At 64.8% G+C, this 115,343-nt stretch carries 109 protein-coding genes and 1 pseudogene (2 of these 110 running past the window's edge); 92 read left to right on the top strand and 18 right to left on the bottom strand.

Annotated features, from left to right (window positions below):
• The 28 genes from BJQ95_RS15875 to BJQ95_RS15740 all read left to right on the top strand — a co-directional run.
• Positions 1–296, top strand: the 3' portion of a protein-coding gene (locus BJQ95_RS15875) for a hypothetical protein (RefSeq protein WP_130176765.1). The gene continues 562 nt to the left of window position 1, outside the view; 296 of the gene's 858 nt are visible here — the last part of the coding sequence; its start codon lies beyond the left edge, outside the window; it ends in the stop codon at positions 294–296.
• Complete coding sequence (locus BJQ95_RS15870) at positions 293–730, top strand: hypothetical protein (protein WP_256041415.1); 438 nt, start codon at positions 293–295, stop codon at positions 728–730. The genes BJQ95_RS15875 and BJQ95_RS15870 overlap by 4 nt, the downstream gene beginning before the upstream one ends.
• On the top strand, positions 727–1,941 hold the full coding sequence (locus tag BJQ95_RS15865) for a hypothetical protein (RefSeq protein ID WP_130176767.1): 1,215 nt from the start codon (positions 727–729) through the stop codon (positions 1,939–1,941). Before BJQ95_RS15870 ends, BJQ95_RS15865 begins: the two co-directional genes overlap by 4 nt.
• Before the next feature lie 93 nt (positions 1,942–2,034).
• The gene (locus BJQ95_RS15860) at positions 2,035–4,923 is read left to right on the top strand and encodes a bifunctional diguanylate cyclase/phosphodiesterase (RefSeq protein WP_130176768.1); all 2,889 of its coding nucleotides are present in this window, start codon (positions 2,035–2,037) and stop codon (positions 4,921–4,923) included.
• 255 nt (positions 4,924–5,178) lie between these two features.
• Positions 5,179–5,886, top strand: a complete 708-nt coding sequence (locus BJQ95_RS15855; RefSeq protein ID WP_130176769.1) for a hypothetical protein — start codon at positions 5,179–5,181, stop codon at positions 5,884–5,886.
• Positions 5,887–6,206: 320 nt separating this feature from the next.
• Complete coding sequence (locus BJQ95_RS15850; protein ID WP_130178737.1) at positions 6,207–7,763, top strand: IS1182 family transposase; 1,557 nt, start codon at positions 6,207–6,209, stop codon at positions 7,761–7,763.
• 221 nt (positions 7,764–7,984) lie between these two features.
• Positions 7,985–8,809 (top strand): hypothetical protein, encoded by an 825-nt coding sequence (locus tag BJQ95_RS15845; RefSeq protein WP_130176068.1) that lies wholly within the window; start codon positions 7,985–7,987, stop codon positions 8,807–8,809.
• Positions 8,810–8,884: 75 nt separating this feature from the next.
• A complete protein-coding gene (locus BJQ95_RS15840; RefSeq protein ID WP_130176069.1) occupies positions 8,885–9,565 on the top strand; it encodes a hypothetical protein in 681 nt (226 codons plus the stop codon).
• A 273-nt stretch (positions 9,566–9,838) separates the two neighbouring features.
• Complete coding sequence (locus BJQ95_RS15835) at positions 9,839–11,515, top strand: GspE/PulE family protein (protein ID WP_130176070.1); 1,677 nt, start codon at positions 9,839–9,841, stop codon at positions 11,513–11,515.
• A gap of 19 nt (positions 11,516–11,534) precedes the next feature.
• Positions 11,535–13,040, top strand: coding sequence for a type IV pilus twitching motility protein PilT (locus BJQ95_RS15830; RefSeq protein ID WP_130176071.1), 1,506 nt, complete (start codon positions 11,535–11,537; stop codon positions 13,038–13,040).
• 61 nt (positions 13,041–13,101) lie between these two features.
• Positions 13,102–14,331, top strand: a complete 1,230-nt coding sequence (locus BJQ95_RS15825) for a type II secretion system F family protein (RefSeq protein ID WP_165384825.1) — start codon at positions 13,102–13,104, stop codon at positions 14,329–14,331.
• Positions 14,332–14,645: 314 nt separating this feature from the next.
• Positions 14,646–15,122: a type II secretion system protein gene (locus tag BJQ95_RS19450; RefSeq protein WP_165384826.1), complete on the top strand. Its 477-nt coding sequence runs from the start codon at positions 14,646–14,648 to the stop codon at positions 15,120–15,122.
• 135 nt (positions 15,123–15,257) lie between these two features.
• Positions 15,258–15,743 (top strand): prepilin-type N-terminal cleavage/methylation domain-containing protein, encoded by a 486-nt coding sequence (locus BJQ95_RS19445; protein ID WP_130176072.1) that lies wholly within the window; start codon positions 15,258–15,260, stop codon positions 15,741–15,743.
• Between the two features lie 134 nt (positions 15,744–15,877).
• On the top strand, positions 15,878–16,471 hold the full coding sequence (locus BJQ95_RS15810) for a prepilin-type N-terminal cleavage/methylation domain-containing protein (RefSeq protein ID WP_165384827.1): 594 nt from the start codon (positions 15,878–15,880) through the stop codon (positions 16,469–16,471).
• The gene (locus BJQ95_RS15805; RefSeq protein ID WP_256041414.1) at positions 16,456–17,139 is read left to right on the top strand and encodes a type II secretion system protein; all 684 of its coding nucleotides are present in this window, start codon (positions 16,456–16,458) and stop codon (positions 17,137–17,139) included. The genes BJQ95_RS15810 and BJQ95_RS15805 overlap by 16 nt, the downstream gene beginning before the upstream one ends.
• Complete coding sequence (locus BJQ95_RS15800) at positions 17,136–18,680, top strand: hypothetical protein (protein ID WP_130176075.1); 1,545 nt, start codon at positions 17,136–17,138, stop codon at positions 18,678–18,680. The genes BJQ95_RS15805 and BJQ95_RS15800 overlap by 4 nt, the downstream gene beginning before the upstream one ends.
• Complete coding sequence (locus BJQ95_RS15795; RefSeq protein WP_205750014.1) at positions 18,677–19,564, top strand: A24 family peptidase; 888 nt, start codon at positions 18,677–18,679, stop codon at positions 19,562–19,564. Before BJQ95_RS15800 ends, BJQ95_RS15795 begins: the two co-directional genes overlap by 4 nt.
• A gap of 35 nt (positions 19,565–19,599) precedes the next feature.
• Positions 19,600–20,655 carry a type IV pilus assembly protein PilM gene (gene pilM / locus BJQ95_RS15790; RefSeq protein ID WP_130176076.1) on the top strand — a complete coding sequence of 352 codons (1,056 nt, stop codon included), beginning with the start codon at positions 19,600–19,602 and terminating at the stop codon, positions 20,653–20,655.
• A gap of 95 nt (positions 20,656–20,750) precedes the next feature.
• On the top strand, positions 20,751–21,314 hold the full coding sequence (locus BJQ95_RS15785; protein WP_240694559.1) for a hypothetical protein: 564 nt from the start codon (positions 20,751–20,753) through the stop codon (positions 21,312–21,314).
• A gap of 2 nt (positions 21,315–21,316) precedes the next feature.
• On the top strand, positions 21,317–22,030 hold the full coding sequence (locus BJQ95_RS15780) for a hypothetical protein (RefSeq protein ID WP_130176078.1): 714 nt from the start codon (positions 21,317–21,319) through the stop codon (positions 22,028–22,030).
• A 151-nt stretch (positions 22,031–22,181) separates the two neighbouring features.
• Entirely contained in the window at positions 22,182–23,186 is a 1,005-nt protein-coding gene (locus BJQ95_RS15775; RefSeq protein ID WP_130176079.1) for a hypothetical protein, read from the top strand.
• A gap of 30 nt (positions 23,187–23,216) precedes the next feature.
• On the top strand, positions 23,217–23,705 hold the full coding sequence (locus BJQ95_RS15770) for a DUF6121 family protein (protein WP_130176080.1): 489 nt from the start codon (positions 23,217–23,219) through the stop codon (positions 23,703–23,705).
• A 52-nt stretch (positions 23,706–23,757) separates the two neighbouring features.
• Positions 23,758–28,236: an FtsK/SpoIIIE domain-containing protein gene (locus tag BJQ95_RS15765; RefSeq protein WP_130176081.1), complete on the top strand. Its 4,479-nt coding sequence runs from the start codon at positions 23,758–23,760 to the stop codon at positions 28,234–28,236.
• Positions 28,237–28,493: 257 nt separating this feature from the next.
• Positions 28,494–28,808 carry a hypothetical protein gene (locus BJQ95_RS15760; RefSeq protein ID WP_130176082.1) on the top strand — a complete coding sequence of 105 codons (315 nt, stop codon included), beginning with the start codon at positions 28,494–28,496 and terminating at the stop codon, positions 28,806–28,808.
• Positions 28,809–28,875: 67 nt separating this feature from the next.
• Positions 28,876–30,210, top strand: coding sequence for a hypothetical protein (locus tag BJQ95_RS15755; RefSeq protein WP_130176083.1), 1,335 nt, complete (start codon positions 28,876–28,878; stop codon positions 30,208–30,210).
• Positions 30,211–30,214: 4 nt separating this feature from the next.
• The gene (locus BJQ95_RS15750) at positions 30,215–30,856 is read left to right on the top strand and encodes a hypothetical protein (protein ID WP_130176084.1); all 642 of its coding nucleotides are present in this window, start codon (positions 30,215–30,217) and stop codon (positions 30,854–30,856) included.
• On the top strand, positions 30,853–31,443 hold the full coding sequence (locus BJQ95_RS15745) for a hypothetical protein (RefSeq protein ID WP_130176085.1): 591 nt from the start codon (positions 30,853–30,855) through the stop codon (positions 31,441–31,443). Before BJQ95_RS15750 ends, BJQ95_RS15745 begins: the two co-directional genes overlap by 4 nt.
• Positions 31,440–32,306 (top strand): hypothetical protein, encoded by an 867-nt coding sequence (locus tag BJQ95_RS15740; RefSeq protein ID WP_130176086.1) that lies wholly within the window; start codon positions 31,440–31,442, stop codon positions 32,304–32,306. Before BJQ95_RS15745 ends, BJQ95_RS15740 begins: the two co-directional genes overlap by 4 nt.
• Before the next feature lie 73 nt (positions 32,307–32,379).
• On the opposite strand, the gene BJQ95_RS15735 is transcribed toward BJQ95_RS15740, so the two are convergent.
• Positions 32,380–32,646, bottom strand: coding sequence for a hypothetical protein (locus tag BJQ95_RS15735; protein WP_130176087.1), 267 nt, complete (start codon positions 32,644–32,646; stop codon positions 32,380–32,382).
• A 537-nt stretch (positions 32,647–33,183) separates the two neighbouring features.
• Here BJQ95_RS15735 and BJQ95_RS15730 point away from each other — a divergent pair.
• The 13 genes from BJQ95_RS15730 to BJQ95_RS15670 all read left to right on the top strand — a co-directional run bounded on the left by BJQ95_RS15730 (position 33,184) and on the right by BJQ95_RS15670 (position 45,741).
• Entirely contained in the window at positions 33,184–33,480 is a 297-nt protein-coding gene (locus tag BJQ95_RS15730) for a WXG100 family type VII secretion target (protein ID WP_130176088.1), read from the top strand.
• 221 nt (positions 33,481–33,701) lie between these two features.
• Positions 33,702–34,190: a hypothetical protein gene (locus BJQ95_RS15725; RefSeq protein WP_165384828.1), complete on the top strand. Its 489-nt coding sequence runs from the start codon at positions 33,702–33,704 to the stop codon at positions 34,188–34,190.
• 2 nt (positions 34,191–34,192) lie between these two features.
• Complete coding sequence (locus BJQ95_RS15720; protein WP_165384829.1) at positions 34,193–35,224, top strand: hypothetical protein; 1,032 nt, start codon at positions 34,193–34,195, stop codon at positions 35,222–35,224.
• Positions 35,217–36,938, top strand: a complete 1,722-nt coding sequence (locus BJQ95_RS15715; RefSeq protein ID WP_130176092.1) for a hypothetical protein — start codon at positions 35,217–35,219, stop codon at positions 36,936–36,938. The genes BJQ95_RS15720 and BJQ95_RS15715 overlap by 8 nt, the downstream gene beginning before the upstream one ends.
• Positions 36,935–37,465: a hypothetical protein gene (locus tag BJQ95_RS15710; RefSeq protein WP_130176093.1), complete on the top strand. Its 531-nt coding sequence runs from the start codon at positions 36,935–36,937 to the stop codon at positions 37,463–37,465. The genes BJQ95_RS15715 and BJQ95_RS15710 overlap by 4 nt, the downstream gene beginning before the upstream one ends.
• Positions 37,466–37,784: 319 nt before the next feature.
• Positions 37,785–38,426, top strand: a complete 642-nt coding sequence (locus BJQ95_RS15705) for a YitT family protein (protein ID WP_240694560.1) — start codon at positions 37,785–37,787, stop codon at positions 38,424–38,426.
• A gap of 144 nt (positions 38,427–38,570) precedes the next feature.
• Entirely contained in the window at positions 38,571–39,215 is a 645-nt protein-coding gene (locus tag BJQ95_RS15700; RefSeq protein WP_130176094.1) for a spermidine/putrescine ABC transporter substrate-binding protein, read from the top strand.
• A 296-nt stretch (positions 39,216–39,511) separates the two neighbouring features.
• Entirely contained in the window at positions 39,512–40,360 is an 849-nt protein-coding gene (locus tag BJQ95_RS15695) for an endonuclease domain-containing protein (protein ID WP_130176095.1), read from the top strand.
• A 415-nt stretch (positions 40,361–40,775) separates the two neighbouring features.
• Positions 40,776–41,150 carry a 30S ribosomal protein S12 gene (gene rpsL / locus BJQ95_RS15690; RefSeq protein WP_055811472.1) on the top strand — a complete coding sequence of 125 codons (375 nt, stop codon included), beginning with the start codon at positions 40,776–40,778 and terminating at the stop codon, positions 41,148–41,150.
• The gene (rpsG, locus tag BJQ95_RS15685; RefSeq protein ID WP_066597688.1) at positions 41,150–41,620 is read left to right on the top strand and encodes a 30S ribosomal protein S7; all 471 of its coding nucleotides are present in this window, start codon (positions 41,150–41,152) and stop codon (positions 41,618–41,620) included. The genes rpsL and rpsG overlap by 1 nt, the downstream gene beginning before the upstream one ends.
• Before the next feature lie 120 nt (positions 41,621–41,740).
• Complete coding sequence (gene fusA, locus BJQ95_RS15680) at positions 41,741–43,855, top strand: elongation factor G (RefSeq protein ID WP_130176096.1); 2,115 nt, start codon at positions 41,741–41,743, stop codon at positions 43,853–43,855.
• A gap of 126 nt (positions 43,856–43,981) precedes the next feature.
• Positions 43,982–45,175 carry an elongation factor Tu gene (tuf, locus tag BJQ95_RS15675; RefSeq protein ID WP_088457194.1) on the top strand — a complete coding sequence of 398 codons (1,194 nt, stop codon included), beginning with the start codon at positions 43,982–43,984 and terminating at the stop codon, positions 45,173–45,175.
• 356 nt (positions 45,176–45,531) lie between these two features.
• A complete protein-coding gene (locus tag BJQ95_RS15670) occupies positions 45,532–45,741 on the top strand; it encodes an Rv0909 family putative TA system antitoxin (protein WP_130176097.1) in 210 nt (69 codons plus the stop codon).
• Between the two features lie 25 nt (positions 45,742–45,766).
• Here the strand turns inward: BJQ95_RS15670 and BJQ95_RS15665 are convergent, their stop codons facing one another.
• Positions 45,767–46,915 (bottom strand): hypothetical protein, encoded by a 1,149-nt coding sequence (locus tag BJQ95_RS15665; RefSeq protein WP_130176098.1) that lies wholly within the window; start codon positions 46,913–46,915, stop codon positions 45,767–45,769.
• 10 nt (positions 46,916–46,925) lie between these two features.
• Positions 46,926–48,443: an MBOAT family protein gene (locus tag BJQ95_RS15660; protein ID WP_165384830.1), complete on the bottom strand. Its 1,518-nt coding sequence runs from the start codon at positions 48,441–48,443 to the stop codon at positions 46,926–46,928.
• Positions 48,444–48,685: 242 nt separating this feature from the next.
• Between BJQ95_RS15660 and BJQ95_RS15655 the strand changes: the two genes are divergently transcribed.
• The 6 genes and pseudogenes from BJQ95_RS15655 (at position 48,686) to BJQ95_RS15630 (ending at position 55,990) form a co-directional block, all read left to right on the top strand.
• Entirely contained in the window at positions 48,686–49,303 is a 618-nt protein-coding gene (locus BJQ95_RS15655) for an excalibur calcium-binding domain-containing protein (protein ID WP_130176100.1), read from the top strand.
• 87 nt (positions 49,304–49,390) lie between these two features.
• Positions 49,391–50,410, top strand: a complete 1,020-nt coding sequence (locus BJQ95_RS15650) for a CAP domain-containing protein (protein ID WP_130176101.1) — start codon at positions 49,391–49,393, stop codon at positions 50,408–50,410.
• Positions 50,411–50,835: 425 nt separating this feature from the next.
• Positions 50,836–51,201, top strand: coding sequence for a hypothetical protein (locus BJQ95_RS15645; protein WP_130176102.1), 366 nt, complete (start codon positions 50,836–50,838; stop codon positions 51,199–51,201).
• A gap of 363 nt (positions 51,202–51,564) precedes the next feature.
• Positions 51,565–52,863: a polysaccharide pyruvyl transferase family protein gene (locus BJQ95_RS15640; protein WP_130176103.1), complete on the top strand. Its 1,299-nt coding sequence runs from the start codon at positions 51,565–51,567 to the stop codon at positions 52,861–52,863.
• Between the two features lie 87 nt (positions 52,864–52,950).
• Positions 52,951–54,426 carry a lipopolysaccharide biosynthesis protein gene (locus BJQ95_RS15635; RefSeq protein WP_165384832.1) on the top strand — a complete coding sequence of 492 codons (1,476 nt, stop codon included), beginning with the start codon at positions 52,951–52,953 and terminating at the stop codon, positions 54,424–54,426.
• Between the two features lie 320 nt (positions 54,427–54,746).
• A pseudogene (locus tag BJQ95_RS15630) lies at positions 54,747–55,990 on the top strand (IS256 family transposase).
• Between the two features lie 373 nt (positions 55,991–56,363).
• Here the strand turns inward: BJQ95_RS15630 and BJQ95_RS15625 are convergent.
• Positions 56,364–57,677: a UDP-glucose/GDP-mannose dehydrogenase family protein gene (locus tag BJQ95_RS15625; protein WP_130177845.1), complete on the bottom strand. Its 1,314-nt coding sequence runs from the start codon at positions 57,675–57,677 to the stop codon at positions 56,364–56,366.
• Between the two features lie 727 nt (positions 57,678–58,404).
• On the opposite strand from BJQ95_RS15625, the gene BJQ95_RS15620 reads away from it, so the two are divergent.
• On the top strand, positions 58,405–59,265 hold the full coding sequence (locus BJQ95_RS15620) for a glycosyltransferase (protein WP_165384933.1): 861 nt from the start codon (positions 58,405–58,407) through the stop codon (positions 59,263–59,265).
• 351 nt (positions 59,266–59,616) lie between these two features.
• Here BJQ95_RS15620 and BJQ95_RS15615 read toward each other — a convergent pair whose 3' ends face one another.
• The 3 genes from BJQ95_RS15615 to BJQ95_RS15605 all read right to left on the bottom strand — a co-directional run bounded on the left by BJQ95_RS15615 (position 59,617) and on the right by BJQ95_RS15605 (position 63,763).
• On the bottom strand, positions 59,617–60,663 hold the full coding sequence (locus BJQ95_RS15615; protein WP_240694757.1) for a glycosyltransferase: 1,047 nt from the start codon (positions 60,661–60,663) through the stop codon (positions 59,617–59,619).
• Positions 60,664–61,020: 357 nt separating this feature from the next.
• Complete coding sequence (locus BJQ95_RS15610; RefSeq protein ID WP_130177848.1) at positions 61,021–62,394, bottom strand: hypothetical protein; 1,374 nt, start codon at positions 62,392–62,394, stop codon at positions 61,021–61,023.
• A gap of 256 nt (positions 62,395–62,650) precedes the next feature.
• The gene (locus tag BJQ95_RS15605) at positions 62,651–63,763 is read right to left on the bottom strand and encodes a glycosyltransferase (RefSeq protein WP_165384935.1); all 1,113 of its coding nucleotides are present in this window, start codon (positions 63,761–63,763) and stop codon (positions 62,651–62,653) included.
• A gap of 311 nt (positions 63,764–64,074) precedes the next feature.
• Here BJQ95_RS15605 and BJQ95_RS15600 point away from each other — a divergent pair, with 311 nt between their 5' ends.
• Positions 64,075–65,070 carry a glycosyltransferase family 1 protein gene (locus BJQ95_RS15600; RefSeq protein ID WP_130177850.1) on the top strand — a complete coding sequence of 332 codons (996 nt, stop codon included), beginning with the start codon at positions 64,075–64,077 and terminating at the stop codon, positions 65,068–65,070.
• An 84-nt stretch (positions 65,071–65,154) separates the two neighbouring features.
• On the opposite strand, the gene BJQ95_RS15595 is transcribed toward BJQ95_RS15600, so the two are convergent.
• The gene (locus tag BJQ95_RS15595; RefSeq protein WP_130177851.1) at positions 65,155–67,293 is read right to left on the bottom strand and encodes a glycosyl hydrolase; all 2,139 of its coding nucleotides are present in this window, start codon (positions 67,291–67,293) and stop codon (positions 65,155–65,157) included.
• A 78-nt stretch (positions 67,294–67,371) separates the two neighbouring features.
• Entirely contained in the window at positions 67,372–68,481 is a 1,110-nt protein-coding gene (locus tag BJQ95_RS15590; protein WP_130177852.1) for a glycosyltransferase, read from the bottom strand.
• A gap of 141 nt (positions 68,482–68,622) precedes the next feature.
• Between BJQ95_RS15590 and BJQ95_RS15585 the strand changes: the two genes are divergently transcribed.
• The gene (locus BJQ95_RS15585) at positions 68,623–69,129 is read left to right on the top strand and encodes a VanZ family protein (protein ID WP_130177853.1); all 507 of its coding nucleotides are present in this window, start codon (positions 68,623–68,625) and stop codon (positions 69,127–69,129) included.
• A 28-nt stretch (positions 69,130–69,157) separates the two neighbouring features.
• Here the strand turns inward: BJQ95_RS15585 and BJQ95_RS15580 are convergent, their stop codons facing one another.
• Positions 69,158–70,891 carry a DUF4012 domain-containing protein gene (locus BJQ95_RS15580; RefSeq protein ID WP_130177854.1) on the bottom strand — a complete coding sequence of 578 codons (1,734 nt, stop codon included), beginning with the start codon at positions 70,889–70,891 and terminating at the stop codon, positions 69,158–69,160.
• Positions 70,892–71,193: 302 nt separating this feature from the next.
• On the opposite strand from BJQ95_RS15580, the gene BJQ95_RS15575 reads away from it, so the two are divergent.
• The 24 genes from BJQ95_RS15575 (at position 71,194) to map (ending at position 85,964) form a co-directional block, all read left to right on the top strand.
• Positions 71,194–72,654 carry a sugar transferase gene (locus tag BJQ95_RS15575; RefSeq protein WP_130177855.1) on the top strand — a complete coding sequence of 487 codons (1,461 nt, stop codon included), beginning with the start codon at positions 71,194–71,196 and terminating at the stop codon, positions 72,652–72,654.
• A gap of 771 nt (positions 72,655–73,425) precedes the next feature.
• A complete protein-coding gene (rpsJ, locus tag BJQ95_RS15570; RefSeq protein WP_035834607.1) occupies positions 73,426–73,734 on the top strand; it encodes a 30S ribosomal protein S10 in 309 nt (102 codons plus the stop codon).
• 8 nt (positions 73,735–73,742) lie between these two features.
• Positions 73,743–74,402, top strand: a complete 660-nt coding sequence (rplC, locus tag BJQ95_RS15565; RefSeq protein ID WP_088457178.1) for a 50S ribosomal protein L3 — start codon at positions 73,743–73,745, stop codon at positions 74,400–74,402.
• A 5-nt stretch (positions 74,403–74,407) separates the two neighbouring features.
• Complete coding sequence (rplD, locus tag BJQ95_RS15560; RefSeq protein ID WP_130176623.1) at positions 74,408–75,058, top strand: 50S ribosomal protein L4; 651 nt, start codon at positions 74,408–74,410, stop codon at positions 75,056–75,058.
• The gene (gene rplW, locus BJQ95_RS15555) at positions 75,058–75,360 is read left to right on the top strand and encodes a 50S ribosomal protein L23 (RefSeq protein WP_130176624.1); all 303 of its coding nucleotides are present in this window, start codon (positions 75,058–75,060) and stop codon (positions 75,358–75,360) included. The genes rplD and rplW overlap by 1 nt, the downstream gene beginning before the upstream one ends.
• Before the next feature lie 25 nt (positions 75,361–75,385).
• A complete protein-coding gene (gene rplB, locus BJQ95_RS15550; RefSeq protein WP_104165740.1) occupies positions 75,386–76,225 on the top strand; it encodes a 50S ribosomal protein L2 in 840 nt (279 codons plus the stop codon).
• Between the two features lie 9 nt (positions 76,226–76,234).
• Complete coding sequence (gene rpsS / locus BJQ95_RS15545) at positions 76,235–76,516, top strand: 30S ribosomal protein S19 (protein WP_066597628.1); 282 nt, start codon at positions 76,235–76,237, stop codon at positions 76,514–76,516.
• 23 nt (positions 76,517–76,539) lie between these two features.
• Positions 76,540–76,905 (top strand): 50S ribosomal protein L22, encoded by a 366-nt coding sequence (rplV, locus tag BJQ95_RS15540; protein WP_066597626.1) that lies wholly within the window; start codon positions 76,540–76,542, stop codon positions 76,903–76,905.
• The gene (gene rpsC, locus BJQ95_RS15535; protein ID WP_066597624.1) at positions 76,905–77,669 is read left to right on the top strand and encodes a 30S ribosomal protein S3; all 765 of its coding nucleotides are present in this window, start codon (positions 76,905–76,907) and stop codon (positions 77,667–77,669) included. The genes rplV and rpsC overlap by 1 nt, the downstream gene beginning before the upstream one ends.
• On the top strand, positions 77,669–78,088 hold the full coding sequence (rplP, locus tag BJQ95_RS15530; RefSeq protein ID WP_066597622.1) for a 50S ribosomal protein L16: 420 nt from the start codon (positions 77,669–77,671) through the stop codon (positions 78,086–78,088). The genes rpsC and rplP overlap by 1 nt, the downstream gene beginning before the upstream one ends.
• Positions 78,088–78,426, top strand: coding sequence for a 50S ribosomal protein L29 (gene rpmC / locus BJQ95_RS19440; protein ID WP_130176625.1), 339 nt, complete (start codon positions 78,088–78,090; stop codon positions 78,424–78,426). The genes rplP and rpmC overlap by 1 nt, the downstream gene beginning before the upstream one ends.
• Positions 78,427–78,428: 2 nt before the next feature.
• Positions 78,429–78,722 carry a 30S ribosomal protein S17 gene (rpsQ, locus tag BJQ95_RS15520; protein WP_110128307.1) on the top strand — a complete coding sequence of 98 codons (294 nt, stop codon included), beginning with the start codon at positions 78,429–78,431 and terminating at the stop codon, positions 78,720–78,722.
• Between the two features lie 34 nt (positions 78,723–78,756).
• Positions 78,757–79,125: a 50S ribosomal protein L14 gene (gene rplN, locus BJQ95_RS15515; RefSeq protein ID WP_066597616.1), complete on the top strand. Its 369-nt coding sequence runs from the start codon at positions 78,757–78,759 to the stop codon at positions 79,123–79,125.
• 3 nt (positions 79,126–79,128) lie between these two features.
• Positions 79,129–79,488 carry a 50S ribosomal protein L24 gene (gene rplX / locus BJQ95_RS15510; RefSeq protein WP_130176626.1) on the top strand — a complete coding sequence of 120 codons (360 nt, stop codon included), beginning with the start codon at positions 79,129–79,131 and terminating at the stop codon, positions 79,486–79,488.
• Positions 79,488–80,078, top strand: a complete 591-nt coding sequence (gene rplE, locus BJQ95_RS15505; RefSeq protein WP_130176627.1) for a 50S ribosomal protein L5 — start codon at positions 79,488–79,490, stop codon at positions 80,076–80,078. The genes rplX and rplE overlap by 1 nt, the downstream gene beginning before the upstream one ends.
• Before the next feature lie 106 nt (positions 80,079–80,184).
• Positions 80,185–80,583, top strand: a complete 399-nt coding sequence (gene rpsH, locus BJQ95_RS15500) for a 30S ribosomal protein S8 (RefSeq protein ID WP_066597609.1) — start codon at positions 80,185–80,187, stop codon at positions 80,581–80,583.
• A gap of 6 nt (positions 80,584–80,589) precedes the next feature.
• A complete protein-coding gene (gene rplF, locus BJQ95_RS15495) occupies positions 80,590–81,126 on the top strand; it encodes a 50S ribosomal protein L6 (protein WP_088457172.1) in 537 nt (178 codons plus the stop codon).
• Between the two features lie 2 nt (positions 81,127–81,128).
• Entirely contained in the window at positions 81,129–81,500 is a 372-nt protein-coding gene (rplR, locus tag BJQ95_RS15490; protein ID WP_088457171.1) for a 50S ribosomal protein L18, read from the top strand.
• Entirely contained in the window at positions 81,497–82,210 is a 714-nt protein-coding gene (gene rpsE / locus BJQ95_RS15485; RefSeq protein WP_255455660.1) for a 30S ribosomal protein S5, read from the top strand. The genes rplR and rpsE overlap by 4 nt, the downstream gene beginning before the upstream one ends.
• Entirely contained in the window at positions 82,210–82,392 is a 183-nt protein-coding gene (rpmD, locus tag BJQ95_RS15480) for a 50S ribosomal protein L30 (protein WP_066597599.1), read from the top strand. Before rpsE ends, rpmD begins: the two co-directional genes overlap by 1 nt.
• Positions 82,392–82,994, top strand: a complete 603-nt coding sequence (rplO, locus tag BJQ95_RS15475) for a 50S ribosomal protein L15 (protein WP_110128304.1) — start codon at positions 82,392–82,394, stop codon at positions 82,992–82,994. The genes rpmD and rplO overlap by 1 nt, the downstream gene beginning before the upstream one ends.
• 101 nt (positions 82,995–83,095) lie before the next feature.
• The gene (gene secY / locus BJQ95_RS15470; RefSeq protein ID WP_130176628.1) at positions 83,096–84,418 is read left to right on the top strand and encodes a preprotein translocase subunit SecY; all 1,323 of its coding nucleotides are present in this window, start codon (positions 83,096–83,098) and stop codon (positions 84,416–84,418) included.
• Positions 84,415–85,029 carry an adenylate kinase gene (locus BJQ95_RS15465; protein WP_130176629.1) on the top strand — a complete coding sequence of 205 codons (615 nt, stop codon included), beginning with the start codon at positions 84,415–84,417 and terminating at the stop codon, positions 85,027–85,029. Before secY ends, BJQ95_RS15465 begins: the two co-directional genes overlap by 4 nt.
• Positions 85,030–85,127: 98 nt before the next feature.
• On the top strand, positions 85,128–85,964 hold the full coding sequence (gene map, locus BJQ95_RS15460) for a type I methionyl aminopeptidase (protein ID WP_240694627.1): 837 nt from the start codon (positions 85,128–85,130) through the stop codon (positions 85,962–85,964).
• Positions 85,965–86,546: 582 nt separating this feature from the next.
• Here map and BJQ95_RS15455 read toward each other — a convergent pair.
• Positions 86,547–86,831 carry a GIY-YIG nuclease family protein gene (locus BJQ95_RS15455; RefSeq protein WP_130176630.1) on the bottom strand — a complete coding sequence of 95 codons (285 nt, stop codon included), beginning with the start codon at positions 86,829–86,831 and terminating at the stop codon, positions 86,547–86,549.
• 392 nt (positions 86,832–87,223) lie between these two features.
• Positions 87,224–89,155 (bottom strand): BglG family transcription antiterminator, encoded by a 1,932-nt coding sequence (locus BJQ95_RS15450; RefSeq protein ID WP_130176631.1) that lies wholly within the window; start codon positions 89,153–89,155, stop codon positions 87,224–87,226.
• 166 nt (positions 89,156–89,321) lie between these two features.
• Between BJQ95_RS15450 and BJQ95_RS15445 the strand changes: the two genes are divergently transcribed.
• The 12 genes from BJQ95_RS15445 (at position 89,322) to rplQ (ending at position 98,059) form a co-directional block, all read left to right on the top strand.
• Positions 89,322–89,639 (top strand): PTS sugar transporter subunit IIB, encoded by a 318-nt coding sequence (locus tag BJQ95_RS15445; RefSeq protein ID WP_134640278.1) that lies wholly within the window; start codon positions 89,322–89,324, stop codon positions 89,637–89,639.
• A gap of 120 nt (positions 89,640–89,759) precedes the next feature.
• Positions 89,760–90,047 (top strand): HPr family phosphocarrier protein, encoded by a 288-nt coding sequence (locus tag BJQ95_RS15440; RefSeq protein WP_130176633.1) that lies wholly within the window; start codon positions 89,760–89,762, stop codon positions 90,045–90,047.
• Complete coding sequence (ptsP, locus tag BJQ95_RS15435; protein ID WP_130176634.1) at positions 90,040–91,764, top strand: phosphoenolpyruvate--protein phosphotransferase; 1,725 nt, start codon at positions 90,040–90,042, stop codon at positions 91,762–91,764. The genes BJQ95_RS15440 and ptsP overlap by 8 nt, the downstream gene beginning before the upstream one ends.
• Positions 91,761–93,218, top strand: coding sequence for a PTS mannitol transporter subunit IICB (locus tag BJQ95_RS15430; RefSeq protein WP_130176635.1), 1,458 nt, complete (start codon positions 91,761–91,763; stop codon positions 93,216–93,218). The genes ptsP and BJQ95_RS15430 overlap by 4 nt, the downstream gene beginning before the upstream one ends.
• Positions 93,218–93,658: a PTS sugar transporter subunit IIA gene (locus BJQ95_RS15425; protein WP_130176636.1), complete on the top strand. Its 441-nt coding sequence runs from the start codon at positions 93,218–93,220 to the stop codon at positions 93,656–93,658. The genes BJQ95_RS15430 and BJQ95_RS15425 overlap by 1 nt, the downstream gene beginning before the upstream one ends.
• On the top strand, positions 93,655–94,803 hold the full coding sequence (locus tag BJQ95_RS15420) for a mannitol-1-phosphate 5-dehydrogenase (RefSeq protein WP_130176637.1): 1,149 nt from the start codon (positions 93,655–93,657) through the stop codon (positions 94,801–94,803). Before BJQ95_RS15425 ends, BJQ95_RS15420 begins: the two co-directional genes overlap by 4 nt.
• 128 nt (positions 94,804–94,931) lie before the next feature.
• On the top strand, positions 94,932–95,153 hold the full coding sequence (infA, locus tag BJQ95_RS15415; RefSeq protein WP_022883252.1) for a translation initiation factor IF-1: 222 nt from the start codon (positions 94,932–94,934) through the stop codon (positions 95,151–95,153).
• Between the two features lie 82 nt (positions 95,154–95,235).
• On the top strand, positions 95,236–95,349 hold the full coding sequence (gene rpmJ / locus BJQ95_RS15410; RefSeq protein ID WP_035834639.1) for a 50S ribosomal protein L36: 114 nt from the start codon (positions 95,236–95,238) through the stop codon (positions 95,347–95,349).
• Between the two features lie 159 nt (positions 95,350–95,508).
• The gene (gene rpsM, locus BJQ95_RS15405) at positions 95,509–95,883 is read left to right on the top strand and encodes a 30S ribosomal protein S13 (RefSeq protein ID WP_130176638.1); all 375 of its coding nucleotides are present in this window, start codon (positions 95,509–95,511) and stop codon (positions 95,881–95,883) included.
• A 42-nt stretch (positions 95,884–95,925) separates the two neighbouring features.
• Entirely contained in the window at positions 95,926–96,324 is a 399-nt protein-coding gene (rpsK, locus tag BJQ95_RS15400; protein ID WP_055821293.1) for a 30S ribosomal protein S11, read from the top strand.
• 166 nt (positions 96,325–96,490) lie between these two features.
• On the top strand, positions 96,491–97,480 hold the full coding sequence (locus BJQ95_RS15395; protein WP_066597571.1) for a DNA-directed RNA polymerase subunit alpha: 990 nt from the start codon (positions 96,491–96,493) through the stop codon (positions 97,478–97,480).
• Positions 97,481–97,531: 51 nt separating this feature from the next.
• Positions 97,532–98,059 (top strand): 50S ribosomal protein L17, encoded by a 528-nt coding sequence (gene rplQ, locus BJQ95_RS15390; RefSeq protein ID WP_130176639.1) that lies wholly within the window; start codon positions 97,532–97,534, stop codon positions 98,057–98,059.
• Positions 98,060–98,645: 586 nt separating this feature from the next.
• Here the strand turns inward: rplQ and BJQ95_RS15385 are convergent.
• Entirely contained in the window at positions 98,646–100,850 is a 2,205-nt protein-coding gene (locus BJQ95_RS15385; RefSeq protein WP_130175905.1) for an acyltransferase family protein, read from the bottom strand.
• Positions 100,851–101,003: 153 nt separating this feature from the next.
• Between BJQ95_RS15385 and truA the strand changes: the two genes are divergently transcribed.
• From truA to BJQ95_RS15360, 5 genes are all read left to right on the top strand, one after another.
• Positions 101,004–101,900 (top strand): tRNA pseudouridine(38-40) synthase TruA, encoded by an 897-nt coding sequence (gene truA, locus BJQ95_RS15380; RefSeq protein WP_130175907.1) that lies wholly within the window; start codon positions 101,004–101,006, stop codon positions 101,898–101,900.
• Between the two features lie 187 nt (positions 101,901–102,087).
• Entirely contained in the window at positions 102,088–102,534 is a 447-nt protein-coding gene (rplM, locus tag BJQ95_RS15375; protein WP_110128290.1) for a 50S ribosomal protein L13, read from the top strand.
• Positions 102,535–102,583: 49 nt separating this feature from the next.
• Positions 102,584–103,069 carry a 30S ribosomal protein S9 gene (gene rpsI / locus BJQ95_RS15370; RefSeq protein ID WP_130175904.1) on the top strand — a complete coding sequence of 162 codons (486 nt, stop codon included), beginning with the start codon at positions 102,584–102,586 and terminating at the stop codon, positions 103,067–103,069.
• 24 nt (positions 103,070–103,093) lie between these two features.
• Complete coding sequence (gene glmM, locus BJQ95_RS15365) at positions 103,094–104,467, top strand: phosphoglucosamine mutase (RefSeq protein ID WP_130175903.1); 1,374 nt, start codon at positions 103,094–103,096, stop codon at positions 104,465–104,467.
• Between the two features lie 512 nt (positions 104,468–104,979).
• Positions 104,980–105,903, top strand: coding sequence for an SDR family NAD(P)-dependent oxidoreductase (locus tag BJQ95_RS15360; protein WP_130175901.1), 924 nt, complete (start codon positions 104,980–104,982; stop codon positions 105,901–105,903).
• Here the strand turns inward: BJQ95_RS15360 and heR are convergent.
• Complete coding sequence (gene heR / locus BJQ95_RS15355; RefSeq protein ID WP_256041413.1) at positions 105,900–106,697, bottom strand: heliorhodopsin HeR; 798 nt, start codon at positions 106,695–106,697, stop codon at positions 105,900–105,902. The two genes, BJQ95_RS15360 and heR, sit on opposite strands and share 4 nt — an antisense overlap.
• Positions 106,698–106,702: 5 nt before the next feature.
• On the bottom strand, positions 106,703–108,169 hold the full coding sequence (locus BJQ95_RS15350) for an MFS transporter (protein ID WP_130175900.1): 1,467 nt from the start codon (positions 108,167–108,169) through the stop codon (positions 106,703–106,705).
• A 90-nt stretch (positions 108,170–108,259) separates the two neighbouring features.
• Between BJQ95_RS15350 and BJQ95_RS15345 the strand changes: the two genes are divergently transcribed.
• Positions 108,260–108,859, top strand: a complete 600-nt coding sequence (locus tag BJQ95_RS15345; protein ID WP_130175899.1) for a TetR/AcrR family transcriptional regulator — start codon at positions 108,260–108,262, stop codon at positions 108,857–108,859.
• A gap of 244 nt (positions 108,860–109,103) precedes the next feature.
• Here BJQ95_RS15345 and BJQ95_RS15340 read toward each other — a convergent pair whose 3' ends face one another.
• The 3 genes from BJQ95_RS15340 to pulA form a co-directional block, all read right to left on the bottom strand.
• Positions 109,104–110,015, bottom strand: coding sequence for an SDR family oxidoreductase (locus tag BJQ95_RS15340; protein WP_130175898.1), 912 nt, complete (start codon positions 110,013–110,015; stop codon positions 109,104–109,106).
• 84 nt (positions 110,016–110,099) lie between these two features.
• Positions 110,100–110,675 (bottom strand): GNAT family N-acetyltransferase, encoded by a 576-nt coding sequence (locus BJQ95_RS15335; protein ID WP_130175897.1) that lies wholly within the window; start codon positions 110,673–110,675, stop codon positions 110,100–110,102.
• 79 nt (positions 110,676–110,754) lie between these two features.
• Positions 110,755–115,343: the 3' portion of a pullulanase-type alpha-1,6-glucosidase gene (pulA, locus tag BJQ95_RS15330; RefSeq protein WP_130175896.1), read on the bottom strand. 1,156 nt of this gene lie beyond the right edge of the window; the window shows 4,589 of its 5,745 coding nt (coding positions 1,157–5,745); its start codon lies off the right edge, out of view — the gene reads right to left on this strand; it ends in the stop codon at positions 110,755–110,757.

Genomic DNA, 115,343 nt, shown 5'->3' with positions numbered 1-115,343 from the left:
ACCTGGCGCTGCCCACCAACCCCGTCCACATCCTCGACTACGCGTTCTTTCTCCCGGCAGCCGTGTGGACCGGTGTGGGGCTCCTGCGCCGGCGGGCGTTCGCCTACCCGATCGCGGCGGCCTTCCTCGTCTTCCTGCTCCTGACCTGCCTGCCGATTCTGACAACGCCATTCGTGCAGCTGACCCTGCAGGAACCAGCGTCGTGGGGCGCCATGATTCCGATCGGTATCGTTGCGGCGATCCTCGTCGGGGTGCTGAGTTGGTTCCTCGCGACCCTGCACCTCGAGCGCCAGTGACGCCCGTGATCCCTCAGTATGCTGTTCGCCGGGCACTCACAGTGCTGCTCTACTTCGGCGCACTTTCCGCGCTCGGCGGCGGCGTTCTCGGCGTCGCGGCGAATGGCGGGGGAGTCCCACTCCGGTACCTCGAGGGCAGCCCCTTCGTGTCATACCTTGTGCCCGGCCTGATTCTGGGAGTCGTCGTCGGGGGCACCCAACTCGCGGCTGCCCTCGCCCTCCAGCTGAGGCGCGCTGAGGGGTTGGTGCTGTCTGCCGTCGCAGGATTCGGCATGATGATCTGGATTTTCGTCGAGCTCGCGATTATGAGCGAGTACTCCTTCCTGCAGGCCGTTTACTTTGCACTCGGCGCCCTCCAGCTCATCGGCGTGCTCGTTCTTCTTGGTGTCAGCCCAGCAATCATCGACGCCTCGCAGAAGGAGTATCACCATTGAACGACCACACGCCAAAGAAGCACCGTGCCCGACGGATCGTGTTCATCACGATCGGGGCGGTGGCCGGCGTGCTCGGGCTGGGTCTGGGGGCGATCCTGACCGTCGGTGGGGTCTTCGTTCCCTCGACCTACCTCGAGCCGTGGAGCGCGACCTACTACCAGCGGTCGACCGACGCTCGGATGCAGGTGGTCGCCCACGCGGTCTTGGCGCCCAGCGGGCACAACATGCAGCCGTGGAACGTGGTGCTCGATGAGGCCGATGCCGGCGTTCTCGACCTGTACGCCGACCCGAGCAGACTCACCCCGGCCGTCGATCCGGATGCACGGCAGACCATGGTTTCGCAGGGAGCCTTTCTCGCCTACCTCCGGATCGCGGCGGCGGAGCTGGGGTACTCGGCCTCGTTCGAGTTGTTCCCGGACGGGAGCTATGACGAGAACGACCTGGAGACGTCGATGAGCCAGCAGCCGGTGGCTCGGGTGACCCTGGCGAAGGACTCCTCCGTGGCGACCGAGGACTACCCGTCCCTGTTCCTCTCTGACACCAATCGTGCCCCGTACACGGCAGCGCCCCTGACCGTGGCGCAGAAGGACGCGTTGACGGCCCTCGCCGAGGGCTCTGCGGCAAGTGTCTCCATACTCAGCGACCAACAGGACCTGACTACCCTCGGAGCATTCGGCGTCGAGGGAACCCTCATCGAGACTCAGCACCGCGCCGCCACAGCGGAGAGCGCTGCAGTGTTCCACGGCACGGAGCAAGCCAAGAACGAGGCGCGTTCGGGATTCGCCGTTGAGGGTCAGGGAACCACCGGAGTCAAGAAGTACTTCCTGCAAGGTCTCCTCACCGTCTTTCCTGCGCTAAACGACGATGCTGCCGGAGCCAGGAACGCGATCGCTCTCACCGAGGCCGGCGTGGACCACACGGCCGCATACGGACTCGTCAGTACGCCCGGCAATACCCGGTCGGAGCAAGTCGAGGCCGGGATCCTGTACGCGCAGATCAGCCTCCACGCCCGCACCCTCGGCCTGGTCATGCAACCGTTGAGCCAGGTCCTGCAGGAATACCCGACAATGGCAGTGCCCTATGCGGCAATTCATGACGAATACGCGCCCGACGGGCACACGATCCAAATGCTCCTCCGCATCGGAACCCCCACGACGGAGTATCCGGTGTCGATGAGGCGCGATGTGACGTCCCTCGTGCGCACGCCCTGATTCGAAGGTCCCGAGTCGAAACCCAGCGACGAGCGGCGGGCCGATAGAATTCTCGGGACGACCGGCGCTCCTGCCTATCGGGAGCAGAGGCACATGATGCGGTTGACCAGTCACATCGGGGCGGCCGTCGTCGGGGCCGTCGGGGTGATCGTGCTCATCGGCTGGTACGTCGGATTCGGAACGATCCCCGAGGCCATCGTCGGCCTGTGGTTGGTCAAACCGATGACCGCCGTGGCCTTCATTCTGGTCTCGGCTGCCGTGATACTGCTCGACCGGCGCCGAGTACCCCTGGTCCTGGGCCTCGCCGTTTCCGCGATTGGTGCGCTCACCCTGGCGGAGTTCATCTTCGCGGTATCGCTCGGAATCGACGACCTGGGAATCGACTTCGACGGCCAAGCCGCGCGCATGGCGCCGGCCACGGCGGTATCGCTGATGCTGCTCGGGGCATCAGTGATCGCCAGTCGGCTCTCCCGCGCCAGCGTGATGCTCGGACTGGCCCTCGGCGCGCTCACGATCAGCTTGATCGCGGTTCTCGGCTACGCCTACGGCGTCTCCACTCTCTACAGCGTCGGCGGATTCGCGAGCATGGCGCTGCCCACGGCGCTCGGGCTGGCGGTCTTGTCGCTGTCGATCCTGCTGCGGCGTCCCGCCAGCGGTCTGATCGCGTTGTTGCGCGACCCGGGCAGTGCGGGACACATGCTCCGCCCGGTCATTCCGGTGCTCGTCCTCGGTCCGTTCGTGCTGGGGCTGCTCGACTTGGCGGGCCGGGACCTGGGCTGGTACGACACGCTTTTTGGCGTCGCCATCCTGATCGCGACCATGACCGTGCTCGGCACGGGGCTGGCCTGGATCGCGGCTCGCCGGCTGCGCACGCTCGATCGCCAGCGGGACGCCGCCATGCACGCCCTCGCCGAGGCCAATCACACTCTCGAGGAAACCGTCAACTCCCGTACCCGTCAGCTGGCGGAAACGGCCGACACACTGCACACGCTGATCAAGATCGCACCGGTGGGCATCGTGCAGCTGGATGCCGCGGGCGGGCTCGTCACTGCCAACGACCAGTGGCTCGCACTCACCGGGCTCACCGAGCACCAATCGCGACACGACGGCTGGGCCACGGCCATGCATCCCGACGACGCCGGCCGGGTTCGCCACGAATGGCAACAGAGCGTCGCCGCCGGGGATCCCTATGAGACCACCTTGCGATTCCGCACTCCCGTCGGGCAGGTCAATTGGGTGCAGGTGAGCACCGCCCCGGTGACCGACGCGATGGGCGTGATCGGGCACCTGGCCAGCGTCACCGACGTGACCGCGCTCCGTACTGCCGAAAACGCGGCGTCGGCGGCGAGCGCCCGCTTCGAGGCAGCCTTCGCCTCGTCGCCGCTCGGAACGGCCATCGTGTCGATCGATGGAACTGTACTCGCAGCGAACAAACGGCTCCTTGAGCTTGCCGGGCCGTTCACCCCGGTGCTGAACGAGCCCATCGAGACGATCTTCATGCCGGCGAACGACGGTGATGGCGCAGAGTCCGCGGCCGGCGGCGCGGACGGTCCCACCGGCCGCCGCATGGACCGTCGGATGCGACGCGACGACAGCGAGCAAACCTGGGTCAAGGTAAGCATCGCCGAGATCCACGAGGTCGAGCAGGCCAGCGGGTTCCTGTACCAGCTCGAGGACATCACGGCCCGACGCCTGGCCGAAGCGCGGGTCGAGCACCTGGCTTTCCACGACCCGCTGACGAACCTGCCCAACCGGCTGCTGCTGCTCGACCGGCTGAACCAGGCTCTCCTCCAGGCGTCGCGTCACGGAACCGGTGTCGCCGTGCTGTTCATCGACCTCGACAGGTTCAAATTCGTCAACGACAGTCTCGGCCATCACGCCGGCGACGCCGTCCTGTTGCAAGTGGGAGCCCGTCTGCGCCAGCACGCCAGGGCGACCGATACGGTGTCCCGCATCGGCGGGGACGAATTCGTGGTCATCTGCCAAGATGTCGGCAGCAGCCGGGACGTGCACAAGATCGCGGCCACCTTCCAGAAGGCAATCGCCGAGCCGATCCTGATCGGCGAGCAGAGTGCATCCGTTGACGCCAGCATCGGCATCGCCTTCGGGCTCGGGTACGACGACGCCGAGTCGCTGCTGCGCAACGCGGACCAAGCGATGTACCAGGCGAAGGGGCGGGGCCGCGCCCGCTATGAGGTCTTCGACGACGACCTGCGCTACCGCATTCACCAGCGGCTCGACACCGAGCTGGCTCTGCGCGATGCCGTCGCCCTGGGCGAGATCGAGACGTGGTATCAGCCGATTGTTGACCTGCAGGAACACCGAGTCGTGGCCACCGAGGCCCTTGCGCGCTGGCGGCGGCCCGAGCGCGGGCTGGTCTTCCCGAGAGACTTCATCGCGATTGCCGAAGAGGTCGGTCTGATCAAGGGGATCGGGACGACGGTGCTGAGCCAGGCCTGCCACGCGGCGACCGCCCTGGAACGAGGCGTGGCCGTCAGCGTCAACGTGTCGGCCCGGCAGTTCGTGCAGGATGACTTCGGTGCGGTCGTCCGGCGCGCGCTCGAAGATTCGGGTCTACCCCCCGACCAGCTCTGGCTGGAGCTCACCGAGAGCGCTGTGCTCGAGGCGATCGACTCCACCGCCCGGACATTCCAGGAGCTGCGCGCCCTCGGCGTACGACTCGCCATCGACGACTTCGGCACCGGCTATTCGTCGTTCACACACCTGCGCGCGTTCACCGTTGACCTGCTGAAGATCGACCTGTCGTTCATACGCGACCTCGAACGGTCCGACCATGATCGGGCGATCGTGGAGGGCATACTCCGGCTGGCGGATTCTCTGAAACTGGATGTGGTGGCCGAGGGCATCGAGACCACCAACCAGCGAGACCTGCTGCAGGGGATGGGCTGCCGCTACGGCCAGGGTTACCTCTTCTCGAAGCCGGCGCCCAGCGCGTCCCCCGCGGTCCTCTTTCGCACGTGAACCGCGAACCAACAGCATCTGGCCTTCGGCCGCGAGGCTCTCTTCTGCCGCTTCGGCGGAGAGGAATTCGTGCTGATCCTTCCTGGGCCGGGCAAGAACGGCGCGGGCCGCTCGAGCCCCTGACTTGCCCAACGTTGATCGAGCGTGTCGAGATCCCGCCCCAACGTTGATCGAGCGTGTCGAGATCCCGCGATCGGCCAGTAGCGCTGACCAGCCGTCGGACTATGCTGTGCGATAACCGCGAGGAAGTCACTCATGGGCGCTGCGCCAAAATCGGCACCCCCTCCGGCGAAACGCCGGCTGTGGGTGATCGTCGGGGTGCTTGCTGCGGTGCTCGCAGTCGCGGCGATCCTCGTCGGAGTGTTCTGGCCACGCGGCGGCGTCACCCCGGCCGCCACCGAAGCGGCCCGGCCCACGCCGTCAGCGACCGTCGCGCCGACCACACCTGCCACCGGCAACGGTGCCGGTGCAACCCCCGCGCCGGGCAGTTCAGCCGCCCCGGTAACGCCGCAGCCGGCATCCTGCGACGACTTGTACAGCGCCGAAATGGTTGCCGCGTTCGGCAGAATGGAACTCAACCCGGCGTGGCTGGACGCGCTCGACAATGACATGAAGATCGGCGAGGATGACCCCGTGCAGCAGGGAGTCATCGATGCGAATGACTCCCTCCTGTGCCAGTGGGGGATGCCCGAGGGGCCGTCCGGAGCCGGCGTCTCCACCGTCGTGGTGTGGGTGGACTCCGAAGACAGTGCCACGATCCAGGCCCATCTGGCCGACCGCGGCGACAGTTGCTTCGAACAACAGGGCGGGCTGCGTTGCACCACGGAGGGCTCGAACGACGAGGGCTACTTCGGCGAGTCGCACTTCCTGCGCGACGGCATCTGGGTGGCGACGGAGTACTCGAATGCCGGTCCTGAGGGATACACACTCGACATCGTGAACAACCTCTGGCCCGAGGGCTGACCTACGTCGTGGGTCCAGCGTGTCGAGACCCCGTAAGCCGACCTTTCAACGCACGTCACCAGGTTTCGACAAGCTCAACCAGCGAGGCGTGGTTTCGACAAGCTCAACCAGCGAGGCGTGGTTTCGACAGGCTCAACCAGCGAGGAGTGGTTTCGACAGGCTCAACCAGCGAGGCATGGTTTCGACACGCTCAACCAGCGAGGAGCCACCGTGTGACAGACAGTGCGGACTAGGAGGCCGCTGAACAACTTTGGGTGCGGGTGTCGCTTATTTAAGGCGCGCCTGCGGCGGGTCGGCTCTTGGTCGTTAAGACTGGGGTGATGCAGGGTTGTGATGATGGTCAGCGTGAGATTTACGATGTCGATGCCGTAGCGGGGCACTTGCTTCCGCCTGGATCGGTGTTCGCTTTCCTTGCAGCGCACCGTCGGGAGCTGTTTCCCGACGATGCGTTTGCGGACTTGTTTTCCTCGCAGAACGGCCGCCCGTCAATACCGGCGGACGTGATCGCGTCGGTGATGGTGTTGCAAACACTGCACAACCTTTCCGACAGGGAAGCGGCCGAGGCGTTGACGTATGACCTGCGGTGGAAAGCCGCCTGCGGGTTCGCGCTGACTGAAACCTCTTTCCACCCGACCGTGCTGGTCTATTGGCGCAAACGCTTGGCTGCCAGTGACCGGCCGCACCGCATTTTTGAGGCCGTGACCGCGGTCATTGCCCAGTCCGGAGCATTGTCGGGGCGCAAACGCCGGGCGTTGGACTCAACAATTTTGGAGGATGCGGTTGCCCGGCAGGACACCGTCACGCAGCTGGTCGGACAGATCCGCCGTGTTGGCCGGGAGATCCCCGGCGCGGACGTGAGCGTCGCCGGCTTGACCGGCCATGATTACTCCCAGCCGGGCAAGCCCGACATTGCGTGGGACGACCGCGACGCCCGCGACGAGCTCGTCTCCCGCCTGGTCACCGATGCTCTCGCTCTGCTGGGCAGCATCAACGTCCATATCCTCAACAAGAAGCAGCAGGAAACCGTCGCGCTGCTTGCCTTGGTCGCCGGCCAAGACGTGGAACCCGCCGACGGGTCCGACGGGACCGACGGGCGGTGGCGGATCGCCCGCCGGGTCGCTCCCGACCGGGTGATTTCCACCGTCGATCCTGATGCCCGCCATGCGCACAAGAGCCGCCAGAAAAAGATCGACGGCTATAAAGCCCACGTCAACGCGGAGCCCGACACCGGGTTGGTGACGGCGGCAATGCTCACGAAAGCCTCTGGTTCGCAAAACAGCGACGCGGCTCGCGGCGGCGAGCTGCTCGCGGCCGACGTCAGCATCGGTGAGCAAAACATTGACGTGCTGGGTGATTCGGCCTATGGCAGCGGCGGGCTCCTGACCGAGATTCATGCCGCTGGGCACCGGCCGATCATCAAGCCGATGCCGCTGGGCCGAGCCGTTCCGGGCGGATTCACCATCGATGACTTCACCGTGGATGAAACCCTGCAGACCGTGACCTGCCCGGCCGGGAACGTCCGGTCGCTCAGCCCGAAACGACGGGCCAGTTTTGGTAGTTCGTGCCAGGCCTGCCCGCTGATGGCGCAGTGCACCACCGCGAAGTCCGGCAAGAAGATGCAGATTCATCCGCTGGATCAGGTTCGCCGGGAGCACCGCGTCACCGCTCAGGACCCGGACTTTCAAGCCCTTTATCGCCAGCACCGTCCAATGATTGAACGGACGCTGGCGTGGATGACGCGCGGGGCCCGGCGGGTCCGCTACCGCGGCGTTGCCAAGAACAATGCGGGGTGGGTGATCCGTGCTGCCGCGATCAATCTCAAACGGCTCCTCAACCTCGGTTTGACCAGCCAGAACGGGGTTTGGGCCCTTGGATAACACCCCGACGCACGAGGACCACCTCGGCGCACGGTCCCAGGCGGCAGAGCCGCCCACTACGGCCCCATCGATCAGCCCCGACGCGAGATCCCACCATCGTGGCCGATCGCTCAGTCGACCGCACAAAGCCCCACAGCGGAGCAAAAAAACACTCTAAGAACTCGCCGAGGCAACTGGACCCCTAATATTCAGCGCCCTCCTAGGTCGCGCAACAAGGAGTCATGAACACACGGTGGCTCGGCACCATCATGCTCCGCATCGGCCCGGCGGGAAACCCCCCCAACCGCATCCGGGGCAACCCACCGCGGCCGCTAGGCTGGGGGAAATTCTCTGAGGGGGTCACCGCCATGGGTGCTGCAACGATGCCGACCGGTTCACCGTCCCGCCGCCCGCTGTGGTTCGCCCTCGGCGCGGTCGGCGTGCTGTTGGTCGTGGCCCTGATCGTGGTGCTCGTGGTCTGGCGCGGGGGAGCGGGCACTCCGTCGGGCAGCGACACCCTGCCGGGCACCCGCCCCACGCCGTCCGCGACGGCCCAGCCGCTCGCCGTGGCCAGTGCCGCCCCCACCGCGAGCGCGCCAGCCGGCCCGCACCCGGCGAACTGCGAGGCGATCTACAGCCCGGCCATGATGGCGACCTTCAGCGAGACCCGCACGCTCAACCCGTCCTGGTCCTCCGACCCGCAGGCCGCGATGCAGGCCGGAACGCAAGATTCCGAGCTGGCCAGCATGATTCAAAGCGCCGAACACCTCACGTGCATCTGGGGCAGCGAGGGCGGCGGGTCCGACAGTGGACTCACCACCAACGTGGTCTTCGTCACCCCCGAACAGTCCGAGGCGGCCCACCAGCGCCTGAACACTCTCGGCCAGAGCTGCTACGAAGAGCTCGGCGGCATCCGTTGTGTGGCCGAATCGGCCGAGAGCGGCGACGGCATCGCGGGGGAGTCGCACTTCTTGCGCGACGGCATCTGGCTGGCCACGCACTACGTGAACGCGGGCCCTGATGGCTACACCCACGACATGGTCGGCACGATCTGGGCCGGCGCTTAACCCGCACCTGCCTCGCCCGGTCCGGGCTATGCTGTGCGCAAAATCCTCCAGGAGGATCGCGCTCAGGGAGGCCGCATGCCCGTTCACGGAACGCCGACGATCACACCAGGCCGCCAGCTGGTGCTGCTGATCATCGGTGGTCTCGTGACCGTGCTCGTCATCGCGGCCGCCGTGTGGGTGGTCTCGATGCCCTGGCCCGCGAACACCCCCGAAGTCACCGAGGCCGGCCGGCCGGCGCCCACCTCGACGCCGGAACCAGTTCCCGTCATCGCGCCCACCGCCGAGATCGCCCCCGGCACGCCCAAGCCCGCGTCGTGCGATCAGATCTACAGCCCCGCGATGGTCACCGCGTTCGGTGACCTCGCGCTCAACCCGCCGTGGACCACCGAGCCCGGCGCTGACGTGAGCGACGGCGCCGACGACCCCGAGCTGCTGGCCGTCATCAACGCCACCGAACACCTCAGCTGCCGTTGGGTGAGCCCGGTCGGGCCCTCCGGCACCGGCGTGGCCACGAACGTGGTCTGGGTCACCGAGGCGCAGACCGCCGCGGTGGAGGCCCGCCTCCGAGCGCTCGGCATGGAGTGCTATGAAGAGCTCGGGGGGCTGCGCTGCATCACCGAAACCACCACCGACACCGACAACTTCGGCCAGTCGCACTTTCTGCGCGGCGGCATCTGGCTGGCCACGGTCTGGGTGAACGCGGGCCCGGATGGCTACACCCACGACATGATCGACACCATCTGGGCCGGCGCCTGACCGGTGGGCCGTGGAACGGGTCTGGGTAGCGCGAAGGCGCGCGCCGATGGGGGCTCGGCATGCGCGCATCCGGCGACCCAGCCGCTAAGGTACAGATAGACCTCGACCCCGCGGATAAAACCGGGTTGGCCGGGCAAAGACCTTGGCCCCCAAAGGTGGTTCTCGCCTCCACACCGGGCCTGGGATAGGTTATTCGTCATCTCATTCGGGCGCTGGTTCACAGCTGCGTGCGCTCCGTTTCCCAGCAGCCACATCCCGTAGAGGAAAGTTCTCATGGCGACTCTCACGGAGATCCTGATTCTGCACGGCTTGCTGCCCATCGAAGTCCTGGACACGCTTCTGGCAGGGGACCCAGCCGACGAAACAGCCGTGCGCAAGCTCGTGGCAGATGGCGTCATCTCCGAGGTGCAGTTCGCGAAGGCTAGAGCCGCCCAGGCGAATCTGCCGTTTGTGGAACTCGCCGATTACCCCGTCGACCGACTGGCGGTCGCCCTGGTGCCGGCACCAGTCTGCCGTCGGCACGAGGTGCTGCCGGTACTCATCGACGGCAGTCGGCTGGTCCTCGCCATGGTCGACCCCGGCAATGTCTTCGCCGTCGACGATGTGCGTGAGGCCTCTGGGATGCGTGTCACCCAGGTGGTCGCCGAACGCTCCGACCTGCTCGCCGCCATCAGCCGCTACCACCGTGCAGACGGCGAACTCAGCGACCTCACCACCACCCTCGAAGAGGAGAATTCCGCAGCCGCCGCGGAAAGCGCGTCTTTCGGCGTCTCCGACGCGGGGGACGACGACGCCCCGATCGTAAGGTTTGTGAACCTGCTCGTCAGTCAGGCCATCCAGGACCTCGCGTCCGACATCCATATCGAGCCCGGCGAACATAGCCTGCGGGTGCGCTATCGCATTGACGGGGTGCTGCACGAGATGCAAACCGCCCCCAAAAGTATCCAAAACGGTGTCATTTCCCGGCTCAAAATCATGAGCGACATCGATATTGCCGAACGCCGCAAACCCCAGGACGGTCGGATGACGGTGCGGCACGCGGGCCGGCAAATCGACCTACGCGTGGCGACGCTGCCTACGGTGTGGGGCGAGAAGGTGGTCATGCGAATCCTCGACAACTCCAGCACCACCCTGGACGTGCGGGCGCTGGCCCTACTCGAGCACAATTTTGAGGCGTACAAGACCGCCTACTCCAAGCCGTACGGCATGATCCTGATCACCGGCCCCACCGGCTCGGGCAAGTCCACCACCCTGTACACCACCCTCGGCGCGGTCGCCCGACCGGAGGTCAACGTCATCACGGTCGAAGACCCGGTGGAGTACCGCATGGCGGGCATCAACCAGGTGCAGGTGAACGTTAAAGCGGGCCTCACGTTTGCGAGTGCGTTGCGCTCCATCCTTCGCAGCGACCCGGATGTGGTGCTGCTGGGTGAGATCCGCGACCACGAGACCGCGCAGATCGCCATCGAGGCCTCGCTCACCGGCCACCTCGTGCTGTCGACCCTGCACACCAACGACGCACCGAGTGCCATCACCCGGCTCACTGAGATGGGCATCGAACCTTTTCTGGTCGGTTCGGCCATCGACTGCGTGGTTGCGCAGCGGCTGGCCCGGCGACTTTGTGACAAATGCAAGGCGCCGTCGGTGCTGACCGCTGAGGGCCTGACTCGATTGCGCTTTGCGTTCGACCCTGCGCTGCCGTTGCCGGTCATCTATGAACCGGTCGGCTGCAGCAACTGCTCGAAGACCGGCTACCGAGGCCGGCTGGCCGTTCATGAAGTCATGACTGTGACCGAGGAGATCGAGCGGCTTGCCGTCGCACGTGCCTCGAGCGCTGAGATCGCCCGCGTCGCACGCGACCAAGGCATGATCACCCTCAGGGAAGACGGTTGGGCAAAAGCCCGACTGGGTTTGACATCGATCGAAGAAATCTTGCGAGTGGTCGCGTAGTGCAAAAGGGGACACCAACATGAGCCAGCCCATCTACGACATCCCGGTGACACCGCCGCAACGTCCTCATGGTGATGACGAGACCGATGCCACCGCGACGGTCCCCGTTGCCGAGCCCGTACCGTGGTACCTGCTCGACCCTGCAGATGCTCCCGCTGCCGATTCAGTACCGTTCAAGTCCAAGTACGATAACCCCGTGGATGCCGTCGTGGTGTCACGAACCAATACTGAGCCAGCGCGGTCGACCGACGACGTTCCACCGGACCTCACTCGGTCCGCGCTGGAAGGGTCAGAGGCGGTCAGAGTGCTCCGACCTCGAACGGAGGGTGCCGATCCCGTTCGCGTGCGGCGAACACAGCGCACAGATTCGCCCTCAGCCGCCGACCAGGACCTTCTGCGCGCTCTTCAGGAAGTGCTCGACCTCAACGGCTCAGACTTGCACATCACTGTTGGCGCCCCGCCCAACCTCCGGGTCAACGGCAGCCTGCGTCCGCTCGACGGCGCGCCCCGTTGGACGTTCGACAAAGTATCCGGCGCCCTCCTCAGCATTCTCACTCCGTCCCAGCACATGGAGTTCGAGCGTGAGCTGGAACTCGACTTCGCGTACACCGCCAACGACGCCCGCTTCCGGGTCAATTACTATCAGCAACGTGGCTCGATCGGTGCTGCGTTCCGACTGATCCCGCGCATCATCAAGCCGCTCACAGAGCTGGGCATGCCCGACGCGGTGGCCCGCTTCGCCGCGTTGCCGCGTGGGCTTGTGCTGGTCACCGGCCCGACAGGCTCGGGCAAGTCGACCACGCTGGCCGCTCTTGTCGACGAGGTGAACCGCACGCGTGCCGACCACATCGTCACGGTGGAAGACCCCATCGAGTTCCTGCACAAGCACCGGATGTCCCTGGTGAACCAGCGCGAGGTGGGCAGCGATACGAAGAGCTTTGCGGCAGCCCTCAAGCACGTGCTTCGCCAGGACCCCGATGTCATCCTCATCGGCGAGCTGCGTGACCTCGAGACCATCTCGGTCGCGATCACCGCGGCGGAAACCGGCCACCTCGTCTTCGCCACCCTGCACACCCAGAGCGCCCCGCAGACCATCGACCGCATGATCGACGTCTTCCCGCCGCACCAGCAGGCGCAGGTACGCTCTCAGCTGGCGGCGACCTTGCAGGGGGTTGTCTGCCAAACCCTGGTGAAGCGGGTCGACGACGGGCGGGTCGTCGCTACCGAAGTGATGTTCGCCACCTCCGCCATCGCGAACCTCATACGCGAGGGCAAGACCTACCAAATCCCGTCGGCCATGCAGGCCGGTCGTAGCCTGGGCATGCACACCATGGACCAGCACCTGGCAGAGCTCGTCGATGCCGGTCTGATCACCCGGGCCTCGGCCGAAGAGAAGGCGCAAGACCCGGTGGGCCTTGCTCAACTCATCCGGCGGGTCGATCCCACAGCGACGGGTACGGCGACGTCACCCATGTCCAGCGACGGCATCGACTATGACGCCTTTTCCGGCGGAAGTGCCTTCTGATGCCCACTAGCGCGATCCTCAGCGGCGGAGTCCGCGCCAGCAGCGGTGCGGGACAAGCGTGATGGTCACAGCGCAGTCTTGGGCGTTTGTCGGCCGCGATGCGAAGGGCAAGACCGTCAAGGGCAAGTTGGATGCTACCAGCGAATCGGCTGTGGCCGCCCGTTTGGCCGTTATGGCGATCTCGCCGATCTCGATCACGGAGTCTGCCGGCGGCACCGGCCTCAACCGCGAGATTTCGTTGCCGGGCTTCAGCAAGCGCATCGGTCTCAAAGACCTCGCGATCATGAGCCGACAGATGGCCACGATGATCGGGTCGGGACTGTCGCTGCTGCGCACGCTGAATATCCTGGCCGAGCAGAGCGAGAACCCGTCGCTGGCCAAGATCCTCGGTCAGGTGCGCAACGACGTGGAGACCGGAACGTCGATTTCCGACGCGTTCGGCAAGCACGGCGCGGACTTCCCACCGATCATGATCAACATGGTGCGTGCTGGAGAGACCGGGGGGTTCCTGGATGGTGCCCTTGAATCGATCGCCACGAACTTCGAAAAAGAAGTCAAGCTGCGCAACACCATCAAGTCGGCGCTGACGTACCCGGTGCTGGTGTTGATCATGTCGTTGGTGGCCGTGCTGGTGATGCTCATCTTCATCGTGCCCATCTTCAAGGACATGTTCGCTGGGCTTGGCAGCGAATTGCCCGCACCCACTCAATTCCTGGTCACCCTGTCGGAGGCGATGGTTTGGGTCGCTCCGGTGCTGCTGGTTGCGGGAATCGTGTTCTCCATTTGGTGGAGCAAAAACAAGAACACCCTCGCGGTGCGCAAGATAAAAGACCCGATCATGCTAAAGATCCCGGTCTTCGGGTCGCTGCTCAAAAAAGTCGCCGTGGCTCGGTTCGCCCGCAACTTCTCCAACATGATCGGAGCCGGCGTTCCCATCCTGCAGGCGCTCAAGATCGTGGGGGACACCTCGGGCAACTGGGTCATAGAGAACGCGCTCAACGAGGTCGCAGAATCTGTGCGCCAGGGCAAGTCGATCTCCGGCCCGCTGCTCGCGCAGCCGGTTTTTCCTGCCATGGTGACTCAAATGATTGCCGTCGGAGAGGACGCCGGGTCGCTGGAAATCATGCTCGACAAGATCGCGGATTTCTACGACGACGAGGTCCAGGCGGCAACCGAACAGCTCACGGCAGCGATCGAGCCGCTCATGATCGCGTTCCTCGGTGTGATCATCGGCGGCATGGTCATTGCCCTTTACCTGCCCATTTTCAGCATCTCCGAGGCAGTCAACTAGCACTCACCACCGAGCGCAGCCGTCGCCAGGTTTCGCGATGAGCTGGCATCCCCCAGAACCGGGGGTAAATTCTGTCTGAAAATACCCCGAACTGCTGCTATAGGCTGGGAATTAGCCACTAATATAGTGGAAGTTCTATCAGAGCCAAGCCTGCCTTTTGGGTGAACAATTCAACGGATGCTGCCCGCTCGCTTGGGGGAGGACCTTCGAAGGGGCTCTGGTTGCTGGGGAGGGGGAAGTGACCTGAACCACGATGAACGAAGCCGATCGGGCCGCCGGCCAGTTCAGTTCCCCTCACATGATTGGACCCACCCGTGCTCGCACGCAGCCTCGCAAAACTCGAACGCCGACGCAACAACCCCGACGAGAATCAGGTGGGATTCACCCTGATCGAGCTTCTCGTTGTCGTTATCATCATCGGCATTCTCGCCGCGATCGCCATCCCCGTATTCCTCAACCAGCGCCAGAGCGCGTGGCAGTCCTCGGTCGGCTCTGACCTGAAGAACGCCGCAGTGGTGGTGGAAACTTACGCGACAAGTAAGGGCGGCTCATACGTTGGCTTCCCGGGAGCGGGAGTAGCCGTCGTCAACAATGGCACGACAACCACCGGCGGTGTTACCGGCGGGTCGGTCGACTTCAAGGTCTCCAGCGGCAACACGATCACGATGACGATCGTCGGCACGACCGGGTACACCATCCTGGGGAAGAACTCCAACCTCACTGGCACTACCGATTTGCAGGGATACAGCAGCGCCGGCGGCGGGCTCACCAAGTGGGGCGTGACTCCTTAGCGTTCCTCAGCCCATCGTGCGTACTGAGGGGTCGCCATCGCCCCTCAATTCTGCACACCAGCGCCTCGGGGAAACCACATAGAAACGTGAGCCCCCACACACAAAATTGCTTTCTCCAAGAGAAATGGACACACTGTGCTCGCACGAAGCCTTGCCAAACTCGAACGCCGCCGCAACAACCCTGATGAAAACCAAGTCGGTTTCACCTTGATTGAGCTTTTAGTAGTTGTCATCATCATCGGAATCCTGGCCGCGATCGCGATCCCGGTGTTCCTCAACCAGCGCCAGAGCGCCTGGGAGGCGTCGGTCGGCTCGGATCTAAAGAACGCCGCCGTCGTCGTTGAGACCTGGGGAACCACACATAACGGGAGCTACTCGACTTTCGCGCCGGTAACAACTGCAACCGGTTCTGCAGGGACAGCCGCAACCGGCGTCACGTCGGCAACGGTCAACGTTGCTTTCAAAATCTCCGAAGGCAACACAATTGTCGTCAAGGTAGCAACCGGCGGGAACAGCTACACGCTCGTGGGAACTAACTCGAACATTCCAGGCGAAGGCCAGGCGTACCAGAGCGCCGATGGCGGACTTAAGGCCTGGGTCAAGCCCGCCCCGACCCCGTAGTCTCGGCTGTTCTCAAGCGGGGCGTCGCCACAGCGATGCCCCGCTTTTCCGAACCGATTGACCACTCTGCAAGGATCCCCGTGAAGTCTGTTGCACACCCACTGCGTCTGCGCGCAGGCGCTGACGATTCGGGCATGACCCTCATCGAGGTCATTGTCGCGATCAGCCTGATCGGGATCATTGCCAGTGCTGCGATCGGTCTCAGCATCACGAGCCAAAAGGGCGCCTCCGTTCAGCAGCGTCAGCAAATCGCGGTGACTATCGCCACCGAGGCGATGGAACGAGTCAGCGCTCAATCTGCCGCAACGGATCCCTCCACGCTGATGAGCTATCTGTACGAGGGGCGTACCAAGGCCAAGGTTGAGGTTGCGTGGAACGCCAACTTCGGCGTGAAGGGGCTGGCGGAGACCTACATGGGCTGGGACAGCGGTGCTGTCGCAGCATCCGTGCCTGACCTTCCGATCTCTCAAACGGTCAACCGCACGGGCACTGACTACACCGTGTATACCCTGCTCGGTACGTGCTACATGTCGACCTCAGGCGGGGACTGTAAGAAGTTGGCGGCATCAATCCCGCCGGCAACACCACCAACCGGCCAGACCCCACTGAACCGAGTGATCGTCGTTGTGCGGTGGAACGCCGGTTCGGGCTGTGCTGCAAGCGGATGCTCCTACCTCGTGTCGAGCCTGGTCGACGCACATTCCGACCTCCAATGGAACTCCCCGTGACCGCGTCGAGCACTGCCCCCGTCGCCCCGCCGCAGCCGGAGGCCTCCGAGGACGGCATGACCCTGCTCGAACTCGTCGTGGCGATGGGCATCTTCATGATCTTCATCGCCCTGATCCTCACCACTACAGTGACCCTGGCCCAGAGCGCCACGCGCGCCCAGATGACGGCGGAGGCATCTAACTCGACGTTGGTCGTCTTCGGCAACTTCGACCGGCAAGCACGATACGCCGATTCAGTGAACTACCCCGGGTCGGGTCCCTCCGGGGCTCGCTACGTGGAGTTCCGCACCGCCGGAATTGCCGCCGCTGGCACCGCGACATGCACCCAGTGGCGTTTTGTGCCCAGCTTGAGCCGTCTGGAGTCTCGGTCGTGGAAAGACGTGTCCGGCGTTGTGCTGCCGGGATTCACTACCAAGCTGACCAACGTCATCGATGACGGCGGCGCTACCTACCCGTTCACTCTCACCCCCGCTAACCTCACGGGCGCAGAGATGCAGCAACTCACCGTCACCGTCCACTCCGGGAATGCAGGGCTCCAGGCGGAAGCCGCGATGAGCACAACGTTCACCGCACGAAATAGCTCGCCTGACTCGCCCAGCAACAAGGACGCTGATGGCAACAAGGTAAGCGACACTCCGATTTGCAACGCGACGGGATACCGACCGTGACCACTCTGCAGGGAGCCAGATGGCGCTCCACCCTGGAACGGCGGCTCGAGGCTCGAGGCGACGACAGCGGTGTCGCTCTGCTGACGGCATTGATGTTCATGGTGATGGCCGCCGGGCTGTCCCTGGTGGTGTTGAGCGCAATTCTCAGCCAGGCCGTGCCCGCGTACACGGCGCAGAAGAATACCCGCACGGTCTACGCGGCGCAGGCGGGCCTGCAAAGCGTCCTGGCGATCATCCGCTCCGCCGAAGCGCCAGTTGACAGCGCCGGACACGTCTTCGGAGCATCGAACGAATTGCCCTGCAGCTTGGCTGGACAAGTGGCGGCCGATGGCACCGGAGCCACCTACGCCGTGACCGTGGAGTACTTCACCGCGGATCCGACCAATATGACCGTCGCCCAGCGGGCAGCCAACGACTTGGCCTGCTCAGCGACTGCGGGTGTGTCGACCGCGACGGTGCCCAGGTACGCCTATGTGATCTCGAAAGGGCAGGACGCAGCCATCCCCGGGAACGCCAGCGCGACAGCCGGCAACCGCACACTCTCGGCGATCTATGCATTCAAGATCACCAACGTCAACGTCGCCGGTGGATTGATCTTCACCGGGAGCACCTACTGCCTCGAGGCCGTCACTGCCACGGACACCTCGAAGGTGGAATTCACTGCCAAGGCTCTGTGCACGAAAACCCCTCTTCAGCTCTGGTCCTATACGGTCGACTACCAACTCAAGCTCACGAGTTCGGGGACTCCCGGCCTGTGCATCACGGGGCCCTCGACTTCTGGAGGCGGGACACAGGATGCACTCTTGAAGCCCTGTAAGGCTCCGACGGATTCACAGCGCTGGAACCAGCTGTGGAGTTGGACGGGGAACTACACCTGGCAGGGCCAGAACTCCAGCAACACCGACCAGAGCAACTATCACCTCTCGCCGGGCACTATCAGCAGCACCAGTTTCCTCAAGGTCAGAGACGGGCGCAGCGGGACATTCGCCCCATCGCTGGAAATCGGCGCGGGCGCAGCCAGCTACGGGACTCATCAGCTGGTGAACTATCGCGAGTTCGGTCGGTGCGCCGACGTCACCAACGGAACGATCACCTACGGCTACATGATCTCTTATCCGTGCAAACAGGACCCGACCGGGACCGGGGCCAACCTCGACTGGAACCACAAGTGGTACTACACCGAGCCCGTCCTGCCGGCGACCACGAGCGTCGTCCAGGACATTTACGTGTTCGACGGCTCGGGTGCCAAGAAATGCCTGACCGCACCGGCATCCGGCAGCGTGGAACTCACCTTCACTACCTGCGATTCGTCGGTACGCCAGGATTGGACGCGAACAAAGGACACGGGCAACTATGCGGGAAGCTACCTGATCATCAATCAGGGGAAGTGTCTCTTCGCTGACAGTAGCGCTGTGCACACCGATGGCACCTCGTCGAGATTGCGCGTGACGACATGCAACGGCTCACTCGCACAAAAATGGAATGCGCCGCCCACCGCCACTGAGGCGGCAGTCGGTGGCTACAGCGAGGTCGCCGGGTGATCGGGCTCCTGGCCCTTCCCGCGGCCCTGGGAGTGCTGATCGGTTCGTTTCTGAATGTCGTGGTGTACCGGGTGCCCGCCGGCCTGTCCGTCATGTCACCGCCGAGCGCTTGCCCGGCCTGCGGCCGCCGGATCAAGGCGTTCGATAACATCCCGGTGCTTTCATGGTTGGTCTTGCAAGGCAAGTGCCGAACCTGTAAGGCGCCGATTTCCACCCGGTATCCGCTCGTTGAAGCCGGCACCGGCCTGATGTTCGCCGCCGTCGCTTTTTGGTGGGCCTCAAGTAGCTTGCTCATCGGGTCGCTCCAGGTTGGACTTGACAGCCTGATCCTGACCGGAATGCTCGCAACAGACGCCGGCGGCCCCACAACAGCTGAGTTCGTCGCCGCGGTGTGCATCCTTTTCGCCTACCTCTACCTGGCGGCGGTGAGCATTGCCCTCGCGCTCATCGACCTGGACGTACATCGACTGCCCAACGCTATTGTGCTGCCGAGCTACATCGTGGCCGTGGCGCTTCTGGGCGCTGCCAGCATCCTCAACGGCGACCTTGAGTCGTTCCTGCGGGGTCTCATTGGTCTGGCAACCCTCTGGCTGGCATATGCGGTGATGGCTGTGGCGTACCCGGGCGGAATGGGATTCGGCGACGTCAAACTAGCCGGCGTGTTGGGGCTCTATCTCGGCTACCAAGGATGGGGTGAACTCGTTTTCGGCGCGTTTGCCGCCTTTCTGCTCGGGGGGCTTTTCGCCGTGCTGCTGCTTGTTACCAAGCGAGCCACCCGAAAGAGCGGGATTCCGTTCGGACCCTGGATGCTGGTTGGCGCCTGGTTCGGCATATTTTTTGGCGACAGCGTCTGGAGCGGCTATCTGTCGCTCTTCAACCTGTAGCTCATCTGGCAGTGCAACACACGAGGAGTATCTAAATGGCGACGAGCGTCGTAGGAGTAGACATCGGCAGCAGAACGCTGCGCGCAGTCGAAGTGGTAGACCCCGAAAAGCCCACACCGACCGTGGTGCGTTATTGCGAAGTGGTTCTTCCTGACGGCGCCGTGAACCGTGGCGAGGTGACCGAGCCGAGTATCGTGGCGAGCGCACTCAAAGAGCTGTGGGCTAAAGGCGGATTCAGGAGCAAGAATGTCGTGCTCGGCGTTGGCAACCAGCGTGTCCTGGCTCGTGACATCACGGTGCCGAAGATGTCATTGAAACGAATCAGAGAGTCTCTGCCGTTCGAAGTGCAGGAAATGCTGCCGATTCCGGTGGGCGATGCGCTGCTGGACTTCTACCCCATCGCTGAGGTGGACGGTGAGGCCGGTCCCATGGTTCGCGGTCTCCTCATCGCAGCGGTCAAGGCGGCGGTGCTCGGCAACGTTGCCACCGCCGAACTGGCGGGGCTCACGACAGTCGATGTGGACCTGATTCCCTTCGCCCTCAACCGGGTCTTACTCTCGAGGCCCGGCGTGGCGGGAACAGTCGCCCTTGTAGACATCGGTGGTAGCACGACCAGCGTGGTTATCGCCATTGACGGTGTACCGCAGTTCGTGCGCATCATCGCCAACGGAGGGGACGATATCACCCAGGCGTTGCATGCCGACTCCGACCTCGACGCTGAGGCTGAGCAGCCTGAAGCCATGAAACGACGGCTCGGACTGGCGACCGGTACCATAGCGGCCTCGGACAAACGGGCCGTCGAAGTGATTTACAAGATTGCGAGTGAACAGTTGACTAGCTTGCGCAACACGATCAACTACTTCGTCAATACCCGCCCGATCGACGCCGTGCACAAAATCGTACTCAGCGGAGGTGGCGCCCAGCTCCACCGACTCCCCGAGGCGCTCGCAGAAATGACCCGGCTCACCGTGGAAGTCGGTGACCCGTTTGCGACAGTTGGGCTGGGCAGGGGCCTGACCATTGAGGACCTTCGCCACAATGGTTCCACCTTCGCTGTCGCCCTCGGGCTTGCCTTGGGGCGAGCCGCATGAGCCGCCGGGACAACGCCGATGCGCTCACTATCGGTGGAGAACCGCGGGTCAACTTACTTCCTCCGGAAGTGCACAAACAGCGCGCGGCAAAGGCTGTGCGACGTCAATTGGGCCTGGGCGTAATCGGAGCGATCGCCCTTGTGCTCGTGGGCACCACCACTGTGATGGTGCTCGCAACCCAGGCGCAGCAGCAATTGGCCAGCGAGCAGGAGTTGACTTCGGGGCTGCTCGCGGAGCAGGCCAAATACGCTGAAGCCCGGACCGTGCAGAGCGAAGTTGACCTGGTGGAGGCGGCTCAGCAGGTGGGCGCATCGACCGAGATCGACTGGAAGGCATACCTGGACGGAGTTCAGGCCATCCTGCCGCCCAGCGTGACGATCAGCACAGTTGCCGTTGATTCGGCGTCGCCGCTTGCCGTCTACGCCCAGCCCACGGCCCCGCTCCAGGGTGCCCGGGTGGCCACGGTGTCGTTCACGGCCGAGAGCGCCGTGTTACCAGACGTGCCCACCTGGTTGAACTCGCTTGCGACACTGCCGGGGTACGCCGATGCGCTGCCCGGATCGATGGCGCGGGACGAAGCGGGCGTCTACACCGTCGCCATCACAATGCACGTCAACGACGCCGCCTTTGCCCGGCGATTCGTGATTGAACAGGAGTAGCCGTGGATAAGAACCGCCTATGGATCATCGGTTGCGTGATGGTGATGGTCGTCGTACTGCTCGGGGGATTCGTCCTTGGGATCCAGCCTCAACTGGCCGCGGCCGCAGCGGCTAACGAGGAACGAGCGAGCGTCGCCACGTCGAATGCCGGCCAGTCGGCGGTGCTCGACCAACTCAAGAAGGACTTCGAAAACATCGACGCGCTCAACGCCGAGCTGGCCCCACTCAGCGCGTCCGTGCCGTCGGGCACGGGGATGCCTGCGTTCGTGAACCAGCTTGACGCCCTCGCCGGCGCCACCCAGGTGACCCTCGACGGGTTCACGGTTACGGACGCCACCCCGTACGCACCCGTGGCGGCTCCCGTGGCTGCCGCCGACCCAAGTGCGGCGTCGACCGCCGAACCGGTGCCCACCTCCAGCGATGCCGCGGTCCCGACCGCCGGGGTTCCCCCGGTGACGAGTGCGCAGATCACCGAGACCAACTTCGCGTCGTTGGCCGTTACCGTGACGGTGAGCGGAGGATACGCGAACGCACTCAATTTCGTGAACGGACTCCAGACTGGAGAACGGCTGTTCCTTGTAACGGGTATCACCACCACAGCCGTGGACGCCGCTGAGGGCGAAACAGCTTCGGGAGCGGTCAGCTCCGTCATCACCGGGCTGATTTATGTACTCGTGCCGACAGAAGGCCAGGCAGTCGCCGTCGCCGCCGGCTAGTGCGGAACCCGGCGCGACCAGGACAGACTCTGGACAGCGACGGTCGAGACAGGTTAACCGCCGCGCGCCCCGCGCTTCCGGCGACTTGACCCCCCGCGTTGCTACAGTGGCACCACAGAGCTACGGCCGCGAGGCTCACGAGGAGTGCAGCATGACCGACACGACCCCCAACGAGGGACACAAGAACGACTACCCGGATGCTCACACCGAGTACTTCGACCCCGCCAACGACGCCAGCCCGGAGCCGACCACGGTCGCCGACCCGAGCAAGCCGGTCGAGGAGCCCGTGAGCGAACCGGTCGTTCTGACGTCGACACCCGACGCGCAGCCCGAGCCTGCCTACGTTCCCGGCGAGCCGATCGACTACGAACCGGCCACTCCCGTCACCGCCTCCGCGTCGGAGGCGCCGACCGAGAAGGTCGAACGCCTCACCGCCGAGCCCACCCCGGCCGAGATCGCCCGCGATGAAGCCGTTGCGGAGCAGAAGGACTACACGCCCACCTACGTTCCCGCGCAGGGCGTCACGCCCGCGGCCGTGCAGCAGCCGGTGCAGCCCACCCAGCAGCAGCAGACGCAGCAGTTCGCGCCGAGCCCGGTGTACGTCACCGCGCCCACGCCGCCCAAGACCCTGGGCAACCGGGCCGCCGGTATCCTCATCGGCCTGATCGCCACCGCGGTGTTCGGTGCCGTCTACGCCCTCATCGCGTTCTTCATCTCCGCCGCAGGTGCGGCCACCGTCGCCGACGCCACCGCCCGCTTCACCGACTTCCTGGTGCTGCCGGTCTTCTACGTGCCGGTGATCTTCTTCTTCCTGGCCTTCGCCCTCCTGGTGGCGGTGCTCAACCGCGCCGGCTGGTGGGCGTACGTGCTCGGCGGCTTCCTCGTCGCCGTGGTGGTCTACTTCTCCTACATCGGCGGCGCCCTGCTGTCGGTGCAGGCCTGGAACCTGACCGCCGCCGAAGCTGCCCGCTTCGTGAGCACCCAGTGGCTGAACCCCGGCGCGATCGCCGCGGCCATCGTGGCCCGCGAGGTGCCGATCTGGTTCGGCGCCTGGATCTCCCGCCGCGGACGCAGCGTCACGGCAAAGAACATCGCCGCCAAGGCCGAGTACGAGCGTCAGCTCGCCGAAGGACCGCAGCTCGCTCGTTCGGTCTAACCACCGGCAGGGCAGTGCGGGGGGTGCACAATGCGCGATTACCAGAAATACGCGACCGTCGTCGCGATATTCGCGACCGTGCTCTACGCCGCGCTGCTCGTGGCCGCGTTCGGCCTGATCAGCCTGGCCACCAACCTCGACGTGATCGCCGACCGCTCGGCCGGCCCGCTGGTGGGCCCCACCATGACGGCCGTCGCCGTCGTGCTGGTGCTGATCATGCTGATCACCCTCGGCATCGCCACCCCACCCGACAAGCAACGTGTCGTGGTGGGGTTTGCCGTTGCCACCGGCATCGCCGCGTACGGCCTGTTCATCGTCACCGGCGCCATCCTGGTGGCCGCAGGCAACGGCGACCCGTTCGGGGTGCTGCTGTTCGCCGGCAGCATGCTCGCCAGCCCGTTCGCCCTCACGGTGGGCCTGCTGGCCTTCATCGTGGCGCTGATCTACTCGATCCTGCTGGCCTCGCACTACGGCGAAAACGGCCGCCCGCTGTGGCCGTGGGAGCGCCGCGGCGAATAGTTTTCAGCACCATCAGCACGTGATCCGCCCAGAGTACTGAAATAGGGACTGAATGCGCCTCAAGCTCACCCTGGTTCGCCCCAACGGCGCCGCCAGCGACATCATCGTCACCGCGGATGCCGCGGCCACGATCTCCGAAATCGCCGGCACCATCAGCCGGGTCGACGCGCAGACCGTGCACTCGCCGGACCGGTACCTCACCCTGCGGGCGACGCTGCCCGGCCAGAGCGTGCCGCTCACCCTGCCGCCGGACGGCCCCGTGGGGGAGGCGTGGATCGGCTCCGGCGCATCGGTGAGCCTCGCCGACGCCGGCGTGCTCTACCAGGCCCCGTCCACGCCGACGGTGCCCGCGGTCGCGCAGCTGACCGTGCTCTCCGGACCCGACGAAGGCCGCGAGTTTCCGCTGGCGCCCGGCAGCCTGCTGGTGGGCCGCGACGCATCCTGCGACATCGTGCTGCACGACAGCCTGGTCTCCAAGAAGCACGTGCGGCTGGAGATCGGCGACGCGGTGGAGGTCATCGACCTGGGTAGCGCCAACGGTGTCGTTGTGGACGGCGGCATCGTGGGCCGGCTGCGCATCGCCAAGACCGAACGCCTGCTGCTCGGCGATTCCGAGGTGGAGATCCGCCTGCTCACCGACGCGCCCGCCCCGGAGAGCGCCCCCAAACCCGGCCCGATCTTCTTCAACCGCTCACCCAAGGTGGAGAAACGCTACATCGGCCAGGAGTTCGTCTCGCCGGAGGTGCCCACCGAGAAGGAAGACCCGCCCTTCCCGCTGCTGGCGATGATCACCCCGCTGCTGCTCGGCGGCGCCATGTTCGCGCTCACCAAGAGCCCCACCACCCTGCTGTTCTGCCTGCTCTCCCCGGTGATGCTGATCGGTAACTTCCTCACCACCAAGAGCCGCGACAAGCGCAGGATGGCCAAGGCCGTGGCGAAGTTCGGCTCCCGCCTGGAGGTGCTCACCGCACGCCTGGCCACCGAACGGGTGATCGAGCACGAGCTGCGCCTCAAGGAATCGCCGTCCACGCTGGAGGCGCACGAACACGCGATGAACCGCGGGCCGATGCTGTGGACCCGCCGGCCCGAACACTGGTCGTTCCTGAACGTGCGGCTCGGCTGCGGCACGATGAACTCCCGCAACACCATCTCCGACTCCAGCCGCGGCGACATGCTGCCGGAGTTCGAGGAGAAGCTCACCGAGGTGGTCAACGCCAACCGCACCCTCGACGGCGTGCCGCTGATCGACAACCTCTACGACTCCGGCGCGCTCGGCATCGCCGGCTCACCCGCCCAAGCGATGGGGTCGATCAACTCGATCCTGGTGCAACTCACCGCCCTGCACTCCCCGGCCGAACTCGTCGTGGCGTCCCTCCTCACGCCCAGCTGGTCCCGCGAGCTGGAGTGGCTCAAGTGGATGCCGCACACCTCCTCGCCGCACAGCCCCCTCGAGGGCAGCCACCTCGCCGACAGCGCCGCCAGCGCCAGCGCGGTGCTCTCCAGCATCGAGGGCGTCGTCGAAGCGCGCCTCGCCCAGGCCAAGAGCCAACGCCGCGGCGCCATGGTGCAAACGGATGCCGCGCTCGAGCGCGGCGGCGAGGTCGGCTCCTCCAGCCTGAACGAGGGCACCAAGTCCGCCATCCCCGCGATCGTGCTGCTCATCTCCGACGACGTCGCCATCGACCGGGCCCGCCTGGTGCAGCTCGCCGAGATCGCCGCCGACGCCGGCGTCTACCCCATCTGGATCGGCCCGACCGTGGCCGCGCTGCCCGCCGTCTGCCGCACCTACCTGCACCTCGGCGACGAACCCGGCATCGCAACCGTGGGCTTCGTGCGCCTGGGTGAGACCATCGACAACGTCGTCACCGAACAGGTCGACTCCGCCGCCGCGCTCGACTTCGCCAAACGGATGGCCCCGGTCATCGACGCCGGCGCCCTCGTCGCCGACGCCAGCGACCTGCCCCGCACCGTGTCGCTGGTCACCCTGCTCGGCCACGACATGGTGGAGACCAGCGCCGCGGTCATCGACCGGTGGCAGCAGAACACCTCCATCCACGACCGAAGCGGCGGCACCCCCAAACCCCGCCGGGCCGGCAAGCTGCGCGCCATCATCGGCTCCGCCGGAGTCGACGCCATGCACCTGGACCTCCGCACCCAGGGCCCGCACGCCCTCGTCGGCGGCACCACCGGTGCCGGCAAGAGCGAGTTCCTGCAGGCCTGGGTGCTCGGCATGGCCGCCGAGTACAGCCCCGACCGGGTCACCTTCCTGTTCGTGGACTACAAGGGCGGCTCGGCGTTCGCCGACTGCGTCACCCTGCCGCACTGCGTGGGCCTGGTCACCGACCTCAGCCCGCACCTCGTGCGCCGCGCACTCACCAGCCTCCGCGCCGAACTGCACCACCGCGAGCACCTGCTCAACCGCAAGAAGGCCAAAGACCTGCTCGAGCTGGAGAAGCGCGGCGACCCCGACAGCCCACCCGCCCTGGTGCTGGTCATCGACGAGTTCGCCGCCCTGGCCACCGAGGTGCCCGAGTTCGTCGACGGTGTCGTCGACATCGCCCAGCGTGGCCGCTCGCTCGGCATCCACCTGATCATGGCCACCCAGCGCCCCGCCGGCGTGATCAAAGACAACCTGCGCGCCAACACCCCGCTGCGGATCGCCCTGCGGATGGCCGACGAGTCCGACAGCACCGACGTGATCGGCACCAAGGAGTCTGCGCACTTCGACCCGGCTATCCCGGGCCGCGGCGTCGCCAAAACCGGCCCCGGCCGGCTCGCCCAGTTCCAGTCCGCGTACGCCGGCGGTTGGACCAGCCGCGAACCCGAACGCGCCGGCATCGACGTGCACGAGCTGCGCTTCGGCGCCGAGAGCCGCTGGGAGGAACCCCGCGAGGTGGGCTACGTCGACGAGGACCGCGACCTCGGCCCGACCGACCAGCAACGCCTGGTCACCACCATCGTCGGCGCCAACGCCGGCGCCGGCATCCCCGCCCCCCGCAGGCCCTGGCTCGACGAACTCGCCGAGGCCTACGACCTCAGCCTGCTGCGGCAGCGCACGGATGCCGAACTCCTGCTCGGCGTTTCCGACATCGCCGAGCAGCAGCAACAGGTCTCCGCGTACTTCCGGCCCGACGTCGACGGGCACATCTCCGTCTTCGGCACCGGCGGCTCCGGCAAGTCCGCGGTGCTGCGCACCCTGGCCTGCGCCGCGGCGATCACCCCGCGCGGCGGTCCGGTGCACGTGTACGGGCTCGACTTCGGCGCCGGCAGCCTGCGCATGCTCGAGCAGCTGCCGCACGTGGGCTCGATCATCATGGGCGAGGACACCGAACGCATCGTGCGACTGTTCCGCACCCTGCAGGGCGAACTCGACCGCCGCAAGGCGCTCTACGCCGAGGCGAACGCGTCGAACATCAGCGAGTACCGCCAGCTGGCCGGCCAACCGGCCGAGCCGCGCATCCTGCTGCTCATCGACGGGTTCCCCAACTTCCGCAACGACTTCGAGATCATGGCCGGCCGCGCCCAGTGGTTCGACGTGTTCAAGGACATCCTCTCCGACGGCCGTCAGCTGGGCATGCACGTGGCCCTCACCGCCGACCGGGCCGGCGCGGTGCCCGCGTCGATCTCCTCCGCGATCCAGCGCAAGGTCGTGCTGCGGCTCGCGGACGACGGCTACGGCATGCTCGACGTGCCCGGCGACATCCTCAGCATCAAGTCGCCCGCCGGCCGCGCCATCGTCGACGGCTTCGAAACCCAGATCGCCATCCTCGGCGGCCTGGCGGCGCAGTCGGCGCAGTCCGCCGCCACCAGGCGGCTCGCCGACGCCATGCGCCGCGCGGGCGTGGCCGACGCGCCGGCCATCGGCGCGCTGCCCAAGGAATTCCCGCAGGGCCAGCTGCCCGCCCGGGTGGGCGAGAGGGTGGTGCTCGGCCTCGGCGACATCGACCTCGGCCCGGCCGGTTTCGAACCCAGCGGCACCCTGCTGCTGGCGGGGCCGCCGGCCAGCGGCCGCAGCACCGCCTTCGAGTCGATCGCCGCGTCGTTCAAACGGTTCGAGCCGGAGGCCCGGCTGTACTACTTCGGCAACGCCCGCTCGCCGATCTCCCGACTCGGCCTCTGGACCGAGGCCGTGACCACGGTCGACGCCATCGCGGCGCTGGCCAAGGACCTCGCGGCGGCGGTAGCCGACCCCGACACCGAGGGCCGCATCGCCGTGTTCGTCGAGAGCCTGGGCGACTTCCTGCAGACGCCCGCCGACGGCGGCATCCTGGAGCTCACCCGGGCGGTCAAGCGCAGCGACCACTTCCTGCTGGCCGAGGCCGAGACCAGTGTCTGGAACTCGTCCTGGCCGCTGTTCGGCGAGATCAAGAACTCCCGCCGCGGACTGCTGCTGCAGCCCGAATCGGTGGAGGGCGACATCCTGCTGAAAACCGCGCTGCCCCGGCTCAACCGCTCTGAGTTCCCGCCCGGCCGCGGGGTGCTCATCGCCAAGGGCAACTTCGTGCGGGTGCAGCTGCCGCTCATCGCGTAACGACTCCCGCTCCCGTTGGTCGAGCTTGTCTCGTTGGTCGAGCCTGTCGAGACCTCGTGGGATCTCGACAAGCTCGATCAACGGATGGGTGCGCCGGTGTCGTTGGTCGAGCTTGTCGAGACCTGGTGAGGAGCGTGATGGGGACCGCTGCCCATCGAACCCGTTTGCCGGGTTCGGTACTGTGCTAACAGGCAGTCGGCCAACGCGCATCCGTCGCGGCCCAGCCGACCCAGCCGAAGACCTAGGGGGAACCGATCATGAGTGATCTCATCATCAACCTGCAGCTGCTTCATCAGCTGCGGGACGACCTGGATGCCGTGGTGTCCGAATTCTCCAACGCCGACGAGTTCAGCGACGACGTGGCCACCGCCACCGGTCACGAGAACCTCGGCGGCCACGTCGAAGACTTCGCGCACAAGTGGAACGACAAGCGCAAGGCCATGACCGAAGCGGTCGAGGCTCTGCGGAAGAAGATCGACGGCATCACCGACGGGTTCACCCAGGTGGACGACGGCCTCGCGAAGGCCCTCACCGACTCGGCACCGCCGCTGCAGACCGCCACCCCGCTGTGACCCCGGTCACGCGTCCTGCCCGCCCGGCCACCCCGAGAACTTCCCGCAGCCTGCCGAAGGAATCATCATGACCGACACCGAATTCCGTGCCCTCGAGGGTGACCCGGATCTGTTGCGCACCAAGGCACAGCACTACGCCGAGATCGCCAACGCGATCGCCCGCTCGGTGACCACCCTCAATTCGATCAAGTCGGTGGAGGGCATGACGTCCAAGGCCATCGACGCGATCCGCGAAGAGGCCGGCAACGTCGCCGACGACATCAGCAAGGCCAAGGACCGTTACGCCGGCACCGCGTCAGCCCTGATCACCTACTCCGCGCAGCTGCGCATCGCGCAGGACTCCGCGAACACCGCCATCGCGCACATCGGCGACAAGGAAACCGCCGCCGAAACCGCCGGCCGTGCCGCGACCCGCACCGCCGCCACGGCCGCCAGCGCCACCCCGGAAACCACCGCCACCGACACGGCCGCCGCCGACAAGGCCGACGATGCCGCCCAGGCCGCCGGCCAGGCGCTGCAGGCAGCCCAGGGGGAGTGGCACGCGGCTCTCGCCGTGAAGAACCAGGCGGCCGAGACGGCCATCACGGCCATCCTCGAGGTTGTCGAGGGCAAGAAGAGCCAGGACCTCAACGACAGCTGGTGGGATGACTGGGGCGCAAAGGCGCTCGACATTCTCAAGGTGATCTGCGACTGGGCCGGCGTGCTCGCCATCTTCCTGGCCTGGGTGCCCATCCTCGGCCAGGTGTTGCTGGTTCTCGCCGCCGTCGGCGCGCTCCTCACGCTCATCGAAGCCACCATCAAGGCCATCAACGGCGACGGCAGCTGGTGGGCGGTCGCCGGTGCGGCGGTCGGAGCGGTGCTGTCGGTCTTCGGCGGCAAGATTTTCTCGATCGGCGCCAAGTACCTGCGCGCATCCATGATCACCAAGGCCGCCCACAGCATGGATGGCGCTCCGGCGCTCAGCCGCCAGCTCAGCGGCGTCGGCCGACACAGCTCCGCCTACATGAGCGTGGACGATGCGGCGGCAGTCGTGGTGAAGCCGTTCAAGGATTCGTTGGGCGAGGCGTTCAAGAAGTCCTTCGTGCCCGAGATCACCCCCGGTGCCGGACCGGCGCAGTTGCTGCGAGAGGCGGCCGAGAAGGCGCTGCCCACCTTGGACAACCTCGCGCCGACCAACCTGCTCAAGCTGAACACCGACCTTCTGGACTTCTACCGGATGGCCGCGAAGGCGCCGGGCCTGCTCGACGCGCCCATGGTCATCCAGGGCGTGATGCTCTCGACCTACCAGCTGAACACCATGTACAAGGCCGTGGACAACCTGATCGAGAACCCGATGGAGCCCTTCCTCGGCGAGTACTCGGGTGTCGTGGATCAGGCGCAGAAGACAGTCGGGAGAGACTAGACCGATGACTTCGCGTACCCCGCTTCCTACCAGGGACATCGTCGACCTCAGCGTCAACCCTGACCAGACCTGGTATCCGATTCCGCTCGGGGGCCCGGAGACCGCCCTGTGGGGGGAGACCCTCGCCGCTGATGTGGTGGCGGATGCCGTCAGCCGCCGCACGCTCGGCGGCCAACTCACGACGTTGCAGGTGCGTCTCGCCGGCATCGGCAACCCGCGGATCAGCTGCGCCGTGTGGATTCCCTACCCCGAATCCGGCCGGGCCTCCTGCGCTCTCGGCTTCGAACTCACCGACATCGGCGTCGGCCTCACCAGCGAGCAGGCCGCCGCGACCTACCTCGCCGGCCTGCAGGCCGACGAGGGCCGGCGGTTCCCGGGCACCGAGTACCTCGGCGTGACCACCTGGACAGGTGAGGTACCCGCCGGGCCATTCGTCGCCGCGCACACCTTCATCTCCCGCCGCGACCCCGGCGACGACGAAGCCACCATCGAGGAGCGCACGGTCTTCGCCGTCTTCCCGCCCGGCGCTGCGCAGTACGTGCAGCTGGTCTTCTCCGCCGAAGGCGTCGGCGCGTTCGTCAACATGCCGCGCCAGACCGAAGAGGTTGTCGCGGCCCTGCGCATCGAACTCGAGGTGTCCGCGTGACCCGCGAGGTAGTCAGCCCGGACCAGACCTATTCGATCATCCTGCCCGGCACCTGGGCGGTCATCCCGTTGCAGGACGAGACCGCGATGACCAAGCGCATCGTGGCCATGGTGAAGGAACAGGTCGGCGGCAGCGACCGCTCGGCGCGGCTGCGCCGGCAGACCCGCGACGAGTTCGTGAAGAGCGCCGAGCAGGCCCGGGATGCCGGTGCCACGTCGTTCGCACTGTCGCTGGAACTCATGCCCGGCATCCCGTTCCCCGCCGCGATGCTCTCCACGATTGAAAGCTGGCCGGTGCTCGCGCCGGCGGAACTGGACCTGGCCGACCGACTGCGCGCCGCTCTGCCCGGAGCCGTGCTGCTCGAACAGCAGACCGGGCCGGTGGCCAGGGAATCCGAGTTCGCCCAACAACGGGTCGGCGGCGAGAAGGTGCCGTCGTTGCGCGTCGTGTACTGGCTGCCCCGCCCGCACAGCAATGACCTGCTGCGCATCACAATTTCTGCACCGATGGTGGAGAGCCCCGAGCTCTTCACCGAACTGTTCGACGCGATCGTTGACTCGATCACCTGGAAGGCCGACTCGATATGAGCCACAGCACCACCACGCCCGAAGTCACGACAGGTCGCAACACCCGGGGCCTGATCCTGCTCTCGATCGGGGTGGTGCTCACCTTCGCGGCGGTCGTGCTGCTCTTTGTCACCATCGTGGGCATCTCCTCGTTGCAGGCCGACGCCCTGGCCCGCATCAACGAGGAGAACCTGTCGTACCGGGCGGAGTTCGGCTTCGTCGAGCGGGAACTCTCGTCGCTGTCGGCCATGACCGCGATCCCGGCCGCGATCCTGGTGGCCGCCGCGTGCTTCCTGATCCCGGGGTATTTGCGCCGCCGCGGCGTGATGGCCGAGCGGGACACGACCTTCTGGCGCGGAGGATCCACCACCGCCAAGTTCAAGCCGCTGCCGTTGGGCCTGCACGCCGCCTGGCTGCTGGTGCCCCTGGCCGCGTGGGCGGTGTTGGTGCTGATCCCACTGAAGAACCTCATCGGCGGTACGGCGTGGCCCGCCGGCCTGCAAGACGAGAACGCCACCGCGGTGTGGATGCTGCTGGCCTCCTACGGCGGCCTGGCCGCCGCGCTGTTCACGGTGATCCTGGTGTCGCTGGTGAAGAAAGCCGTGTACCTGAGTCACATTGCGCGGCACCCGGATGCCGTCACCGGCAGCGCCGGCAAGCGCACCTGGCGTTGGCTCACCTTCCGCTGGCGCTTCGACCTGTGGATCGCCGGCCTCGGCGGCGCTTTCCTCGGCCTGTGCTGGATCGCCCTCGGTTTCGAGGACACCCCGTTCTTCATCACCACCCTGGTGATCGGCCTGGCTCTGCTGGCCGGCGGCCTGTTGCTCGCGGTGAACTACTGGCGCTCCGGCGAGCCCCTCGGCGCTGCCGAGTCGTACTCCTAGGCCGCAGCTGTTTCCTGACGACCCCGTTGGTCGAGTTCGTCGAGACCCCGTGACCAGGCTCAGTGGCTCACCACTATGGCAGTTTTATCGTCGGCCGGAAGGTCGGAGCTGATGGCGGTACGTCGGGCTTCGGTTGTCGGGAGGCCGAGTTGAGGTACAGGAACGCAATGACGCCGAACTGCAGTTCCGCGAGGACCGACGCGAGGGCGGCAGACGCATCAACCGGGGGTTGATCCGGCGGGATGCCGAACGCCAGGAGTATCGAACTCACCACCCCCAAAACACACAGCACCGCGAAGAGAATGCCGAGCCGTCGACTCAGTTTCCGTCGCGCGGTCATCTTCCACCATGGCCGCGGTGGTCGGATTGGTTCACCGCGGCCGCGAAACATCCGAGCGCCCAGAACGAGACCGTAAACCGTGACGACCGACGAGACGAGCGACAGCGCGACTGGGCCGGCCTGGAACAGCTCGAGCGGCCAGGAGACGGCGTATCCAGCGAGGAGGACGCCGACGACCTACAACAGCTTGAACTCCCAGCGGAGAATTCGGTATTCACCCAACCGGCGCATCGCGCTCCCATCCGCAGTATGGCCAGAGTAGACCCGGCACACGGCCACGGAGTGCCCCAATTTCGTCGTCAGCGACGGACGTTTATAAGGATAAAGGCCGGGAAATAGGATCCGATCCCCAATCCCGTCCTTGTAATGTCACTTTTTCCTCTTAAACAGGTGCGGCTCCGACGGGCTCAACCTGCGGTGGGGAGTGCATGGGGAGTGCTGCCCATTCCGCCGAGCAACGCAGGTTCGTTAGGTTGTACATAGTCGGTCGGCCTGAGGGGGTTGGCCCCAAACTACTAATAAGAGGAGCAGTAACTCATGGCGAATATGAACGTAACTTACGGCGAGATGACCGATGCGTCGCGCAGCCTGATCGCAGGCAAGGACGACCTCACCGCCAAGCTGTCGCAGCTGCAGAGCCTGGTCAACAACCTCGTCGCGGGTGGCTTCGTCACCGACGCCGCATCGGGCGCCTTCCACACCTCGTACGAGCAGTTCACCAAGGGCACCACCGAGGCCGTCAACGGCCTGCAGGGCATGTCGGAGTTCCTGACCCGGGCGGCCACCGCCCTGGAGAACGTCGACAGCGAGCTCGCCCGCGGCATCGGCGGCTGATTCCGCATCGTGTGAGTAAAGGCGTGGCCGGTTCCCGGTCACGCCTTTGGTCAATCCGCCGCGTCACGCCGGCAGCACTCATGTCACCCGCCGCGTCACGCCGGCGGCACCCGCGCCACCCGCGGCGTCACGCGCAGCACCCGCGCCACCCGCGGCGTCACGCGCAGCACCCGCACCACCCGCGCGGCACCATCGGCAGCATCCATCACCAGGGAGACCGCATGTACGGCGATATGGCGGCACTCGGCCGGCAATCCGCCGCGCTGCGCACCCTCGCCGACGACACCCGTACCCGCGCCACGACGCTGCGATCCGCCGTGGGAACAACCTGGGTCTCGGCGGCCGCGGCCAGCTTCATCGAGCAGCTCGGTGAGCGTGCCACGAACCTCGACGTGTCCGCCACCTCGCTCGAAGAGGCCGCCGACAGGATCGACGCGCACATCCGCTCGGTCGAAGCGGTGAAAGCGGCCATCGTCGAAGCCGAACAGTGGATCTCGGACCGCTGGAACGACGCGGCCCGCCTGGTGGGAAACACCGTTGAGGTGATCACAGAGGGCGCCGAGAACATCTTCGAGTTCTTCGGCACCGAGGTGCCCCGCGCGCTGGTGAGCGAAGCCGACGAACTCATCCGCACGGTGCGAGAGCTCCCCACCCCGGGCTCGCCCGAGTGGCTCGACCTGGCCGACACCTTCCACCGACGGGGCTGGTAACCATGGCTTTCTCCACCGCGGCGGCCGCCGCCCCGACCACGCCGGCTCGGTTCGGCCTCACCGCCGACCAGCTGCACTTGCTACAGAGCAGCTGCCCGGGCCTCACCCTGCCGGCCGAATTCCACTCCGCCTGGGCCGACGACGTGCCCGAGAGCGAACGTGCCGAACGGATGCTCGTGGCCGAGCTGGGCCTGATCGACCAGGGCCTGCTGCGGCCGGCCCCCGCCGACGCCCAAACCGTCCCCGCCGGAGACGCCCACGCGCCCGGCGCCACCACGCCCGGCGCCACCACGCCCGGCGCCACCACGCCTGGTGCCACCGCACCTGGCGCCCACGCCCCCACCACCTTCCCCGCCCGGGTCCACCCCGCCGTCCTCTCCTTCCTCGGCCTGTTCACCGAACCGGCCCTGCACCTCACCGTGCATTCTTGGGGCGGCGGCCGCACCATCCTGCAGACCGTCGCCGTGCGCGCCGGCTTCGCCGCCTCTCTGGTGCGCGGCCAGCGCCTCGACGACCACGGCACGAACCCGGCCAACGAAGACGCGGTGGAACTCTCCGCGTTCCCCGTCACGGCACTGATCGGCGAGACCCTGCGTTCCCTGGTGCGCCTCGAACCCCAGACCACGCCGGCCGCCCCGCACGGTCGGCCCGCCGCCGTCGTGCTCCCGCTCACCCTGGCGCAGGGCCTGATCGGCGCCATCCGCACCGGCAGCCACGAAATCATTCACGCCGCCGCCCTCGAGGTGGGACTCCCGCAGGCCACCCAGGTGCTCGAAGGTCCCGCGTTCGGCATCGACGCCGGAAACAGCGTCACCGCGATCTCTGTCACCGGCGACACTCTCGCGGTGCACTGGTTCCGCAGCGCCGCCGGCTGGTTCCAGATGAGCGCCGACACCCCGCTGGTGGGCCGCATCGAATCCACCGTCGACTTCGTCGACTCCAGCCGGGTGCGCATCCAGACCACCGGCCCGGCCGCGATCACCGGGCAGGTCACCACTGCCATCGGTGCGCTGCTCGGGGTGCTCCGTGGCTGAGCCCACGTTCACCGTCTCCGGGGGAGCGGGTGGTATCGGCGCCAACCTCGCCGACATGCGCACCGAGTCCGGGCACCTCGCGGCGATGGCCCAGCAGCTCGTGGACCAATCCCTCACCGCAGCCGGAATCGCCGTGGACGGCGACCTGCTGGCCTCCGCCATCCTCTCGCCGATCACCGCCGCGGCCGCCGAACAACAGATCGTCGTCGCCACCGGTCAGATGCTGCTCTTCGCCACCGAGGCCGGCGTCACCGCGGTGTTCCTGGCCGGCGCCGTGGATGCCTACGAGGCCGTTGACCGCAGCCTCTCCCTGCTCGCCGACGCCGCGGTGAACACCACCACCTTCTTCATCGGTGTGATGGCCGTGCCGCTGGCGGTGAGCCTCGCCGCCGTGGCAGCCGCCGATGTGGCCCTGGTCTTCGTGGCCGGGTACGGAGGCGAAGCACTGGAATCGCTCGGCGAGGGCGTCGAGAACGTGCTGGCCCACCCCGGCTCGCTCGCCAATCCGGCCGTCGCGCTCGGGCTGGTGCTGGCCGGTGCGGCGGCGAACTACGACGGCGACGAGGCCCAGCACACCGTGGAGGGCCAGCTCGCCGCCCAGCTCAACCAGCTCAACGAACTGGCGGGGGAGAACGCCTGGGCCGTCGACCTGATCGCCCAGGGCGCCCCGGGGCTGCTCTCCGGTCTCACCCTGCCGCTGACGATGCTGCTCGGCCCGGTCGCCGGCAACGCGCTGCTGGCCAAGTTCACCGGGGTGCCGTGGCCGCCCACCAGCTACGAGCAGGCGGTACAGGCCATCATCGGGGCGGGCAACCAGGGCGGCTTCTTCGACGACGGCCCGCTGCTCACCCGCGACGACCTGATCAACCCGCCCGAGATCATCGGCCCCGATGTCGCTACCCCGACCAGCCTCGAGGGCCTATTCGCCGGGTCCGCGCAGATCGACCAATACGACACCTCCGTCACGGGCGCCGAAAACGCGCTGGCGCGCATCCGCATCACCGAGGTGCCCGGCAACCCGCCGAGCTTCATCGTGCAGGTGCCCAGCACCCAGGTGTGGGACCCGGCCGCCGGCAGCACACCCAACGACGTCACCAGCGACACCCACGCCATGCTGGCCCGGCAGACGGCGCTCTCCAGCGCCGTGGATGCGGCGATGCAAGAGGCCGGCATCACCCGGGACAACCCGGTGATGATCCAGGGCTTCAGCCTGGGCGGCATCGTCGCCGGGCAGATGGCGGCCGACCCGAGCCTGAACTACACCTTCACCCACGTCGTCACCGGCGGATCCCCGGTCGCCAACTTCGACATCCCCAGCGAGGTGCAGGTGCTCTCGCTCGAGTTCGACGAAGACCCGGTCGCCAAGCTCGACGGCCACAACAACCCCGACAGCGCGAACTGGACCACCGTGCAGGCCTCCGCCCCGTCGCTGCCCACCGACACAGGCATCCCGGTCGGTATCGCCGGTGAGCAGGGCGCCCACAACGCCGACCGGTACGCGATCACGGCCGGGGAGGTCGCCGCGTCATCGGACCCGAGCATCACCGCGTTCACCGACTCCGCCGCGGGCTACTTCCCCGCCGCCGGCGCCGAGCTGGCCGTGACCATGAGCACCGACTCCGAAACCCACGTCACCACTACCACCACGACCGACACCGCGACCGGTGAGGTCGTGTCCAGAACCACGGACTACGGAGCGCAACGCCAGCCATGAGTCGACAGCACCGATCGTTCAGAACGCACCGAACGGCACTCGTCGTCGCCGCCGCCCTGACGGCCGCGGTGGCGCTGGGCGGATGCGCCGGCCTCGGCCGGTCCGGCCAGCCCGCGGCCCCGACCTCCCCGACGACCGTCGCCCGCACCACGGCGCAGGTCACCGAAGAACTGAGCCAGCTACCCGGGGTGAGCGCCGCGTTCGTGTCGACCGGGCCGGTGGGGTTGCCCAACCAACTGGAACTGACCGTCGGGCTCAACCTCGAGGCCGGCTACCCGGGCGACGTGCCCGCGCTGCTGGACTACACGCTGGCCCTGGCCTGGTCCGCGACCGCGGACGAGCCCACCACCACGGCGTCCGTGGCGTTCCGGGACGGCGACACGGCCCTTGACCTGGCTCCGGCCGCGGCCGCTCTGGGCTGGACGGGGATCACTGGTCCCATCCTGGATCTGTCCGTGGACGAGATGGCCGAGCGGTACGGCCCCTGGCCCGGCCCCGTGCCGGAGAAGCCCGTCGCGCTGGGCTGAGCGCCCGGTGCCGGGGAAGCCGGCCGCGCTGGGCTGAGCGCCCGGTGCTGGGGAAGCCCGCCGCGCTGGGCTGAGCGCCCGGTGCCGGGGAAGCCGGCCGCGCTGGGCTGAGCGCCCGGTGCTGGGGAAGCCGGCCGCGCTGGGTTGAGCGTCCGGTGCCGGGGAAGCCTGCCGCGTTGGGTTGAGCGCCCGGTGCCGGGGAAGCCTGCCGCGTTGGGTTGAGCGCCCGGTGCCGGGGAAGCCTGCCGCGTTGGGTTGAGCGCCCGGCTCGGTACCATGGCGTAATGACCTGCGCCATCTGCATCCCGGAGCCCCGCGCGTGACGCGCACCACCTCCGCCCCGATCGTCGACCCGTCCGAGCGCCCGCAGCGGGTGCCGCACTCCACGTTCGAGAACGTCGTGGCGCTGTTCATCGGCACCTTCGCCGTCTCCTTCGGGCTGTACCTGCTCAAAGAGGTCGGCGTGGCCACCGGCGGCACCGCCGGCATCGCCCTGCTGGCCAGCTACGCCACCAGCTGGTCGTTCGGCGTGTGGTTCGTGCTGGTCAACCTGCCGTTTTTCGCCCTGGCGATCTGGCGGATGGGCTGGCGCTTCACCGTGAAGACCCTCGCCGCCGTGGTGCTGGTGTCGCTGTTCTCCGAGGTGCACCCGCTGTTGCTGGAGATCCGGCACATCGACCCGATCTACGCCACCCTGCTCGGCAGTCTGTTGGCGGGCATCGGCCTGATCGTTCTGTTCCGTCACCAGGCGAGCCTGGGCGGGGTCAACATCCTGGCCCTGTACCTGCAGAAGAGCCGCGGATGGCGCGCCGGCTACGTGCAGCTCGTGGTGGACGTGCTCATCGTGCTCGCCGCCTTCGCCACGCTGCCCCTGCCGATGGTGCTGCTCTCGGTCGTCGGCGCGGTCATCCTGAACATGATCATCGCCATGAACCACCGCCCCGACCGCTACTTCGGCTGAGCCCTCGAGGTCTCGACAAGCTCGACCAACGAGATGGTCGGGGTCTCGACGAGCTCGACCAACGAGATGGTTGAGCCCGCTCCGCTGGTTGAGCTTGCCGAAACCTAATGACTCCAGGCCCCGCACCGACTAAACTTGACAGCCATGGATGCATCCATCGAGTCGCGGGTCGACCGCGAGGTCGAGGCCTGGTTGCGTTGGGTTCCCCGTTGGCGGCCCGGCACGCACCGGGCACGCTCCAGACTCTGCCAGCAGTGCTTCGGATCCCCGGTGCTGCGCGCCGCGGGCCTGGACACGGATGTGCCGCACGCGGTGCAGCATCCGCTCTCGATGCGCATCAAAACTCTCGTCGACGACGAAGTGGAGACCTACACCGCGCAAAACCTGCCGCTGCTCAACCGGGAGCTGGGCCTGATCGAACTGCGCCGGGCCGCGCAGTCGTACCACCCGCTGGAAGGCTTGGGCCCGGAGTTCGACGGCGTCGACCTCGATGCGCCGCCCACCGAGCTGGATGAGCCCTACCTGTTCACCTTCGAGGAGTTCGCCCCGCCGCCCAGCGCCGACGATCCCGAGCTGGTGCCGCCGCCGCTGAGCATCGAGGAGAAGGCCGCCCTCAAGGTGGAGATGCGCCTGGCCGACGACTACGCCACCCTGGTGGGCAAGCGGGTGTGTGCGGCGTTGCGCGGCCACAAACCGGCCCTGCAGAACGCGGTGGCCACCTTCGTGGAACCGCACGTGCAGGCGCTGCTGGCCGACCTGGGCAGCACGCTGGACCCGCACAGCAGCTGACAGGCATCCGACGATCTCTGCGGGGCAAAGGTGGAGCCCGCCGCCCCAAGTCGCACGTTTATGAGGAGAACGGTCGATTAAGAGGATGCCGTCACCGATCGCGTCCTTTTAATCTCACTTTCTCCTCACAATCGTGCAGCACGGCAGCACGGCAGCACGGCAGCACGGCAGCACGGCAGCACGGCAGCACGGCAGGGCGGCGGGGCTCGGTGTGCACAGGGGGGCGTGCCTGGGAGAGTTTGCACAGCCCAGAACACGGGGGTAAATGAGCGGATGCCAGCGGCGACACTGGGCGCATGGAACTCGGCATCTGGCTCAATCAGCACGGCGGGATCGCGCACTCGCAACAGGTCCTCCGTGCGGGCTTCACCCGGTTCGCGATCAGGCAGAACGTTGCCGGAGGCGTGTGCGTCCGCATCCGGCGCGATTGGTTGGCACTGCCGACAGCGCCCGGGGACCTGCGGGCTGCAGCGGCGCTCGGCGGGCGGGTAGCGTGCCTCAGCGTGGCCAGGCGACTTGAGCTGTGGCACCTCCCCGACGGGATGAACCACGTCAGCATGCGGAGGAACGGGGCGGTTCCGGCATCCGACACCCTGCGGGTGCATTGGAGCGCCGGACCGGTGCCGGTTGCCCGGTTCGCCTTGGTGGAACCGATCGAGAACGCCCTCGTGCACATCGCTCAGTGCCAGCCCTTCGAAAATGCTCTGGTCGTCTGGGACTCCGCCCTTAACAAGAACCTGGTGACCCAGCAGTCGCTCGCGCGTTTGTACGTGCGCGGTGCCGCGGCCCGAGCCGTGCGCGACGTCGCGTCGGGATTGTCAGATTCCGGTCTGGAGACGCTACCGGTGGCACGGCTGGCGTTAGCGGGCATCCGGGTCAGCCAGCAGGTCAAGCTTGAGGGTCACAATGTCGATGGCCTCATCGGAGACCGGCTCGTGCTGCAAAGCGACGGGTTCAGCTTCCACTCCTCGGCCGAGCAGCGGCGGGCAGACATTGCGCACGATCGCCGGCTGGTGCTGCTGGGCTACACGGTCTTGCGCTACGACTACCGGCAGATCCTGTTCGACTGGCCCCGGATCGAGAACGAGATCCTCCGGGCCATGGCCCAAGGTCTGCACCTGTCGCCGGCGCACGAGAGGAGATAGTGAGATTAAGAGGATGCTTTCGCCGATACCGTCCTAGTAATCTCACTATTTCCTATAAACGCGACGAGTGCCCGCTCCGGGTGTCCACGGCAGGCTCGACCAGCGAGGCAACCGAAGTTGAGCGCGCTTGACCCGCACCCCTGGCGGGGTTAGCATTGTCCGGTGTGCGCTTTGTCGTGCGCTTCAGTTATGCCGCTTCGTTGTCTGACATCGGGTTGCACTTCAGACGCCCCGACACTCCACGCAAACAGGGTTTGCTCTCCGAGCGGCCCCCACGGCATACCCACCAGAACGACCGGAAGTAATTCCGTGATGTCCGGCGGGTCCAGATGAACTCGATGAGCACTGAGAAGTGCGATTCGAATGCTTTGACATCAGTCAGCTGTCACCGTGCAGCAAAAACAAGGAGTTATTAGTGCCCACCATTCAGCAGTTGGTGCGAAAGGGACGCAGCCCCAAGGTCACCAAGACCAAGGCTCCCGCCCTGAAGTCCAACCCCCAGCAGCGCGGCGTTTGCACGCGCGTGTACACGACCACCCCGAAGAAGCCGAACTCGGCTCTCCGCAAGGTTGCTCGCGTCAAGCTGTCCAACGGTACCGAGGTCACCGCCTACATCCCCGGTGAAGGCCACAACCTGCAGGAGCACTCGATGGTGCTCGTTCGCGGCGGTCGTGTTAAGGACCTCCCCGGTGTTCGTTACAAGATCGTTCGCGGCGCCCTGGACACCCAGGCAGTCAAGAACCGCAAGCAGGCTCGTAGCCGCTACGGCGCCAAGATGGAGAAGAAGTAATGCCTCGTAAAGGCCCAGCGCCCAAGCGTCCCGTTATCGCTGACCCGGTATACGGCGCCCCCATTGTTAGCCAGCTGGTCAACAAGATCCTCCTCGACGGCAAGAAGGGCCTCGCCGAGCGCATCGTTTACGACGCCCTCGAAGGCGTTGTTGCCAAGAACGGTGCGGATGCTGTTGTCACGCTGAAGAAGGCACTCGACAACGTGCGCCCGACCCTCGAGGTGCGTTCGCGCCGCGTCGGCGGTTCCACCTACCAGGTGCCCGTCGAAGTCAAGCCGCACCGTGCGAACACTCTCGCGCTGCGTTGGTTGACCAGCTACGCCAAGGCGCGGCGCGAGAAGACCATGACCGAGCGTCTCACCAACGAGATCCTCGACGCGTCCAACGGCCTCGGTGCCGCGGTGAAGCGTCGTGAGGACACTCACAAGATGGCTGAAGCGAACAAGGCTTTCGCTCACTACCGCTGGTAGTCGCTACTCGCTGGTCGAGCCTGTCGAGACCTGGTCTCGACAAGCTCGACCCGCGAGGCGGGCTCGTCCCGCAGCTAGCCTGTTCAACCTCATCTTTCACAACACTTCCGGAGGACACCCGTGGCACTTGACGTGCTCACCGACCTGAGCAAGGTCCGCAACATCGGCATCATGGCCCACATCGATGCCGGCAAGACAACTACGACCGAGCGCATCCTTTTTTACACGGGTGTGAACCACAAGATCGGTGAGACGCACGATGGCGCCTCCACGATGGACTGGATGGCGCAGGAGCAGGAACGTGGCATCACGATCACGTCCGCTGCAACGACGTGCTTCTGGGCCGGTAACCAGATCAACATCATCGACACCCCCGGCCACGTGGACTTCACCGTCGAGGTGGAGCGTTCGCTCCGCGTTCTCGATGGCGCAGTCGCCGTGTTCGACGGCAAGGAGGGCGTTGAGCCCCAGTCCGAGACCGTCTGGCGCCAGGCCGACAAGTACGACGTGCCCCGCATTTGCTTCGTCAACAAGATGGACAAGCTCGGCGCCGACTTCTACTACACCGTCGACACCATCGTGAAGCGCCTCGGCGCCAAGCCGCTGGTCATCCAGCTGCCCATCGGTGAAGAGTCGAACTTCGAAGGGGTCGTTGACCTCGTCGAGATGCGTGCGCTGACCTGGCGCGGCGACTCCAAGGGTGACGTTGAGATGGGCGCCAAGTACGCCATCGAGCCGATCCCCGAAGACCTCGTTGAGAAGGCTGCTGAATACCGCAAGCTGCTCCTCGAGACCGTCGCCGAGACCGATGACGACCTCATGGAGAAGTACTTCTCCGGCGAAGAGCTCACCGTTTCCGAGATCAAGCACGCGATCCGCAAGCTCACGGTCGCCAGCGAGATCTACCCGGTGCTCTGCGGTTCCGCGTTCAAGAACCGTGGTGTGCAGCCGATGCTGGATGCCGTTGTCGACTACCTGCCGACGCCGCTCGACGTTCCCGCCATCGAGGCGCACGACGCTCGCGACGAAGAAAAGGTTGTCATGCTGCACCCGAACGCCGACGAGCCGTTCGCGGCCCTGGCGTTCAAGGTTGCGGTGCACCCGTTCTTCGGTCGTCTCACCTACATCCGGGTGTACTCCGGTCGTATCGACTCCGGTGCCCAGATCATCAACTCCACCAAGGGCAAGAAGGAGCGCATCGGGAAGATCTTTCAGATGCACGCCAACAAGGAGAACCCGGTCGGTTTCGTTACCGCCGGTCACATCTACGCGGTCATCGGCCTCAAGGACACGACCACCGGCGACACCCTGAGCGACCCTGCCCAGCAGGTCGTTCTCGAGTCGATGACGTTCCCCGACCCGGTTATCGAAGTTGCCATCGAGCCGAAGACCAAGCAGGACCAGGAAAAGCTGGGTCTCGCGATCCAGAAGCTGGCCGAAGAAGACCCCACTTTCCGTACCGAGCACAACCAGGAAACTGGTCAGACGGTCATCAAGGGAATGGGCGAGCTTCACCTGGACATCCTCGTCGACCGCATGAAGCGTGAATTCAACGTTGAGGCGAACGTCGGCAAGCCCCAGGTTGCGTACCGCGAGACGATCAAGAAGGCCGTCGAGCGTCACGACTACACGCACAAGAAGCAGACCGGTGGATCCGGCCAGTTCGCGAAGATTCAGTTCGCGATCGAGCCGCTTGAAATCACTGCCGACAAGTCGTACGAGTTCGTGAACAAGGTCACCGGTGGCCGTATCCCGCGTGAGTACATCCCTTCGGTTGACGCCGGAATCCAGGATGCCCTCCACGTGGGTGTGCTCGCCGGGTACCCGATGGTCGGCGTCAAGGCAAGCCTGCTTGACGGTGCCGCTCACGACGTCGACTCCTCGGAGATGGCGTTCAAGATTGCCGGTTCGATGGGCTTCAAGGAAGCCGTTCGGAAGGCACAGCCGGTTCTTCTTGAGCCGTTGATGGCCGTCGAGGTGCGTACCCCTGAGGAATACATGGGTGACGTCATCGGAGACCTCAACTCTCGCCGTGGCCAGATCCAGACCATGGAGGACGCACAGGGCGTGAAGGTTATCCGCGCACACGTTCCGCTGTCGGAGATGTTCGGTTACATCGGCGACCTGAGGTCCAAGACCTCGGGCCGCGCGGTGTACTCGATGACTTTCGAGAGCTACCAGGAGGTCCCGAAGGCTGTTGCCGACGAGATCATCCAGAAGAACAAGGGCGAATAACCCACCGGCCTTCGGGCCGAATCGCTTAGGCCTCCTGGCCCGAGTAACATAAGTACACAAATCCAGCAGTTCCACCGGGCGTAAACCAACGTCCGGTGGAGCCGAGAGTCCTGAGGAGGACCCACAGTGGCCAAGGCCAAGTTCGAGCGGACCAAGCCGCACGTAAACATCGGAACGATCGGTCACGTTGACCACGGAAAGACCACGCTGACGGCAGCGATCTCGAAGGTCCTCGCCGACACGTTCCCTTCCAAGACCAACGTTCAGCGCGACTTCGCGTCGATCGACTCCGCTCCCGAAGAGCGCCAGCGCGGCATCACGATCAACATCTCGCATGTTGAGTACGAGACCGAGAAGCGTCACTACGCACACGTTGACGCTCCGGGCCACGCTGACTACATCAAGAACATGATCACCGGTGCTGCTCAGATGGACGGCGCGATCCTCGTGGTTGCCGCTACTGACGGCCCGATGGCTCAGACCCGTGAGCACGTTCTTCTCGCCAAGCAGGTCGGCGTGCCGTCCCTGCTCGTCGCGCTGAACAAGTCCGACGCGGTCGACGACGAAGAGATCCTTGAGCTCGTTGAGCTCGAGGTTCGCGAACTGCTCTCCAGCCAGGGCTTCGATGGCGACAACGCCCCCGTCGTTCAGGTTTCCGCCCTCAAGGCGCTCGAGGGTGACCCCAAGTGGGTTGCCAAGATCCTCGAGCTCATGCAGGCAGTGGATGACTACTTCCCGGAGCCCGTCCGCGACAAGGACAAGCCCTTCCTGATGCCGATCGAGGACGTCTTCACGATCACCGGTCGTGGAACCGTCGTCACCGGCCGCGCCGAGCGTGGAACCCTCAAGATCAACTCCGAGGTCGAGGTTGTCGGCATCCGCCCGACCATCAAGACCACGGTCACTGGTATCGAGATGTTCCACAAGCAGCTCGACGAGGCATGGGCCGGCGAGAACTGTGGTCTTCTTCTTCGTGGCACCAAGCGCGAAGACGTTGAGCGCGGCCAGGTTGTCGTCAAGCCGGGTTCGGTTACGCCGCACACCGACTTCGAGGGCACCGCGTACATCCTGTCAAAGGATGAGGGTGGGCGTCACAACCCGTTCTACGCGAACTACCGCCCGCAGTTCTACTTCCGCACCACCGACGTCACCGGCGTCATCACGCTGCCCGAGGGCACCGAGATGGTCATGCCCGGCGACACGGTTGAAATGACCGTCGCGCTGATCCAGCCGATCGCCATGGAAGAGGGCCTCGGCTTTGCTATCCGTGAAGGTGGCCGCACCGTCGGCGCCGGAACCGTCATCAAGGTTCTCAAGTAATTCAGTATGACGTTGATCGAGCTTGTCGAGATCATCGGGCCTAGCGCTCGCTGATCGAGCTTGTCGAGATCAAAAGGGTCGGTCCTTCGGGACCGGCCCTTTTGTCGTCCCCCCCATCGTCGGTCGAGCCCGTCCGCTGGTCGAGCGCGTCCGCTGGTCGAGCGCGTCTCGCTGGTCGAGCTTGTCGAGACCCCGCTGGTCGTGCGCGTCCGTAGCTCGCGCGCGTCTCGCTGGTCGAGCTTGTCGAGACCCCGCGACCCGACCCGCTGGTCGTGCCCACCTCGCTGGTCGAGCTTGTCGAGACCCCGCGACCCGAACTACCCTCGTAACCACAGTCCTTCAGATCGGAGACCCTCATGAACCTCAATGACATCACCCGCAAGGCCCAGGACTTCCTCAAGAGCGACAAGGGCGAGGAGATCTCCGACAAGGTACTCGACGGCGGAGCTGCCGTCGCGAACAAGGTCACCGGCAACAAGCACGCCGACAAGATCCAGAACGCCCGGGACACCGCCGACAAGCACCTCGGCCGTGACGACCGCAAGGCCGACCCCGACCCCAGGTAACCTCGCTAGATACCCTGCGCCCCGGTCACCACAGTGTCGTCGTGAGCGGCGGCCAGTCCTCGGTGCCGGAGAAACGCTGCACGCGTTCCACGATCACCCGGTCGAACTGACCTGCCTGCCCGTACTCCTGGTGGTCTGCCATGGTCACGTCCTCGAAGAAGTTGCCCAGCTGACTCGGGATCTGCTTGAGCAGGAACGAGTCGCCGAGGATCAGGGTCTTGCCGGGCACCAGCGCGCTCGTCGTCGACGTTGACGTGAAGTGGAACTGGTCGGTGCCCGTGGGGCCCACGGTCATTTCGGCGTCGGTGATGACGTCCGGGCGCAGGAACGAGGCCGTGGTGCGCTGATCGATGTCGGTCACGCCCATGAGCATGTTCAGGTCGCCGGTGAACGCAATCCCGTCGCTGATAACCGGGTCCTCAAGGTCGTTGAGGAGGCCGGCCGGAGCCTGCCCGTCGGCGACCAGGCGCTCCATTAGTGCGTGCGACATGGCCAGTGAGCCCGCGGTGTTCCAATGGGTGTCGTTCCGCATGTAGGCACCGCCGGGCTGCTGGTCGAGCTCCGCGACCGGGTTCCACAGTGTAATGAGCGGCAGCTGCGCCTCGGACTCCCACGTTTCGAATTGGCCGCGCACGAAGTCGCTGCAGCGCAACAGCCCGGGCGAAATGGCGTCCACCTCGGAGCGGCGGATGGACGACTTGTCGGGGGCGACCATGAAGAGCACGTACTTGCCTGCGGCGTCCATCGCGGTGTAGTCCGCCACCAGGCCGGCCTTGACGGCGTCCATGCTGGCCCCAGTCTCGCGGCACGGCCGGGTGAGGTCCTCGGTGTAGAAGGGCTGCCTGTCGCCGCCTACCAGCACACCCGCCGTGGGGCTGCGTCCGAGCAGATGCACCGACACCTCGCCCAGGGCCGCCGACACACCCACCTGCGCGCCGACACGGTCCCGCAAGGCCACGTCGATCTCCTGGTAGGTGGCCTTGTCGACCATCGCCTCGGGGGAGAGGGTCGGGAAGTCCAGGGGATCTCGGTTCTGCGCGCCGGGGGCGTCGCCGGGCACCAGCCAGATCGCCAGCAACCCCAGGCTGAACACACCGATCAGGGCAGACAGTGCCCACCGGTGCCAGCCGCGCAGGGTGTCATGGTCACCGGGGGAGGTGTCGTCGTTGATCACGGGTGCCGCCTTAGAACTGGAAGTACAGGAAGGGACTGAAATCGGACTGCAGCACCATTGCCAACGTCACGATGAGGGCGAGCGGCACCAGGAGCAGCGCCGTCCTCCAACGGAAGGCGTTCAACGTGTCCGGTGCGGACCGGCCGAAGACGGTTTCAAACCCGGTGCGTTGTGACGGCATGCAGAAGCTCAGAGCGCCGACGACGAGCGCGGTGATCGTGAACGGTGTCAAAGTGACGAACAGAACCGGTGAGACGAAGTCCCACGGCCCGCCGAGCATCGCCTGCCAGATGTCCACGGTGGGCTGAACCTGCAGAGCCCGGAAGGGCACCCACGTGACGATCACGAACACGAGGGTCAGCACGCGGCGCGGCACGACGGATGCCCGCACGTTGCGCAGTCCGGTAATACGTTCTCCAAGCAGCGCCAGGGAGTGCAGCCCGCCCCAGATCAGGAAGCCGGCCAGGGCGCCGTGCCAGAGGGAGGTGAGGAAGAACACGAGCAGGAGTGCCCCGTACTCCACCCAGACGCCGCGGCGGTTGCCGCCCAGCGGGATGTAGACGTAGTCGCGGAACCACTTCGTGAGGGTGATGTGCCACCGGCGCCAGAAGTCGGTGATGTTGCCCGCGGTGTAGGGCGAGCGGAAGTTCTCGGGAAACCGGAACCCGAACATTTGGGCAAGGCCGATGGCCATGTCGGAGTACCCGCTGAAGTCGAAGTAGATCTGCAACGCGTAGGCCACGGCGCCCAGCCAGGCGCCGGTGCCCGACATCAGGGTGGGATTTGCCGCGTTGTCGAACATCGCGTTGGCGACGACGCCACAGTTGTCCGCGATCAGCACCTTCTTGGCGAGCCCCCAGGTGAACCGGGTGATGCCGTAGCCCATCTGCCTGGCCGTGATGCGTCGCACGGCGGTGATCTGGGCCCCGATTTCGGAGTACCGCACGATGGGGCCGGCGATCTGGTGCGGGAAGACGAACAGGTACAGCAGGTAGGACGGGAAGGACGTGGTGAGCGGCCGTCCCGCCCGGGCGGAATCGATGACGAACGAGAGGGCGTGGAAGGTGAAGAACGAGATGCCCAGCGGCAGCGCCCAGGTGTTGGCGCCTATATTCGTCAAGGTCGACGAGATCCGCGGGATCTCCAGCGTCGCTATCTGAGGCACGTACTTGAACGCCACCAAGGGCACCGCCACGATCAGAAGCGTCACGAACGACGGGATCGAGATCTTCCGAGGTTCCCCGTCAGCGTGGTTCGGACGTTGACGACGCACGAGTCGCCAGGCGATGTAGGCGCCGCCGAAGCTCGACAAGGCGACGAAAAGGATGGCCAGGATGGCGCTGCCGGCGCCCCACAGGAAGAAAAGCACGCTGGCCACCAACAGCCAGGCATTCCTGCCCCGCGATCGCACGGGGATCGCGTGATAAACGAGCAGGGTGACCGGAAGAAAGATGAAGAGAAAGGTCGGACTGGAGAAGACCACGAAGCTGAACCCGCCATTAGGTAACAAGGCACCAAGTGCGGACACCCAGAACGGCACGTTCGCTATGAAGGGCCCAAAGTTTTGGCCCAAATTCAGCCTATGGTCAGCACTTACGCAACCCCGCAGCAACACGGCAAGCGGCACCCCCAGTTCAGGCTGGTGCTACCCAGACCGGGCAACTCGTGACCCGGCGTTGGTCGAGCTCGTCGAGACCTGGCGACCCCGTGCTACCCACTAAAGTTCATCTGAGGGCGCGACACTCGACATGCCCCGTCACCGGGGGAATCATGCTCACGCGCACACTCAGCAACGTCACTGCACCACGTCGCAAGGCCGGCGCTCTTGCCGCTGCGATCGCCCTGACCCTCAGCCTGCTCGCCGGCAGCACCCCTGCGGCGGCAGCAAGCATCCAGCCGCCGGCTCAGGTCCACGCCGTGACCCTGGCGAGCTTCCGTGCGGCCCCGATACCGCGGATCAGCGGCACGCCCCGGGTGGGCCAGGTGCTCAGCGCCACGGCCGGCGCGTGGGCGCCCGCCCCCACGACGCTGACCTACCAGTGGAAGCGGGCCGGAGTCACCATCGCCGGTGCCACCGGCACGACCTATCGGGTACGACCCGGCGACGCGGGAGCTGCGCTCACCGTGACGGTGACGGCCAAGCGTGCGTCGTACCAGCCGGCGGCGCGGCAGTCCGCCGGAACCACACAAGTCACCGGACTGGCCTACCCGAACTGCACCGCCCTTTCTGCGGCGTACCCGTACGGCGTGGCGAAGGCCGGCGTGAAGGTCAATCTCGTCTCTGGACAGGCTCAGGCGCTCAAGGGCCCGCCGTTCTTCTCCACGGCGGTCTACACCTTGAACACGAAGAGCGACCGCGACAAGGACGGCATCGCCTGCGAGCGATGATTTCCTGAAACGGTGGCCACCCCGCCGCCCAAACCCTAGAGTTCAGCCAAGGCCATTGCCCGTGCGCCGGTCGACTCAGGGGGAACGATGAACAACAGTGTGCACTCTTCAGCGGTGCGAAGCCGAGCCAGGCGACGACTCTACGCAACCCTGACCCTGATCGTCGGGCTCAGTCTGGGAGCGGGCGCTCTGCCCGCGTTCGCGGCCGAAAGTGACACCGCGACGATCGTGTCGCAGACCAACGCCGCCCGTGCGAAGAAGGGCCTCCCGGCGTTGAAACGTAACGCCGCCCTGGACACCGTGGCCCAGGCCTGGGCGGTGAAGATGGCCGCCGACGGCTACAAGCACAACCCGAACTACACCGCGCAGTACCCGACGGGGTGGACGATGGCCGCCGAGAATATAGCCCTGGGCTACACCTCAGCGACGGTGGTGCCGGCCTGGCTGGCCTCCCCCGGTCACTACGCCAACATCATGGCCGCCCACACGGATATCGGGGTCGGCTATTTCGTGGCCGCCAACGGGGCCGGCTACTCGGTGCAAAACTTCGCCAAGTACGGAACGCTGACCGCCACGCCCACCCCAACGGTTTCCGGAGCTGCCAGGGTGGGCCAGACTCTCACCGCGACGGCCGGTGCGTGGGCGCCCGCGCCGGTCGTTCTGGCATACCAGTGGAAGCGCGGGGGAGTGGCCATCAGCGGTGCAACCGGCCGAACCTACGCGGTGGTGACCGGCGACCGGGCCACGCCGCTCACGGTGACCGTGACAGGGAAGAAGACCGGCTACACCAGTGTGGCGAAAACGTCCGCGGCCACCGCCCTGGTGGTGGACAACCTCACTGCGACACCCGTCCCGCGCATCACCGGAACAGCGCGGGTCGGGCAAACGCTCACGGCGACCCCCGGCACCTGGTCGCCGGCTCCGGTGACGCTCAGCTACCAGTGGCGACGAGCCGGAGTCGTGATTCCGGGCGCCACGGGTCGTGCTTTCGTCGTTCGGTCCACGGATCTGGGGTCGACGCTGACCGTCACGGTCGTCGGCAAGAAGACCTCGTACGTGTCGGTGGCCAAGCAATCCCCCGCGACGGCGAAGGTCGCCGCCAAATGACTCGCGGTTCAATGAGGCGCGGGGTCGATCTAGGCTCGACGGGACCTCGTCCCTCTGGTCGGTGACCGACCATCAACCTCAACAACATCACCCGTAAGGCGCAGAGGTCCCTCAAGAGCGAGAACAGCGAGGGTATCAGCGACAAGGTGCACGACGGCGACGCGGCCGTGGCGAACAAGGTCACGGTCGACAAGCACGCCGAGAAGCTCCACTAGGCCCGTGGCACGGCAGACGAGCACCTCGGGCGGGACAACGGCGCCAACGGTCCCGACACCACGCTCGGATCCAAATGACCGTGGGTGACCAAGGAACCAACCTCAGCCTGTGCGTCTCCTTATGCGACGGGATCGAGAGCAGAACAGACGTCAGTAGCGGCGAGCGTCCCCATCGCAAGGACATCCCACAGTCGTCGCTTGAGCCCTAGCGTGACTGTTCCGGCTGGCGGCGGAGAGGCGCTACTCGATCGCCTCTGCGAGGGACGGCCAATCGGCGGTACCGCTGGACCGTTCGACGCGTATGTGGGCGACCTGAACCACATGATGGGCGTAAAGGACCTCGACTACAAGTCCACGATTTCTTTCAACCGGCCAGACGTGGCTACGACCGCCACGCAGACCGTGGGCGCCGCGGGCACGACGGAAAATCACTTCGCGTCCAACGTCATCGACAGTTGCTCGGCGCACTGCCGATTTGTTGGGCGCCACGATGAATGCCACGTATTTACCGGCGGCGTCCATCGCGGCCTGGTCGCACGCGAGCCCTGCCTTCACGACGCCCATTTCGTCGGATAAAGAGGATTCGAGTGCTGCCCCGTTGAACGCAGATTGGCGAATCTCTGCTGAATCAGCCGATCTGATGACCTTCCGCAGCTGGCGTTATGGCCAATTCTGATGCCGTTTCTGACCCTTTTCCAGTTGGCGTCATGACATGCGGTCAGGGGCGATCCATCCCTCGGACGACTACTCGAACACAAGTTGATCAAGTTCACCAAGACCATCCCGCTAAACGTCCTCGCGGCATTCATCAGGAAACAAGCGGCCCGCGTTGGAAACGCGCCCGCCAACAAGCCGGCGGCATTCAAGCCAGAATGGTTCGGCTAGAATCTCCGAATCAGGAGAATTCTTGACAGAGAAGAGAATGGGAACCACCTCGGCATGGTTGAACAGGGCGCGACTGTGTTCGTAGGTGCGTATGAACGAGACAATTTTGGTGACCTTCTCTTCCTTCTGCAGACTCAGCACGTCTTGGGACGCGCGGATGGTTTGGCGACTGCGCCTTTCGCGGGCGACATGACCGAGTTGCTCGACCTGCGAATCCCCAGCTACTCCTCCGTTGTGCGCGATCAGCCAATCAAGTCCGTCTGGGTGGTTGGAGGCGAAGTAGGGTCAACGTCCGTCGTGGACGCCTATCGCATGTCTGCGGACGACCAGGAATACCGTGGCTTCGGAAGTCTTCGTAGGCGAGACCGCGTTGCCGAACTGGAGCGAATCTCCGGACTGGCCTGGGATGCATCTCCGTATGTCCCACGCATGTCGGCATTTGAGAACACGTACGGAGCCACCTCGATCATCAATTCGGTTGGGATAAGCGGAATGCGTGGGCTTCGCGGTGATCGCAGCGACGAGACATGGGGTGCGATTCGTGAGGCCAGCTACGTGTCTGTGCGGGATAGCGCATCCAGTGAGTTGTTGACTAAGCACTCTGTTTCTCATGTGTTAGCTCCAGATCTGATCCACAGCATTGGCATCACGCGACCGCTTGAGCGGCCGCGCGAATTGGATCTGGCGCTGGTCCAAGTCAAAGCACATGTGCTCCAATCGCATGGTGCTATTGCATTTGCTGAGGTTCTGGCCAACAGCCCGGCATTGCGGAACTTCCGCATACGTCTTTTTGCGGCTGGTTATGCGCGCGGGCATGATTCGATGGAACTATACGAAGAAGTGGTCGCCGCTTTCCGGAGGATGGCTCCGTCGCGGAGTATTGACATCGCTCAGAGTAAAATGCCACTCGACAAAGTCGACGAAATTGCGCGCTGCGGGCTGTGGATCGGAACGTCGTTGCATGGCTCCATAATCTCGACGGCCTACGACGTGCCTCGGGTCGCCCTTGAACTTGACAAACTGGTGCGCTACACGAGCTCGTGGGGTGAAACGATGCCAGTTGGGGTGCCCATTGGCGACCTCAACGCTGCGGTGGAGACTGCCTTGGCGGAAGCTCGGCGCTCGGTTACATCTGGACGTTCCGCCGAATTGGCGCACTCGGCACAAGCGAGCGCGGTGGGCGCTGCAGCAGTGTTGTTGAACGCCCGCCCCGGGGCTGAGAACCGAACAGAAAGGGCCGCCGCCGCCCGTGAGTTGGATCGTCGGCGGAACTCACTACCGCGGGGATTCTACCGAGAGGTCGACAACTTGCGCAGAGAACTCTCCGCGAGAAGAGTTACACGCCTTTCCTGAGGACTCTCTCGACCGGAGCCACAGAATTCATCCAAGAGGATCCAGACGCCGGAGTCTGCTGCTCATAGGCCAGACCGGAGTCATTTCTTGACAGATTCGCAAAGCACAGGCTCGCTGGGTAACACAGTTGTTCGAGGTGCCCGGGACCTCTTTATCGGACAAGTCGGAAAGCTGGGCATCCACTTCGTAGGTTTAGTGTTGCTTTCGAGGCTCTTGCCTCCGGCCGTTTTCGGTTATATGGCAATCGCCACGACCCTGGTCGGCATTGGTGAGGTCTTTCGGGACCTCGGCTTGTCTTCGGCGAGCATACGAACCGTGAATCTCACCAAAGAACAGAGAGCTGTGCTTTTCTGGTTGAACGTTGCCATCGGCGTCGTGATGATGGTTGTTGTTATCTTCGCCGCGGGAATGCTTGCTTCGGTGTTCAAGATACCTGAACTGGTTCAGGTTCTACCAGCCATTTCACTTGTATTCCTCTTCAACGGAATCGCTGCCCAGTATCGCGCTGATCTGAATCGAATGATGCGATTTCGAGCGATGGCCAGTGTCGATGTGATTGCACCGGCCCTCGGTTTGACTGCGGCAATCGTCTTGGCCTATCTAGGCGCCGGCTACTGGGCGCTCGTCGTTCAGACTGTTGCAATAGCTTTTCTTACCATGATCATCTCTATTTTCCTCTGTGGTTGGCTTCCAGGCCTACCCCGACGGAAGACTGGAGTTGGCCGGATCGTCGGGCTCGGCGGGCACATCGCGACGTCTCAGTTGTTCTCTTACGCGGGGAACAACATCGACACGTTGGCGTTGGGATATTTCTCGTCAGCTTTCAATGTTGGCATTTACAGTCGGGCGTTCCAACTAGTCATGGCTCCCTTGAATCAGCTCAAGAGTCCGGCTATCTCGGTTGCGCTACCAGCTCTGTCAAGGATCGCAGACGAGCGTGAACGGTTCAGTAGGTACCTTCTCCATGGTCAGGCCGTCATTGGCTACACAATATTGCCCGTAGCGGCTTTTATCGCGGCTGCGGCTCAGCCGCTAGTTTCCGTTGCACTTGGAGACGAATGGTCATCCGCCGCATCCATTGTGACCATTCTTGCGTTCGGCGGTGCGCTCCAGCAGCTATCGACAGTAGCGAGTTGGATCTTCATCTCCAAAGGTCTAGGTCGTGACCTGCGGAATTACACCTTCGTCTCGCTCGTAATCAAGTGCATCGCTGTGGTGAGCCTGGCATGGGCTGGGCCCGTTGGAGTCGCAATCGGTTACAGCACGGCTGTCCTTCTCGCGTGGCCGCTCGCAATCATTTGGGCGGCGCGACAGGGAGGTATCGACGCGCGTCCGCTGTTAGTTCAAGGGCTGCGAATCGTAATCGTCGCTCTGGGTGCATTCGGTACGGCGTACGGAGTCTGCGCGCTTTCGCTTGTACCGCTCGGCGCAGTCGGTTCGATCCTGCTATCTGGTACCACTCTCTGTATCGTGTATGCGGCTACTATGGCCGTTCCACTTGTCCGTCACGATATGCTGGCGGTCTTCGACACACTGAAGGTTGCCATGAGGCGGAGGGGCTAGATAGCGATCGGTCGATGAGTCATTGCGACCTCGATCCTATGGGTTTACACCTCGCAAGAACTCCTGTCTCGTGCGCGGTGCACGCTCCGGCAATATGATCGGGAATAGCGTGAACGGCAACGATTGGAGCCGTTCAAACCACAAACATGGACGCGGCCGTCGCCAAGTCATTGTGGGGCATGAGGCTCAATCCGTTTGGTTACGTCCCCGTGAGTGGTGTGGTTTCCCGCTCTTGAGTGTTGCTTCGTCAACGTGAAGAGCCACCGTGGGATGGTCAGTGAGAACCGATCAAAGCTACTCACAGAAAGACACAAACCACGATGGCTCTAGACCAGTCTGCCCTGCTCGACCTGCTGGGAGAACTCAAACTCACCGATGTCACCGATCGCATCCGATCCGCGACCGAAAAGCTCTACAGGAACTGATCGATGCGGAAGCGACCGCGTTCATCGGCGCCGCCCCGTTCGAGCGCTCCGGCGACCGCACCACCCACCGCAACGGCACCCGATCCAGGACGTTGACGACCACCGCCGGCGACCTCGACCTGAAGATCCCGAAGCTCCGTGCCGGGTCGTTCTTCCCTGCCCTGCTCGAGCGGCGCCGACGGGTCGACCAGGCGTTGTTCGCGGTCGTGATGGAGGCCTACGTCCACGGCGTCTCAACCCGCAAAGTCGACGACCTGGTCAAGGCCCTCGGCGCGGACACCGGGATCTCCAAGTCCGAGGTGTCTCGGATTTGCGCGGGCCTGGACGCGGAGGTGGCCGAGTTCCGCGACCGCACCTTGGCCGCCCAGGACTTCCCCTACGTGTTCCTCGATGCCACCTACTGCAAAGCCCGGGTCGGCCACCGGATCGTGTCCCAAGCCATCGTCGTCGCGGTCGGGGTCGCCGCCGACGGCCGCCGGGAAGTACTGGGCTTCGACGTGGGTGACAGCGAGAATGAGGGCTTCTGGACGTCGTTTCTACGGTCGCTCAAGACCCGCGGTCTCGACGGGGTCAAGCTGGTCATGTCTGACGCCCACACCGGGCTCAAGAAGGCCATCAGCACCGTGTTCCAAGGCGCCGGGTGGCAGAGATGCCGAGTCCATTTCATGCGCAACGTCCTCGCCGTGATCCCGAAAGGATCCCAGGACATGGTGGCCTCGATCATCCGCACCATCTTCGCCCAACCCGACCGTGAGCACATCGAGAAGCAGTTCCGCGAGGTCACCACCATGCTCGCCCGGTCACACCCGAAGGTCGCCGCGATGCTCGTCGACGCGCAACCCGACCTGCTCGCCTTCGCCGCGTTCCCGCGGCGGCACTGGCGCCAGATCTGGTCCACTAATCCGTTGGAACGGGTGAACAAGGAGATCAAACGCCGCACCGACGTCGTCGGCGTGTTCCCCAACGCCGCCGCGCTGCTGCGCTTGGCCGGGTCGGTGTTGATCGAGCAGCACGACGAGTGGGAAGCCGGCGAAAGACGCTACTTCTCCGAGGCCTCGATGCTCGAGCTGGCCACCATGAACAATCCCATCGAGGTCATAGACGAGGCGGTGATCCTCCCAGAACTCGCCGCCGCCTAGACTAGAACCACTGACCCGCACGGTGTTGAGAAATTCCACCACTCAGCGGGACGTGACCATCCGTTTTGCCCGGTCACGAAAGCGGTTGGGCAACACGGGCACCAGAGCGATTTCGATCACTGCCTTCAAGGCGGCTATCGATTCCGCTTTCTCGTGGCACGACTAGGTCGGCTTGCGTCCAGACCAAGCCCTACGGTGGAGAGTTGTGTTCCCGCCCGTGCACAGACCGAGCGCTCAATACATCCGACAAGGTCACACGTCAGCGCCAAGCCTGTTGCGTCGGGCGGGATCCACTCGGCGGTCCGTGGTTGCATCAGCCGCGACGGGTAGCAAACCCGGTCGTCCGACCTGGCCGGTCGGTGTCGTCCTTTGGTTAGGGCCGACCCATACCTTTGTAGGTCCAGCCCGCCGCACGCCAAGCGACGGCGTCTAGGGCGTTGCGGCCGTCGATGATCGTGCGGGTCTTCACCAATGTCGCAGCCCACACGGGATCGATGTTGACGAATTCGGGCCACTCGGTGACGAGAACCACCAGCTCCGCGCCCCGCAGAGTGTCCTCGATACTCGTCGCGTAATTCAACTGCGGGTGCTTCGCCTGTGCATTCTCGATGGACTTGGGGTCCGTGGCCAGGACCTCGGCGCCAAGTCCGTGCAACTGCACGGCCACGTCGAGGGCGGGGGAGTCGCGAACGTCGTCAGAGTGCGGTTTGAAGCTCAGGCCCAGCACACCTACCTTGCCGTCGTGCAGGCGGTCGCCCAGGACCGCGGTGGCCAGATCGACGACGTGGGAGCGTCGGCGAAGGTTGATCGCGTCGACTTCCTTGAGGAAGGCCACCGATTCGCCGCGGCCCAGCTCGTCGGCCCGGGCGGTGAAGGCTCGGATGTCTTTGGGCAGGCAGCCGCCGCCGAATCCGACACCGGCGTTCAGAAACCGGCGCCCGATGCGGGCGTCGAAACCGATTGCATCGGCGAGCTGGGTAACGTCTGCGCCCGTGGCCTCGGCAATTTCCGCCATCGCATTGATGAAGCTGATCTTGGTGGCCAGGAACGCGTTCGCGGCGACCTTGACGAGTTCGGCGGTGGCGTAGTCGGTGACCACCAGCGGGGTCTCCGCCGCGATGGCGGCCGCGTAGACCTCGTTGAGCAGAGCGACGGAGCGCTCGCCGGCCGCGCCCGGTGCGACGCCGTAGACAAGGCGGTCGGGGCTGATGGTGTCCTGCACGGCGAACCCCTCGCGCAGGAACTCAGGGTTCCAGACGAGAGAAGCTCCGCTTCCGGATTCCGTGATCAGGTCGGCCAGCCGTGAAGCAGTGCCAACAGGAACGGTGCTCTTTCCCACGACCAGGTCGCCTGCGGCCAGGTGGGGGATTAGTCCGGTGATGGCGGCATCCACGTAGGTCAGGTCTGCGGCGTGGCTGCCGGCCTTCTGCGGGGTGCCGACTCCGACGAAGTGCACCTTCGCTCCGGCGGCGTCGGCGATGTCGGTGCTGAAGCGCAACCGCCCGGTGGCGGTGGCTTTGGTGAGGATTTCAGAAAGCCCCGGTTCGAAGAACGGGGGTTTGCCTTGTGCGAGTTGTGCAATCTTGTTGGCGTCAACATCGATGCCGACGACGTCGTGACCGAGCTCCACCATGGCCGACGCGTGCACCGCCCCGAGGTAGCCGCATCCAATTACCGATAGCTTCACGTGCTGTGTTCCATAGGACTAACACTATTGCCCGTCGAAGCCGCCGTTATCCCCGGAAGCCAACACCGACTCGCGGCTAGAGCCGAGACGCAGGCGGTTCGGATAGGTGGCAGCGTCGTTCACTGTGCATGCCACGTTGGACGCGATAAGGCTCTCGGCATTTTCCTCGACGAGCGGTGGGATGTGAGGAGCCCGCTTTCCGAGAGGTGTGGATGGCACTGCGCCTTACTGGTGCATCTGCTGCGAAGGAGGGCGGCGTCCACTCGGGACGCAGACCAGGAGACAGCGTCGACGCCCGCAACCGCCTCGCTGCCCGACCGCCAAAAGCCAGAAATCAGGCTGACGCGAACAGCGGGAGTATTTACGGTGGTGCATGGTCGGCGATATCTTTCTCTCCTGAGATGGAGGGAAACGAAAATAGCCTGGTCGGTCCCGTGGAATGATCTTCTCGGCTATTGAACCAACCGCCGTCGTCGATCGACGATCGCTCTCAGCGACTCAGCGACTCAGCGACTCAGCGACTCAGTGGCATACAGAGGGTTCAGAGTGATGCCCGGTGTCGAACGCTGACTAAAGCAAAATCGCCTTCGCGGTACCATTGATCAGCCCCTCGTTTGCTGCCTTCCAGCTGAAACCTAGAGTCCGCGACGGATGCTCACCCTTGCCGAGATCGGAACAAGTTCGATAGCGGCTCTAGTTGGAGGTCTCTTTGCGTACTGGTGCAGTCGTGTTGAACTGGAAAGACCCCGCAAGAACTTTGAGGTGCGTGGTCGCCTTGGTTGCCTCACCGTCAGTTGAGCACGTGTTCATCGTCGACAACGAGTCGTCGGGAGAGCTGACCAAAGCACTTGCCGATGCCGGGGTATTGGACGGCGGGGCCTGTTCAGTGACCGAAGTCCCCGAGAATCGCGGATTTGCTGGAGGGGTAAACCTCGGCCTCCGTGATGCACTTGAACAAAGCTTCGAGGCCGTTCTTGTGATAAACAACGATGCTGTTATTGCCGAAGAGTCGATCGCGCTCCTAATCGCCACACTCGAATGCGAACCCAATACGGGTCTGGTCGGTCCTCGCATCGTTCACTCCGATGGCTCGGAGGAATCAGCTGGCGGTTACTTGATCCCCGTCGTCGGCATCACGAGTCATCGGCCGCTGACTCGTGGTGCGCCCGACTTCATTACGTGGGCATGTGTGCTCGTTAGAGCCTCGGCGTTGAACGGAGTCGGTCTGCTGGACGAGAGGTACTTCATGTATTGGGAGGATGTCGATTTCTCACTCAGGCTGCGAGCAGCGAATTGGAACTTCGGGATTTGCGCGGACGCAACGGCCACACATGAAATTTCCACCAACCGCAAGAGCTATCCAATAGCGATTAAGGCGTATCACACCTGGTCCGCGGTCGTATTCGCCAAAAAACACCGCGGCGTCTGGTTAGCGGGAAGCTTGGTCTGGTTGCTAGTCAGCGCTGGGACGAACGTGCTGAGAAGGCGCCCAGGGGCGCTCCGCGGACTCCGGCTCGGTATAAATTTAGCGCGAGAGAACTCATTTCCGGCTTACCTGAGCCAGCTGAGGGTGAGAGATTTTGCGTAATTCAAGGGTGAATCGCAAGGTTCGTCATTCACCTCTAAATTGCCATGCATCCCAGCCTTGTGCGCCCGCATGATTCTCAACCTCTCCGGTGATCAAGAACTTCCTTAGACCCGGGGCTCAACTTAGTGCCGGAAACCCCAGTGCTGTACTTGGCGGCCGCGATGCCTGGATGGCCTTCGATGGCGATTGAGCCGGTTTCTCAAAATAGCCCTCAGTCTCTGAGCAAACATGTGCCATTCAACGTCGTGCCCGCGCGCCCAGTCTTGTGCGGGGAATCGTTGGCGTGCCCTCCGGAAGGGTTAGTCCCCTTCCCTGGACGTCATAGGGAAGAAGTAAGAATCGGTCTGGTATTCACTCTGTGAACGCTTCGCGGGCCGAAGCGATAGCTTGACTGAATACTCCCGTATTCGACTCCACTGTGAACATTCCAAGTGCACGAACACGAGCGTCGTCGCCGAGGGCTTTCCTGACCTGAGGGTCCAAAACCTGTCTCAGGGCTTTCCGAATGGAACGTACAGATCCCGGGCGGATGGTCACACCGTGATTGCCTAGTGCCCAGGGCATGGGCTCGATGTTGCTGACGATGATTGCACGACCCATGATCATCGCATCCACTAGCTTGGCCGGTAGCTGGCCTCTGGCGTATGAAAGGTTCAGGCTAGGGATCACTACGATATCCGCGCCAGCCACTAGGCCCAGTCCCTTTTCCAGTGAGGTGGGGCCCGTCCAGTCTTCCCAAGGTTTGGCGTCTACCGGCGGCGTGTCGGTGATCGTGAGGCGCAGGCCGAATTCCTGCATTTTGGCCACAGCTTTGCGCAGATGAGAGACGCCCTTGTGCTGTCGGTTTGAGCCGACAAATGCAATTGTCGGCTGAGATCTGACGTGAGGTGCGCCAATTCCGGGATCGAGGCGGATGTGCGGCACGATGGTGCCGCCATATCGCGCCTGCAGAACGGGATTGCTCACGATGACGGGCACAGATCGAGCGGCCGCGCGCAGGCGTTTTGCTGTTGCGAGCGCCCGAGGCCGGACGATTTGCTTGGCGATTCTGCGATGCGGCCGGCTCCACGACAAATGTGCGTCCAGATCGGGATCGTCCACATCAAGCAGGAGAGGAATTCTGAGCCGGGTGCTCAGCTCAAGGGCAATCCCGAACGAACTCTGAACGGGCTTAACGGCGAGGATCAGGTCGGCATTCAGAATCAATGCCGACCTGTCCAGTTCCGAGTGCGGGATGACGACGCAGTCTTGCGCAAATGCGGTGTCACTTAGCGGCGCCCATACGCTGACGCCCCGGGTCGACACGACAGTCACATGCCAATCCAGCTGTTTTGCGAGTAGCCATAGGCAGTAAGTACGTCCCACGGAGTTCGCGGACACATCGGGCGTAAAGAGCACAATATTCAAGGCTGGGACTTCCTCTATCTTGGGTACCGCAGGAATTTTTCGATCATGACGGACTTTTGGACCGCCCAGTGGGGAATCTATGCACTCGCTCGGTCCGAACGGCACCATGGGAACGGTCCCCCGGCTCGGAGGAAGAGACGCTCGTGTGCGGCGGCCTGTCTGACTACACACGGCGCCAAACAAGTGTCTGTCCTCCTGCTGATCGTGACGACAAGCCGAAGGATCTGACCGTAGATCTTCTCACACCCGACGAATTCAACTGCACCAGAAGAGAGACTGACAAGGCCAACCGTCCCGCTCGGCATCAGTAGCGAGGGCGGATGCCGGGGTAGAGCAAGAAGTGGGCGGTTAGTCGCTAAGGGCGACTGCGGGATTCGCGCCAAGGGGGCTTGCTCCGTGCTGGCCGCTTTCCAGCGCGGCCGGATCCAAGGGCACATCGGGCTTCGTCGTGGCGGCGAAGCCGACAGCGCCGAGAAGAATGCCGGTCATCGCATGCCATGCCATTACGTCGAAAAAGAAATAGAACGCGACAAGAGCAGTGAGGACGGAACGCGTCGCGAGATCTGCGCGCTTTACCGCCAGGACGAGGATCGACACGAGCAACAAAAGTCCCACAAGCCCTGAGACGATCATTTGGGTAATGAGGGCATTGTCGATCGTCTCTAGGCCCCCCGTGCTAAGGATTCCTTCGTCGAATAGAATCGGCGCAGAATTGTATCCGGAACCGAAAAGCAGCCTGAGCAACGGAAGGTCCCGTAGCCCCCAGGCTGTGTCGATGACCGCGCCACGGTGTAGCAAGGAGAAGTCACCGATCAAGACGGATCGGATGAGGAACGCAACGCCAGCTGCGCCTACGATCAGAGTCGCGACGACTGCCAGCCTGACCCCGGGCAGCTTCTTCTTGTGAAGATGAGCGCTGACTACAAGAGACACGCACCATGTTGCCAAGCCGACCGCGAGAGCGGCGGCGGCGGATCTGGTGCCGGATAGGATGATCCCCGTGGTCAGGAGGACGACCACTGACAGCACCCAGAGTCGGCCTCGGATGACCCCGGACAGCAGCGCCACGAAGAGGCCAACAACCAGGAATGCCGCAAAGGGGATCGGATAGCCGAGGGTGCCTTGAGCACGATTCGTCCAGTCGCCCAAGATCAAGTTGTCGCGAAGAATGTACCTCTGTTCGGCCGCGCTGCCGGTGATTAACTCGCGGACAAACTCGACCTTGACGAGAGACTCCAAGATCGCAAGGACAGCTTCGGCGCATGCGGCTACGACAAACGCCACCGCGACCCGGCGTCGCTGATCGCGTTTGATGTTCGCAGCGCTAAGGAAGACCAATACCCACATCGCGCCGATCCCGAAGGATTTCGCAGTGGTGTTCAAGTCCGACTGAACCACGGTTGGCAACACGAGCATGAGGCTCAGCAAGGCAACCAGAATCGAAGACTTCGGCAGCCGGAGTTCCCGCACATTTAGGAGGAGAGCGAGGAAAAGAAGGCCAGACACCCAAATCGGTGCGGTTGTGCTCAAGAGGTTCGGCGCGAGAACCGACCGGGAGATGAGTAGGAGCCCAAGTGACACAACAAGAGCGGAAGTCAAACTCAACTGTCGATTATGTAGGACAGCAGCCACGCCAAGGAGTAGGAGCGGCAAGGTTGCGATAGTGCTCGAGAGATTGTCATCAATTATGTTTGCGCTGGCCACGGCGGTTATGGAGATCATCGTCCATAGTGCGACCTTCATGAATGGCGAAAGGCCGAAGCGAGTGTTGGGTTGCCAGTGTTTCCCGCGGGGGTCGCCCCTGTGCGCCATGCTCAACTGCAGACCACGCTCGCCAAGTTGGCGCACGTGATGGAATTTCCAAGTGCGAAGGCGCTCTCTGCGCTTCGATGAGCGAGCATTCTAATTGACGCAATGTTCACTGATTACGCGGTCCCCTGAGTTGATATCTGATTTCAAGAACCCTAACCCAGGCGGGTCAAGGGTAGAGCCATTGATCGGCTTCGAGCCGGCCATCGAGCTGTGGCAGGTCTTGGGCGACCCGCGAAGGCAATCGGCCAGACTCAAGTGCGCGGATTATTGCGTCAGTTAGGTCGGCGTTAGGTGCGTCGGGCGCCAAGACCTGGTGGCCATGATCAGTAAGCCAGCGCGAGATCCCCGTCTCCGAGCTGGCTACGATCTCAAGCCCGAAGCCGAGGCCCTCCAAAATTGGAAGCCCGATTTGTTCTTTCCACAGCGGGGAGGGCTGGGACAGCATGAACAGCGCCCTGGACTTTGACAAACGGTCCCTGATGATCGATCGGGGCGGATCCACCTCGAAGGTCACTGTGGATCGTTGCGACGCCCAGTCGGTCACCTTCGCCTCGAGCGGGCCTTTACCGAGGATCAGAAGCTCGGCGTCCGGTATCCGCTCGACGACTGTGTCCCACACCGTCATGAGCTTGGTGATGCCCTTCCGGGAATCCAGGGCACCGAGGAACAAGAGCTGAATCGACGGCCGGTCATCTTGAATGCGGGCTTCCCTCGTGGGCAAGCCCCAGATTAGCGTGTGGGTTGGTGACGTCCGGGCGAGTCGGGTGGCTCCTAACAACGCAGAGTAGTTGTCGGCAGCTGCTTGGGTACCGAATACCACTCGGTCGATCCGGTTGAAGCAAAAGCCGACCAGTGATTTCACGAGCGGACGAAAAATCGCCTCAGGCAGATGGGTTTTGGCTGCGAGTTTCGCAGGTAGGTCTGCGTTCTCGATCGCGTAAGTCACCAAGCGGGTTGGTTCGCCCCGGCCGAGCGCGGACAGGTGGGACGCTAGAGTGATTGCCAGGTTCTGGGGTAGCGCGCTGGGCGTGTAAGGCTCGGCAAGTTCTAGAACGTCGTACTTCTTTCGTAGCACATCACTCAGAACCTGACTGAAGCGGACGTGGTGAACGTATGGGAGCTTTGACGCCAGCGTCTCGTCGAAGTCATACATCGGTTTGAAGTACAAAAAATCGCCGGGTGTGAAGGTTGAGAGGCGTTCCAAATGAACGGAGCGCGCGCCCCGGTAGTAGCGGGCCAGCGACAGCTTGTGCTGCGCCCTAAGGGGGTGCTTTGACATCGAGATTGACACCTTCGCGCGGTTGCATGAAATGGGAACGATCGGATCCCGCAGTGAGCGGCGGGGACCGAAGCGCCGCGCTGATCTTGCGTTCCTGTAAGCGGCGCAATGCAAAACCACACTGCGCATTCAGCCACGACCAGTCGTTCCCCCAAGGCGATTCTAGCGACTTTCGTATTGGTGCTTGGGTAGCGGAGTCGAGAGAGGCCGTAGCCCTCCTTCGGCCTCGGTTACGCTGAGCAGTGGCGAAGTCGTTGACGACGCTGGCCAGATGAATTGACTGGGATCACCGCGCGCGCAACGCTTTGCAGGTGATTGAGATTGGGGCGATATTGCGGAACGTAATTGTTGACGAGCGCTGGGGTGGGGAACATGGCATCGGTCGGTTCTCAACCGAGGTTATCGCCCGGCTAGAAGTACCGTGGCGTGCGCTCGGCGGAAACGGGTCTCCGACGTCGATCTTGGACGTTTTCGGTGCTCGACGCGCGAAGCTGCCCTCATCTGCAGTTTTGTATAGCCCTGGCTTCAACGCCGGTGTGACGCTCGCGCGCCAGGTCCTGACGATTCATGACCTGATTCACCTGCAGATCCCTTCGGAGAATTCATTGGCAAAAAGGATTTACTACAACCAGATTGTGAAGAGGGCCATTAAGCGAGCCGGCGTGGTCATGACGGTGTCTGCGACATCGGCTCGCGCGATAGCGGAGTGGGTCGATGCGCCCGGCGTCGAAATCGTCATCGTGGGTTGTGGGAGGTCGGAAGCCTTCGCGATGGACGGACCAGCAGCGCCGTTCGACCGAGCGACGTTCCTCTATGTAGGCAACCTGAAGCCTCACAAGAACATCGAAGTCCTGTTCGCCGCGCTTGAGCTTCGCCAGGATTACAGCCTAATTGTGGTCACGTCGGATGTCGAGCAGGCCGAAGCGGCGGTGGCGACAGCCGGTCTGGCCGATCAGGTGAGCATCCGAACCGGCGTCAGCGACGACGAGCTCGCTTCGCTGTACCGGGGGGCGGCCGGTGCTTTGCAGCCGTCTGTTCTCGAGGGTTTCGGACTCCCGGTGCTCGAGGCAATGGCCTGTGGAACCAGGGTTGCCTCGTGGTTGGGTTGTGAAAGCGTGCAGGAAATTCGTGGAGACACAGGGGTCACCGTCCAGTCCGCCACAAGCGCGGAGGAATGGGGCAGAGCAATGGACACTCTGTTGAAACAATCGGCCGCCGGACCACTCGTGATGCCTGCCGCGTGGAACGAACGGTATAGCTGGGATGGTGTGGGGGAGAGGGTCTCCGCGGCCATTGGGCGCGCCTGACACTACGCCTCGCGGCACTGAAATACACACGCCAATGGAGGGCCGCGCACCTGCGCAGGCCCTCCTTCGTATCCCCTCTATCAGCTAGCTAGCCGCCTGCATGTCCGAGACGTCGCCTTCGATGAAGCGCGGCTGACCAGTCATTTCGACGGTGATGCGCCCGTCCACGGGCTTGACGACGCTGGTCGCGCCGAACTGATCGGTGACCGAGATGTCAGTGTCGGCCGCGTAGGTAAGGGTCTTGACTGTTGTAGCCCAGGCGACCCGGGTCGCTTCCGCACCGGTGCCGAAGACGTACGAGTACACCGAAGTGTCTGCCAGCTCGTCGCGTGACGTGTATGGCTTGCCTGCGATCTCCCGGATCAGAACCGCCTGGGCGACGGCGGACGGCTTAGGCGCGAACAGGGGTACCTCTTCGGTCACCTGGCGAACCAACCCGAAGTTGCCCTCGTGGTGGGTGAGGTCGGTTTCGTCGTTGACCAGGTCGTACCAATAGAAGCGCTCGACTCCGTTAGCCAACGAAATGGCCTGTGCTCGAACCAGGTTGTCGGCCTGCTCTTGTTCCGTGTACCCGGCGGTCGACCAGCCCAATTCCGTGATCCATATCGGCTTAGCGACGCCGTCGTTGTATTCCTTCATCTTGGCGACCTGGTTCTGAAGCGACGCTTCGAGGAACTCCGGCCCGATTCCGGGCGAGTAGTCGTATGGGTGCCAGCTAACCGCGTCCAGGTAGTCGAGGCCGCCGGCCTTGTACAGCTCCGTCAGGAAGATGTCGTCAGTGCGGGCAATGGATGGCCCAATAATGAGGGTTTCCGGGTGATCCGCTTTTACTCGCTCGGCCGTGGCCTTGAGCATGGGCATATAGCAGGTCGCAGTCGGTCCACACGCGCCCTTGTTCATTGGCGGGTTGTTGAACTCGTTGTAGACCTCAACCGAGGCGGAGCCATAATGCGCCACTACGGCGTTGGTGTAAGCGGCGTAGGCGGCGAGTCCCTCCGGGGTGCTCGGTGTCTTACCGCCGTCGTAGAGCTTATTGTTGTACACGCTGAGGGGAAGCATCTCCACGCCATGATCGGCGTAGTCCTGAATCATCCCGTCTTCAAGCGCCGGGAACACGTACTCTCCGGGGCTGACCTCCGTTGTGCGCCATCGCGCGTCGGTCCGCATGTGCGAGAAGCCGATCTCGCCCGCGACCTGACCGGAATTGACGAACGGCTGGGACAGATGAACGCCGACGCCGAATCGGTCGTCCGTTTCAGGATGATTCTCGGCGAACGGGTCAACCACGGCCAGCGAGGTCTGAATATTGTCCGACCCGTTGTCGTTGTTGACGATATCGATCGAGTAGTAACCGGGATCCAAGTCCTGCAAAGAAACCACGGCCAGACCGGGCTGAAGGTCGAGCTCACCAGTGGTGACAGTCGTGCCTGTCTCGTCGGTAATCGTCCAGGATGCACCTGGTACGCGCCAGGACACTCCTAGGGTCGCTTCACGACCCGACGTCAGCATCAGCGAGTCGTTGGTGATGCGGGGGTTGTCTGCGGCGAAGGACTCGAATGAGGCGTTGACAAGCAGATTGTCAGCAGCGCCAGCGGCAGTCATGGTGAGCTGATCGATAGAGATGTCCGTGGTCGGACCAACCGTTAGGAAGCTGACGGGTAGCGATGTCTCGGCGGCCCCTGTCGTGTAGGCCCAGGTTTGTTCGTCCCACGCGGTGGTCGTGCTGGCGAAGTCGTAGCGTTCTTGACCCTCAGACCCCATGACGACGGCAACCTGCGGCTTCGCCGCGGTCTCGGACATGCTCTTGATAGCTGCCGTGAAGGTGTATTTGGTGGCCGGAGCGACAGCGACGACCTGGCTCAGCGCGCGGCGGGTTTGGTTGTCAGCTGGATTCGCACTTGATAGGCGCAGCGTGATGGCACCGTCGGTCGGATCGCCGGCCTCGGCGGTGAAGGTGGAGGCTGTGTCCTCCTCATTGTCCTGAGACCAGCCCTCAAAGGACGCCGTTGCATCCGCGGTCGGCGGCACTACCCGTGCAGGAATGGGCGTCGGTGTCGGAACGGCGCTCTCCGAGGGAGACGGGGGGAGTGCTCCCGATTCAGACGGCGCGGGGGCGGCGGTGAGGGTGAACGCTGTTGCTCCGCCGGCGAGGGCGACAACCACGGCGGCGCCGGTGATGATGCGCCAGCGAGGTTGGCCGCGAAGTGGATTGCGGATAGTCATTAGTCTCCTGGAAGGGATTGAATCGGAGTGTAGCGAGGCGAGGCGGAAGGGCCCCAGTGGTGGGCCGTGCCGGAAAGACTAGGCGTGAACTTCGGTGTCAACCCATGTGCGCAAGGAAGCACGGAAGACGGACTTGTCGAATTGCCAAGCGCGAGCGATGGCGTCCTCCGGGCGCAAGCCAGCGGCGAGTGCCACGGCTTCCCGGCCGGCCTGGCCGGTGAAGTCGTTCAGATGAACGCCCGTTACCCCGTGGACCACAGATTCGGCGGCGCCGCCGAAGTCGCGTGCGATCACAGGTGTTCCGGTGGCCATCGCCTCCACGGGCATGATGCCGAAGTCCTCGATAGCGGGGAAGACGTAGGCGAGAGCGCGCCGGTAGAGAGCACTCAGCAGTGCGCGTGACGGCTTGAGGACGAAGGTGATCATGCCGGGGTGCTGATCGGCTAGCGCCTGCAGGTCGGGAAGAGACGGTCCGTCGCCGGCCAGAACTACAGCCGTGTCGGACGCGACGCCGAGGGACACCACGAGGTCGAGGCGCTTGTACGGGATGAAGCGGGAGGCGCCCAGGAGGAAGGTGGCGGGGAGCTTGTCGAGGATCTGCTCCTCGTCCTCGGTGAGGTGTGCGGTGGGGTCATCGGCAAAGGCCTGGACATCGACCGGTGGGTGAATGACCACGCTGTCACGGTTCCAACATCCCTGGATCCGTTGGCGAACGAATTCGCTGTTCGCTGCGATGGCTCTGGCCTCTTGCGCACGCTCGCGGTCGAGCCGCTGCAGGGGCATCCGGGCTGCTTTGGCCAGAACATTATTGCCGCGGGCGTCTAGCTCGGGCGTCCAGATGTACCGCGCGGGCGTGTGCGCGTAGACGAGTTTGGGGGCGGCACGGGCCGGGCCGGCGAACCGGGCGTGATGGGAGAAAAGATGCGAGCTGCAGAGGATCCAGTCGGCTTCATTGCGGCCCAGATGACGCCAGGTCGTCGGCATGAACGGCAGAGCAAGTGCCTTGGACTTGCGCAACGGCGTGCGGGCCAGCCAGGTCTCCGCGACGCTGAGATCAGTGAACCGTTGGGGGGCGTCATTCCAAAGCGATTGCAGCTGGGCATCTGGAAACGTCGCGACGATCTCCTCGACGACATTTTCAGAGCCCCCACGTTTGGCTAACCATTCGTGAACGACGATGCCTGTCATTGTGCTGATCCCCCGGAAGTGTCTTGGCCGCCTTGGTGTCTAAGGAACCATCTGAATCAGCCTACGTTATAGAGACCGGAGTGCCGGGCGCTGCCAATTGACCGGCTGGGGATTGGCGGGCGCCCCATCTACGATGGCGGAATGGAGCAGAAGACGATGACGGACAAAGGCCCGCCGAGAAGCAGAGTACGGCAGCAACTGGGTCTGGGCCTGGTTCTGGCGTACGGGCTGGTTGTCGTCTTGGCGACGATGTGGCCCACACCTCTGGACCAGGGCTTCGCATCGTCGATCAACCGGGTTCTCACGGTGTTGCACCGAAACGGAATCCCCGAGTGGTTCGGGTACTCCAAACTCGAGTTCACCGCGAATATCTTCATGTTCATTCCGCTCGGATTCCTGGTGAGCATGTTGCTGCCAGTCCGGGTGTGGTGGTTGGCCCTGCTCATCTGCCCAGGGCTCTCCGTCGCTATCGAGCTGACGCAGGCATACGCCCTGAGTGCGCGGTTCGCCACGGTGTCTGACGTCGCGGCAAATTCCATCGGAGCACTCATCGGCGCGGTATTCGCCGTTCTGCTGCGGGCCGCTGTGTACAACCGCGACGAGAAGATGATAGCCAGGCGACTCTGGGAGATGCGTCTCAGTCTTTAGGAGATGCGTCTCAGTCTTTAATCGGACGTTACCCGCACTGCGGGTCGGTGACCGTGACGTCCGTGGCGTGAATCATCGGCGTACCGCGAACGGCGACTGGACCGAGATCAGCCGAGTCGACAGTAAAAGTGACGGACACCGTCGTGGACTCGCCGGGGGCAAGGTCCGCCTCGATCGGGGCGACCGGCCTACCGAGATCGGTGGCCCCAGGCTTGATCCTCGTGGAGGCTCCCTGGGCGTCCACCTGCGCCGCCGTCAAAGTCGCACCGACGGGTCCGTAGACAAAGACCTCGGTGCGGAACATGTCCGGTCCAAAATTCTTACTGTTGACATACTCGGGGAGGTCTTCAGCCTCCTCCGTCGTGAGCCGGGAAGTAAGCGTCACGGATGTGGTGATGGTCGTAGAACCGGGAACAGAGCACCTGTCGCTGGTCGTCTGGGTTGCTGTACCAAGGTAGTAATCGATCTTGGAAGCCGATGTGTCGCGGTAGTACACACCCACCACCGTTTCTTCACTGTTGGCAATCGGGAGCGCACCCTGAATTCGGGTGCCGTCCAGTCGACCTTGCGCCTCGGCATCGGAGTTCCACATCATTATGCTGCCGGATTCGATACCGGTGGAAACTGAGCTGAGCATGGTGACGAGGTCGAACTCTCCGCTGGTGACCTTCGTGAGCACGGAGGATGCTGCCGCCTCAAAAAAAGCGTCTGCCTTTGGGGCGTCCTCGTTGTCGGGGTACCGCTTATAGATCCCATTGGTAAGTAGTCCCACGGCGTTTTTGTCCGTCAGCTCATCACCAGAGGCGAGACTTACGGGACCTGTCGCTTTCAGTACGAGCGCCAAAGCAATCGGGTCGACCGAAATCACCCCGTCGACGCTGATGCCCAGATCCCGCTCCCAGAAAGCGCTAATCGTCTTGGCCGCGGTCGGGAAGTCGGGACGGCTCGTGGAAGTGTTGATGTGGTCAATGAGGAAGCTGCTGTATAGGTCCAGGGCGCTCTGGTCGACCCCAACATCCACGGGATCTCCTTCAACGAAATCCCCGCTATTCGCCTGGGCGGTGACACTGATTGCCCCGTTTTCCGCGTGCAGCAGGGTGTACGCCGCCGCGCTGCCGCCCAGGGCGGTACTTTCGGCGTTGTTCTGGAACGCCAGGAGGTAATCGCGAGGTCCATCAGCACCCAAGGCAGAGCCTGCGACATCAAGGAGGGGAGCGACTTCTGTGACCGCGCCGTCGGCCGTACTTAGGAGATCGCTGAGCTTGTCAACAGCAGCGGCTACGGGCGCCACCGTCGCGCCGGAATTGACGGTCCCAAGTTTCTTCAGCGACGAAGAAAACACGGTATCCGCCGAGGCCACAATTTTGCGCGCCTCAACGATAGGAGTGAGATCGAATCCGCCGGTTTCTGGATCCCTGGTCTTGAGGTCGAAGGAGGAAATCACATCGACGGCCGGCGATGCGACCTGCACGACGATGTCGTCAATGCTCTCCGAGACGTAGCGCACCGCGGTGAGGTTGCCGCCGACAACGGGAACAAATTCTGCAATGCGCCAGGTGAGGTCGCGAGTGCCGTTCGCCGCGCTTGACGAGCGTGCTTCGAGCTCGTCGCGCGTCGCCGCTAAAGCGACGAGGTCAAAATCCTGTGCCTGCGCCTGCATTTGCGTGACAAGCTGCTGGGACGCTTCGAGATCAGTTTTCACAACGAGCACGCGGGTGGCCAGCCATGTCGCCCCGCAAAGGACGACAATTCCGGCGACCACGAGCCCCACTTTGACTCGTCGTTTGGTACTGGAACTGCGTCGATCGTGGCGCGCACTGGCGCGCGCGGAGCGCGCGGAAGCGTGACTAGAGGCTCGTGGATTCACAGGTCCACCCTAGACGAGCAGTCCCGATAGTCACTGACGCCGTGCATACCCGGACGCCGATCCAAGTGGTCTGGGGGGACGCGCGTCTTGCCTGTCAGAGTTCTGTGAAGTCGTGTCTGTATGGAACTATGTGAATAACCGCCTTGCCTCGTTGACACCTCAGCGTCGGGATTTTGGGGGAGCACACGGGGAGAAGCATGGCTATAGGGGACACTCGCACGGCAGGAGTGCTGCGCCGGCGGTCTTGGCAGCGGGCGTATGCGGTCCGTCTCTTTTCCAGCGACATCCTGGTGGTCCTGTTCGCCGTATTCGGCTCCCAATTGGTCTGGTTCGGCTTCGCGACTGTGCCTTTGAGCGCCCCGTACAACGTAGGCGCCACCTACACCGCGGTGTCGGTTGTTCTGGTCGTGGCGTGGATGATCATGCTCGATGTGTTCGCTACCCGGGATCACAAGGTGATCGGTAGCGGAACGCTCGAATACAAGCGAGTGGCCGATGCAACCGTCCGTCTTTTCGGTCTGTTCGCGATCATTGCGTTCCTATTCAAGATTGAAGTGGCGCGAGGATACTTCCTCTTGGCGCTGCCACTCGGCATGATGCTGCTGATCGCCACGCGATGGCGCTGGCGTCAGTGGTTGCGCAAGCGCCAAGCGAGAGGCTTCTACCTGTCCCGTGCGCTGCTCATGGGCGAGCGCCGCAAGTCGGCCCATGTGGCCACGACCATCGCCCGCACGGCGGGTTCGGGTCTACTCCTCGTAGGCGCCCTCACACGGGAGGGCAGCCTCGGCAAGGGGCCGATATGTGGGGTTCCGATCGCAGGCGACTACACCGATTTACTTGCCGCGGTGGACGAGACAAACGCGGACACAGTAATTATGACCGGCGCCGACGACATCGACCCCGAAGACATGCGCCGGGTGGGCTGGGAGCTCGAGGCCCGTGACGTAGAGCTAATTGTCGCGCCGGCCCTGACCGACATCGCTGGTCCACGCATCCACTCACGGCCTGTCGCCGGGCTGCCACTCATCCATGTGAGCTACCCGCAGTTCGAGGGTGTCAAGCGCGTAACCAAGCGCACCTTCGACATCGTCGGATCCGCACTGCTCATCTTGGTCAGCTCGCCTGGGCTCATCTGGGTCGCAGTCGCCGTGAAGCGTTCCAGCCCCGGCAACATTGTGTACCGGCAGGACCGCATCGGCCGGCACGGGGCGACCTTCGGCATGTACAAGTTCCGCTCCATGGTGCAGGACGCCGACGACCAGCTGGAGAGCCTGCTCGACGCGCAGGGCACGTCAGACACCCCGCTGTTCAAGGTCACCAACGACCCGCGCATCACCCCGGTCGGAAAGATCCTGCGCAAGTACTCGATTGATGAGCTGCCGCAGCTGTTCAACGTGCTGTTCGGTGAGATGAGTCTGGTGGGCCCGCGCCCGCAGCGCGCCGCCGAAGTGGCGCTCTACGACGATGCCGCGCATCGCCGGCTGATCATGAAGCCGGGCATGAGCGGGCTGTGGCAGGTCAGCGGCCGGTCCAACCTGAGCTGGGAAGACAGTATCCGCCTGGACCTGTACTACGTGGAGAACTGGTCGCTCACGGCAGACATCCTGATTCTGTGGCGCACTGTGCGGGCCGTGGTTACTCCTGAGGGTGCTGTTTAGGCGGGGTCTCGACAGGCTCGACCAGCGGAGGGGAAGCTCGACCAGCGGAGGGGTCTCGACAGGCTCGACCAGCGGAGGGGAAGCTCGACCAGCGGAGGGGTCTCGACAGGCTCGACCAACGAAATGGGGAGCTCGACCAGCGGGTGGGGTGCGGGGTCTCGACAGGCTCGACCAACGAAATGGGGAGCTCGACCGGCGGGTGGGGTGCGGGGTCTCGACAGGCTCGACCAGCGGAGGGGGGCTCGACCGGCGGAGGGGTCTCGACAGGCTCGACCAACGAAATGGGGAGTTCGACCAGCGAGTCGGTGGAGGGGTCTCGGCGGGGTCGACTGGCGGGTCTCGACAAGCTCGACCAGCGGGTTGAGTTCCGCGGAACGACGCGGGTCTCGACAAGCTCGACCAGCGGGGGCACAACGCGACACGCCCGGGTTGCACAATGACCTATTCCTGTGGCAGACTCTTCTAGTTCAACACTTTCGGATCGCGCTGCTCGCGAGACCGGGATCACTACCAGGCAGTGCATAGCTCGCCCCTTGAGGGTCGGAGTTAGGCCGCGGGTAGCAGAACGAAGCTTAAATCAACTTCTTGGATGCGTGAGTAAAACCATGTCATCCGCCAGGTCTCGCACCTGGGGGAGTTGGCTCGAGAAGGTCGGATCCCCGGCCGGATCGAAATTGACAGATGAACAGTGGTGCGATCGCAGCAGTGCTACTACGGCGTCCAATGCAGCCCTCGGGATGTAAGAAGCCTTGACAAGAAAGAGAGTTCGACATGGCGGGACAGAAAATCCGCATTCGACTTAAGTCGTATGACCACGAGGTCATCGACATCTCGGCGCGCAAGATCGTCGACACCGTCACCCGTGCGGGTGCAACCGTTGTCGGCCCCGTGCCGCTTCCGACCGAGAAGAACGTGGTGTGTGTCATCCGTTCCCCTCACAAGTACAAGGACAGCCGGGAGCACTTTGAAATGCGCACCCACAAGCGTCTGATCGACATCATTGACCCGACGCCGAAGGCCGTCGACTCGCTTATGCGTCTCGACCTCCCGGCCGACGTCAACATCGAGATCAAGCTCTAGGGCCCGCGATGTCGTACGCAGATACCAAGACCACCAAGGGCCTCCTCGGCAAGAAGCTCGGCATGACTCAGGTGTGGGACGAGAACAACAAGCTTGTTCCCGTTACCGTCATCGAGATCTCGCCGAACGTCGTCACCCAGATCCGCACGAAGGACATCGACGGCTACGCCGGCGTCCAGATTGCCTCTGGCGCCATCGACCCCCGCAAGGTGAACAAGCCGTCCGCAGGACACTTCGAGAAGGCCGGCGTCACGCCGCGCCGCCACGTTACCGAGCTCCGCACCGCGGATGCCGCTGACTACACCCTGGGCCAGGAGCTCACCGTTGACGGTGTGTTCGTTGCCGGCACCAAGGTCGACGTCATGGGCACCTCCAAGGGCAAGGGCTTCGCCGGTGTTATGAAGCGTCACAACTTCAAGGGTGTTTCCGCTTCGCACGGTTCACACCGCAACCACCGCAAGCCCGGTTCCATCGGTGCCTCCTCGACCCCCAGCCGTGTCTTCAAGGGCATGCGCATGGCCGGTCGTATGGGTGGCGAGCGCGTGACCGTGCTGAACCTCAAGGTTCACGCGATTGACGCTGACAAGGGCCTGATCCTGGTCAAGGGTGCCGTTCCCGGCGCCAAGGGCCGCCTCGTATTCGTCCGCACCGCAGTGAAGGGAGCGTAGTTCTTATGGCTACCGCACTCGACCTCATCGACGCCAACGGCAAGAAGGCCGGCTCCGTTGAGCTGCCCGCCGAAATCTTCGACGTCCAGACCAACATCCCGCTGATTCACCAGGTCGTTGTCGCGCAGCTCGCTGCCGCACGCCAGGGAACGCACAAGGTAAAGAGCCGCGGAGAAGTTTCCGGTGCCGGCCGCAAGCCGTTCAAGCAGAAGGGAACCGGTCGCGCTCGTCAGGGCTCGATCCGCGCCCCTCAGATGACCGGTGGTGGCATCGTCCACGGACCGACCCCGCGCAGCTACGACCAGCGCACCCCGAAGAAGATGATTGCCGCCGCGCTCAAGGGTTCGCTCTCTGACCGCGCCCGTGGCGACCGTCTTCACGTGGTCACCGCTCTGTTCTCGCACGAGACGCCCAGCACCAAGGGCGCCATCACGCTGCTCACCCAGATCGCCAGCAGCAAGCACGTGCTGGTCGTTCTCGAGCGCACCGACGAGCTGACCCTCCGCAGCATCCGCAACCTCCCGACGGTGCACGTGCTGTCCTGGGACCAGCTGAATGCCTATGACGTTCTCGTCTCTGACGACATCGTCTTCACCAAGGGCGCGTTTGACGCGTTCGTGGCGCACAAGACCAAGAAGGAAGAGGTGTCCGCATAATGGCTACCCCGATTCAAAAGGACCCCCGCGACGTCATCATCGCTCCGGTCGTCTCTGAAAAGAGCTACGGCCTGATCGACGAAGGCAAGTACACCTTCATCGTGGACCCGCGCTCGAACAAGACCGAAATCAAGCTGGCGATCGAGAAGATCTTCAAGGTTGAGGTTGCGTCGATCAAAACCATGAACCGCATCGGCAAGACTCGCCGGACCAAGTTCGGCATGGGTAAGCGCAAGGACACCAAGCGTGCCATCGTCACGCTCAAGTCCGGTTCCATCGACATCTTCACGGCCGTCGGCTAAGCGGCCAGGACTAGAGGAATAAGAAATGGCTATTCGTAAGTACAAGCCCACGACCCCCGGTCGTCGCGGTTCTTCTGTTGCGGACTTCGCAGAGATCACCCGTTCGACGCCCGAGAAGTCGCTGCTTCGTCCGCTGTCCAAGACCGGTGGTCGTAACAACCAGGGTCGCATCACGACGCGTCACATCGGTGGTGGCCACAAGCGCCAGTACCGCGTGATCGACTTCAAGCGCAACGACAAAGACGGCGTCAACGCCAAGGTCGCTCACATCGAGTACGACCCCAACCGCACGGCGCGCATCGCGCTGCTGCACTTCCTGGACGGCTCCAAGCGCTACATCATCGCGCCGAACAAGCTGAACCAGGGCGACATCGTCGAGTCGGGTGCCGGTGCTGACATCAAGCCCGGCAACAACCTGCCGCTGAAGAACATCCCCACCGGTACCATCATTCACGCCATCGAGATCCGTCCGGGTGGTGGCGCCAAGCTGGCCCGCTCCGCCGGAGTGTCGGTTCGCCTGGTCGCGAAGGATGGCATCTACGCCCAGCTGCGCCTGCCGTCCGGAGAAATCCGTAACGTCGACGCCCGCTGCCGCGCCACGATCGGCGAGGTCGGCAACGCCGAGCAGTCGAACATCAACTGGGGCAAGGCCGGCCGGATGCGCTGGAAAGGCGTTCGCCCGACCGTTCGTGGTGTTGCCATGAACCCGGTCGACCACCCGCACGGTGGTGGTGAGGGTAAGACGTCCGGTGGACGTCACCCCGTCAGCCCCTGGGGCCAGAAGGAAGGGCGCACCCGCCACCCGAACAAGGAAAGCGACAAGCTCATTGTTCGTCGCCGTACCGTCGGCAAGAAGCGTAAGTAGGAGTAGACGATGCCAAGAAGTCTTAAGAAGGGCCCCTTCGTTGACGACCACCTGCTTCGCAAGGTTGTCAAGGCGAATGAAGCCTCAAGCAAGAACGTAATCAAGACCTGGTCGCGCCGTTCGATGATCATCCCCGACATGCTCGGGCACACCATCGCGGTTCACGACGGTCGCAAGCACATCCCGGTGTTCGTCACCGAGAGCATGGTGGGACACAAGCTCGGCGAGTTTGCCCCCACCCGCACCTTCCGTGGTCACGTGAAGGATGACAAGAAGGGTCGTCGCCGCTAACGCGGTGACGTGAAGGAGGAGAAATGGTGGAGTCGATCGCACGCGTGCGTCACATCCGCGTTACCGCCCAGAAGGCCCGTCGCGTTGTCAACCTGATTCGTGGCAAGCAGGCGCATGAAGCGCTGGGAATTCTCAAGTTCGCGCCGCAGGGCGCGTCCGACCCCGTGTACAAGCTGGTCGAATCGGCCATCGCGAACGCACGGGTCAAGGCCGATGCTGCGAACGAGTTCCTGGACGAACAGGATCTGTTCATCTCCCAGGCATTCGTCGACGAGGGCACGACGCTCAAGCGTTTCCAGGCCCGCGCACAGGGTCGCGCATTCCAGATCAAGAAGCGTACGAGCCACATCACTGTTGTGCTCGCCACTCCTGAGGAGGGTACGAAGTAATGGGTCAGAAAGTAAACCCGTATGGCTTCCGTCTGGGAATCACGACCGACCACGTGTCGCGTTGGTTCTCTGACAGCACGAAGCCGGGCCAGCGTTACAGCGACTTCGTCGCTGAAGACGTCAAGATCCGCCGCCTGTTGAGCACCAGCCTCGACCGCGCCGGCGTGTCCCGCATCGAGATCGAGCGCACCCGCGATCGTGTCCGTGTCGACATTCACACCGCCCGTCCGGGCATCGTGATCGGTCGTCGCGGCGCGGAAGCAGAGCGCATCCGGTCCGACCTTGAAAAGCTCACCGCCAAGCAGATCCAGCTGAACATCCTCGAGGTCAAGAACCCCGAGCAGGATGCACAGCTTGTCGCGCAGGGCATCGCAGAGCAGCTCTCCGCTCGTGTGGCTTTCCGCCGCGCGATGCGTAAGGGCCTGCAGGGCGCCCAGCGCGCCGGCGCCAAGGGTGTTCGCATCCAGGTGTCCGGTCGTCTCGGTGGCGCTGAGATGAGCCGTTCGGAGTTCTACCGCGAAGGCCGTGTGCCGCTGCACACCCTGCGCGCGAACATCGACTACGGCTTCTACGAAGCCAAGACCACCTTCGGCCGCATCGGCGTGAAGGTCTGGATCTACAAGGGCGACATCACCAACAAGGAACTCGCTCGTGAGCAGGCCAACGCTAAGTCGTCCCGCCCCGAGCGTCGTGACGACCGTCCCCGCCGTGCGCCTCGCGCAGAGGGCGCGGCTCCGGTTGCAGCAGGAGTTGAGGCTAAATAATGTTGATTCCCCGCAGAGTTAAGCACCGCAAGCAGCACCACCCCGGCCGTACCGGCCACGCAACCGGTGGTACCACTGTTTCGTTCGGCGAGTATGGCATTCAGGCCCTCACCCCCGCGTACGTGACCAACCGTCAGATCGAGTCCGCTCGTATCGCCATGACGCGTCACATCAAGCGTGGCGGCAAGGTCTGGATCAACATCTACCCGGACCGCCCGCTGACCAAGAAGCCTGCCGAAACCCGCATGGGTTCCGGTAAGGGTTCGGTCGAGTGGTGGGTCGCGAACGTCAAGCCGGGCCGCGTGCTCTTCGAGCTCTCCGGTGTCTCTGACACCGTTGCTCGCGAAGCGCTGACCCGCGCAATTCACAAGCTGCCCCTCAAGGCACGCATCATCAAGCGCGAGGAGGGCGACGCATAATGGCGATCGGATCCAAGGAGCTCGCCTCAGTCGAGCTCGACACCTTTGAAAACGAACGACTGTTCGACGAGCTGAAGAAGGCCAAGGAAGAGCTGTTCAACCTGCGCTTCCAGTCGGCCACCGGCCAGCTCGAAAGCCACGGCCGCCTCCGCGCGGTCAAGCGGGACATTGCACGCATCTACACGGTTCTCCGTGAGCGCGAGCTGGGCATTCGTGCCACTCCCGTCGCAGTCGAGGCTCCGGCCAAGGCTGAGAAGAAGACGACCAAGAAGGCCAAGGCCAAGGACGCATCCACGGATGCTCCCGCTGCTGACGCCGTCGAGACGAAGGAGGCCTAATCATGGCGAAGACTGACGAAACGGTCGTCCCCGCCGAGGCTCTCGTGCGCGGCTACCGCAAGACGCTGCGTGGTTACGTGACCAGCGACAAGATGGATAAGACCATCGTTGTCGAGGTCGAAGACCGCGTGAAGCACCCCCTGTACGGCAAGGTCATCCGCCGTACGTCCAAGCTGAAGGTTCATGACGCGGAGAACACCGCCGGCGTCGGCGACCTGGTCCTGATCAGTGAAACTCGCCCGCTGAGCGCCACCAAGCGCTTCCGCCTGGTCGAGGTTCTCGAGAAGGCCAAGTAAGCGCTCGCGCTTACTTGATAGAAGGAGTTAGAAAGTGCTTCAGCAAGAATCACGACTCAAAGTTGCCGACAACACCGGTGCCAAGGTCCTGTTGACGATCCGTGTTCTCGGTGGCTCCGGCCGTCGTTACGCCGGACTGGGTGACGTCATCGTCGCCACCGTCAAGGACGCCATCCCGGGCGGCAACGTCAAGAAGGGTGACGTCGTCAAAGCCGTCATCGTTCGCGTCAAAAAGCAGACCCGTCGTCCAGACGGCTCGTACATCAAGTTCGATGAGAACGCCGCAGTGATCTTGAAGGCTGACGGAGACCCCCGTGGTACCCGTATCTTCGGACCGGTCGGTCGCGAACTCCGCGACAAGAAGTTCATGAAGATCATTTCGTTGGCACCGGAGGTTATCTAAATCATGGCCAGAATCAAGAAGGGTGACCTCGTAGAGGTCATCACCGGCCGCACCCAGGCTCGCGGCGGAGACCGTGGCAAGCAGGGTCGTGTGCTCGAGGTACAGGTTGAGAAGAACCGTGTTCTCGTCGAAGGCATCAACTTCGTCAAGAAGCACGTTCGTGTCGGCCAGACCCAGCGCGGCTCCAAGACCGGCGGCATCGAGACCGTGGAAGCATCGATTCACGCTTCCAACGTCGCGCTCGTCGACCCGGAGACCAAGAAGCCGACCAAGGTCGGATTCCGCCTCGAAGAGGTAACGAAGGACGGCGTCGCCAAGACGGTCCGCGTTCGTTACGCCAAGAAGTCAGGTAAGGACCTCTAATGACTGACACCGCAACTGAGGCCACCAAGCCCGTCGTGCTGCCGCGTCTCAAGCAGAAGTACCGCGAAGAGATCTCCCTGCAGCTCGCCAAGGACCTGGGCTTCACCAACGTCCACCAGGTACCCAACCTGACGAAGATCATCGTCAACATGGGTGTCGGCGAGGCTGCACGCGACGGCAAGATCATGGATGGCGCCGTCGCCGACCTCACCAAGATCACCGGCCAGAAGCCGCAGGTCACCAAGGCACGCAAGTCCATCGCGCAGTTCAAACTGCGTGAAGGACAGCCCATTGGCACGCACGTCACACTTCGTGGCGACCGCATGTGGGAGTTCCTCGACCGGCTGCTCAGCCTCGCACTGCCCCGTATCCGCGACTTCCGCGGCCTCTCGGACAAGCAGTTCGACGGCGCCGGCAACTACACGTTCGGTCTCACGGAGCAGGTTATGTTCCACGAGATCGACCAGGACCGGATCGACCGTATTCGCGGTATGGACATCACTGTTGTGACGACCGCCAAGAACAACGACGAGGGTCGCGCGCTGCTCAAGGCGCTCGGCTTCCCGTTCAAGACGGCCGAGAACTCCTAAACTAGCTTTACCTCCGGGGGCCGGACATCCGTTCGGCCCCCTCCACCACCACAGGTCGTCATCCGTGTAACGGGTGCACGAAACCAGGCGAGAAAGGCACCACAATATGACAATGACAGATCCGGTCGCAGATATGCTGACCAGACTGCGCAACGCTAACTCGGCGTACCACGACACAGTGTCGATGCCGCACAGCAAGCTCAAGGCGCACATCGCAGACATCCTCAAGGCACAGGGTTACATCTCTGCCTGGGATGTCAAGGATGCAGAGGTCGGAAAGACCCTCACGCTGAACCTCAAGTTCGGCCCCAACCGCGAGCGTTCCATCGTCGGCATCAAGCGGGTTTCCAAGCCCGGCCTGCGCGTGTACGCAAAGTCGACTGAGATCCCCACGGTTCTCGGCGGCCTCGGCGTTGCCATCCTGTCCACCTCCAGCGGTCTGCTCACCGACCGCCAGGCTGAGAAGAAGGGCGTAGGCGGAGAAGTTCTCGCCTACGTGTGGTAGCCGACAATGTCACGTATTGGAAGACTTCCGATCGAGATCCCCGCGGGTGTCACGGTCGAAGCTAACGGCCAGGCCGTTAGCGTCAAGGGTCCGAAGGGCGAGCTCGCGCTCACCGTCGCCAACCCCATCGAGGTCCAGGTCACCGATGGCCAGGTTCTGGTCACCCGTCCCGACGACGAGCGCGCTTCGCGTTCGCTGCACGGACTGACCCGCACCCTGATCGCCAACCAGATCATCGGCGTCACCGTGGGTTACACCAAGGGACTCGAGATCGTCGGTACCGGTTACCGCGTCGCTCAGAAGGGCACCTCTGTTGAGTTCGCCCTCGGCTTCTCGCACCCGGTCCTCATTGAGCCGCCCGTTGGTATCTCCCTGACCGTCGAGGGCGTTAACAAGCTCACGGTCAGCGGTATCGACAAGCAGGCCGTCGGTGAGGTTGCCGCAAACATCCGTAAGATTCGCAAGCCTGAGCCCTACAAGGGCAAGGGTGTGCGTTACGCCGGCGAGATTGTTCGCCGCAAGGCCGGAAAGAGTGGTAAGTAACCATGGGTCTCGGAACTAGAGGAAAAAGCAAGTCGGCTGCCCGCGGACGCAGGCACGCACGTCTTCGCAAGAAGATCGAGGGGACCGCGCTTCGTCCGCGTCTCGTCGTCACCCGCTCGGCTCGCCACGTATTCGTGCAGGTCGTTGACGACAGCAAGGGTTTCACCCTCGCGTCGGCGTCGACTCTCGAAACCGGTCTGCGCACCTTCGATGGTGACAAGACCGCCAAGGCGCACAAGGTCGGCGAACTCGTCGCCGAGCGCGCCAAAGCCGCCGGTATCGAAGCCGTCGTATTTGACCGTGGTGGCAGCAAGTACGCAGGACGCGTCGCAGCCATCGCCGAAGGAGCCCGAAAGGGAGGGTTGGACCTGTGAGCACTGAATCCAGTAGCACCGCAGCAGCGAAGGAAGCTGACGTCGTCACTGAAGTTCCGGTGGAAACCGCAGCTTCGACCACGCCGCCGCAGAACGAGCCTCGTGAGGCTCGCCGTGGTGGCCGTGAGCGCAGCCCGAACCGTGAGCGCGGAAGCCGTGACGCCGAGAAGAGCCAGTTCCTCGAGCGCGTCGTTACGATCAACCGTGTTTCCAAGGTGGTCAAGGGTGGTCGTCGCTTCAGCTTCACCGCTCTGGTCGTCGTCGGAGACGGTAACGGTCTGGTAGGCGTTGGTTACGGTAAGGCCCGCGAGGTCCCGACCGCAATCAGCAAGGGCGTCGAGGAAGCGAAGAAGAACTTCTTCCGCGTTCCCCGCGTCGGCCTGACCATCCCGCACCCCGTTCAGGGTGAAGCAGCCGCCGGAGTCGTTCTTCTCCGTCCGGCCGCAGCAGGTACCGGCGTTATCGCCGGTGGCCCGGTGCGCGCCGTACTCGAATGCGCCGGCATCCACGACGTGCTGAGCAAGTCGCTCGGTTCGTCGAACACCATCAACATCGTGCACGCCACGGTGGAGGCCCTGCACCAGCTCGAAGAGCCCCGTGCAGTCGCGGCTCGCCGTGGCCTCGCCTACGAAGACGTGGCCCCGGCCCGTTTTCTGCGTGCCGACGCGGCTGCAGCAGCAGCCGCCGCAAGCGCGAAGGCAGGTGCCTAATGGCTCAGCTGAAGATTACGCAGATCAAGTCCAAAATTAGTGAGAAGCAGAACCAGCGCGACACACTTCGCAGCCTGGGCCTGCGTCGCATTGGCGCCGTCACGATCCGCGAGGACAACTCGCAGAACCGTGGCTACGTCAACACCGTTGCTCACCTTGTGAAGGTCGAGGAGATTGACTAATGGCTGACGAGAAGGAAGCTACCGAGAAGGTAGCAACCAAGCCCGCCGCTAAGAAGGCCGCCGCTCCCAAGGCGACGACCACGAAGGCTGCTGCGGCCAAGGCTCCGGCCAAGACTGCTGCCGCCAAGAAGGCCGCCGCGCCGACTGAGCCCACCGAGGTCCGTCCGCAGGTTCTGAAGGTTCACCACCTTCGTCCCGCGCCCGGATCGAAGAAGGACAAGCAGCGCGTTGGCCGTGGTGAAGGATCCAAGGGTAAGACCGCGGGTCGCGGAACCAAGGGCACCAAGGCGCGCTATACCGTGCGTATCGGCTTCGAGGGTGGGCAGATGCCGCTGCACATGCGCACCCCGAAGCTGCGCGGGTTCAAGAACCCGTTCCGCGTCGAGTACCAGGTTGTCAACCTGGAGCGCCTCGCCGAGCTGTACCCGACCGGCGGCGATGTAACCATCGCTTCACTGGTCGCCAAGGGCGCAGTTCGCGACAACGAGAAGGTCAAGGTTCTCGGCAATGGTGACATTGCGGTTAAGCTGACTGTTGCAGTCGATAAGGTCTCCCGCTCAGCAGAGCAGAAGATCGTCGCAGCAGGTGGCTCGATCAAGTAGTAAGACCGTAGACGAGATCGAGCTTGTCGAGCCTGCTCAGCGGCTAATGCGCTGACGCTGTCTCGGCAAGCTCGTTCTTTGTTACTAACTGGAGGCCTTTTTTGTTTAGCGCCATTGCGCGGATATTCCGCACGCCGGACCTTCGTAAGAAGATCGGGTTCACCCTGGGCATCGTCGCCCTGTTCCGTCTGGGCTCGTTCATCCCCGCCCCATTCGTGGACTTCGGCAACGTGCAGGCCTGTCTTGCAGCGAACCAGGGAACGAGCGGCCTCTACGAGCTCGTGAACCTGTTCAGCGGTGGCGCCTTGCTGCAGCTGTCCGTCTTCGCGCTGGGGATCATGCCGTACATCACGGCCTCCATCATCGTGCAGCTGCTGCGCGTGGTGATCCCACACTTTGAGACCCTCTACAAGGAGGGTGCGGCGGGCCAGTCCAAGCTGACGCAGTACACCCGCTACCTCACCATCGCCCTGGGCATCCTGCAGTCGACCACGCTGATCACGGTGGCCCGCAGCGGCGCCCTGTTCGGCACCTCGGCCTCCTCCGAGTGCTCGCAGCTGCTCACCAACGACGCCTGGTACGCCATCATGCTGATGGTCATCACCATGACCGCCGGTACCGGCGTGATCATGTGGATGGGTGAGATGATCACCGAGCGTGGCATCGGCAACGGCATGTCGCTGCTGATCTTCACGTCGATCGCCGCCCAGTTCCCCAACTCCCTCATCTCCATCGCCCAGCAGCGCGGCATCGACGTGTTCCTCATCGTGTTGGTGATCGGCCTCATCGTGGTCGCCGGCGTGGTGTTCGTCGAGCAGTCGCAGCGGCGCATCCCGGTGCAGTATGCCAAGCGCATGGTGGGCCGCCGAACGTATGGCGGCAACAACACCTACATTCCGATCAAGGTGAACATGGCCGGCGTCGTGCCCGTCATCTTCGCGTCGTCGCTGCTGTACCTGCCGGCCCTGATCGCCCAGTTCAACCAGCCCGCCGCCGGCGAGACGCCGCAGGCCTGGGTTACCTGGGTCACGAACAACCTCACCCAGGGCAGCCACCCGCTGTACATGGCGTTCTACTTCCTGCTCATCGTGGGCTTCACCTACTTCTACGTCGCGATCACCTTCAACCCTGAAGAGGTCGCGGACAACATGAAGAAGTACGGCGGCTTCATCCCCGGCATCCGTGCCGGCCGGCCCACCGCCGAGTACCTCGACTACGTGCTCACCCGGGTGACCCTGCCCGGTGCGCTCTACCTCGGTCTGATTGCGCTGATCCCGCTGATCGCGTTCTCGCTGATCGGCGCCGACCAGAACTTCCCGTTCGGTGGCGCAAGCATCCTGATCATCGTCGGCGTCGGCCTGGAGACGGTCAAACAGATCGACTCCCAGCTGCAGCAGCGCCACTACGAAGGGCTTCTGCGTTGACCCGCCTCCTCGTGATCGGCCCCCCGGGCGCCGGCAAGGGCACCCAGGCCGTGCGCCTGGCGGATGCCTTCGGTATTCCGGCCGTTTCCACCGGTGACATCTTCCGTGCGAACGTGAAGAACGAAACCGAGCTGGGCCTGCAGGTCAAGGCGTTCATCGAGGCCGGCAAGTACGTGCCCGACACCCTGACCAACGCGATTGTCGCCGACCGCCTGGCCGAGCCGGACGCCCTCAACGGCTTCCTGCTCGACGGGTACCCGCGCACCACCGAGCAGGTGCTCGAGCTGGACCGCCTGCTCAACGCCGAGGGCACCTCGCTCGACGCCGTGGTGCAGATCGTCGCCGACACCGACGAGGTCGTCGCCCGGCTGCTCAAGCGGGCCGCCGAGCAGGGCCGCGCCGATGACACGGCCGACGTCATCCGTCACCGGCTCGACGTGTACGAAGAGCAGACCGCCCCGCTGATCCACCTGTACGACAAGCGCGGCGTCGTGGTCACCGTCGACGGCCTCGGCGCCGTCGACCAGGTCACCGACCGGATCGTGGCGGCCCTCGCCGAGCGCGGCCTGCACGCCGTCGGTCCGAGCGACACCGTTGCGGCCTCGGTCTAAATTGTTCTGATTGGGCGTCGGCTTCGGTCGGCGCCCTTTCGTTTTTTCACCCGGACACCTGTCGGTGCCGGCTTCGCACGACGACTTAGTTTGCAGGTATGACCGTGGCCCTTCGCCGCTCCATCTACAAGACCCCGGCGCAGATGCGCCTGATGCTGGCCCCCGGCCTGGCGACCGCTGCGTCGCTCGTGGCGGCGCGCAACGCGATGCAGGCGGGTGTCACCACCCTCGAGCTGGATGCGGCCGCTGAGGCCGCGATCGTGGCCCTGGGCGGTCAGCCCAACTTCAAGCTCGAGCAGGGCTACTTCCACACCGTGTGCGCCTCGGTGAACGACGACGTGGTGCACGGCATCCCCAACGGGCGGGTCCTGGGCGCGGGCGACATCGTCTCCATCGACAGCGGCGCGATCATCGACGGCTGGAACGGCGACGCGGCCTTCACCTTCGTGCTGCCCGACCCGGCCCGGCCCGAGCTCGTCGCCGAACGCCAGGAGCTGTCGCGCGTGACCGAGCAGTCGCTCTGGCACGGCATCGCCCGGCTGGCGTCGGCGCGGCACCTCAACGAGGTCGGCGAGGCCATCGAGGACTACATCGAATCGCAGGGTTCGTTCGGGATTCTCACCGACTACGTGGGGCACGGCATCGGCAAGTCCATGCACGAGGCGCCGCCGGTGTTCAACTACCGGGTGCGCCAGAAGGGCCCGGACGTGAAGCCCGGCCTGGTCGTGGCCATCGAGCCGATGGTGGTGCTCGGCGACATCGAGACCTACACCCGCGACGACGACTGGACCGTTGCCACCAGCGACGGCAAGGCCGCCGCACACTGGGAGCACAGCGTCGCCGTGCACAAGGACGGCATCTGGGTGCTCACCGCCGAGGACGGCGGCGCGTCAGGCCTGGCCCAGTTCGGGATCACGCCGGTTCCGCTGGCGTAACTCGGTTCTGCGTTCGTCCCCGTCTCGTCGGTCGAGCCTGTCGAGCCGTCTCTCGCCGGTCGAGCTCGTCGAGACCCAGTGACCCGGCCTGCGGTTCTTCCCGTCTCGCGTTGGTCGAGCTCGTCGAGACCCCGTGACCCGGTCTGCCCTGGTTCCCGTCTCTCGCTGGTCGAGCTCGTCGAGACCTGCTGACCTGGCCTGCGGTTCCTCCCGTCTCACGTTGGTCGAGATCGTCGAGACCAGGTGACCGTTTCTACGTGCGTTCCCGTCTCTCGCCGGTCGAGCTAGTCGAGACCCGGTGACCCGGCCTGCGCTGGTTCCCGTCTCTCGTTGGTCGAGCTCGTCGAGACCTGGTGACCCGGCCTGCGGTGGTTCCCGTCTCTCGCTGGTCGAGCTCGTCGAGACCCGGTGACCCGGTCTGCGTTCGTTCCCACCACGTTGGTCGAGCTCGTCGAGACCTGGTGACCATTTCTACGTGCGTTCCCGTCTCGCGTTGGTCGAGCGTGTCGAGACCTGGTGACTGGTTCCCCGGTGCGTGGGCGACTCGTGGGCTCTCGCGGGCTCGATCAGCGGATCGCGCCTCTAGTGCTGATGTGGCCGGCTCAGGCCGGGTAGATCACCGAGCCGACCCTCGATGAGGGCTATGCGCTTGGCCCTGCTCCAACCTTGAATCTGCTTCTCGCGGGCGTAGGCATCCGCGATGCTCTCGCTTTGTTCGCAGTAGACGAGCCGGACAGGACGGCGTCGCCGGGTATAGGCCGCGCCCTGATCAGCAGTGTTGTGCTGTGCGAGGCGCCTCTCCAGATCCCAGGTGCTTCCGACGTAGAACGAGCCGTCGGCGCACTCGAGGATGTACATGAATGGCATACAGGGAGGGTCCCAGATTGAAGGCAGCTTGAGGATGCTTGGGTCGAATCTGTGAACAACGCTGCGGGAATGTGGGCGGGGAGAGATGCATCCGTTGGGCTGTCGGGTCGCGGGGTCTCGACGGGCTCGACCAGCGAGACGGGAACCACCGCAGGTTGGGTCGCGGGGTCTCGACGGGCTCGACCAGCGAGACGGGAGCCACTGCAGACCGGGTCGCGGGGTCTCGACGGGGTCGACCAGCGAGGGGGTGCGGATGCAGGTTGGGTCGCGGGGTCTCGACGGGCTCGACCGGCGAGGGGGTGTGGATGCAGGTTGGGTCGCGGGGTCGCGGGGTCACCAGGTCTCGACGGGCTCGACCAACGAGACGGGGGCTCGACCAGCGTTGGGCGGGGCTAGGCGTCCATGACGTGGACGAGTTCGTCGATGAAGGAGGCGAAGTCGACGGAGCGCTTGATCAGGCGTTGCACCTCGAGGCGGTCCGAGAAGACCTCGACGAACTGGTCGAAGACCGCCTGGAAGGTGCTGCGGCCGGCGGCGCTGAACGCGATCAGGGCGACCACGTTCACCCGGTTGTCACCCCAGTCCATCGGGGCGTCGTTGATCACGATGGCGATGGAGGTCTGCTTGGCGCTCATCGACATCGCGTGCGGCACCGCGAGGTTGTCGGTGAACGCCGTGGAGGACATCAGCTCACGCTCGATGGCGCCGTCGACGTAGCTCTGGTCGATCAGCCCGCGCGACATCATCCGTTCGCCCAGCGCGGTGATCATCGCGGTCTCGTCGCGGGCGTAGAAGTTGCGGGAGAACAACGACGGGTCGAAGAACTGCAGCAGGTCGTCCTTCAGGCTCGCGCGGCGGCGCATCCGGCGCACCCGGCTGGTGTGCTGGCGGATGCGGTCGATGTCACCCTGGGTGAGGAACGGCTGAATGACGATGACCCCGTCGGCGTGCAGCGGGGGGTCGATGGTGGTGAGCACCAGATCGGCGTCGAGCGAGTCCCAGGCCACATCGGAGCGGGTGATCACCGCGACGACGTCGAGATCGTCGCCGAGCACCCGTTCGATGCGCTCGCGCAGCAACACGTGCATGTCGTAGTAGTTGGGGCAGACGATCGCGCAGGTCACCAGCTCCACCCGGCGCACCTGCTGCTCGAGGTGCGCGCCCACGTGCATGGCGATGTAGGCGATCTCGTCGTCGTTGATCACGATCTGCTCGGCGCGCTGCAGCTCGCTGGCGATGTACACGGCCAGTTCGTAGATCAGCGGGTACGAGGTCTTGATCGACCGGGTCAGCGGGTTGCGCGAGTACGACTTGTCGTGCGCCCGGTTGATCAGGTTGCGCACGTGCAGGGTCAGCCGCACGATGAAGTCGTCGTCGTCGAGGTCGACCAGGTATTCCTGGCTGGCCCGGTCCGCGATGGCACGCATCGCGGCGAGTTCCTCCGGCCGCACGTAGCTCTCGATGAGGGTCTCGGCCGGCTGATCGTGCCCGGGGGTGATCACCCGGGTGGTGAGCAGGAACGACAGGTAGGCCAGGTCGCCGCTGCCCAGGCACACGTCGAAGTGCTTCATGATCAGACTCGACAACGAGGTGGCCAGCTCCGACGGCGGTTCGGCCACGGCCGGCGCGGGGGAGAGGCGCTTGGTGACCCGGTCGATGGCGATCGCCACGTGCAGCAGCACATTGTTGATGCCGTACTCGTTGACGAAATAACCCTGCCCGTCGAGCATCTCGATGAGGTCGGTCTTGAACGCGCCGAGGCTGTCGGCGCCGGCCTGGCCGGAGGTGAACTCCCGCTGGATGGTCTCCAGGTCGATCATGCCGCGGGCGCTTTCCTCCCGGAACATGCGGCTGAGCAGCCGGCGCCGGTCGGTTTCGGAGCCGGTGAGTGTGACGACGCTGCCGTGCCGTGCCAGGGTCAGGCCGCTGTCGGGCAGCATCAACCGCACCCGGGCCAGGTCAGCCTCCACGGTGGAATCGCTGACGAAATTCTCCGCCGCGAGCTCATAGACGTCGAGGCCGTCGGGCGATTCGGTGAGCCGGCGCACCAGGCTGGACAGGCGCTGCTGCGGAGTATCGGCATCCGGCTCACGCGCCTTGGACCGGTGCTGGGCGGTGAAGCTGGCGAATTCGTCGCGGTTGAGCCGGTAGCCGGCGGTACCCGATTCGATCACGGTGAGCGGATGCGCGGCTGCCTTCACCGCCGTGACATAGCTGCGCACACTGCGCGGGGTCACCCCCAAGCGGTCAGCAAGTTCGCCTGCCGTGATCCAGCTGGATGTCTGGGACAGGAGGTCCAGCAACCGTGTCTGTTTATCACTCATCGTGCGCAACTCCATTGTCTCAAGAGTAGTCAAGCAGAGTGCGGGCCCGGCACGATGTATCTCCAGCGTGTTTCCGCACCCTGCGGAAAAGGGTCTGGTGGCGCCGGGAGTCTGGGAAGAGGACAGTAAGTGTTGCATTCACATGATCGATGAAAGGAACGAATCAATGAAGATTCTCATCGTTTGCGGTGCCGGAGCATCCAGCGCATTCGTGGCCCACCGGCTGCGGGTCACCGGCAAGGAGCGAGGGCTCACCCTCACCGTTGTCGCCGGCAGCGAGTCGGACCTGCCGTCCTCGCTCGACACCATCGACGTTCTCCTGATCGGTCCCCACCTCGCCCCCCGCTTCGATCGCATCAGCGCTCAAGCCAAGGAGCGCGGCGTGGGTGCGGTCCTGCTGCCCGAGTCGGTCTTCTCGGCGCGGGACGGCGCCCTGGCCCTTGACCTGGCCGTGACTGCCGAACACGAACGGTCGTGGGTCTGACACCTGTCAGCCACACCGTAATTCCTTTGCCGGCAGCTGCCGGTCGCCCGCACGAAGCCGGGACCTCGACTGAGGCCCGGCGACACAACCCTGCACTTCTGAAAGGCATGGCGCGAACACATGGTCGAACGCACCGTACAGATCGGATCGACGCACGGGCTGCACGCCCGCCCCGCGAAACTCTTCACCAAGGCCGCCGCCGCGGCCGGCGCCCCCGTCACCCTGCAGAAGGGCGACGGCAAGCCGGTCAACGCCGCCAGCATCCTCGGCGTCATCTCGCTGGGCATCAACCACGGTGACAGCGTCACGCTGGCCACCGACGCCGACAACGCCGAAACCGTTCTCGACGACCTCGCCGAGCTCCTCCTCACCGACCACGACGCCGAAGCGGCACGCGCACATGATTGAACTGCAGGGCATCGGGATCGGCCAGGGCGTTGCCATCGGCCGCGTCTTGCGCATGCCCGAACCGCTGCCGGAGCCCGTTGACACCCGCAGCACCCTGGAGCCCGCCGCCGAACTGGCCCGCGCGACCGCGTCGATGCACATCGTCGCCGAAGACCTCGAGGCCCGGGGCGTCCGCGCCGGCGGCACCGCCCAGGAGGTACTCGAGGCCCAGGCCATGATGGCCGAGGACCCCACCCTCGTCGATGAGGTCACCGCCCGGCTGCACAAGCACCAGACCGCCGAGCGTGCGGTGTTCGAGGCGTTCGCCACCTTCCGCGACCAGATGCTGGCCCTCGGCGGCTACCTCGGTGAGCGCGCCGCCGACCTGGACGACGTCGCCCAGCGGGTCATCGCCGACCTCGGCGGCCTGCCAGCGCCGGGCGTGCCTGACCCCGCAGAAGCGTTTGTGCTCGTCGCCCACGACCTGGCACCGGCCGACACGGCCCTGCTCAACCTGGAGAAGGTGCTCGGCCTGATCACCATCGACGGTGGACCCACCTCGCACACCGCCATCCTGGCCCGGGAGAAGTCGATCACCGCGATCGTCGGCACCCACGCCGCCGCGCAGCTCGCGGACGGCGACGAGGTCATCATCGACGCCGCCAACGGCATCGTGCTCGTCGCCCCGACCGATCATCAGCTCGCCGACGCCCGCGCCCGGATCCTGGCCCGCGAGGCCCGCGCGCTGGCCCCGATCGGCCCCGGCCGGCTCAAGGACGGCACCAGCGTGCCGCTCCTGGCCAACCTCGGTTCAGCGGATGGCGCCGCCACGGCCGTCGCCCTCGGCGCCGAGGGTGTGGGCCTGTTCCGCACCGAATTCCTCTTCCTCGACTCCACCTCAGCGCCCACCGTGACGCAGCAGCGTGAGCAGTATGAGCGGATGCTGCGCGCATTCCCCGGCCAGAAGGTCGTGGTGCGCGCGCTCGACGCCGGCGCCGACAAGCCCCTGGCGTTCCTCAACGACGCCGCTGAGGAGAACCCCGCCCTGGGCCTGCGCGGACTGCGTGCCCTGCGCGCCAGCGAGGACATCTTGCGCGAACAGCTCACCGCCCTCGCCGAGGCCGACGCGGCCACCGACGCGGACCTGTGGGTGATGGCGCCGATGGTGTCCACCGTGGAAGAATCGGTCTACTTCACCGCCCTCGCGCACGAACTGGGCCTGAAGATGGCCGGTGTCATGGTGGAGGTGCCGTCCGCGGCGCTGCTCGCCGACCGGATCCTGGCGCAGACCGACTTCGCGTCGATCGGCACCAACGACCTCACCCAGTACACCCTCGCCGCCGACCGGATGCTGGGCAGCGTCGCGGCGTTCCAGGACCCGTGGCACCCCGCGGTGCTGCGCCTGGTGGGCGAGGTCGGCGCCGCCGGCGCTCAGGCCGGCAAACCCGTCGGCGTGTGCGGCGAGGCCGCGGCCGACCCGCTGCTCGCCGTGGTGCTCGTGGGCCTCGGCGCCACCACCCTGTCGATGTCGGCTTCGGCCCTCGCCGACGTTCGGGCCTGTCTGGCCGACTTCACTCTTGAGCAGGCGCGGCACCTCGCCGCGGCCGCTCTGTCCGCCGATGGCGCAGCATCCGCTCGCGCCGCGGCAACCGCAATCGCACACAGCTACACCAGCACCGCCACTGCCGGCACGGCCCCTACCGTGCTGACCAACCCCGAGAGAGGTACACAGAAATGACAACGACGTCTGTCACCGAGAAGAAGGGCGCGAGGGTCCACGTTCAGGCCTTCGGCACCTTCCTGAGCGGCATGATCATGCCCAACATCGCGGCGTTCATCGCGTGGGGCATCATCACCGCCTTCTTCATCCCCACCGGCTGGACCCCGAACGAGACCCTGGTCACGCTCGTGGACCCGATGATCTTGTACCTACTCCCGTTGCTGATCGCCAACACCGGCGGCCGGATGGTCTACGGCACCCGCGGTGGAGTGATCGCCTCGATCGCCACCATGGGCGTCATCGTCGGCAGCTCGATCCCAATGTTCATCGGCGCCATGATCGTCGGCCCGCTGTCCGCGTGGATCCTGATGAAGGTCGATAAGATCTGGGCCGGCAAGATCCGCCCCGGCTTCGAGATGCTGGTGGACAACTTCTCCGCCGGTATCCTCGGCTTCGCCCTGGCCCTGGGTGCGTTCTTCGGAATCGCCCCGCTGGTCACCGGGCTGAGCGCCTTCCTCGAGAGCGTTGTGGATGTTCTCATCACCAACGGCCTGCTGCCGATCGCGTCGATCTTCATCGAACCGGGCAAGGTCCTCTTCCTCAACAACGCCATCAACCACGGCGTGCTCACCCCCATCGGTGTGCAGCAGGTCCAGGAGAGCGGCAAGTCCATCCTCTTCCTGCTCGAGGCGAACCCCGGCCCGGGCCTCGGCATCCTGCTGGCGTTCTCGTTCTTCGGCGTCGGCCTGGCCCGCGCGAGTGCACCCGGCGCGATCATCATCCAGTTCCTCGGTGGCATCCACGAGATCTACTTCCCGTACGTGCTGATGAAGCCGATGATGCTCCTCGCCGCCATCGGTGGTGGCATGACCGGTGTTGCCGTGAACGTCGCCTTCCAGACCGGCCTGCGCGCCCCCGCCTCGCCCGGTAGCATCATCGCGGTGCTGGCCCAGACCCCCGCCACCGACTTCGTCGGTGTCATCCTCTCGGTCGTCGCCTCCGCCGGTGTCTCGTTCGCGATCGGTGGTGTCATCCTCCGCGCCAGCCGCAAGAAGGACCTCGCCGCTGAGAACGACAACGAACTGGCCGCCGCCATCGCCAAGACCGAAGCCAACAAGGGCAAGTCCAGCTCCATTCTGGGCAACCTCGGCGCCTCGGCCACGACCGGTACCGCAGTGAAGAACATCGTCTTCGCCTGCGACGCCGGTATGGGTTCCAGCGCCATGGGCGCCTCGGTGCTCCGCAATAAGATCAAGAAGGCCGGTATCGAAGGGGTCACGGTGACCAACCAGGCCATCGCGAACCTCGACGGAACCGCCGATCTCGTGATCACCCACCAGGACCTGACGGACCGGGCGCGGGGCAAGAGCCCCAAGTCGGTGCACGTGTCGGTGGAGAACTTCATGAACAGCCCCAAGTACGACGAGGTCGTGCAGTCCCTGCAAAACGCAAGTGAGGAAGTGACCAAGTAATGACCCAGAGCATTCTGGAACCGCAGAACGTGGTGGCCGCAGGCGCGGCCACCACCCGGGACGAAGCCATCCGTGAGGCCGGTGCCCTGTTGGTCGCCGCCGGAGCGGTGAAGCAGGAGTACGTCGACTCGATGTTCGTGCGCGAAAACTCCGTCTCGACCTACATGGGCAACTTTCTGGCGATCCCGCACGGCACCAACGACGCGAAGGAGTCGATCGTGCGATCGGCTCTCTCGCTCGTGCGGTACGCCGCGCCGATCGACTGGGATGGCCAGCCCGTCAAGTTCGCCGTCGGCATCGCCGGTCTGAACAACGAGCACCTGGAGATCCTGTCCAAGATCGCCATCGTCTTCTCCGACGAGGACGAAGTACAGAAACTGATCGACGCAGGTTCGCAGGACGAGATCTTCGCCCTGCTCGAGGAGGTAAACGCAGAATGAAAGCCATTCACTTCGGCGCGGGCAACATCGGCCGCGGCTTCGTCGGTCTCTTGCTTCACGAGGCCGGTTATGAGGTTGTCTTCGCCGATGTGAATGCTCCTCTTATCGAGGCACTGCACGGTGCACCGTCGTACACGGTGCACGAGGCGGGAGAGACGCCCACCGACAAGGTGGTCGACAACTTCCGTGCCATCAACAGCTCCACCCACGAAGACGATCTCATCAACGAGATCGCCACGGCCGACGCGGTCACCACCGCCGTCGGCCCCACCGTGTTGCGGTTCGTGGCACCGGTTATCGCGGCGGGCCTGGCCCGCCGCGATGCCGGCCTGGCCCCGCTGGCCGTGATGGCCTGCGAGAACGCCATCAACGCCACGGATGTGCTCGCCGAGCAGGTCTGGGCCAACGTCGACGAGGGTGACCGTGCGGCCCTGGCCGGCCGGGTCGCGTTCGCCAACACGGCCGTGGACCGTATCGTTCCCGGCCAAGCCGCGGATGCCGGCATCGACGTCACCGTGGAGGCCTTCTACGAGTGGGTCATCGAAAGCCCCGCGTTCGGTGGCAACCCGCCGGTGATCCCCGGCGCCACATTCGTTCAGGACCTGGCGCCCTACATCGAGCGCAAGCTCTTCACGGTCAACACCGGCCACGCCACCGTGGCCTACCTCGGCACCCAGGCCGGCGTCTCCAAGCTCTCCGATGCCCTCCTGGTGCCGTCCGTCGCGGATGGTGCCCGCCGGGTGCTCGAGGAGACCAGCGCCCTCCTGGTGGCCAAGCACGGCCTCGACGAGGCCACCCAGCGTGCCTACCGACAGAAGATCCTCGGCCGGTTCGCGAACCCGTCGCTGCCCGACACCGTCGAGCGGGTCGGCCGCCAGCCGCTCCGCAAGCTCAGCCGGCACGAACGCTTCATCGGCCCGGCCGCCGAGATCGCCGAGCGCGGCACCCGCCCGGTGGCGCTGCTTACGGCCATCGCCGCGGCGCTCCGCTTCAACGTGGCCGACGACGAGCAGAGTGTCGAGCTCCAGCGGATGCTGGCCACCGACTCCGCGGAGACCATCGTGGCCGACGTCTGCGGGCTCGAGGTCACGCATCCGCTCTACGCCGATGTGCTCGAGGTTGTGGAAGCGGCCCGGGGATTATAGGGATGAATTGCCAAAAGGCAATGACATAGCATAGGATAAATCCTTGGTGTCTAGCACTGCCTTTATGGGCGTGTCTGGCTGCCACAATTCCGCACGACCAGCAACCAATACTTTAGCGATAGTGAGTTATGGCCAAAAAAGACGGTGTCATCGAGATCGAGGGCGCAGTAGTCGAAGCTCTTCCCAATGCGATGTTTCGTGTTGAGTTGACCAACGGCCACAAAGTTCTTGCCCACATTTCGGGCAAGATGCGTCAGCACTACATCCGCATCCTCCCCGAGGACCGCGTGATCGTGGAACTGAGCCCTTACGACCTGACCCGCGGTCGGATCGTCTACCGCTACAAGTAACTGTTGCTGTAAGTAACGGCCGATTTCGACAAGCTCAATCACCGGGTATCGGCACGAAGACAGCGAACATAAGGACACACCCATGAAGGTCAAGCCCAGCGTCAAGAAGATCTGTGACAAGTGCAAGGTCATCCGCCGTAACGGCAACGTGATGGTCATCTGCGAGAACCCGCGTCACAAGCAGCGTCAGGGCTAAGTCTCACCAAGTCCGACCAGCGATGGTCGCCCTTGAGACACAGCACGACACAACTAAATACATAGCAGTGCCGGGAACCCCTCGGGGTGACACCATCGGTTGGAGGCCGATGCACAGGCACTGCTACAGACCTCCACTCATCCCACAGGAGAAGCCACAATGGCACGTCTAGCCGGCGTAGACATTCCGCGCGATAAGCGCGTGGAAGTTGCACTTACTTACATTTTCGGTGTTGGCCGTACGAGGGCACTCAAGACCCTCGCCGACGTCGAGATCGATGGAAACATTCGCGTCAAGGACCTGACCGACGACCAGCTCGTTGCGCTCCGCGACTACATCGAAGGAACCTTCAAGATCGAGGGTGACCTTCGCCGTGAGATCGCCGCTGACATCCGCCGCAAGGTCGAGATCGGTAGCTACGAAGGTATTCGTCACCGCAAGGGCCTGCCCGTTCGCGGCCAGCGCACCAAGACCAACGCTCGCACCCGCAAGGGCCCGAAGCGCACCGTAGCCGGCAAGAAGAAGGCGCGCTAGGCCTCGCCTAGCTCGTCACGCCTCTAGGATTCAGGAGAAATCATGGCAGCACCAAAGTCGGCCGTACGGAAGCCGCGTAAGAAAGAAAAGAAGAACATTGCTGTGGGCCAGGCCCACATCAAGTCCACGTTCAACAACACCATCGTCTCGATCACCGACACCACCGGTGCGGTCATCAGCTGGGCGTCCTCAGGTGGAGTCGGCTTCAAGGGTTCGCGCAAGTCGACCCCGTTCGCCGCTCAGCTGGCCGCCGAGTCGGCGGCCCGCCAGGCACAGGAACACGGCATGAAGAAGGTTGACGTCTTCGTCAAGGGACCGGGCTCAGGCCGCGAAACGGCTATCCGTTCGCTGCAGGCTGCCGGCCTCGAAGTTGGCTCGATCAACGACGTGACCCCCCAGGCCCACAACGGTTGCCGTCCCCCGAAGCGCCGCCGCGTTTAATTCCTTTCAGTGACTGGCGATTGGGCTTGTCTGGGTCGAAAGATCCGGGCAGGCTCACTCGCCGTTCACCGCGACAGGGCCGTACTCGCGGGCCCGTCGAGACTCACAATTTCACAACTCGCCACTAAGTGTCATATAGCGGACACTTCGCCGAAAGGAATCTATAGTGCTTATCGCACAGCGCCCCACGCTCACCGAAGAGAACATTTCGGAGTTCCGGTCCCGGTTCGTCATCGAACCGCTCGAGCCCGGCTTCGGCTACACCCTCGGTAACTCGATGCGCCGCACCCTGCTTTCCTCGATTCCCGGCGCTGCTGTCACCAGCATCCGCATCGATGGAGTGCTTCACGAATTCAGCACCGTTCCCGGGGTCAAGGAAGATGTCACCGAGATCATCCTGAACATCAAGGGTCTGGTCATCTCCAGCGAGCACGACGAGCCGATCACCGCGTACCTGCGCAAGCAGGGCTCCGGCCAGGTCACCGCCGCCGACATCTCGGCTCCGGCCGGCGTCGAGGTCCACAACCCCGAGCTCGTCATCGCGACCCTGAACGACAAGGCCAAGTTCGAACTTGAACTGACCATCGAGCGTGGCCGTGGTTACGTGTCGGCTACCCAGAACCGCAACGAGTACTCCGAGGCCGGCCAGATTCCGGTCGACTCGATCTACTCGCCGGTTCTCAAGGTGACCTACCGTGTCGAGGCAACTCGTGCCGGTGAGCGCACCGACTTCGACCGCCTCGTCGTTGACGTGGAGACCAAGTCGGCCATCTCGCCCCGCGACGCCATCGCATCCGCCGGTCGTACGCTGACCGAGCTGTTCGGTCTGGCCCGCGAGCTGAACACCGCCGCTGAGGGCATTGAGATCGGCCCCGCGCCGGTCGACGCCGTCCTCTCGACCGAGCTGTCCGTGCCGATCGAAGACCTCGATCTGTCCGTGCGCTCGTACAACTGCCTCAAGCGCGAAGGCATCAACAACGTCAGCGAACTGGTCGCCCTCTCGGAGACCCAGCTGATGAACATCCGCAACTTCGGTCAGAAGTCGGTGGATGAGGTCAAGGACAAGCTCGTTGAGCTTGGCCTGTCGCTGAAGGATTCTGTGCCCGGCTTTGACGGTGCGCACTTCTACAGCGGTTACGACGAAGAAACCATCTAAGGCCCGTCGTTTCTCGACGCCTTTCGACTTTGATACTGGAGATTACCGATAATGCCTAAGCCCACTAAGGGAGCCCGTCTCGGTGGCGGACCGGCGCACGAGCGCCTCATGCTCGCGAACCTGGCTGCTGCCCTGTTCACCCACAAGTCCATCAAGACGACCGAGACGCGCGCCAAGCGCCTGCGTCCGGTTGCCGAGCGCCTGGTGACCTTCGCCAAGCGTGGCGACCTGCACGCTCGTCGTCGCGTTCTCGCGACGATCGGCGACAAGACCGTCGTGCACGAGCTCTTCACCGAGATCGCGCCCCAGGTTGCGCTTCGCGATGGCGGCTACACCCGCATCACCAAGCTCGGCTTCCGCAAGGGCGACAACGCCTCCATGGTGCAGATGGAGCTCGTTCTCGAGCCCGTTTCGCCCAAGGTGAAGTCGAACAAGGCTCCCGCGAAGGCGTCCGCGCCCGTCGCCGAGGAGACCCCGGCCCCGACCGCCGAGGCCGAGGTCGTAGAGACCGAAGCCGTCGAGTCCGACGCTGTTGAGGCGCCCGAGGCATCCGAGGCATCCGCTGAGGAAGCCAAGTAACACTCGCTCCACCCGCTGTACCTGAAAGGGCCCGACTCCGGTCGGGCCCTTTTTGTGCGCGCGGGGGGTGTGCGGGGCTGTGTGGACTTGGCTGTGTGGGCTTGTGCCGCCCATACGAGGTGCGGTCGAGCTGCGTGCGGGCGGTGGGGTGCCAGTTCTGCGGGCAAGGCGCCGCTGTGCGGGTGGTGCGCCACTATGCGGGCGGGATGCCGATGCGCCGGCGGGGTGCCGGAGCGCCCTGTGGGGAGGTATGCGGGTCAGGCGCCGCTATGCCCCTGGCGCGCCACCCGCGTACCGGCGCCTTGCCCGCATACCTCGAGAACCCCACCCCGGGCATCTGCCGAAGCGCCGTTTTGGTGCAGAAGTACCGTGCAGAAGGGTCGGTGCCGAGAGATGCTGCAGGTGACGGAGGCGCGGAGGCACAGGAGCCGCACGTCACATGTCACCGGTCACCGGTTACCAACCACCGGCCACAGGGGGCGCAGGTCACCTGTCACCGGTCACAGGTCACAGGTCACCGGTCACCGGCCACCCGCCACCGGTCACCCGCCACCCGCCACCCGCCACCCGCCACAGGGGGCACAGGTCAGCGGACGCGGAACGCCTGCAGGGTGTCGGCGCCGGGGGCGCGGCTCTGTGGGGCGCCGGGCAGGCGCTCAAGGGCCGTGGCCACGGTGTCGGCGTAGATCCCCCCGCCGGTGGGGCCGGGGTGGATGCCGTCGGCGGCGAGCACGTCGACGTGCGGGGCGATGGCGCCGCTCCAGTCGGCCAGCACCACTTGGCTGCGGCGGGCGGAGAAGGTCGCGAGCTCGGTGTTGACGCCGAGGGTCCAGTCCCGCTCCGCGAACGCGTTCACCACGATCAGCTCACGGGAGGGCCCGATCACCCCCATGATTGCGGAGAGGTCGTCCGGGTCGATGGGACCGTTTGTGCCGAGACCCAACAGCACCACGGGGCGCAGGGTGCCTGCTGCCCGTTGCTCGGCGAGAAGCTTCGGAGCGGCTGCCATGCCGCGGGACACGGCCGCGTCGATCACGATTCCGGGGAACTCGGTCTGCAGCTCGACCGCGGAGGCCAGCATCACAGAGTCGCCGACGGCCGTGATGTTCGAGCCCCTGCTGGCTTCCGCCGCCTCCCCGGGGGCCTGGGCATCGGCGGCGGCCTGCTCCGCCGCGGCCTTCGCGGCCCTTTCCAACGCCTGCTGACCGCGCAACACCTCGGCCTGCGCGGTCGTGACTGTGGGCGCGGCGACCACGGATGCGACGGTGCCCGCCAGCAACAGCAGCACGCCGGCGGTCGCCATCGCCAGCACCGCCACGGGGCGGCGCCGACGACTCGCGCCGGCGGGGCCGGCCGCGGCCGCCGGCCAAGTCGCACCAGCAGGGCCGGTCGCGGCCGCCCGGCCGGTCGCACCCGCGGGGTCGGTCGGGCCGGCGTGGCCGGTCGCACTTGCGGGGGCGGTTGCGCGCGCGTGGTTGGTCGTGTCCGCCGGGCCGGTCGCTGCCGCGGGGTCGGTCGGGCCGGCGTGGTCGGCTGCAGCTGCGCCCGCCGGGCCGGTCGCGCCCGCGGAGCCAGTCGCCCCGGCGGGGTCGCCCGCCCAGAACACCCGATCGCGCACCAGCCCCACCGCGCCCCGCAGGCCGTGCCGGCGGATCGGCATCTCGAGCCAACGGTACGAGATCGCGGCGGCGGCCACGGCCAGCAGCAGCGTGAGCATGCCGGTGGCGACGACGTTTCCGCGGCCGAACGGCGCCACGAGCTGCAGCAGCACCAGCAGCGGCCAGTGCCAGAGGTACAGACCGTAGGAGCGTTCACCGAGGTAGCGGAGCGGGGCGGCGTCGAGCATCCGCCCGAACCGGCCGCCGGCCACACCCGCCCAGATCGCCACGGCGGAGGCGAGGCTCACCAGCAGGAGGCCGCCGCGGTAGGTGCCGGCGGCGTTGTCGGGCAGCCAGATCGCCGCGGCGAGCAGGCCGGCCAGGGCGCCCGCGCCCCACCAGGCTCGGGTCGCGGCCACCGCGCGGCCGGTCGCCGCCGCCGGGGTGCCGGTCGCCGCCTCGCGGAGCGACACTGCTCGCCCGAGCGGGCGCAGCAGCAGGGCCAGGGCGGCGCCGATGAGCAGACCGAAACTGTGGGTGTCCGAGCCGTAGTACACCCGGCTGGGGTCGGCGCCGGGCTGGTAGGCCACGCCCATCCACACCGCCGACGCGAGAGCGAGCGTGCCCACCAGGGCCAGTCGGAGGCCCGGCCGGCGGATCCGCACGAGGAGCAGCAACAGCAGCGGCCACAGCAGGTAGAACTGCTCCTCGACGGCCAGCGACCAGAGGTTGCGGAACAGTTCCGGTTGACCCGAGCCGAAGTAGCTGGTGTTGGCGGCGGTGGACACCCAGTTGTAGCTGAATGTCGCGGCGCCCAGCAGCTTCCAACCCAGGCCCACCAGCACGTCGCCGCCGATCAGCCAGGCGGTCGTGCAGGCCAGCAGCACCAGGGGCACCAGCGCCGGCAGCAGCCGACGGGCGCGGTGCAACCAGAATCGCCTGGGCGAGAACCGGCCGGTGCGGTCCCGTTCTGCCACGATCAGACCGGTGATGAGGAACCCGCTGATCACGAAGAAGATATCAACGCCGATGAAGCCGCCCCGGAGCACCGGCGGAAACAGGTGGTACACCACGACGAGGGTGACCGCGAGGCCGCGCAGCCCGTCCAGGCCGCTGAGCCGCCCACCGGCCGGGCCGCCGGTCGAGAGGGCTGTGGCGGGGGAGCGGGGCGCGATGCGAAGGGAACTGGTCATAGCTGTGCGGCCGGACGACGGCCCGTCCAACGATAACCCGGCCCGGCCTCTACACTGACCTCTGTGAGTTTTCCCGAGCCCGTCGACGGCACCCCTCCTGTGGTGCTGTCCGAGCTCAACCCGGATGGCGCCCTGGCGGAACCGTCCGGTTCGATGCCGGCACCCGGCTCCAGCCGCATCCGCCTGGACATCGCCTACGACGGCACCGACTTCTTCGGCTGGGCCACCCAGCCCGGTTACCGCACCGTGCAAGGCCAGATCGAGGAGGGCCTCGCCGCAATCCTCAAACGCCACCAGCCCACCCCTGCCCTCGTCGTCGCCGGCCGCACAGACTCCGGCGTGCACGCGCTGGGCCAGGTGGCCCACTTCGACCTGAACCCCGATCAGGTGGACAGCCTGGTGCGGATCAAGCGCGGCCGGGGAGTGCCCAAGCACCAGACCGACCTGGCCACGATGGTGCAGCGCCGGCTCGGCGGCATCCTGGTCACCCAGCCCGAAATCGTGATCCGCCGCGCCACCCTGGCACCGGCCGGGTTCGATGCCCGGTTCTCCGCCCTCTGGCGCCGCTACGAGTACCGCATCTCCGACACCGGGGCGCTGCGGGACCCGTTGCAGCGGTTGCGCACCACCTGGCACGGTTTCGCGTTGGACCTCGCCGCCATGCAGGAGGCCGCGGCCACCCTGATCGGGCTGCACGACTTCGCCACCTACTGCAAGCCGCGGCCCGGAGCCACGACCATCCGTACCCTGCAGTCCTTCGAGTGGCGGCGCGACCCCGACGGGGTGCTTGTGGCGACGCTACAGGCGGATGCGTTCTGCCACTCGATGGTGCGTGCCCTGGTGGGCGCCTGCGTGTCGGTGGGGGAGGGCAAACTGGTGGGCACCCGTCTGGTGGACCTCCGCATCGAACGGGCCCGCACCAGCGAGTTCAAGGTGATGCAGGCGCACGGCCTCACGCTCATGGAGGTGGGGTACCCGGAGGATGCTGGCATGGCCATCCGGGCCGCGCAGACTCGTGCCCGTCGCGAGCTGCCCGACGACGACGAGTGAAATCGCACGGATCTGCCCGCGGGAGTTGTGCGTGATTGCCCGGTGAACTAGTGTTGCTCTTTGGTGTCTTAGGCGTTGCAGCCAGGCACACGAACGTGAGCCCTCCATCGATCGTGTTCTCCTCGAGAACACACCCGGAGCGGGATTCACGAACACCTCCGTTCGAAAACAAGAAAGCAGCACAACAGTGACGCGCACTTACACCCCCAAGGCAAGCGAACTCCAGCACGACTGGGTCGTCATCGATGCCACCGATATCATTCTGGGTCGGCTCGCCAGCCACGCCGCAATTCTTCTTCGTGGCAAGCACAAGGCGACCTTTTCCCCTCACATGGATGGTGGCGACTTCGTCATCATCATCAACGCCGAGAAGATTGCCCTCACCGGCAAGAAGCTTGACCTCAAGATGGCGTACCGCCACTCCGGTTACCCGGGCGGCCTCACGGCCACGAACTACTCGGAGATGCTCGAGAAGCACCCCACCCGTGCGGTAGAAAAGGCGATTCGCGGCATGCTGCCGAAGAACTCGCTCGGCCGTGCACAGCTGCTGAAGCTCAAGGTCTACGCAGGCCCCGAGCACCCGCACGCTGCGCAGCAGCCCAAGCCGTACACCCTCAGCCAGGTCGCTCAGTAGCGTCGGCCCCAGACTTCTCGATATCTAAGAAAAAAGGATTCACACCATCGTGGCGAAGATCGCAGACCAGATTGACGCAACTCCCGAGAGCTACTCCACCGAGACTCCCGCTGAAGTTGCAACCAAGGCGCCCCGCGCCGTCCTCAACGTTCCCGGCGCAGCCGTGGGCCGTCGCAAGCAGGCCATCGCCCGCGTGCGCATCGTTCCCGGCGCCGGCAAGATCGTCGTCAACGGGCGCGAGCTCGACGACTACTTCCCGAACAAGCTCCACCAGCAGCTGATCAACGACCCGTTCAAGGTCCTCGACCTGCTCGGCAGCTACGACGTCATCGCCCGCATCACCGGTGGTGGCCCGTCCGGCCAGGCCGGCGCGCTGCGCCTCGGCATCGCCCGCTCGCTGAACCAGATCGACGAAGAGAACAACCGCGCCATCCTCAAGAAGGCCGGCTTCCTCAACCGTGACGCTCGCGTCAAGGAGCGCAAGAAGGCCGGACTCAAGAAGGCCCGTAAGGCGCCGCAGTTCTCGAAGCGCTAATCAGCTAGCCGAGTTCGAACTCAAATGGCTCGACTATTTGGCACGGACGGCGTCCGGGGCCTGGCTAACCGTGATCTCACGGCTAGCCTGGCCCTGGGCCTCGCCCAGGCGAGCGCCGTAGTGCTCACCTCAGGCCGCCGCGCAGAGGAACGACGTGCCCAAGGCCGTCGCCCCGTTGCCGTGGTCGCCCGCGACCCCCGCATTTCCGGTGAATTCATCACCTCCGCCGTTGCAGCTGGCCTGGCCAGCTCCGGCGTCGACGTGCTGGATGCCGGCGTCATTCCGACGCCCGCCGCCGCATTCCTCATCGCCGACATCGGCGCAGACTTCGGCGTGATGATCTCCGCCTCGCACAACCCGGCGCCAGACAACGGCATCAAGTTCTTCAACTTCGGCGGCACCAAGCTGCCCGATGACGTCGAGGACCGCATTGAAGCTGTGCTCGCCGAAGACAAGCTGCTCACGCCGATCGGCGGCGACGTCGGCCGGATCCGCCGCTTCGCCGACGCCGAGGACCGCTACGTCGTGCACCTGCTCGGCACCCTGCCGCACCGGCTCGACGGCATCCACGTGGTGCTCGACTGCGCCCATGGCGCGGCGGCCGGCGTGTCCCCGCAGGTCTTCACGGATGCCGGGGCCCGGGTGACCGTGATCGGCGCCGACCCCGACGGCCTCAACATCAACGACGGCGTGGGCTCCACGCACCTCGACAACCTCGCCCGCGCGGTGCTCGAACACGGCGCCGACGTGGGTATCGCCCACGACGGCGACGCCGACCGGTGCCTGGCCGTGGACCGCGACGGCAACATCGTCGACGGCGACCAGATCATGGCGATCCTGGCCGTGTCGATGGCCGAGCGTGGTGTGCTCAAGGACCGCACCCTGGTGGCGACCGTGATGAGCAACCTGGGCCTGAAGAAGGCAATGGCCGCCAACGGCATCACCATGATCGAGTCGAAGGTGGGCGACCGCTACGTGCTCGAAGAACTCGACGCGCATAAGCTCTCCCTCGGCGGTGAGCAGAGCGGGCACGTCATTATGACCAAGTTCGCCACCACCGGGGACGGCATCCTCACCGGGCTGCACATCGTGGCGGAGATGGCCCGCACCGGCAAGACCCTCGCCGAATTGGCCAGCGTCATGAAGGTGTTCCCGCAGATCCTCGTGAACGTGCGCGGCGTGGACCACCACGCCCTCGCCGGCGACGAGGTCATCGCCCAGGCGGTGCGCGACGCCGAGATCGAGTTGGGCGACACCGGCCGGGTGCTGCTGCGACCCTCGGGCACCGAGCCGATGGTGCGGGTGATGGTGGAAGCCGCCGACCAGCCCACCGCGGACCGTCTGGCGCACTCGCTGGCCGACGTCGTGAAGAACCGCCTGGCCCTGCCCGTCGCCTGAGCACACCCCGCTCGTGCGTTCGGCACGAGGGATCTCTACAAGCTCGATCGCCGGATGGGTCGCGCCCGTCTCGGACGTTGCGTTGGTCTCGGCGGTCTCGTTGGTCTCGTTGGTTTTGTTGGTCTCGTTGGTCTCGTTGGTCTTGTTGGTCTCGTTGGTCTCGTTGGTCTTGTTGGTCGAGCTCGTCGAGACCTCGTGACCGGGTCTGCGTTCGTTCCCGTCTCGTTGGTCGAGCTCCTCAATCATCGGCTCGCGAAGTAGTTGATCACGAGACTTGGATCTACCCCGGCGCTCTGTGCGATCATGCGGATGGAGCCGCTTGGGGGATCCGGACGACTCTCGCTCGCGCCCTTCCGGCGTCCGGACCGTGCAGTGGACATTCGCTTTTCCTACCGGTTTCGCGCTCCTTGACACGTAATCCCACCGAACCCTAGAATTCTAATTGAACGTCTGTTGAATTGCGAGATCGTGGTGACATTCGTCCCGTGTCCTCGCATCGAAAGGAATGTGCGATGTCGTCGTTCGGAACCCTTCGCAAGGACTGGCAACCGGGGAGACTCGGGGCGGAGCCGACCGCATACATCGGTCTTCGGGTGGTCATCTTCGGCGGCACCGGGGGTGTCGGACGGGCGATCGCCCAGACTTTGCTGGAGAAGGGCGCCCACGTGACCGTCGTCGGCAGGTCGCTCAAGGAGCCAGCGCACCCACGTCAGACATTCATCCCCGCCGATCTTTCCTCCTTGGCCACCGCGGGCGAGGTCGCCCGCGACCTACCCGTCGACGGCGTCGATGCGGTGCTCCTCACCCACGGTATTTTCGCTGGGAAGTGCCGAGACGTCACGGATGAGGGCCTGGAGAGGGATCTCGCCACGAGCGCGCTGAGCCGGTGGGTCATCGTGAATGAGCTGGCGCCTCGGCTCGACCGAGGCCACACTGCGGGGCGGCCCAAGCCGCGCATGTTCGTGTGGGGCTTTCCCGGAGGGGAACGCGCACTCGATTTCACGGACGTGCAATCCGCGCGGGATTACAGCTGGCAGACGGCCCACGGCAACACCGTTGTGTTCAACGAGGTACTCGTGAGCCACGCGGCCGCTCGGTACGGCGAGGTCGCAATGTTCGGCCTGAACCCCGGAATCATCAAGACCAACATCATGTCGGGGGTTCTCGGGGAGCGTACCTGGAAGCTCAGAGCCCAGCGCGCCCTCATCGGCGCGCTGTTCCAGAGTGCGGACGCCTACGCCGGAAAGGTGCTCCCTCTGCTGGTGCACCCAACCTTGGAGGAGCGGTCGGGAGCGCTCTTCAACCGACATGCGCAGCCGATAGAAGGTAACCCCTGGCTCAGTCTCGAAGACCACCGCGCACGTGTTGTCGAGATCGCGCGGACTCTGACCGCGCGATTCGTCACCCACGACGACCCGGGCCGTCAACTGTTCTAACTGATCAGCGACACCAAGAAGACATTCCATGCGAGCAGAGACTTCGCGGCGAGGCTGAGGACGAGGTAGGTCTTCTCTCCGAATGCATAGTTGGCCCAGGGGCCGATTTCCTTGTACTGCAACCACTGAGTGAGCCCGAAACAGAAGAAGAAGACTCCCTGGACAGCCAAGATGACGAAGATGTACTCGGGTGCGTCGGTGTACAGGGGAATGTTGAGGGCCATCGCGACCCACGGCGTGATTCCGACGAGAGAGCCGAACCAGAACGGGGCCATGGTGGTGGATGTTCGCCCGGGCGGGTTCATGCGCTCCTGCAGGTAGCCGAAGAGGATCATCGCGACGTTGGCGCCGGCGATCACGACCAGCGCGTTGATCGTCGTAACTCCCCAGTACAGTGCGATCACGAGGACCATCAATGTGGCGCTCACGGAGTATTCGGCCCACCGGAATCGGTTGATGCCGCGGCCGAGGTCGCGTTCGTAGATTCGGCGCCCGATCGTCGCTGTCAGCAAGTGGTCGATGCCGGCCAGGGCGAGGAAGGCGCCGACGACGTATCCGATCGTCACGTTGAACAAGTCCGATGTGACGAGCGCTGTTGCTCCGCCTCCCTCGCCGGATCCGGGAGCGCCGTCGATGAACGAAGCGAGAACCGGGATCGAGAAGTCGTTCGTGAGGAACAGGATGACGGCGGCGGAACCGAGGTGGATGATGGCGAGCCCGATATTCCAGCGTCGAAGACCTCGGAGACGCTCGGGAGTCACTCCTGTCGCCATCGGCGTTGTTGTACTGGTCATTGTCATTACTTCTTCTCCTTAGTGGGGATGTCTTGTTTTCCGATGATGAGCACCCAGGCGATGCCCATGAGTAAGAGGACGGCGGAGCTCACGGTGAACGCCGGCGTGAGTCCGGCGATGAGCGCTTCGGCGTTCGGGGATTGCAGACCGTTGTGGGCGATGTAGTCCATCGTGATCGAGGCGGCGAGGGTGTTGAGTGCCGCTATCCCGATCGTTCCGCCGATCTGCTGACTCGTGTTGAGGGTTGCCGCGGCGATGCCGCTGTCGTTGTTGTCGACGCCGTGAAGTGCCGATGATGAGAGCGGAACAAAAATCAGGCCGAAGCCGAGGCTCGCGATGATGATGAACGGGAGCACCGCTGACGCGTACTGGCTTGTCACGGTCAGTTGGGAGAAGGCGAACATTGCCACCGCCATCAGGATGAAGCCCGTGAAGGTGATGAATCGAGGGCCGATCCGTGGAAGCAGCCGGCTCGCGACGGTGGCGCTGACGATCACGCCGCCGGAGAATGGCAGGAAGCCGAGGCCCGTCTGCAGAGGTGTGAACGCGAGCACCAGCTGTAAGAAGTAGGAAATGAAGAGGAAGAACGACAGCCCCGCGATGCCGACGAAGAAGGCGGCCAGATAGGCGGCCCCGCGGACTCGATTCTTCACGAGGCGCAGGGGGAGCATGGGGCTTGCAGAACGCGCTTGGATGAGGACGAAAGCGACGAGCAGGCCGGCGGCCAGGGCTAGGAATCCGATGGTGGTCGCGCTTCCCCATCCCGAATTCTCGGCCTGGGTGATTCCGAACACGAGGCTGAATAGGCCAACAGTGGCCGTGATCGCGCCTGGGATGTCATACCGGGCGCGTCCTTCGTTGCGCGACTCTGTCACGAACAGCACGGCGAGGATTACAGCGACGAGTGCGATCGGCACATTGACCAGCAAGCACCAGCGCCAATCTGCGTACTCGGTGAGTAGGCCCCCCATGATCAAGCCGATCGCCGCCCCACCCCCCGCAATCGCGCCGTAGACGCCGAATGCTCGTGCGCGCTCGTGTGGGTTTGTGAACGTGACGCTGATCAGGGAGAGGGCGGCGGGCGCCAGCAGAGCGGCGAACAGGCCCTGCAGGCCGCGGGATGCGAAGAGCGTCGCGGCATTGGGCGCGAGCCCGCCCAAAGCGGATGCAAGGGCGAATCCGATGAGGCCGATGACGAACATCCGCTTGCGGCCCGAGTAGTCGGCGACGCGTCCTCCGAGCAGCAGCAGGCTGCCGAACGCGAGTGTGTATGCCGTCACGATCCATTGCCGGTCGGTGTCGGAGATCCCCAACTCGTTCTGGATTGACGGCAGGGCGATGTTCACGATCGAGCCGTCGAGCACCACCATGAGCTGCGCCAGAGCGATGACCACGAGTGCACGCCACCGAAACCGATCCGGTGAGGGCAGTGAGGAGTCGAGCCGGATTTCCTCGGGAGCGTCGGTGGTCATGAGATCGGCATCCTAATTCAATGGGTGGTGAATTTAGAGAGTAAACTAGCCTGTAACAGGTGTCAAGTAGGCCGCCGAACACGGATCGGGATGATGAAAACCACACGCGTTGGTCGACGCTCGGGCTCGAGCGAGAGCCGAGAAGACGTGCTGAGTGCTGCGCGCGCGCTCTTTGCCGAGCACGGCTACCAGCGCACGACGATTCGACTCATCGCGGAGCGGGCAGGGGTGGACCCGAGCCTCGTCATCTACTTCTTCTCGACCAAAGAGCAGCTGTTCATGGCGTGCATGCCCAAGCCCAGTGAGGATGCGTCTGACACGCCGAAGCTTCTCGCAGCGATGCCGCGGGACAAGGCGGCGCAGATGCTCGCGCAGAGGATCGTGGAATCGATCAAGTCTCCCGAGACCAGCAACATACTCGCTGTCATGCGGGCCGCCAGTTCGAAGCCGGAGTCAGTGTCGCACATCCGGAGCGTGTTTCTGAGCCGTACGCTGCTACCGATGATCACCGAACTTGGGCTCTCCCGCCCGAAGGAACGCGCTGCCCTGCTCGCTGCGGTCGTCACCGGGCTGACGTTCGTGCACGAGATGCTCGACATTGAGGCCGAATGGGGTGACCTCGACAAAGCGGCTCAGTTAGAGCTGATTTCGAGGACGATCGAGCTTGCACTGACGACTGAGCTCGACTAGCGACCGCCTCAGTCCTCCGCCAGTCGAGCCCGCGAGAATACTCTGCGAGTGGGGGTGCGGCATCAATCGATTCCGGTGGGCGGAGTACTCGGTGGCCGGCCCGTTTTGGTTCGGATCGCTCGTCGGCATCACGCCGTGGCTGGCGATGAGCCTCAACATTCCCCTCGACACCGAGAAACCGGTCTGTGACAAAAGAGTGGGCGGGCGGGAATCATCCCGCCCGCCCGCATCCGCGTCTTTGGAGTTACGGAGTTGGCATGCCGCCGTTGACGTTCAGGGTCTCGCCGATGACGTAGCTGGATTCGCCCGATGCCAGGAAGACGTAGGCCGGGGCCAGCTCGGCAGGCTGGCCGGGACGCCCCAGCGGGGTCTGCTCGCCGAACTCGGGCAGCTCCTCGGTGGGCTGGCCGCCCGCGGTCTGCAGCGGCGTCCAGATCGGTCCGGGCGCCACGGCATTGACCCGGATGCCCTTCGGCGCCAGCTGCTGACCGAGCGCCTTGGTGAACGCGTTGATGGTGGCCTTCGTGGAGGCGTAGTCGACCAGGTTCTCTGAAGGGGAGTAGGCCTGGATCGACGTGGTGTTGATGATGGTCGAGCCCGGCTTGAGGTGCGGCAGGGCCGCCTTGGTCAGCCAGAACATCGCGTACACGTTGGTCTTGAAGGTTTCGTCGAACTGCTCGTCGGTGAGTTCCAGCAGATCCTCCACATGCTGCTGCTTGCCGGCGTTGTTCACCAGGATGTCCAGGCCGCCGAGTCCAGCCACGGTATCGGAGATGATCTTCCGGCAGAACGCCGCGTCGGTGAGGTCACCGGGCAGGGCAACGGCGGTGCGGCCGGCTTCTTCGATGAGGGTGACGATCTTCTGTGCGTCCTCCTCTTCTTCGGGGAGGTAAGAGATGGCAACATCCGCTCCCTCGCGGGCGAACGCGATGGCCACGGCGGCACCGATGCCGGAGTCGCCACCGGTGACGAGGGCCTTGCGGCCGGTCAAACGACCGGTCCCCCGGTAGGAGGTCTCGCCGCGGTCGGCGGTTTCGTTCAACTGGGCATCCAACCCCGAGCCTTTCTGGGACTGCAAGGTGGTGTCGATGTGAGCATATTTTTTGGACGGGTCTTCGAAGGTGTACTGGTCAGCGGACAATTTTGTACCTCTCATCGGTCGTCGGCGTGCGCTGGACGCGGGCCGAAACGCACCGAACAATCGTAGAACCGTTATTCTGAATGCTCGCTGAGCGAATTCTTACCGGCCGGTGACGGGGCCCTGTGTCGGCCGGCCGGGTTGGTGCGGACCGGTGAGTAGGTAGCGAACGTGTGGCCGGAGCGGCGATGCGGGGGAGAGCCGGGGATGCTCGAACTCCCCGGCTGGCCGCATCCCCAGCCGCTCCATCACCCGGCGTGAACGGATGTTGAGAACGGCGGTGATCGAGTTCACCTCGGCCAGCGCCAGTTCGGTGAACGCCCACGAGAGAGCGGCCGCGGCGGCCTCGGTCGCGAAACCCCGCCCCCAGGCTGCGCGCGCCAGCCGCCAGCCCACCTCGACCCCGTCGGACCCCGGGATGCCCTCGAGCATGGGCGCGAGCCCGGTGAAGCCGATGAACTCGCCGGTGTCTCCACGTTCGAGCGCCCACAACCCGAAGCCGTGCACGTCGAAGAGCGCATCGGCGCGGGCGGCGAGGTCGTCGCTCTGCTCGCGGGTCAGCGAGGCTGGAAAGAACCGCATCACCTCGGAATCCGCGTTGAGAACGGCGAACGGCTTGCGGTCGCTTTCGAGCCAGCGCCGCAGCACCAGCCTCTCGGTGCGCACTTCGAAGTCCATCGTTCCACCGTAATCCGGTGTCGGGTCCACCGCGCCTGCGCTGCCGCTCTGGGCACCGCACCCGCCGGGCCGAACCGGGCTACTTGCCTCGTTTGTGCTGGTCATCCACCAGTACCGCCACGGTACGTGCAGGCACCGTCACCGTGCCCGTCGCCGTGTCCCAGGTCGTGGTCTTGACCACGGCATCCGCACCCGTGGCCTGGATTCGGCTGAGCACGAATGTCGTGCCGGCCAGGTCGGCCAGACGGATCGTCTGGGGCTCGGGACTGGCGTTGAACACGGTGAGCAGGCCGTCCAGCTTACGGTCGACGTCCTTTCCGACGGTGTCGTCGATATGCATTACAACGACACCCGGGACGCCGTTCGGCCCGCTAGCCGGGAAGGTCAGCTTCTGGTTGATCAACGTGGCGTTACCGAGCCGGAACAGCTTCGTGGACTGCTTGAGCCGGAGCAGGTCCTGCGCCTGGTTTGACGCGGCAGCCATGTCTGCCGGCGTGGGCACCAACGCCGGGTCCTCCAGCAACGGGCGCTGGATGGCCCACTTGTCTTCGTTGGAGCCCGCCGACGGCAGCCCCACCCCGAAGTTGTTCGTCTGGCCGGTCCAGTCGATGCGGTTGAACCAGTCGCCGGCGTTGTAGCTGTCCCGGTCGAGCGACTTGGAGCGCAGCAGGTCGGTGCCGGCGTGCCAGAGCGACGGGGCCTGGGACAGGGTCGCGGTGGCCAGGGACAGGGTGTTCATCCGCACCCGGTCGGTCATCGCCGAGTCGGCCGGCATCTTGAGGGCGAGCAGGTCGAAGAGCGTCTCGTTGTCGTGCGCGTCGACGTAGTTGATCACCTCGGCCGGCTGGTCGGCGTAGCCGGCTGGCGACCCGTTGTAGTCCAGCTCGTCACCGCGCTTGACGCTGCCGTCGGCGGTCAAGAAGCTGAAGTCGCTCAGATTCGCGGCCAGGCCGAGTCGCACCAGGTCGCTGGCCTGGGCCAGCTTCGCCAGCGCCTGCTCGGGGGTGCCGTTGATGGCCGCACCGTTGGGATCGGTGCCCAGGCCGGTGCCGAAACCTTGCTGCTGCACGGTGCCGCCATCGACGGGGCTTCCGCCGTGCACGGCGTCACGCAGCCTGTCGTTGAAGGTGCCGATGCCGGTGCCGCCGAGCTGACCCTGCGTCGCCTGCTCGAAAAGAGCGTTGTCGGCAACCTCGCCGAAGTTCCAGCCCTCGCCGTAGAGGTAGACGGCCTTGCCGTCTACGCCGTCCTCCTTCTCGGTCAGCTTGTCGAGGGCCGCCCGCACCTCGAGCAGGTTCGCCGTGGAGTGGTGACCCATGAGGTCGAACCGGAACCCGTCGACCTTGTATTCGCGGGCCCAGAGCACGACGGAGTCGACCATCAGCCGCTCGGCCATCTGGTGTTCGGTGGCCACGTTCTGGCAGCAGGTGGATGTTTCCACCGCGCCGAGCGGGTTCAGCCGGTGGTAGTAGCCGGGTACGACCCGATCGAGCACCGAGGTGGCGGCCTGCCCGCTGGCGTTGGTGTGGTTGAAGACCTTGTCGAGAACGACCTGGAGGCCGTCGTCGTGCAGGGCACCCACCATGTCGCGGAACTCCGCCACCCGGGCGCCGCCGCGCGGGTTCACCGCGTAGGACCCCTCGGATGCCTGGAAGTGCAGCGGGTCATATCCCCAGTTGAAGCCGTCGGCGGCAGCGGTGGCCTGCACACAGGCCTGCTGCTCCGGCGAGGCCGGACCGAACGATTCGAGATCACACGCCGGCACGGCCTGCTTGGCGCGGTCCTCCTCGATCGTGGCGATGTCGAACGTCGGCAGCAGGTGCACGGTGTTCAGCCCCGCATCCGCCAGCGCGGCCAGGTGCTTGGTGCCGGCGCTGTCCACGCCGAACGCGCCGTAGGTGCCGCGGAGCGGTTCCGGCACGGTCTCGTCGGAGATCGAGAAGTCCCGAACGTGCAGTTCGTAGATGGACCGGTCGACGGGGTTGTCGATGATGGGAGCCTTGGTCTTCTCCCACGTCTTGGGCCGGAAGTCCTTGTTCGCCAGGTCGACGAACACCGAACGGGTGGAGTTGGTCGTCAGCGCCACCGAGTACGGGTCGGTGACCTGGTTCACCTCGATGGTGCCAGTGCTGGGTGCGAACACCGTGACCTCGAACACGAAGGATGCGTCGGTCCAGCCCTTGGCGCCGGTCGCCGACCAAGTGCCGTCCTTCTGCCGCTTCAGGGCGACCCGCTCGGGCTCGCCGGCGTCGCCGGCGGTCCAGACGAGCAGGTCCACCTTCTGCGCCGTCGGCGCCCAGACCGACACCGTCGGTCGTTTCTTCGACCAGGTGACGCCGAGCGCCTGGGAGGCCGCGGCGTCCGCGAAGAGGTCGTCGAGCACGCCGGGCAACTGCACCCCGGTGAGGGCGGTGAGCACACCGTCCGCGCCGGCCTGGCTGACCTGCAACTGGGTTGTGAGCAGGCGCTCGACCGCGGCGCGGTCCGTGTCGGCGGGTCGGAGTGCGACGGAGTCCGCCAGAGCGGGGAACGCCTTCTTCTGCGCGTCGGTCAGCCCGGCCTTGTCGTAGCCGAGTTCCACGGTGTCGCCACCGGTCACGGCTCCGTCTGCAACGGTCAGCGACGCGCCAGCCGAGGAGTGCAGGGCGTAGGCCAAGTCGGCCGGGTCGGCGTTGACCGGCAGCAGATCGCGTGGCCAGGCCAGCGTCTTCTCGTCGATCCAATGGGCGCGCTGCTGCCCGGTGCCGGCCAGCGGCTGGATGGCGGACTCAACGGTGAGCACGTGGCTGGCCAGGTCGTAGCTGAACACTGTCGCTTCTCCGTCGGTCACGCTGAAGCCGATGTTGGCGCCGTTGGGCGCCCCATCCGCGCCGTAGTTCTCGTCCCAACCGAGGTTGTGAGCCACCTTGCCTTCGTAGCTGCCGGTGGGCAGGGTGCTCGTGCTCCAGGTGAGGATGCCGTCGCCGTCGATGTCCTGCAGCCAGGTGGCGAGGCAGTCGGGTTTCCAATCCGCTGGGCATCCGGCCTCCTCCTGGAAGGAACCGGCGGCGACCACCATCGGTCCCTGCGCGGTGTTCTGGAAGAAGTTGTTGCGCGGGTCGAAGTAGAACGTCACGGGTCCGCCGGGGGCGGTGAAGGAGACGTTCGAGCCGTTCGGCACTCCGCCGGCCCCGTAGTTGACATCCCAGGAGCCGTTGATCGCGATCTTGTATTCGTAGGTTCCGGCCGGCAGGTCGAAGGTGCCGGCGTAAATGCCGTCGGCACGCTGGGTGAGCTTGGCGGCTTCACAGCCGGGCTGCCAGTCGCCCGCGCAGCCGATCTCCGAGTCCAGGTCGCCGGCCACCGTGACCAGCTCGAGGGCGGGGGTGGGGGTGCTGGCTTCGGTGAGGGCAACTGTGTTGCCGACGGATGCGTAGGTGGAGGCTGCGGCGCGCTGGCCGGCGGCATCCGTGGTCACCGCGCGGTACTCCACCAGGGTGCCCGTGGCCAGGCCCATCGTGTCGTGGAAGACCCGGGGTGTGGTGTCTTCTGCGGTACCGAGGGGGGTCCAGTCTGGGGAGCCGACCACGCGCCAGGCGAAGCCGGTTTCGGCCCAGGTGCCCTCGTCGACGGTCGCGCCAACGGGTGAGACCCCGGAGACGCCGGCGCCGGCCGTCGGGGCGGCGACCGTGATCGCGGTGGCTGCGGTGGGCGCCGTGACCGTGCGGTCGGCGACAAGAACGACCGACCCGAGCGCGGGAACGGTCACCTCGAGGTCACCTGTGGCGGTGGCGGTCGCGGCGGTTCCGGCGCCGTAGAGCACCGAGAAGGCTGCACCATCAGTGAGGGTGGGCACGGTGACGGTCTTGGCGTCGGCCGAGTTGTTGACGGCGACGAGGTGCTCGACCTTTTCGGTGCGATCCACCCGGCTGAAGGCGTACACGCCGGCGCCGGTGTCGGTGTAGCGCTCGATCTGGGAACCGGTGGCCAGGGCTGGGTGCTCGGCGCGGAGCGCGGACAGCGCGCTGATGTGGGTGTACAGCGGACCATCCACGCCGAACCTGTCAACCGAACCCGCTGTCTCTCCCGTGATCAACGGCTGGTCGGTGTAATCGCTGACCTGGCTGGCGAAGAGGGACTGGCGGGCGTCCTTGTCGCCGCCGGAGCCGGCGAAGCCCTGCTCGTCGCCGTAATACACGACCGGCTGGCCGCGGGTGAGGTACATCAGCTCGTGGGCGAGCTTGTCGCGCTGCACCGGCGAATCGGAGTTCTTCAGGAACGAGCCGATGCGACCCATGTCGTGGTTGCCGAGGAAGGTGGGCAGGGCGTAGGCGTTGGAGTCGGGGGTGGTGTACCGGTCGTCGCTGGCGTACAGCTGGCTGAGGCCCTTGGCCGAGTTGCCGGCCGCGAAGCTGGTGGCCTGCGACTGGAATCCGAAGTCGAGCACCGAGCTGAGGTCGGTGTCGCGCACGTATGGGGAGGTCTTGGCGGCATCCGCGTCGTAGACCTCGCCGAACATGAAGAAGTCCGGCTTGCCCTGGGCGTGTGCGTAGTCCCGCACCGCGGTGGACCAGGTCTGCCAGAACTCGAGGTTGACGTGCTTGACGGTGTCGATGCGGAACCCGTCGATGCCGAGGTCGACCCAGGTCTTGTAGACGTCGATGAAGCCGTTGACGACGGCGGGGTCTT

Source organism: Cryobacterium sp. SO1 (assembly GCF_004210215.2).
In the GTDB taxonomy this organism is placed as follows: Bacteria; Actinomycetota; Actinomycetes; order Actinomycetales; family Microbacteriaceae; genus Cryobacterium.
The sequence above is the reverse complement of the archived record's forward strand: the minus strand, read 5'-3'. Positions and strand labels throughout refer to the sequence as shown.

What these genes read in the sequence shown, in the direction of transcription:
- BJQ95_RS15850 (WP_130178737.1), top strand. Translation starts at nt 6,207, where the DNA reads ATGCAGGGTTGTGATGATGGTCAGCGTGAGATTTACGATGTCGATGCC.
- BJQ95_RS15830 (WP_130176071.1), top strand. Translation starts at nt 11,535, where the DNA reads ATGAGCCAGCCCATCTACGACATCCCGGTGACACCGCCGCAACGTCCT.
- BJQ95_RS15605 (WP_165384935.1), bottom strand. Translation starts at nt 63,763, where the DNA reads ATGTCAAAGCACCCCCTTAGGGCGCAGCACAAGCTGTCGCTGGCCCGC.
- BJQ95_RS15695 (WP_130176095.1), top strand. Translation starts at nt 39,512, where the DNA reads ATGGAACTCGGCATCTGGCTCAATCAGCACGGCGGGATCGCGCACTCG.
- glmM (WP_130175903.1), top strand. Translation starts at nt 103,094, where the DNA reads ATGGCTCGACTATTTGGCACGGACGGCGTCCGGGGCCTGGCTAACCGT.
- BJQ95_RS15360 (WP_130175901.1), top strand. Translation starts at nt 104,980, where the DNA reads ATGTCGTCGTTCGGAACCCTTCGCAAGGACTGGCAACCGGGGAGACTC.
- BJQ95_RS15655 (WP_130176100.1), top strand. Translation starts at nt 48,686, where the DNA reads ATGCTCACGCGCACACTCAGCAACGTCACTGCACCACGTCGCAAGGCC.
- rplE (WP_130176627.1), top strand. Translation starts at nt 79,488, where the DNA reads ATGACTGACACCGCAACTGAGGCCACCAAGCCCGTCGTGCTGCCGCGT.
- BJQ95_RS15710 (WP_130176093.1), top strand. Translation starts at nt 36,935, where the DNA reads ATGAGTCGACAGCACCGATCGTTCAGAACGCACCGAACGGCACTCGTC.
- BJQ95_RS15590 (WP_130177852.1), bottom strand. Translation starts at nt 68,481, where the DNA reads ATGACAGGCATCGTCGTTCACGAATGGTTAGCCAAACGTGGGGGCTCT.
- BJQ95_RS15860 (WP_130176768.1), top strand. Translation starts at nt 2,035, where the DNA reads ATGATGCGGTTGACCAGTCACATCGGGGCGGCCGTCGTCGGGGCCGTC.
- heR (WP_256041413.1), bottom strand. Translation starts at nt 106,697, where the DNA reads ATGACCAGTACAACAACGCCGATGGCGACAGGAGTGACTCCCGAGCGT.
- BJQ95_RS15640 (WP_130176103.1), top strand. Translation starts at nt 51,565, where the DNA reads ATGGTTGAACAGGGCGCGACTGTGTTCGTAGGTGCGTATGAACGAGAC.
- BJQ95_RS15725 (WP_165384828.1), top strand. Translation starts at nt 33,702, where the DNA reads ATGTACGGCGATATGGCGGCACTCGGCCGGCAATCCGCCGCGCTGCGC.
- BJQ95_RS15720 (WP_165384829.1), top strand. Translation starts at nt 34,193, where the DNA reads ATGGCTTTCTCCACCGCGGCGGCCGCCGCCCCGACCACGCCGGCTCGG.
- rplR (WP_088457171.1), top strand. Translation starts at nt 81,129, where the DNA reads ATGGGTCTCGGAACTAGAGGAAAAAGCAAGTCGGCTGCCCGCGGACGC.
- rplB (WP_104165740.1), top strand. Translation starts at nt 75,386, where the DNA reads ATGGCTATTCGTAAGTACAAGCCCACGACCCCCGGTCGTCGCGGTTCT.
- rplO (WP_110128304.1), top strand. Translation starts at nt 82,392, where the DNA reads ATGGCTGACGAGAAGGAAGCTACCGAGAAGGTAGCAACCAAGCCCGCC.
- BJQ95_RS15700 (WP_130176094.1), top strand. Translation starts at nt 38,571, where the DNA reads ATGGATGCATCCATCGAGTCGCGGGTCGACCGCGAGGTCGAGGCCTGG.
- BJQ95_RS15805 (WP_256041414.1), top strand. Translation starts at nt 16,456, where the DNA reads ATGGAACTCCCCGTGACCGCGTCGAGCACTGCCCCCGTCGCCCCGCCG.
- BJQ95_RS15810 (WP_165384827.1), top strand. Translation starts at nt 15,878, where the DNA reads ATGACCCTCATCGAGGTCATTGTCGCGATCAGCCTGATCGGGATCATT.
- ptsP (WP_130176634.1), top strand. Translation starts at nt 90,040, where the DNA reads ATGATTGAACTGCAGGGCATCGGGATCGGCCAGGGCGTTGCCATCGGC.
- rpsS (WP_066597628.1), top strand. Translation starts at nt 76,235, where the DNA reads ATGCCAAGAAGTCTTAAGAAGGGCCCCTTCGTTGACGACCACCTGCTT.
- BJQ95_RS15735 (WP_130176087.1), bottom strand. Translation starts at nt 32,646, where the DNA reads ATGACCGCGCGACGGAAACTGAGTCGACGGCTCGGCATTCTCTTCGCG.
- BJQ95_RS15740 (WP_130176086.1), top strand. Translation starts at nt 31,440, where the DNA reads ATGAGCCACAGCACCACCACGCCCGAAGTCACGACAGGTCGCAACACC.
- BJQ95_RS15760 (WP_130176082.1), top strand. Translation starts at nt 28,494, where the DNA reads ATGAGTGATCTCATCATCAACCTGCAGCTGCTTCATCAGCTGCGGGAC.
- BJQ95_RS15385 (WP_130175905.1), bottom strand. Translation starts at nt 100,850, where the DNA reads ATGACCAGTTCCCTTCGCATCGCGCCCCGCTCCCCCGCCACAGCCCTC.
- BJQ95_RS15670 (WP_130176097.1), top strand. Translation starts at nt 45,532, where the DNA reads ATGAACCTCAATGACATCACCCGCAAGGCCCAGGACTTCCTCAAGAGC.
- BJQ95_RS15755 (WP_130176083.1), top strand. Translation starts at nt 28,876, where the DNA reads ATGACCGACACCGAATTCCGTGCCCTCGAGGGTGACCCGGATCTGTTG.
- rplQ (WP_130176639.1), top strand. Translation starts at nt 97,532, where the DNA reads ATGCCTAAGCCCACTAAGGGAGCCCGTCTCGGTGGCGGACCGGCGCAC.
- BJQ95_RS15845 (WP_130176068.1), top strand. Translation starts at nt 7,985, where the DNA reads ATGAACACACGGTGGCTCGGCACCATCATGCTCCGCATCGGCCCGGCG.
- BJQ95_RS15835 (WP_130176070.1), top strand. Translation starts at nt 9,839, where the DNA reads ATGGCGACTCTCACGGAGATCCTGATTCTGCACGGCTTGCTGCCCATC.
- rpsK (WP_055821293.1), top strand. Translation starts at nt 95,926, where the DNA reads ATGGCAGCACCAAAGTCGGCCGTACGGAAGCCGCGTAAGAAAGAAAAG.
- infA (WP_022883252.1), top strand. Translation starts at nt 94,932, where the DNA reads ATGGCCAAAAAAGACGGTGTCATCGAGATCGAGGGCGCAGTAGTCGAA.
- rplW (WP_130176624.1), top strand. Translation starts at nt 75,058, where the DNA reads ATGGCTACCCCGATTCAAAAGGACCCCCGCGACGTCATCATCGCTCCG.
- rpsC (WP_066597624.1), top strand. Translation starts at nt 76,905, where the DNA reads ATGGGTCAGAAAGTAAACCCGTATGGCTTCCGTCTGGGAATCACGACC.
- BJQ95_RS15335 (WP_130175897.1), bottom strand. Translation starts at nt 110,675, where the DNA reads ATGGACTTCGAAGTGCGCACCGAGAGGCTGGTGCTGCGGCGCTGGCTC.
- BJQ95_RS15650 (WP_130176101.1), top strand. Translation starts at nt 49,391, where the DNA reads ATGAACAACAGTGTGCACTCTTCAGCGGTGCGAAGCCGAGCCAGGCGA.
- truA (WP_130175907.1), top strand. Translation starts at nt 101,004, where the DNA reads ATGCCGGCACCCGGCTCCAGCCGCATCCGCCTGGACATCGCCTACGAC.
- BJQ95_RS15455 (WP_130176630.1), bottom strand. Translation starts at nt 86,831, where the DNA reads ATGCCATTCATGTACATCCTCGAGTGCGCCGACGGCTCGTTCTACGTC.
- BJQ95_RS15770 (WP_130176080.1), top strand. Translation starts at nt 23,217, where the DNA reads ATGCGCGATTACCAGAAATACGCGACCGTCGTCGCGATATTCGCGACC.
- pilM (WP_130176076.1), top strand. Translation starts at nt 19,600, where the DNA reads ATGGCGACGAGCGTCGTAGGAGTAGACATCGGCAGCAGAACGCTGCGC.
- rpsM (WP_130176638.1), top strand. Translation starts at nt 95,509, where the DNA reads ATGGCACGTCTAGCCGGCGTAGACATTCCGCGCGATAAGCGCGTGGAA.
- rpmC (WP_130176625.1), top strand. Translation starts at nt 78,088, where the DNA reads ATGGCGATCGGATCCAAGGAGCTCGCCTCAGTCGAGCTCGACACCTTT.
- BJQ95_RS15775 (WP_130176079.1), top strand. Translation starts at nt 22,182, where the DNA reads ATGACCGACACGACCCCCAACGAGGGACACAAGAACGACTACCCGGAT.
- BJQ95_RS15765 (WP_130176081.1), top strand. Translation starts at nt 23,758, where the DNA reads ATGCGCCTCAAGCTCACCCTGGTTCGCCCCAACGGCGCCGCCAGCGAC.
- BJQ95_RS15825 (WP_165384825.1), top strand. Translation starts at nt 13,102, where the DNA reads ATGGTCACAGCGCAGTCTTGGGCGTTTGTCGGCCGCGATGCGAAGGGC.
- BJQ95_RS15840 (WP_130176069.1), top strand. Translation starts at nt 8,885, where the DNA reads ATGCCCGTTCACGGAACGCCGACGATCACACCAGGCCGCCAGCTGGTG.
- rpmD (WP_066597599.1), top strand. Translation starts at nt 82,210, where the DNA reads ATGGCTCAGCTGAAGATTACGCAGATCAAGTCCAAAATTAGTGAGAAG.
- rpsQ (WP_110128307.1), top strand. Translation starts at nt 78,429, where the DNA reads ATGGCGAAGACTGACGAAACGGTCGTCCCCGCCGAGGCTCTCGTGCGC.
- rpsH (WP_066597609.1), top strand. Translation starts at nt 80,185, where the DNA reads ATGACAATGACAGATCCGGTCGCAGATATGCTGACCAGACTGCGCAAC.
- rpmJ (WP_035834639.1), top strand. Translation starts at nt 95,236, where the DNA reads ATGAAGGTCAAGCCCAGCGTCAAGAAGATCTGTGACAAGTGCAAGGTC.
- rplC (WP_088457178.1), top strand. Translation starts at nt 73,743, where the DNA reads ATGTCGTACGCAGATACCAAGACCACCAAGGGCCTCCTCGGCAAGAAG.
- map (WP_240694627.1), top strand. Translation starts at nt 85,128, where the DNA reads ATGACCGTGGCCCTTCGCCGCTCCATCTACAAGACCCCGGCGCAGATG.
- BJQ95_RS15420 (WP_130176637.1), top strand. Translation starts at nt 93,655, where the DNA reads ATGAAAGCCATTCACTTCGGCGCGGGCAACATCGGCCGCGGCTTCGTC.
- BJQ95_RS15750 (WP_130176084.1), top strand. Translation starts at nt 30,215, where the DNA reads ATGACTTCGCGTACCCCGCTTCCTACCAGGGACATCGTCGACCTCAGC.
- rplF (WP_088457172.1), top strand. Translation starts at nt 80,590, where the DNA reads ATGTCACGTATTGGAAGACTTCCGATCGAGATCCCCGCGGGTGTCACG.
- rplP (WP_066597622.1), top strand. Translation starts at nt 77,669, where the DNA reads ATGTTGATTCCCCGCAGAGTTAAGCACCGCAAGCAGCACCACCCCGGC.
- BJQ95_RS15345 (WP_130175899.1), top strand. Translation starts at nt 108,260, where the DNA reads ATGATGAAAACCACACGCGTTGGTCGACGCTCGGGCTCGAGCGAGAGC.
- rpsJ (WP_035834607.1), top strand. Translation starts at nt 73,426, where the DNA reads ATGGCGGGACAGAAAATCCGCATTCGACTTAAGTCGTATGACCACGAG.
- rplV (WP_066597626.1), top strand. Translation starts at nt 76,540, where the DNA reads ATGGTGGAGTCGATCGCACGCGTGCGTCACATCCGCGTTACCGCCCAG.
- BJQ95_RS15575 (WP_130177855.1), top strand. Translation starts at nt 71,194, where the DNA reads ATGGCTATAGGGGACACTCGCACGGCAGGAGTGCTGCGCCGGCGGTCT.
- BJQ95_RS15430 (WP_130176635.1), top strand. Translation starts at nt 91,761, where the DNA reads ATGACAACGACGTCTGTCACCGAGAAGAAGGGCGCGAGGGTCCACGTT.
- BJQ95_RS15610 (WP_130177848.1), bottom strand. Translation starts at nt 62,394, where the DNA reads ATGATCTCCATAACCGCCGTGGCCAGCGCAAACATAATTGATGACAAT.
- BJQ95_RS15450 (WP_130176631.1), bottom strand. Translation starts at nt 89,155, where the DNA reads ATGAGTGATAAACAGACACGGTTGCTGGACCTCCTGTCCCAGACATCC.
- rplX (WP_130176626.1), top strand. Translation starts at nt 79,129, where the DNA reads ATGGCCAGAATCAAGAAGGGTGACCTCGTAGAGGTCATCACCGGCCGC.
- BJQ95_RS15855 (WP_130176769.1), top strand. Translation starts at nt 5,179, where the DNA reads ATGGGCGCTGCGCCAAAATCGGCACCCCCTCCGGCGAAACGCCGGCTG.
- BJQ95_RS15440 (WP_130176633.1), top strand. Translation starts at nt 89,760, where the DNA reads ATGGTCGAACGCACCGTACAGATCGGATCGACGCACGGGCTGCACGCC.
- rpsG (WP_066597688.1), top strand. Translation starts at nt 41,150, where the DNA reads ATGCCTCGTAAAGGCCCAGCGCCCAAGCGTCCCGTTATCGCTGACCCG.
- BJQ95_RS15425 (WP_130176636.1), top strand. Translation starts at nt 93,218, where the DNA reads ATGACCCAGAGCATTCTGGAACCGCAGAACGTGGTGGCCGCAGGCGCG.
- BJQ95_RS15340 (WP_130175898.1), bottom strand. Translation starts at nt 110,015, where the DNA reads ATGAGAGGTACAAAATTGTCCGCTGACCAGTACACCTTCGAAGACCCG.
- rplD (WP_130176623.1), top strand. Translation starts at nt 74,408, where the DNA reads ATGGCTACCGCACTCGACCTCATCGACGCCAACGGCAAGAAGGCCGGC.
- BJQ95_RS15445 (WP_134640278.1), top strand. Translation starts at nt 89,322, where the DNA reads ATGAAGATTCTCATCGTTTGCGGTGCCGGAGCATCCAGCGCATTCGTG.
- BJQ95_RS15595 (WP_130177851.1), bottom strand. Translation starts at nt 67,293, where the DNA reads ATGACTATCCGCAATCCACTTCGCGGCCAACCTCGCTGGCGCATCATC.
- BJQ95_RS15350 (WP_130175900.1), bottom strand. Translation starts at nt 108,169, where the DNA reads ATGACCACCGACGCTCCCGAGGAAATCCGGCTCGACTCCTCACTGCCC.
- BJQ95_RS15730 (WP_130176088.1), top strand. Translation starts at nt 33,184, where the DNA reads ATGGCGAATATGAACGTAACTTACGGCGAGATGACCGATGCGTCGCGC.
- BJQ95_RS15585 (WP_130177853.1), top strand. Translation starts at nt 68,623, where the DNA reads ATGGAGCAGAAGACGATGACGGACAAAGGCCCGCCGAGAAGCAGAGTA.